Annotated in this window: 93 protein-coding genes and 3 rRNA genes (1 of these 96 only partly in view); 52 read left to right on the forward strand and 44 right to left on the reverse strand. The window is 52.4% G+C overall.

Features of this window, described 5'->3' with window-relative positions:
* A protein-coding gene (gene rhaM / locus AC1MKH_RS24365; RefSeq protein WP_276219252.1) for an L-rhamnose mutarotase crosses the window boundary here: on the forward strand, window positions 1–288 show its 3' portion. Its footprint begins 27 nt before the window's first position; only the last 288 of its 315 coding nucleotides appear in the window; its start codon lies off the left edge, out of view; it ends in the stop codon at window positions 286–288.
* A 62-nt stretch (window positions 289–350) separates the two neighbouring features.
* Here the strand turns inward: rhaM and AC1MKH_RS24370 are convergent, their stop codons facing one another.
* Together AC1MKH_RS24370 and AC1MKH_RS24375 are read right to left on the reverse strand one after the other, a co-directional pair.
* The gene (locus tag AC1MKH_RS24370) at window positions 351–1760 is read right to left on the reverse strand and encodes a carbohydrate porin (protein ID WP_276219254.1); all 1410 of its coding nucleotides are present in this window, start codon (window positions 1758–1760) and stop codon (window positions 351–353) included.
* Between the two features lie 382 nt (window positions 1761–2142).
* Entirely contained in the window at window positions 2143–2691 is a 549-nt protein-coding gene (locus AC1MKH_RS24375) for a helix-turn-helix domain-containing protein (RefSeq protein WP_276219256.1), read from the reverse strand.
* Between the two features lie 102 nt (window positions 2692–2793).
* Between AC1MKH_RS24375 and AC1MKH_RS24380 the strand changes: the two genes are divergently transcribed.
* The 6 genes from AC1MKH_RS24380 (at window position 2794) to AC1MKH_RS24405 (ending at window position 8678) form a co-directional block, all read left to right on the forward strand.
* The gene (locus AC1MKH_RS24380) at window positions 2794–3459 is read left to right on the forward strand and encodes an AzlC family ABC transporter permease (protein ID WP_276219258.1); all 666 of its coding nucleotides are present in this window, start codon (window positions 2794–2796) and stop codon (window positions 3457–3459) included.
* On the forward strand, window positions 3459–3782 hold the full coding sequence (locus AC1MKH_RS24385) for an AzlD domain-containing protein (protein ID WP_276219260.1): 324 nt from the start codon (window positions 3459–3461) through the stop codon (window positions 3780–3782). Before AC1MKH_RS24380 ends, AC1MKH_RS24385 begins: the two co-directional genes overlap by 1 nt.
* A 185-nt stretch (window positions 3783–3967) precedes the next feature.
* Complete coding sequence (locus tag AC1MKH_RS24390; protein ID WP_276219262.1) at window positions 3968–4414, forward strand: PTS fructose transporter subunit IIA; 447 nt, start codon at window positions 3968–3970, stop codon at window positions 4412–4414.
* Between the two features lie 10 nt (window positions 4415–4424).
* Entirely contained in the window at window positions 4425–5870 is a 1446-nt protein-coding gene (locus AC1MKH_RS24395) for a PTS fructose-like transporter subunit IIBC (RefSeq protein WP_276219264.1), read from the forward strand.
* On the forward strand, window positions 5860–6930 hold the full coding sequence (locus AC1MKH_RS24400; protein WP_276219266.1) for an aminopeptidase: 1071 nt from the start codon (window positions 5860–5862) through the stop codon (window positions 6928–6930). Before AC1MKH_RS24395 ends, AC1MKH_RS24400 begins: the two co-directional genes overlap by 11 nt.
* The gene (locus AC1MKH_RS24405) at window positions 6930–8678 is read left to right on the forward strand and encodes a putative frv operon regulatory protein (RefSeq protein WP_276219268.1); all 1749 of its coding nucleotides are present in this window, start codon (window positions 6930–6932) and stop codon (window positions 8676–8678) included. The genes AC1MKH_RS24400 and AC1MKH_RS24405 overlap by 1 nt, the downstream gene beginning before the upstream one ends.
* A gap of 45 nt (window positions 8679–8723) precedes the next feature.
* On the opposite strand, the gene AC1MKH_RS24410 is transcribed toward AC1MKH_RS24405, so the two are convergent.
* Together AC1MKH_RS24410 and fdhD are read right to left on the reverse strand one after the other, a co-directional pair.
* A complete protein-coding gene (locus tag AC1MKH_RS24410) occupies window positions 8724–8936 on the reverse strand; it encodes a YdgH/BhsA/McbA-like domain containing protein (protein WP_015966529.1) in 213 nt (70 codons plus the stop codon).
* A 128-nt stretch (window positions 8937–9064) separates the two neighbouring features.
* Window positions 9065–9856 (reverse strand): formate dehydrogenase accessory sulfurtransferase FdhD, encoded by a 792-nt coding sequence (fdhD, locus tag AC1MKH_RS24415; protein ID WP_442961886.1) that lies wholly within the window; start codon window positions 9854–9856, stop codon window positions 9065–9067.
* A 462-nt stretch (window positions 9857–10318) separates the two neighbouring features.
* Here fdhD and fdnG point away from each other — a divergent pair, with 462 nt between their 5' ends.
* The 4 genes from fdnG to fdhE are packed head-to-tail and all read left to right on the forward strand — an operon-like array spanning window position 10319 to window position 15842.
* A complete protein-coding gene (gene fdnG / locus AC1MKH_RS24420) occupies window positions 10319–13369 on the forward strand; it encodes a formate dehydrogenase-N subunit alpha (RefSeq protein WP_276219274.1) in 3051 nt (1016 codons plus the stop codon).
* Window positions 13370–13381: 12 nt separating this feature from the next.
* Window positions 13382–14284, forward strand: a complete 903-nt coding sequence (gene fdxH / locus AC1MKH_RS24425; RefSeq protein ID WP_149464253.1) for a formate dehydrogenase subunit beta — start codon at window positions 13382–13384, stop codon at window positions 14282–14284.
* Window positions 14281–14916, forward strand: coding sequence for a formate dehydrogenase cytochrome b556 subunit (gene fdoI / locus AC1MKH_RS24430; RefSeq protein WP_149464254.1), 636 nt, complete (start codon window positions 14281–14283; stop codon window positions 14914–14916). The genes fdxH and fdoI overlap by 4 nt, the downstream gene beginning before the upstream one ends.
* Entirely contained in the window at window positions 14913–15842 is a 930-nt protein-coding gene (gene fdhE / locus AC1MKH_RS24435) for a formate dehydrogenase accessory protein FdhE (RefSeq protein WP_149464255.1), read from the forward strand. The genes fdoI and fdhE overlap by 4 nt, the downstream gene beginning before the upstream one ends.
* 85 nt (window positions 15843–15927) lie before the next feature.
* Here fdhE and nadS read toward each other — a convergent pair whose 3' ends face one another.
* Together nadS and AC1MKH_RS24445 are read right to left on the reverse strand one after the other, a co-directional pair.
* Complete coding sequence (nadS, locus tag AC1MKH_RS24440; protein WP_015966547.1) at window positions 15928–16218, reverse strand: NadS family protein; 291 nt, start codon at window positions 16216–16218, stop codon at window positions 15928–15930.
* Window positions 16219–16530, reverse strand: coding sequence for a type II toxin-antitoxin system RelE/ParE family toxin (locus AC1MKH_RS24445; RefSeq protein WP_276219278.1), 312 nt, complete (start codon window positions 16528–16530; stop codon window positions 16219–16221).
* A gap of 229 nt (window positions 16531–16759) precedes the next feature.
* Between AC1MKH_RS24445 and AC1MKH_RS24450 the strand changes: the two genes are divergently transcribed.
* From AC1MKH_RS24450 to AC1MKH_RS24460, 3 genes are all read left to right on the forward strand, one after another.
* Entirely contained in the window at window positions 16760–17668 is a 909-nt protein-coding gene (locus AC1MKH_RS24450) for an alpha/beta hydrolase (RefSeq protein ID WP_149464257.1), read from the forward strand.
* 96 nt (window positions 17669–17764) lie between these two features.
* Window positions 17765–18076, forward strand: coding sequence for a type II toxin-antitoxin system HigB family toxin (locus AC1MKH_RS24455; RefSeq protein WP_276219282.1), 312 nt, complete (start codon window positions 17765–17767; stop codon window positions 18074–18076).
* 59 nt (window positions 18077–18135) lie between these two features.
* Window positions 18136–18525: a helix-turn-helix domain-containing protein gene (locus AC1MKH_RS24460; RefSeq protein ID WP_442961885.1), complete on the forward strand. Its 390-nt coding sequence runs from the start codon at window positions 18136–18138 to the stop codon at window positions 18523–18525.
* Between the two features lie 2 nt (window positions 18526–18527).
* Here the strand turns inward: AC1MKH_RS24460 and fabY are convergent, their stop codons facing one another.
* From fabY to typA, 8 genes are all read right to left on the reverse strand, one after another.
* Window positions 18528–19469, reverse strand: coding sequence for a fatty acid biosynthesis protein FabY (fabY, locus tag AC1MKH_RS24465; RefSeq protein WP_231825848.1), 942 nt, complete (start codon window positions 19467–19469; stop codon window positions 18528–18530).
* A gap of 44 nt (window positions 19470–19513) precedes the next feature.
* On the reverse strand, window positions 19514–19951 hold the full coding sequence (dtd, locus tag AC1MKH_RS24470) for a D-aminoacyl-tRNA deacylase (RefSeq protein WP_149464261.1): 438 nt from the start codon (window positions 19949–19951) through the stop codon (window positions 19514–19516).
* Window positions 19948–20814, reverse strand: a complete 867-nt coding sequence (locus AC1MKH_RS24475; protein ID WP_015966554.1) for a virulence factor BrkB family protein — start codon at window positions 20812–20814, stop codon at window positions 19948–19950. The genes dtd and AC1MKH_RS24475 overlap by 4 nt, the downstream gene beginning before the upstream one ends.
* Window positions 20808–21407, reverse strand: coding sequence for a glucose-1-phosphatase (yihX, locus tag AC1MKH_RS24480; RefSeq protein WP_276219286.1), 600 nt, complete (start codon window positions 21405–21407; stop codon window positions 20808–20810). The genes AC1MKH_RS24475 and yihX overlap by 7 nt, the downstream gene beginning before the upstream one ends.
* A gap of 131 nt (window positions 21408–21538) precedes the next feature.
* Complete coding sequence (locus AC1MKH_RS24485) at window positions 21539–22804, reverse strand: MFS transporter (protein ID WP_276219287.1); 1266 nt, start codon at window positions 22802–22804, stop codon at window positions 21539–21541.
* 104 nt (window positions 22805–22908) lie between these two features.
* Window positions 22909–23889, reverse strand: coding sequence for a sugar phosphate isomerase/epimerase family protein (locus AC1MKH_RS24490; RefSeq protein ID WP_327621810.1), 981 nt, complete (start codon window positions 23887–23889; stop codon window positions 22909–22911).
* A 7-nt stretch (window positions 23890–23896) separates the two neighbouring features.
* Window positions 23897–24607: a GntR family transcriptional regulator gene (locus AC1MKH_RS24495; protein ID WP_276219291.1), complete on the reverse strand. Its 711-nt coding sequence runs from the start codon at window positions 24605–24607 to the stop codon at window positions 23897–23899.
* Between the two features lie 221 nt (window positions 24608–24828).
* Window positions 24829–26652, reverse strand: coding sequence for a ribosome-dependent GTPase TypA (gene typA / locus AC1MKH_RS24500; RefSeq protein ID WP_276219293.1), 1824 nt, complete (start codon window positions 26650–26652; stop codon window positions 24829–24831).
* A gap of 380 nt (window positions 26653–27032) precedes the next feature.
* On the opposite strand from typA, the gene glnA reads away from it, so the two are divergent.
* The 3 genes from glnA to glnG all read left to right on the forward strand — a co-directional run bounded on the left by glnA (window position 27033) and on the right by glnG (window position 31104).
* Window positions 27033–28442, forward strand: coding sequence for a glutamate--ammonia ligase (gene glnA, locus AC1MKH_RS24505; protein ID WP_015966560.1), 1410 nt, complete (start codon window positions 27033–27035; stop codon window positions 28440–28442).
* Window positions 28443–28635: 193 nt separating this feature from the next.
* Window positions 28636–29685, forward strand: coding sequence for a nitrogen regulation protein NR(II) (gene glnL / locus AC1MKH_RS24510; protein ID WP_015966561.1), 1050 nt, complete (start codon window positions 28636–28638; stop codon window positions 29683–29685).
* A 9-nt stretch (window positions 29686–29694) separates the two neighbouring features.
* A complete protein-coding gene (glnG, locus tag AC1MKH_RS24515) occupies window positions 29695–31104 on the forward strand; it encodes a nitrogen regulation protein NR(I) (protein ID WP_276219297.1) in 1410 nt (469 codons plus the stop codon).
* 87 nt (window positions 31105–31191) lie between these two features.
* Here glnG and hemN read toward each other — a convergent pair whose 3' ends face one another.
* Both hemN and yihI read right to left on the reverse strand, forming a co-directional pair.
* Entirely contained in the window at window positions 31192–32565 is a 1374-nt protein-coding gene (gene hemN / locus AC1MKH_RS24520; protein ID WP_276219299.1) for an oxygen-independent coproporphyrinogen III oxidase, read from the reverse strand.
* Window positions 32566–32753: 188 nt separating this feature from the next.
* Window positions 32754–33266: a Der GTPase-activating protein YihI gene (yihI, locus tag AC1MKH_RS24525; protein WP_276219301.1), complete on the reverse strand. Its 513-nt coding sequence runs from the start codon at window positions 33264–33266 to the stop codon at window positions 32754–32756.
* 585 nt (window positions 33267–33851) lie between these two features.
* Here yihI and yihA point away from each other — a divergent pair.
* Window positions 33852–34487, forward strand: a complete 636-nt coding sequence (gene yihA, locus AC1MKH_RS24530) for a ribosome biogenesis GTP-binding protein YihA/YsxC (protein ID WP_276219303.1) — start codon at window positions 33852–33854, stop codon at window positions 34485–34487.
* Between the two features lie 120 nt (window positions 34488–34607).
* Here the strand turns inward: yihA and spfP are convergent, their stop codons facing one another.
* Both spfP and polA read right to left on the reverse strand, forming a co-directional pair.
* Window positions 34608–34655: a small protein SpfP gene (spfP, locus tag AC1MKH_RS24535; protein ID WP_071892919.1), complete on the reverse strand. Its 48-nt coding sequence runs from the start codon at window positions 34653–34655 to the stop codon at window positions 34608–34610.
* Between the two features lie 165 nt (window positions 34656–34820).
* On the reverse strand, window positions 34821–37613 hold the full coding sequence (gene polA / locus AC1MKH_RS24540; RefSeq protein ID WP_276219305.1) for a DNA polymerase I: 2793 nt from the start codon (window positions 37611–37613) through the stop codon (window positions 34821–34823).
* Window positions 37614–38009: 396 nt separating this feature from the next.
* On the opposite strand from polA, the gene yihG reads away from it, so the two are divergent.
* On the forward strand, window positions 38010–38915 hold the full coding sequence (gene yihG / locus AC1MKH_RS24545) for a 1-acylglycerol-3-phosphate O-acyltransferase, YihG family (protein WP_231825838.1): 906 nt from the start codon (window positions 38010–38012) through the stop codon (window positions 38913–38915).
* A gap of 44 nt (window positions 38916–38959) precedes the next feature.
* On the opposite strand, the gene AC1MKH_RS24550 is transcribed toward yihG, so the two are convergent.
* The 4 genes from AC1MKH_RS24550 to AC1MKH_RS24565 form a co-directional block, all read right to left on the reverse strand.
* Window positions 38960–40429, reverse strand: coding sequence for a DUF945 family protein (locus AC1MKH_RS24550; protein WP_276219307.1), 1470 nt, complete (start codon window positions 40427–40429; stop codon window positions 38960–38962).
* Between the two features lie 159 nt (window positions 40430–40588).
* The gene (gene dsbA, locus AC1MKH_RS24555; RefSeq protein ID WP_149464275.1) at window positions 40589–41212 is read right to left on the reverse strand and encodes a thiol:disulfide interchange protein DsbA; all 624 of its coding nucleotides are present in this window, start codon (window positions 41210–41212) and stop codon (window positions 40589–40591) included.
* A 27-nt stretch (window positions 41213–41239) separates the two neighbouring features.
* Window positions 41240–42226: a serine/threonine protein kinase gene (locus tag AC1MKH_RS24560; protein WP_276219309.1), complete on the reverse strand. Its 987-nt coding sequence runs from the start codon at window positions 42224–42226 to the stop codon at window positions 41240–41242.
* A gap of 77 nt (window positions 42227–42303) precedes the next feature.
* Window positions 42304–42573, reverse strand: coding sequence for a YihD family protein (locus AC1MKH_RS24565; protein WP_015966571.1), 270 nt, complete (start codon window positions 42571–42573; stop codon window positions 42304–42306).
* A 113-nt stretch (window positions 42574–42686) separates the two neighbouring features.
* On the opposite strand from AC1MKH_RS24565, the gene mobA reads away from it, so the two are divergent.
* Both mobA and mobB read left to right on the forward strand, forming a co-directional pair.
* Window positions 42687–43214 (forward strand): molybdenum cofactor guanylyltransferase MobA, encoded by a 528-nt coding sequence (mobA, locus tag AC1MKH_RS24570; protein ID WP_276219338.1) that lies wholly within the window; start codon window positions 42687–42689, stop codon window positions 43212–43214.
* Window positions 43211–43717, forward strand: a complete 507-nt coding sequence (gene mobB, locus AC1MKH_RS24575; protein WP_276219312.1) for a molybdopterin-guanine dinucleotide biosynthesis protein MobB — start codon at window positions 43211–43213, stop codon at window positions 43715–43717. The genes mobA and mobB overlap by 4 nt, the downstream gene beginning before the upstream one ends.
* A 154-nt stretch (window positions 43718–43871) precedes the next feature.
* On the opposite strand, the gene rrf is transcribed toward mobB, so the two are convergent.
* The 3 genes from rrf to AC1MKH_RS24590 form a co-directional block, all read right to left on the reverse strand.
* Window positions 43872–43987: ribosomal RNA gene (rrf, locus tag AC1MKH_RS24580) — 5S ribosomal RNA — on the reverse strand.
* Window positions 43988–44083: 96 nt separating this feature from the next.
* Window positions 44084–46990 (reverse strand): 23S ribosomal RNA (locus tag AC1MKH_RS24585).
* A 205-nt stretch (window positions 46991–47195) separates the two neighbouring features.
* Window positions 47196–48737, reverse strand: a 16S ribosomal RNA gene (locus tag AC1MKH_RS24590).
* Together the 16S, 23S and 5S rRNA genes form the textbook arrangement of a ribosomal RNA operon.
* A gap of 476 nt (window positions 48738–49213) precedes the next feature.
* On the opposite strand from AC1MKH_RS24590, the gene AC1MKH_RS24595 reads away from it, so the two are divergent.
* Window positions 49214–49918, forward strand: coding sequence for a FadR/GntR family transcriptional regulator (locus AC1MKH_RS24595; protein ID WP_276222716.1), 705 nt, complete (start codon window positions 49214–49216; stop codon window positions 49916–49918).
* A gap of 9 nt (window positions 49919–49927) precedes the next feature.
* Window positions 49928–51325 carry a multidrug transporter subunit MdtD gene (gene mdtD / locus AC1MKH_RS24600; RefSeq protein WP_276222718.1) on the forward strand — a complete coding sequence of 466 codons (1398 nt, stop codon included), beginning with the start codon at window positions 49928–49930 and terminating at the stop codon, window positions 51323–51325.
* Here mdtD and rbsR read toward each other — a convergent pair.
* From rbsR to kup, 7 genes are all read right to left on the reverse strand, one after another.
* A complete protein-coding gene (gene rbsR / locus AC1MKH_RS24605; RefSeq protein ID WP_276222721.1) occupies window positions 51322–52314 on the reverse strand; it encodes a ribose operon transcriptional repressor RbsR in 993 nt (330 codons plus the stop codon). The two genes, mdtD and rbsR, sit on opposite strands and share 4 nt — an antisense overlap.
* A 3-nt stretch (window positions 52315–52317) precedes the next feature.
* Entirely contained in the window at window positions 52318–53247 is a 930-nt protein-coding gene (rbsK, locus tag AC1MKH_RS24610; protein ID WP_276222723.1) for a ribokinase, read from the reverse strand.
* A gap of 99 nt (window positions 53248–53346) precedes the next feature.
* Window positions 53347–54237 (reverse strand): ribose ABC transporter substrate-binding protein RbsB, encoded by an 891-nt coding sequence (gene rbsB / locus AC1MKH_RS24615; RefSeq protein WP_015966578.1) that lies wholly within the window; start codon window positions 54235–54237, stop codon window positions 53347–53349.
* A gap of 27 nt (window positions 54238–54264) precedes the next feature.
* Window positions 54265–55230, reverse strand: a complete 966-nt coding sequence (gene rbsC / locus AC1MKH_RS24620) for a ribose ABC transporter permease (protein WP_327622002.1) — start codon at window positions 55228–55230, stop codon at window positions 54265–54267.
* A 5-nt stretch (window positions 55231–55235) separates the two neighbouring features.
* Window positions 55236–56741 carry a ribose ABC transporter ATP-binding protein RbsA gene (gene rbsA, locus AC1MKH_RS24625; RefSeq protein WP_015966580.1) on the reverse strand — a complete coding sequence of 502 codons (1506 nt, stop codon included), beginning with the start codon at window positions 56739–56741 and terminating at the stop codon, window positions 55236–55238.
* 7 nt (window positions 56742–56748) lie between these two features.
* Window positions 56749–57168, reverse strand: coding sequence for a D-ribose pyranase (gene rbsD, locus AC1MKH_RS24630; protein ID WP_108476235.1), 420 nt, complete (start codon window positions 57166–57168; stop codon window positions 56749–56751).
* A gap of 182 nt (window positions 57169–57350) precedes the next feature.
* The gene (gene kup, locus AC1MKH_RS24635) at window positions 57351–59219 is read right to left on the reverse strand and encodes a low affinity potassium transporter Kup (RefSeq protein WP_276222729.1); all 1869 of its coding nucleotides are present in this window, start codon (window positions 59217–59219) and stop codon (window positions 57351–57353) included.
* 219 nt (window positions 59220–59438) lie between these two features.
* On the opposite strand from kup, the gene ravA reads away from it, so the two are divergent.
* The gene (gene ravA, locus AC1MKH_RS24640) at window positions 59439–60938 is read left to right on the forward strand and encodes an ATPase RavA (protein ID WP_276222730.1); all 1500 of its coding nucleotides are present in this window, start codon (window positions 59439–59441) and stop codon (window positions 60936–60938) included.
* The gene (viaA, locus tag AC1MKH_RS24645) at window positions 60932–62383 is read left to right on the forward strand and encodes an ATPase RavA stimulator ViaA (protein ID WP_276222732.1); all 1452 of its coding nucleotides are present in this window, start codon (window positions 60932–60934) and stop codon (window positions 62381–62383) included. The genes ravA and viaA overlap by 7 nt, the downstream gene beginning before the upstream one ends.
* A gap of 2 nt (window positions 62384–62385) precedes the next feature.
* On the opposite strand, the gene asnA is transcribed toward viaA, so the two are convergent.
* On the reverse strand, window positions 62386–63378 hold the full coding sequence (gene asnA / locus AC1MKH_RS24650) for an aspartate--ammonia ligase (protein WP_276222735.1): 993 nt from the start codon (window positions 63376–63378) through the stop codon (window positions 62386–62388).
* A 152-nt stretch (window positions 63379–63530) separates the two neighbouring features.
* Between asnA and asnC the strand changes: the two genes are divergently transcribed.
* From asnC to AC1MKH_RS24720, 14 genes are all read left to right on the forward strand, one after another.
* Window positions 63531–63989 (forward strand): transcriptional regulator AsnC, encoded by a 459-nt coding sequence (gene asnC / locus AC1MKH_RS24655; RefSeq protein WP_015966586.1) that lies wholly within the window; start codon window positions 63531–63533, stop codon window positions 63987–63989.
* Window positions 63990–64077: 88 nt separating this feature from the next.
* Complete coding sequence (gene mioC / locus AC1MKH_RS24660) at window positions 64078–64527, forward strand: FMN-binding protein MioC (protein ID WP_149463815.1); 450 nt, start codon at window positions 64078–64080, stop codon at window positions 64525–64527.
* Between the two features lie 372 nt (window positions 64528–64899).
* Window positions 64900–66789 (forward strand): tRNA uridine-5-carboxymethylaminomethyl(34) synthesis enzyme MnmG, encoded by a 1890-nt coding sequence (gene mnmG, locus AC1MKH_RS24665; protein ID WP_276222739.1) that lies wholly within the window; start codon window positions 64900–64902, stop codon window positions 66787–66789.
* A gap of 97 nt (window positions 66790–66886) precedes the next feature.
* Window positions 66887–67510: a 16S rRNA (guanine(527)-N(7))-methyltransferase RsmG gene (rsmG, locus tag AC1MKH_RS24670; RefSeq protein WP_276222741.1), complete on the forward strand. Its 624-nt coding sequence runs from the start codon at window positions 66887–66889 to the stop codon at window positions 67508–67510.
* A gap of 615 nt (window positions 67511–68125) precedes the next feature.
* Window positions 68126–68506 (forward strand): F0F1 ATP synthase subunit I, encoded by a 381-nt coding sequence (atpI, locus tag AC1MKH_RS24675; protein WP_015966590.1) that lies wholly within the window; start codon window positions 68126–68128, stop codon window positions 68504–68506.
* An 8-nt stretch (window positions 68507–68514) separates the two neighbouring features.
* Complete coding sequence (gene atpB, locus AC1MKH_RS24680; protein WP_276222744.1) at window positions 68515–69330, forward strand: F0F1 ATP synthase subunit A; 816 nt, start codon at window positions 68515–68517, stop codon at window positions 69328–69330.
* 46 nt (window positions 69331–69376) lie between these two features.
* Window positions 69377–69616 carry a F0F1 ATP synthase subunit C gene (gene atpE, locus AC1MKH_RS24685; RefSeq protein ID WP_000429386.1) on the forward strand — a complete coding sequence of 80 codons (240 nt, stop codon included), beginning with the start codon at window positions 69377–69379 and terminating at the stop codon, window positions 69614–69616.
* Window positions 69617–69677: 61 nt separating this feature from the next.
* Window positions 69678–70148 (forward strand): F0F1 ATP synthase subunit B, encoded by a 471-nt coding sequence (gene atpF, locus AC1MKH_RS24690; protein ID WP_015966592.1) that lies wholly within the window; start codon window positions 69678–69680, stop codon window positions 70146–70148.
* 14 nt (window positions 70149–70162) lie between these two features.
* Entirely contained in the window at window positions 70163–70696 is a 534-nt protein-coding gene (atpH, locus tag AC1MKH_RS24695) for a F0F1 ATP synthase subunit delta (protein WP_276222762.1), read from the forward strand.
* Window positions 70697–70708: 12 nt separating this feature from the next.
* Window positions 70709–72250 carry a F0F1 ATP synthase subunit alpha gene (atpA, locus tag AC1MKH_RS24700; protein WP_015966594.1) on the forward strand — a complete coding sequence of 514 codons (1542 nt, stop codon included), beginning with the start codon at window positions 70709–70711 and terminating at the stop codon, window positions 72248–72250.
* A gap of 50 nt (window positions 72251–72300) precedes the next feature.
* Entirely contained in the window at window positions 72301–73164 is an 864-nt protein-coding gene (gene atpG, locus AC1MKH_RS24705; protein WP_015966595.1) for a F0F1 ATP synthase subunit gamma, read from the forward strand.
* Window positions 73165–73190: 26 nt separating this feature from the next.
* Entirely contained in the window at window positions 73191–74573 is a 1383-nt protein-coding gene (gene atpD, locus AC1MKH_RS24710; protein ID WP_015966596.1) for a F0F1 ATP synthase subunit beta, read from the forward strand.
* Between the two features lie 20 nt (window positions 74574–74593).
* Window positions 74594–75013, forward strand: a complete 420-nt coding sequence (locus AC1MKH_RS24715; RefSeq protein WP_015966597.1) for a F0F1 ATP synthase subunit epsilon — start codon at window positions 74594–74596, stop codon at window positions 75011–75013.
* Window positions 75014–75211: 198 nt separating this feature from the next.
* Window positions 75212–75910 carry a Bax inhibitor-1/YccA family protein gene (locus AC1MKH_RS24720; protein WP_276222770.1) on the forward strand — a complete coding sequence of 233 codons (699 nt, stop codon included), beginning with the start codon at window positions 75212–75214 and terminating at the stop codon, window positions 75908–75910.
* Between the two features lie 391 nt (window positions 75911–76301).
* Here AC1MKH_RS24720 and AC1MKH_RS24725 read toward each other — a convergent pair whose 3' ends face one another.
* The gene (locus AC1MKH_RS24725) at window positions 76302–78449 is read right to left on the reverse strand and encodes a right-handed parallel beta-helix repeat-containing protein (protein ID WP_276222772.1); all 2148 of its coding nucleotides are present in this window, start codon (window positions 78447–78449) and stop codon (window positions 76302–76304) included.
* Window positions 78450–78794: 345 nt separating this feature from the next.
* Between AC1MKH_RS24725 and glmU the strand changes: the two genes are divergently transcribed.
* From glmU to phoU, 11 genes are all read left to right on the forward strand, one after another.
* Entirely contained in the window at window positions 78795–80165 is a 1371-nt protein-coding gene (gene glmU, locus AC1MKH_RS24730; RefSeq protein WP_276222774.1) for a bifunctional UDP-N-acetylglucosamine diphosphorylase/glucosamine-1-phosphate N-acetyltransferase GlmU, read from the forward strand.
* Window positions 80166–80386: 221 nt separating this feature from the next.
* Window positions 80387–82216, forward strand: a complete 1830-nt coding sequence (glmS, locus tag AC1MKH_RS24735; protein ID WP_276222776.1) for a glutamine--fructose-6-phosphate transaminase (isomerizing) — start codon at window positions 80387–80389, stop codon at window positions 82214–82216.
* A 323-nt stretch (window positions 82217–82539) separates the two neighbouring features.
* On the forward strand, window positions 82540–83112 hold the full coding sequence (locus AC1MKH_RS24740; protein ID WP_276222778.1) for a chaperone-usher fimbrial major subunit: 573 nt from the start codon (window positions 82540–82542) through the stop codon (window positions 83110–83112).
* Between the two features lie 51 nt (window positions 83113–83163).
* A complete protein-coding gene (locus AC1MKH_RS24745) occupies window positions 83164–83904 on the forward strand; it encodes a fimbrial chaperone (protein ID WP_276222780.1) in 741 nt (246 codons plus the stop codon).
* Window positions 83905–83927: 23 nt separating this feature from the next.
* Window positions 83928–86447, forward strand: coding sequence for a fimbria/pilus outer membrane usher protein (locus AC1MKH_RS24750; protein ID WP_276222781.1), 2520 nt, complete (start codon window positions 83928–83930; stop codon window positions 86445–86447).
* Window positions 86448–86460: 13 nt separating this feature from the next.
* Window positions 86461–87543, forward strand: coding sequence for a fimbrial protein (locus AC1MKH_RS24755; RefSeq protein ID WP_276222784.1), 1083 nt, complete (start codon window positions 86461–86463; stop codon window positions 87541–87543).
* Window positions 87544–87752: 209 nt separating this feature from the next.
* Window positions 87753–88793, forward strand: coding sequence for a phosphate ABC transporter substrate-binding protein PstS (gene pstS / locus AC1MKH_RS24760; protein ID WP_015966602.1), 1041 nt, complete (start codon window positions 87753–87755; stop codon window positions 88791–88793).
* Between the two features lie 127 nt (window positions 88794–88920).
* Complete coding sequence (gene pstC, locus AC1MKH_RS24765; RefSeq protein ID WP_015966603.1) at window positions 88921–89880, forward strand: phosphate ABC transporter permease PstC; 960 nt, start codon at window positions 88921–88923, stop codon at window positions 89878–89880.
* Window positions 89880–90770 carry a phosphate ABC transporter permease PstA gene (gene pstA, locus AC1MKH_RS24770; protein WP_276222788.1) on the forward strand — a complete coding sequence of 297 codons (891 nt, stop codon included), beginning with the start codon at window positions 89880–89882 and terminating at the stop codon, window positions 90768–90770. Before pstC ends, pstA begins: the two co-directional genes overlap by 1 nt.
* A gap of 46 nt (window positions 90771–90816) precedes the next feature.
* Window positions 90817–91590: a phosphate ABC transporter ATP-binding protein PstB gene (gene pstB / locus AC1MKH_RS24775; protein ID WP_276222790.1), complete on the forward strand. Its 774-nt coding sequence runs from the start codon at window positions 90817–90819 to the stop codon at window positions 91588–91590.
* Between the two features lie 13 nt (window positions 91591–91603).
* Window positions 91604–92329 (forward strand): phosphate signaling complex protein PhoU, encoded by a 726-nt coding sequence (gene phoU / locus AC1MKH_RS24780; RefSeq protein ID WP_015966606.1) that lies wholly within the window; start codon window positions 91604–91606, stop codon window positions 92327–92329.
* Between the two features lie 91 nt (window positions 92330–92420).
* Here phoU and yieH read toward each other — a convergent pair whose 3' ends face one another.
* A complete protein-coding gene (gene yieH / locus AC1MKH_RS24785) occupies window positions 92421–93086 on the reverse strand; it encodes a 6-phosphogluconate phosphatase (protein WP_276222794.1) in 666 nt (221 codons plus the stop codon).
* 168 nt (window positions 93087–93254) lie between these two features.
* Between yieH and adeP the strand changes: the two genes are divergently transcribed.
* A complete protein-coding gene (gene adeP, locus AC1MKH_RS24790) occupies window positions 93255–94592 on the forward strand; it encodes an adenine permease AdeP (protein WP_276222890.1) in 1338 nt (445 codons plus the stop codon).
* Between the two features lie 92 nt (window positions 94593–94684).
* On the opposite strand, the gene AC1MKH_RS24795 is transcribed toward adeP, so the two are convergent.
* From AC1MKH_RS24795 to AC1MKH_RS24810, 4 genes are all read right to left on the reverse strand, one after another.
* A complete protein-coding gene (locus AC1MKH_RS24795) occupies window positions 94685–95251 on the reverse strand; it encodes an NADPH-dependent FMN reductase (RefSeq protein WP_276222796.1) in 567 nt (188 codons plus the stop codon).
* Between the two features lie 38 nt (window positions 95252–95289).
* Complete coding sequence (locus AC1MKH_RS24800) at window positions 95290–96039, reverse strand: 4'-phosphopantetheinyl transferase family protein (RefSeq protein WP_276222798.1); 750 nt, start codon at window positions 96037–96039, stop codon at window positions 95290–95292.
* Window positions 96040–96209: 170 nt separating this feature from the next.
* Window positions 96210–97169 (reverse strand): HTH-type transcriptional regulator YidZ, encoded by a 960-nt coding sequence (gene yidZ / locus AC1MKH_RS24805; RefSeq protein ID WP_276222800.1) that lies wholly within the window; start codon window positions 97167–97169, stop codon window positions 96210–96212.
* Complete coding sequence (locus AC1MKH_RS24810) at window positions 97138–98322, reverse strand: MFS transporter (RefSeq protein WP_276222802.1); 1185 nt, start codon at window positions 98320–98322, stop codon at window positions 97138–97140. Before AC1MKH_RS24810 ends, yidZ begins: the two co-directional genes overlap by 32 nt.
* 99 nt (window positions 98323–98421) lie before the next feature.
* Between AC1MKH_RS24810 and AC1MKH_RS24815 the strand changes: the two genes are divergently transcribed.
* Complete coding sequence (locus AC1MKH_RS24815; protein WP_276222803.1) at window positions 98422–98556, forward strand: hypothetical protein; 135 nt, start codon at window positions 98422–98424, stop codon at window positions 98554–98556.
* A 10-nt stretch (window positions 98557–98566) separates the two neighbouring features.
* On the opposite strand, the gene mnmE is transcribed toward AC1MKH_RS24815, so the two are convergent.
* The 5 genes from mnmE to rpmH all read right to left on the reverse strand — a co-directional run bounded on the left by mnmE (window position 98567) and on the right by rpmH (window position 102419).
* Complete coding sequence (mnmE, locus tag AC1MKH_RS24820) at window positions 98567–99931, reverse strand: tRNA uridine-5-carboxymethylaminomethyl(34) synthesis GTPase MnmE (protein ID WP_276222805.1); 1365 nt, start codon at window positions 99929–99931, stop codon at window positions 98567–98569.
* Window positions 99932–100035: 104 nt separating this feature from the next.
* The gene (yidC, locus tag AC1MKH_RS24825) at window positions 100036–101679 is read right to left on the reverse strand and encodes a membrane protein insertase YidC (protein ID WP_276222807.1); all 1644 of its coding nucleotides are present in this window, start codon (window positions 101677–101679) and stop codon (window positions 100036–100038) included.
* 2 nt (window positions 101680–101681) lie between these two features.
* The gene (gene yidD, locus AC1MKH_RS24830; RefSeq protein ID WP_276222809.1) at window positions 101682–101939 is read right to left on the reverse strand and encodes a membrane protein insertion efficiency factor YidD; all 258 of its coding nucleotides are present in this window, start codon (window positions 101937–101939) and stop codon (window positions 101682–101684) included.
* Window positions 101903–102262 carry a ribonuclease P protein component gene (rnpA, locus tag AC1MKH_RS24835; protein WP_014072458.1) on the reverse strand — a complete coding sequence of 120 codons (360 nt, stop codon included), beginning with the start codon at window positions 102260–102262 and terminating at the stop codon, window positions 101903–101905. The genes yidD and rnpA overlap by 37 nt, the downstream gene beginning before the upstream one ends.
* Window positions 102263–102278: 16 nt before the next feature.
* Window positions 102279–102419, reverse strand: coding sequence for a 50S ribosomal protein L34 (gene rpmH, locus AC1MKH_RS24840; protein WP_000831330.1), 141 nt, complete (start codon window positions 102417–102419; stop codon window positions 102279–102281).
* Window positions 102420–103213: the final 794 nt, after the last annotated feature.

Raw genomic sequence — 103213 nt, forward strand, 5'->3', positions numbered from 1 at the left:
GTGCATGCCGACGCACACGAAGAGTATCAGCGTCGTCATAATCCTATCTGGCCGGAACTGGAAGCCACACTGAAATCCCACGGTGCGCACCATTACGCCATTTATCTCGATAAAGAGCGTAACCTGCTGTTCGCCACGGTGGAAATTGAATCTGAAGAGCGCTGGAACGCGGTGGCGAATACCGACGTTTGCCAGCGTTGGTGGAAATATATGACCGAGGTGATGCCTGCTAATCCAGATAACAGCCCGGTAAGCGCAGAGCTGAAAAACGTTTTTTATCTTGATTAAGTGTTTCACTAATAAAAACGCCTGCATCGCAGGCGTTTTTATTCTGTCGGTTTGCTGAAACCTTAGAAGTAATATTTGAAGCGGATACGACCACCGTAACGATCGTCGTTCTTAGTATAACCGTCTGCGTTACTATTATCGCTGTTGATCATAGAGTAGTACGCGCCGAGATAAATATTGAAGTTCTTCATATTCATGACATTCGGAATCAAATAAGACGCATGAATAGTATGAATATCGTACGTACCTTCGCTATAAATCCAGTCGTCGTCATCATGCTTAATCAGGCCAGCATAGTCATCAATGGTATTATGCGCGTAGATATAGCCCAGCTCGAAGTTTCTCCACAGGGCGTTCACCGCCGCAGTGAAGTCTTTTTCATTGTTGGCATCCAGATACGCCGTGTTCAGGTTAACCACTACGCCGTTTTCCGGATCGGTTTTCTGGCCGTTCCAGGTAAAGGTTAAGCCATAACCGGTACGGTCGGACTGGTCGATAAATTTGCCGTTGCTGTCGGTATAACCATAGGCTTTATCAACAACGTTGGATTCCATCGCCGCAGATACGGTAATTTCATCCTGAGAGTAGGCGATAACAGGACGCATGTAGATAACGTTTTTCTGCTGTTCCATCGCACGGCCATGATAGGAGTGCTGGCCATCATTTTCGCTATACAGAGATGTACCGTCTTCAAACAAGGTGTTCAGCTCGAAGTACCAGTTATCAAGCTGTTTGCTCATCAGGAAGTTGCCACCGGCATCAGAACGACCACGACCTTCTTTCATCATATAGATGTAGCCGCTACCGTCGTCATACAGGTCATTCGCCGTGTTACCGGAGTGCTCAACAAAGGTATCCTGATTGAGTGGGAACATATCGTAGGCTTCGAAACGACCGACTTTCACTTTCCAGTCGTCCTGACGACCAAAGAAGAATACCGCATCATCGATGTTAACCACGCCTTCCATATCACCCAAAGGCTGAGCTGAGAAGCCCGCGTAGTAACCATCGCCTAACTGGCGGGTACCGTCAAAGCCGAGCAGAATACGGCCATTCAGGTTCCACTGTTCGTTAGAGTTGTCAGGTTTGAAATTACCGTTGGTTGCCGCCAGCACACCGTGGCTACTTTCAGCATCCATGTTGAATTCAACGTCGCCGTAGAATTTGATGTCGCCGTATCCGGACAACGTCAACGTCGGTTTAGACGCATTATTGGCGATTTCTGATGCAGGCTGTTGACCATTTACAGGCGTATTCCCCTGAGCATCTTTGATCTCTTTGATTTCGGCAGCCTGTTGAACCTGAAGCTGCTGAACTTTATTTTCTGCCTGCGTCGCGCGATTTTCCGCAGCTTCCAGACGGTTTTCAAGCATTTCCAGACGCTGTTCCAACGTCATTGTTCTTGGTTTTGCAACACCTGTGTTTGCCACTAACAACAACCCAATGGCGATAGATAATGTTGTTTTCTTCATTATTCGCTTTCCTTGAGATAACTAATAATTAGTAAAACTCTGCGCGAGTTTATTCATCTACTTATATAAAATGGATGAATGTAATTTTATTAGATTGCCCGGACGCGAAATAACGTGAAAGCATCAATCCCATTGATTCGGTTTTCCACGCCTCAGGAGCTAATAAATATTAGCTAAATAGTTCCGCAAGTAAACACAGGTAATTACCATATCGTGAGCGAGGTAACACTGGAAACAAATTTTAATAAATAATCGATCGTTAGTATTTTTTAAATAAATTGGATTTAATTATAAATACATTATTTATATAAATTATATGAATTTTCAGTGAGATGTAATAATTGAAATATATAATTGTGCGCACAGACGTGCGCACGACGGCTTAATTTTGCTCAGCAACCAGAATCGCCAGGGTATCGGGTTCAAGTGCTTTGAAGATATGTTCCTGATCGCCAGGATAACAGATGTAATCGCCCGCACTTAACTCTTCCGGTGCATCGGTTAACCCAACCAGCGCGCGACCTTGCGTCACAATAATGTGTTCTACCGAACCGACAGGATGGGGCTGCGAGATACGATCCGCGCCTGGCTGTGTTGTTAGCAGATAGATATCGCGACGTGCGCCGGGCGGACAGGTTGCCAACAGCGTCGCCTGGTAGTTCGCCTGCTCCGCCAGCACTTTCACCCCTTCCCCCCGGCGAATTACCTGCGTCTTCTGCACCTGTGGTTCCAGCAGGCGGCTGAAAGGGATATCCAGCGCGACGCAGAGCGACCACAGCGTTTCCAGGCTAGGATTACCATTCCCTGCTTCAAGCTGCGAGAGTGTCGATTTCGCGATACCGGCACGACGGGCAATTTCCGCCAAAGACAGCCCTGTCCTCATACGCTCGCGTACCAGACTCTTTGCGATCACGCTGATTGGCTGCGTCATAATGCCACTCCATTATTCTATTAATCGAACGAATTGATTATCTTGAAAAGGCCTTCTGTTGCGTTCATTATAATGGAAACTCGTTCGATATAGCCAACAATCATGTTCAAAAAACATTTCGGTTGCCTGAAAGGCGACACCTTAAAAGCGATTTTTCTGGTCTGTCTTGCCGTTGGGATCGTCGCAGTTTCCTACGGCTCGCTGGCGATGGCGTACGGTTTTCCGCTATGGGTGCCGCTCATTCTTTCACTCACCGTACTGGCGGGCGCATCTGAATTTATGTTTATCGGCATCGTTGCCAGCGGCGGTAACCCGCTTGCGGCAGCCGTGGCGGGATTGTTGGTCAACGCACGTCATTTTCCGTTTGGTATTACCGTCCGTGACCTGGTGGGCAAACGCATGTTGAGCTTCCTCGGTTGCCACATCATGAATGATGAAAGCGTCGTTTTCGGCCTGTCGCAACCGACACCAGAACAGCGTAAAGCGGCATTCTGGCTGTGCGGGCTGGGCGTTGCCTTTGTCTGGCCAGCAGGAACGCTGCTGGGCGCAGGCGTCGGCAAACTCCTTCCCTCTCCGGAGACCATCGGCCTTGATGCCGTGTTCCCGGCCATTCTGCTGGCGTTAGTGCTTCCGGCATTAAAGAAAAGTAAAACGTCACTTATTCGTGCATCCAGCGGAGCGGCTATCTCACTGGCTTCCGTGCCTTTCGCGCCGGTCGGTTTACCCGTCCTGCTCTCCATGCTCGGCTTACTGGCGAGGAAAAAATAATGGGCGACACCACACTGATTATTCTGGGTATCGCGCTGCTTTCTGCGGGTACCTATTTAATGCGCCTGGGCGGAGCAAAGCTGGGCGGGCGTTTACAGTTTTCTGAACGATCTCAGGCGCTATTATCAGATGCCGCAACCACGTTGTTATTTGCCGTGGCGCTGGCAACCACCTTTTACGAAGGTGAACATTTTGCCGGTCTGGCACGTGTTCTGGGCGTGGGCTTTGCGGTGTTTCTGGCATGGCGAAAGTGCCCGCTTATTGTGGTAATTTTCGCGGCGGCGATCGTGACGGGGTTGCTGCGGATGGCGGGAATGCATTAAGAACATAACTAAACCGTTCAGTACAAATTCATCAGTATTATTTTTAGCCCCTAATATGTGCCCTGTTTCGCAAAAATAGGGCATGACTCCCTCCGGTATTGTCATGTCATCGGGACATATTGCCACTCATCTCCTTCGGCAGCCGCCGTTAAAATCTAGCCAAATGGATTTTAACGGAGCGCATTATGGCAGCCCTCACCACTCACTGTATTGATCTCAATATTCAGGGCAATACTGCCTATTCCATCCTGAAACAGCTCGCAGAACTCGCTTTTCAAAATGGCTATATCACCAACCGCGGTCAGTTTTTGCAAACGCTACTGCAACGAGAAAAGCTCCATTCCACTGGATTCGGTTCCGGGGTTGCCGTACCACACGGAAAAAGCCCTTGCATCAAACAACCGTTCGTTCTTTTTGCCCGCAAAACGCAGCTCATCGACTGGAAAGCGGAGGATGGCGAAGCCGTCAACTGCTGGATCTGTCTTGGTGTACCGCAAACCGGTGAAGAGGAGCAGGTCAAAATCATCGGGACATTATGCCGAAAAATCATCCATCAGGAATTTATTCATCAACTTAAACAGGGCGATGCCAATCAGGTACTGGCTCTGTTAAACCAAACTTTAACCGCATAAGGACGTGGCTATGACATCATCCTTAAATTTAGTGGCGATCACCAATTGCCCCGCAGGAATCGCTCACACCTATATGGTCGCGGAAGCGCTGGAGCAAAAAGCGCGAACTCTCGGTCACGCCATAAAAGTCGAAACACAAGGGTCGAGTGGTGTTGAAAATCGCCTGACGAGCGATGAAATTGCCGCTGCCGACTATGTCATTCTGGCGACAGGACGCGGGTTGAGCGCTGAAGACCGGGCGCGCTTTGCCGGGAAAAAAGTGTATGAAATAGCTATCTCTCAGGCACTTAAAAATATCGATCGGATATTCATTGAGTTGCCAACAAATTCACAGGTATTTACCGCAGAGAGTAGCGTGAAGCTGGGGAAACAGGAGGTCCAGAGCGGTAGTGTAATGAGCCACCTGATGGCAGGCGTATCTGCAGCGCTACCGTTTGTGATTGGCGGCGGTATTCTGGTGGCTATTGCCAATATGCTGGTGCAAATGGGATTGCCCTATACGGACATGTCCAAAGGCACGCCTTCCTTTACCTGGATAGTGGAATCTATAGGGTATCTTGGGTTCACCTTTATGATCCCGATAATGGGTGCCTATATTGCCTGGTCAATCGCTGATAAACCTGCATTTGCACCAGCATTTCTGGTGTGTTACCTGGCGAACGATAAAGGTTTGCTCGGTACACAATCTGGCGCCGGTTTTCTCGGCGCAGTCATTTTAGGCCTGGCGATTGGCTATTTTGTGCTGTGGTTTCGCAAAGTGCGTCTCGGTAAGGCTTTACAACCGTTGCTGGGTTCCATGCTTATCCCGTTTGTAACGTTATTTGTCTTTGGCGTATTGACCTATTACGTCATCGGCCCTGTGATGTCCGACATTATGGGTGGACTGCTGCATATGCTGAATACCATCCCACCGTCAATGAAACTGGGTGCCGCGTTTCTGGTTGGTGCAATGCTGGCTTTCGATATGGGAGGCCCAATCAACAAAACCGCGTGGTTCTTCTGTTTCTCCCTGCTCGAAAAGCATATTTATGATTGGTACGCAATTGTTGGTGTGGTGGCGCTTATGCCCCCCGTCGCGGCAGGCCTTGCCACTTATCTTGCCCCCAAACTCTTCACTCAGCAGGAGAAAGGGGCTGCCAGTAGCGCCATCGTGGTTGGCGCCACTGTCGCCACCGAACCCGCGATTCCTTACGCATTAGCCGCGCCCCTGCCGATGATCACCGCCAATACCCTTGCTGGCGGTATCACCGGCATGCTGGTTATCGCTTTTGGAATCAAACGTCTGGCACCTGGATTAGGTATCTTTGACCCGCTGATTGGCCTGATGTCACCCATCGGTTCATTTTATCTGGTGCTGGCAATAGGCCTGGCGCTAAACATTTCGTTAATCATTGTTCTGAAAGGATTATGGCTTAAACGTAAAGCCGCTCAGCAGGAGGCAAACCATGAACATTGAACTACTTCAGCACTTATGTGAAGCCAGCGCCGTCAGCGGCGATGAGCAGGAAGTTCGCGCGCATCTGATTAAAACGCTGCAATCAAGCGTGGATGAAATCACATTTGACGGTCTGGGAAGTTTTGTCGCGCGGAAAGGTCATCGCGGACCGAAGGTCGCCATTGTGGGCCATATGGACGAAGTGGGATTTATGGTAACCCACATTGATGAAGGAGGGTTTCTGCGCTTTACCACTATTGGCGGTTGGTGGAATCAATCCATGCTTAACCACCTGGTAACGATACGTACCCGTGACGGGCATAAGATACCGGGGATCATCGGCTCTGTCGCTCCACATGCATTGACGGAGAAACAGAAACAACAGCCCCTCTCTTTCGACGAAATGTTCATTGATATTGGCGCAGGCAGCCGTGAAGACGTTGAACGAAAAGGAATAAAGATCGGCGATTTTGTCAGCCCTGAAGCCAATTTTGCACGTTGGGGCGAGGATAAAATTGTGGGGAAGGCGCTGGATAATCGCGTCGGTTGCGCCCTGATGGCTGAGTTATTGCAGAAGGTCGATAACCCCGACATTACGCTTTATGGCGTAGGCAGCGTTGAAGAGGAAGTGGGGCTACGGGGCGCGCAAACCTCGGCAGAACACATCAAGCCCGATGTTGTCATTGTGCTTGATACCGCTGTGGCGGGCGATGTTCCGGGTATTGATAGCGTCAAATATCCATTGAAGCTGGGCGCGGGGCCGGGGGTAATGCTATTTGATAAACGTTACTTCCCTAATCAGCGTCTGGTTGCCGCCCTGAAAGCATGCGCCGAACATCATTCAACGCCTTTACAATTTTGCACCATGAAAACCGGGGCGACGGACGGTGGGCGCTATAACGTGATGGGCGGTGGCCGCCCTGTTGTAGCATTGTGTCTGCCAACGCGTTACCTGCATGCCAACAGCGGTATGATTTCCGTAAAAGATTATGACGCCTTGTTTACGCTAATCAGCAAGTGGTTGACCTCGCTTACGGCCAGGGAAGTCGCGGCTTATACTGATTTTCATCAGGAGAGCTAATGCTAACGGAACGCCAGTTAAAGCTTATCGACCTCCTGGAGCATCAGGCTCAGTCTCTGGGTGAACTGGCTCGGCAAACTGGCGTTTCGGGCAGAACGGTCCTGCGCGATCTCGATTACCTCAACTTTACCTTTAGCGGTAAAGCCCATATTCATCCCAGCGGAAACGCCGGTTATCAACTCGAAATTGTCGACAAGCGTGGCTTCTTTCAGCTTTTGCAGCGGCATGATAATGATGATCGGTTGCTGGCGCTGTTATTGCTCAAGCCATTCACGCCAAGAATACAGCTTGCTTCAGTGCTGAATTTGCCGGAAGCCTGGGTCGCGGAAAAACTCCCTCGATTAAAACAGCGCTATGAACGCGCATTTTGCCTTGCCAGCCGCCCCGGTCTGGGCCATTTCATCGACGAACCGGAAGAGAAACGCATTATTTTATTGGCGAATCTGTTAAGGAAAGATCCGCTACTCATCCCTTTACCAGGATTAACGGCAGACAATATCACGCAGCTTTATGCGCATTGCGAAAAACAGAGCCTGTTTCCCCTGATGCCGGGTAACTATCTCGCCAGTCTGGTGCTAGCGATTTATGCCTTGCGTAATCAACTTAAAACCCATTGGCCGACCTGCGCGCCCACGGCGCTCACCACCTTCGTCGATCAGGCGGGAATATATTTGGGTGATAACGCATGCAGGGCGCTGTTTGGTTTGCTGGAAACACTGCGACAGCAGGCCGAAAAAATATCCAGTGACGCCGTGGTCTCTCTTTTACAATGCGTTCCTGGAGTTGCCTCCCTGAACATCATTGACGAGCAACTGATTGAAAATATTACGGGTCATCTTCTGAGGTGTGTCACTGCGCCTGTATGGGTAGCCGAGTATCGCCCCAGCAGCATGAACAATCTCAAGGCGGCCTGGCCATCCGCGTTCGATATGAGTCTGCACTTTATTGCCTTGCTGCGTGAAAAACTGAATATTTTGCTCTTTGACAGCGACCTGATAGGCCTGTATTTCGCCTGTGCGCTGGAACGGCATCAGAAGGAGCGCCATCCCGTTATTTTATTATCCGATCAGAATGCAATTGCGACGATTAATCAGCAGGCGATTGAGCGAGATGTATTGAATTGCAGGGTCATCATTGCGCGGATGCCAGAGGACGTGAACGCCCTGATCCAGGAAATTGAGCCATTGCTGATCATCAATAACAGCCACTATTTATTAGATGAGCGCTTCAAAAATGTTCTGGTGATTAAGAACATTATTACCGCCGCAGGCACTGAACAGATTAGAAACTTTCTTGCTACTGCATTCATTCGCCAGCAACCAGAACGTTTCTTCTTAAAGAATGGAAGCTTTCACCTTTCGAACCCACCTCATTCTCTATGGCACCATGTCATCAGCGATATTTGCGGCCAACTTGTCGCCCGCCAGGCCATCACGAAGGACGAAGCGCAACGTATTTGCGCTCGGGAAAGCGAAGGGGAAAATCTGGTTGTAAACCACCTTGCTATTCCCCATTGCTGGAGCGAACAGGCAGATCATTTTCGCGGTTTTTTTATTACTCTTCAACATCCTGTGCATGTGTGTGGAGAAGCCGTCAATCACGTACTGGTAACATGCGCAGCGGCAGACGCTCGGGATGAATTGAAAATATTTAGTTATTTATCAGGTGCTTTAATTCGATACCCATGGGAAACAATTAAAAACCTGAGCGGGTATGATTCCTTTATTACATTGCTCCAGCAGCCATAAACAAAAAAAGCGCCCCGAGGGCGCTCTTTCGACACTAACAATGGCTTATTTATTCAGTTCTGCGGTCATGTGCACGCGGTTACCGGTAAAGGCCTGAGTAATTTTGTAAGACGATGCGCCAGCTTGTTCTGCTTTGGCGGCGATTTTCGCTTCAGCGCTGTCCAGCGTAGATGCGGTTGCAGAAACAGTCTGTGCAGCGAAAGAACCAAAAGAAGCAGACAGAGCGATAACAGCGACAAAAGTTTTGATGCTTTTCATGATATAAACCCTTTCACTTAGTTGTTTGAGTAAGGCACCGTGCCTTGATGTGATAAATGATAGGTCGATTTATCACCAACTGAAAGCGGAAGGATTTGCCAGTATTGGTCAAAATTTTTGATTAAAAACTATTCGCCCGTTAATCGCTGCGGATGCGTGTAAATCGTTGCTCTGCCAGGTTTGCAAAAACCCACCAGCGTCAGGTTGCAGCGTTCGGCCACTTCCACGGCAAGCGTCGTCGCAGCAGAGACCGCAAACAGGATCTCGACGCCGCACATGGCGGATTTCTGCACCATCTCATAGCTGGCACGGCTGGAAACCAGTGCGGCGCCGTGCTGCCAAAGGTCGCCCTCTTTCGCACGATGGCCCAGCAGTTTATCGAGCGCTACGTGGCGTCCCACATCTTCATGCCCGCCCACCAGCTCGCCCGACGGCATAACCCACGCCGCCGCGTGCGTACAGCCGGTTTCGCGGCCTACGGGCTGCACATCATTTAAATGTTTGAGCGCGTGATCGAGATGTGAAAGGTCAAACGTTTGGGTAAATGGCAGCGGCTTGATGGGTTTGCCGATGTCGTTGAGCTGCTCAACGCCGCAGACACCGCAGCCGGTACGCCCGGCCAGTGCGCGACGCCGTTCCTTAAGGCCCATAAACCGGCGACTGGAGAGATCGATTTGTACTTCCAGACCGTTGCAGGCCTGCGTGACTTCGATTCCAAAAATTTCCCGTGGGTGCTCAATAATGCCTTCTGAAAGCGAAAAACCAATGGCAAACGCTTCCAGATCTTTCGGCGTCGCCATCATCACGACGTGAGAGATGCCGTTGTAGACCAACGCAACGGGAATTTCTTCAGCAAGAATATCCTGAGTAGGTTGCATAATCTGTGGCCTTCTGAAGACAGAACGCTCGACGGCACCGATAAGTTGCGACGATGGTTTGACTTCATCTTTAAAATTAAACACGGCAAATACTCTGAACAACGACGGAAAAGGAGAGGCGTCTATTCCATCACATCCGGAGGGAATCAGGGCTTATTATGGATCAAGTTTCTGGTGCAATAACACTCAATCTTCAGTTTCGCTCATCCTTTCGTATCAAAAAACCGATGAAAAGATAATTACCACCAATGGGTTAACCACGTTAAACGCATGGTATTTTTTGCGCGTAATTCGTTTTAAATGCGATCATTATCACAATTCAATGTTAATGCGCGCAAATTCTGTTCACCCGCCGTTAACCGCATTGGAACAAGCCTACCGAAATTGTGGTATTCTGATTCAACGTCCTCCAGGAACTGAGGACGCTAACTATTCAGCATCTTTGCGGCGCACGCGGCGAAGAAAAATTACAAGCAATGACAATGTCGAAACAAGGAGCGAACCATGCAGGTCAGCAGAAGGCAGTTCTTTAAGATCTGCGCTGGCGGTATGGCAGGCACCACGGCAGCAGCGCTGGGATTTGCCCCCAGCGTTGCACTGGCGGAAACGCGGCAATATAAGCTGCTGCGCACCCGTGAAACCCGTAACACCTGCACATATTGTTCCGTCGGCTGTGGGCTGTTGATGTACAGCCTCGGCGATGGCGCAAAAAACGCTAAAGCGTCCATTTTCCATATCGAAGGCGATCCGGACCATCCGGTAAACCGTGGTGCGCTCTGCCCGAAAGGCGCTGGTCTGGTGGATTTCATCCACTCCGAAAGCCGCCTGAAATTCCCGGAATATCGCGCGCCTGGCTCCGATAAATGGCAGAAAATCAGCTGGGATGAGGCATTTGACCGCATCGCGAAACTGATGAAAGAAGACCGCGACGCCAACTACGTTGCACAGAACGCCGAAGGCGTGACCGTTAACCGCTGGCTCTCCACCGGGATGCTGTGTGCATCCGCGTCGAGCAACGAAACCGGCTATTTAACACAGAAATTCTCCCGCGCGCTGGGTATGCTCGCGGTCGACAACCAGGCGCGTGTCTGACACGGACCAACGGTAGCAAGTCTTGCTCCAACATTTGGTCGCGGTGCGATGACCAACCACTGGGTCGACATCAAGAACGCCAACCTGATTGTGGTGATGGGCGGTAATGCCGCTGAAGCTCACCCTGTAGGGTTCCGCTGGGCGATGGAAGCGAAAATTCACAACGGCGCGAAGCTGATTGTGATCGATCCTCGTTTCACGCGTACGGCGTCGGTGGCCGACTTCTATGCGCCGATCCGTTCCGGTACTGACATTACGTTCCTGTCGGGCGTTATGCTGTACCTGCTGAACAACGAAAAATTCAACCGCGAATACACCGAAGCCTATACCAACGCCAGCCTGATCGTGCGTGAAGATTTTGGCTTTGAAGATGGCCTGTTCACCGGCTATGACGCGGACAAACGCAAGTACGATAAAACCAGCTGGAACTACGAGCTGGATGAAAACGGCTTTGCCAAACGCGATACCACCCTGCAACATCCGCGCTGTGTCTGGAATCTGCTGAAAACGCACGTTTCCCGCTACACGCCTGATGTTGTCGAAAATATCTGCGGTACGCCGAAAGCCGACTTCCTGAAAGTCTGCGAGTACATCGCAGAAACCAGCGCGCATGATAAAACCGCGTCGTTCCTGTATGCCCTCGGCTGGACGCAGCACTCCATTGGCGCGCAGAACATCCGCACCATGGCGATGATCCAGTTGCTGCTCGGCAACATGGGGATGGCGGGCGGTGGCGTGAACGCCCTGCGCGGTCACTCCAACATTCAGGGTCTGACCGACCTTGGCCTGCTGTCACAAAGCCTGCCGGGCTACATGACGCTGCCAAGCGAGAAACAAACCGACCTGCAAACCTACCTTGCCGCCAACACGCCTAAACCTCTGCTGGAAGGCCAGGTGAACTACTGGGGCAATTACCCGAAATTCTTCGTCTCGATGATGAAAGCCTTCTTTGGCGACAAAGCGACGAAAGAGAACGACTGGGGCTTCGACCTGCTGCCTAAGTGGGACAAAGGCTACGACGTTCTGCAATATTTCGAGATGATGAACCAGGGTCTGGTGAATGGTTATATCTGCCAGGGCTTCAACCCGGTGGCGTCGTTCCCGAACAAAAACAAAGTGGTCGCATCACTGTCGAAACTGAAGTTCCTGGTGACCATCGATCCGCTCAATACCGAGACCTCTACCTTCTGGCAGAACCACGGTGAGTCTAACGATGTCGATCCATCGAAGATTCAGACTGAAGTGTTCCGTCTGCCCTCTACCTGCTTCGCGGAAGAGAACGGCTCGATCGTCAACTCTGGCCGCTGGTTGCAGTGGCACTGGAAAGGCGCGGACGGCCCGGGCGAATCCATCACCGATGGCGAAATCCTTGCCGGTATCTTCCTGCGTCTGCGCAAGATGTATGCCGAACAGGGCGGCGCGAACCCGGAACAGGTGCTGAGCATGACGTGGAACTACTCCACGCCGCATGAACCGAAGTCCGAAGAAGTGGCGATGGAAAGCAACGGGAAAGCGCTGGCCGATATTATCGACCCGGCAACCGGTGCAGTGCTGGTGAAAAAAGGCCAGTTACTCAGTACGTTCGCCCATCTGCGCGATGACGGCACCACCTCAAGCGGTTGCTGGATCTTCGCCGGTAGCTGGACGCCGGAAGGCAACCAGATGGCGCGTCGCGATAACGCCGATCCGTCAGGTCTCGGTAATACACTCGGCTGGGCATGGGCGTGGCCGCTCAACCGCCGCATTCTGTATAACCGTGCTTCCGCTGACCCGCAGGGTAATCCGTGGGATCCAAAACGTCAGATCCTGAAATGGGATGGCGCGAAATGGGGCGGGATGGATATTCCTGACTACAGTGCCGCCGCACCTGGCAGCAACGTTGGGCCGTTCATCATGCAGCCGGAAGGGATGGGTCGCCTGTTTGCCCTCGATAAGATGGCGGAAGGTCCGTTCCCGGAACACTACGAGCCGTTTGAGACGCCGCTAGGGACCAACCCGCTGCACCCGAACGTTATCTCCAACCCTGCCGCCCGTATCTTTAAAGGCGACGCAGAAGCGCTGGGTAAAGCCGATAAGTTCCCGTATGTGGGCACCACCTATCGTCTGACCGAGCACTTCCACTACTGGACCAAGCATGCGCTGCTTAATGCCATCGCCCAGCCGGAACAGTTCGTGGAGATTGGCGAGAAGCTGGCGAATAAACTCGGCATCGCCCATGGCGATACCGTGAAGGTTTCCTCCAACCGTGGCTACATCAAGGCCAAGGCGGTGGTGACCAAACGTATTCGCACGCTGAAAGCGGACGGGAAAGATATCGATACCATCGGTATTCCAATCCACTGGGGCTACGAAGGTGTTGCGAAGAAAGGCTTTATTGCCAACACGTTAACGCCATTCGTCGGTGATGCGAACACGCAGACGCCGGAGTTTAAGTCCTTCCTCGTAAACGTGGAAAAGGTGTAACGGAGACGACCTATGGCTTATCAATCTCAAGACATCATCCGTCGTTCCGCGACTAACGGTTTCACCCCCGCGCCTCAGGCGCGGGACCACCAGCAGGAAGTGGCGAAGCTTATCGACGTGACCACCTGTATCGGCTGTAAAGCCTGTCAGGTGGCGTGTTCGGAGTGGAACGACATCCGTGATGAGATCGGCAGCAACGTCGGGGTGTACGACAACCCGGCGGATCTGACCGCCAAATCCTGGACGGTGATGCGTTTCTCGGAAGTGGAGCAAAACGACAAACTGGAATGGCTTATCCGCAAAGACGGCTGTATGCACTGTGCGGATCCGGGCTGCCTGAAGGCGTGCCCGGCGGAAGGGGCGATTATTCAGTATGCCAACGGCATCGTCGATTTCCAGTCTGAGCAGTGCATCGGCTGCGGCTACTGCATCGCGGGTTGCCCGTTCAACGTGCCGCGACTGAACCCGGAAGACAACCGCGTCTACAAATGTACGCTGTGCGTGGACCGCGTGAACGTCGGGCAGGAACCGGCCTGCGTGAAAACCTGCCCAACCGGCGCTATCCACTTTGGCTCTAAAGAGGATATGAAAGCGCTGGCGGGCGAGCGCGTCGCCGAGCTGAATACCCGTGGTTACGAAAACGCCGGGCTGTACGATCCAGCAGGCGTTGGCGGTACACACGTGATGTACGTGCTGCACCACGCCGACAAGCCGAATCTGTACCACGGCCTGCCGGAGAATCCGGAAATCAGCGCCACGGTGAAATTCTGGAAAGGTATCTGGAAACCACTGGCGGCGGTCGGTTTTGCCGCAACGTTTGCAGCGAGCATCTTCCACTACGTCGGTGTCGGCCCGAACCGTGCGGAAGAGGAAGAAGACAATCTGCATGAAGAGAAAGACGAGGTGCGCAAATGAAACGACGTGACACCATCGTGCGCTACACCGCGCCGGAACGTATCAACCACTGGGTCACCGCCTTCTGCTTCATCCTGGCGGCGGTGAGCGGGCTGGGGTTCTTCTTCCCCTCCTTCAACTGGCTGATGCAAATTATGGGGACACCGCAACTGGCGCGCATTCTGCACCCGTTTGTGGGCGTCATCATGTTTGCCTCGTTTATCATCATGTTTTTCCGTTACTGGCACCACAATCTAATCAATCGGGATGATATCTTTTGGGCGAAGAATATTCGTAAGATCGTCGTCAACGAGGAAGTGGGTGACACCGGGCGTTATAACTTCGGCCAGAAATGCGTATTCTGGGCGGCGATTATCTTCCTGGTCCTGCTGCTGGTAAGCGGTGTGATTATCTGGCGTCCGTACTTTGCGCCTGCTTTCTCAATCCCGGTGATCCGATTTGCGTTAATGCTGCATTCATTTGCCGCAGTAGCGTTAATTGTGGTTATCATGGTGCATATCTACGCCGCCCTTTGGGTGAAAGGCACCATTACCGCGATGGTGGAAGGATGGGTTACCAGTACGTGGGCGAAGAAACATCACCCGCGCTGGTACCGTGAAGTCCGCCAGAAACAGGAAAAGTCATCTGAATGAGTATTCGCATAATCCCGCAAGATGAGCTGGGTTCGAGCGAGAAACGCACGGCGGAGTACATTCCGCCGTTATTGTTCCCCAGACTCAAGAACCTCTACAACCGCCGCGCCGATCGTCTGCGCGAGCTGGCCGAGAACAATCCGCTGGGTGATTACCTGCGCTTCGCCGCGCTGATTGCCCACGCGCAGGAAGTGGTGCTGTACGACCATCCGTTACAGATGGACCTTACCGCGCGCATCAAAGAAGCGAACGACCAGGGCAAACCGCCGCTGGATATTCACGTTCTGCCGCGCGATAAGCACTGGCATACCCTGCTGCACTCGATGATTGCCGAGCTGAAACCGGAAATGACCGGGCCGGCGTTAGCGGTTATCGAGAATCTGGAAAAAGCGTCTGAGCAGGAACTGGAGCAGATGGCCAGCGCGCTGTTTGCGTCAGACTTTGCGTCAGTGAGCAGCGATAAAGCGCCGTTCATCTGGGCAGCCTTGTCGCTCTACTGGGCGCAAATGGCCAGCCTGATCCCTGGCAAAGCCCGCGCAGAATATGGCGAACAGCGCCAGTACTGCCCGGTGTGTGGCTCAATGCCAGTTTCCAGCATGGTGCAAATTGGTACGACGCAGGGCCTGCGTTATCTGCACTGCAACCTGTGTGAAACCGAGTGGCACGTGGTGCGCGTGAAATGCAGCAACTGCGAGCAGAGCCGCGATTTGCACTATTGGTCTCTTGATAACGAGCAGGCCGCTATCAAAGCGGAAAGCTGCGGCGACTGCGGCACTTACCTGAAGATTCTGTATCAGGAAAAAGACCCGAAAGTAGAAGCCGTTGCCGACGACCTCGCCTCACTGGTGCTGGATGCGCGTATGGAGCAAGAAGGGTTCGCCCGCAGCTCTATTAACCCGTTCCTGTTCCCGGGAGAAGGGGAGTAAGCTTTTGTATTATCGGGCGGCGCAAGTCGCCCGATTTAGAGCTCAGATGCCCCTCTGTTTTCTGCTTGCCATATCTTTCACTTCCTTAACGACTCAACGCCTGAATAACATGCTGTGGATCGTTAGCAATTGCACGCAGCAATGCTTTCGCAGGCCCGGTAGGTGAACGGCGACCTTGTTCCCAGTTACGCAAAGTATCCACACTGACGGATATCAGTTCAGCAAACTTAGATTGAGATAAACCAGATGCATGACGAATCTCTTTAATTTTAAGCGCATCAATGTGAAAAACCCTGGAAGGTTTACGCTCACCAGCAACAATCTCATTCATCTGAGCCATGCTTTGGGCTAACCGCTCGAACAGCGCTTTATCCATCTACCACCTCGCATTTAACATTCGCAGCATCGCCTTTTCCTGGGCGGTAAGATCATCTTTAATTCCCTTTTTATAGATTAGAAGGAGTCGGATCTCACTCTCCGAAGCGCGATAGTAATAAATAACGCGCACGCCGCCCCGCTTTCCCGTTCCCTCTGCTACCCACCGAATTTTCCGCAAACCGCCCGTTTCTGGAATGACGTCTCCATTAAGAGGATTCAATGTGAGAAAAATCTGGAGACGACCGTATTCATCGTCATTCAGTAGCTTTTGAACATCTTCAGTAAAAAAATCCGTTTCGATGAAGATCATAATAATACGCCATTGGCTTAGAGTGACAACCATCTTATGTACGCCATTGACGTACATTATTCATTGAATTGCCTACCGCCCTAAAATCAGCAAAACCACATTCTCGCGCTCTCAATTTCCCTTCTGCGAGCCGCTTTCCAAAATTCATACTTATTGCCTTCCCCCTCTTCCTATCCGTCAAAAGCCAGCGTATAAAACTGTACATTCATACAGCAAAAAGGATTTCAACATGGTGCTGGAAAAAGGTATCGCTGAGCAGGTTGAGGCGTTTATTGCCGCAGGCCGCCCCTCTTCACGACAGCAGAGTATTGATGACCGGAGGGCGAGCTATCTCGCCAGTACGGTCCTGGCGGGTGAAACGGAGTCATTCGTCTCTATCCAGACTATTGAGCTGGAAGAGATGACGTTTCGCGTCTATTCGCCACTGCAAAGCCCGGCACATCTTCCAACGGTTATCTACTACCACGGAGGCTGTTTTATCAGCGGCAGCTTTGCTACGCATGATAATCAGCTGCGTCAGCTGGCGGTGTATGGCGGGTGCCGGGTAATTGCGGTGCAGTATCGATTAGCGCCTGAACACACCTTTCCTGCCGCGCATGATGATGCCCAACGGGGAGCGGAACTGGTGTGGCAACATGCCGAGCTATTTGGCGTAGATAAAGATCACATTACTCTGGCTGGCGATAGTGCTGGCGGGCATCTGGCGCTGGTCACAGCGCTGAGACTCAAAGCAGCCGGCAGCTGGCTGCCCAGCCAACTTATCCTGATTTACCCCATGGTGGATGCGACTGCTCATTTCGAAAGCTATGTCCGTAACGGAAAGGATTACATCATTACCCGCGACACGCTGCTGAGCGGATATGAAATCTATTTACCGGGCGTCGATCGACGCCATCCGGAGGCCAGCCCGCTGTGGCGAGATGATTTCAGCGGCCTGCCGTCCGTGCATATCATCACCGCAGAATTTGACCCGTTATGCGATGAAGGTAAGGCGCTGTATCAGCGAATGACGGAACAAGGCGTGGCGTGCACTTGCCAGCAGTATCTTGGGGTGATTCATGGCTTCTTTCAGTTAGGTGGAATCAGCCTCGCGGCAAGAGATGCAGTGAGGGATGTGGCGTACCGGGTGGGGAGGTAATTCCGGATACAGACTTCAATCTGTTTTCAACTTGAAAACATCGTATTTCGCGCTACACTGTTTTCAGGTTGAAAACTTCAGTAGGGAAACTGAAGCATGCACGTTATCAGCCGAAAGCCTTTCAATGAGGCGATAGAGAATTTTCCGCATTGCGCTCAAGCGATAGCAGACTTATTAAGTGTGCTCGAAAAGAGAAGCTTCAATACACCGCTCGAAATGCGAGAGCAGCTCACTTCACTGGATAACTTTAAATACAGAAACAAATGGTGGGTCATCGATATCGCCGGTAATCATCTGAGGCTCATCGCCTACATCGATTTCAGGCTCCAGAAGCTTTTCGTAAAGCATATTGTCACCCATCTGGAATATGAAAGACTGAATCACTTCTATCGAGGTCATAAAGAATGAAGATGAGGCATACTCAGGTGCTGAATAATGGACATGCCGAGGAGTTAGTGAATGCCTTTATGCTGGCATTGCAGTCCATTCCCTTAATGGGAAAGACGAGTAATGAGAGAGAATACCTTAAGGCACTGGAAATCATTGAATTTCTTGTTGATCGAGACCAGATAGACAACCCTTTATTTGAGCTACTCTCGTCAAAAATCCATGAGTATGAACAGCATGCTCCTGAATTTTCACATCTCAATAATGTGCTGAACGATACGCCTACCGGCGTTGCGATGCTACGCACGCTGATGGATCAAAATGGGCTTAAACCCGCTGATTTAGCCAATGAGCTGGGTTCAAAATCCAATATCAGCAACATCCTCAATGGCCGCAGATCGCTAACCGTTCGACATATCAAAGCCCTTTCAGAACGTTTTAACCTCCCTGCCGAAACTTTTATCGATTGAGGCTACTCCTCCTCATTCCCCCCTTCCTCGTACGCGCCAAACGGCTTCGCGGGAAGCACAATGAAAGTCCCTTCAAATACGGCGCCAAGGTTGTCATCACCAGACAACTCAACCAGCAGCTGCACGCGCGCTTTGCGCCCTCGCGCTAACCGGTCCAGATCGCCGCTCAGTGAGCCGAGATCGGCCACCGCCTGCGGCTTGCCGCTGATGGGATGACTGTAACGAATATGCGCATCGGCAAGGATGATAGTGCCACCCAGGTGGCGTTCGCGCAGCATCAGCCAGATGAGCCCCCAACCGGTGAGCGTCGCCAGAGAAAACAGGCTGCCGGCAAACAGCGTATGGTGCGGATTTTGATTGCCCGTTTCAGGCATGGTGGTGATAAATTTCTGCCCGGTATACTGCTGAATGCGTACGCCCATTTTTTCACTGAGCGGGATATGCTCATACCAGGCCTGCTGAAGCTGCCCGCACCAGTCGCCGCGATGCAGAATGTCATCCAGCGAGGCTACCGGTTTGATCATCAGAAAATGGCGAATGGGCGTGGTGGTGGGCGTGGTGATTTCACCCTGATTTACGAATCCGAGCTTGGCAAAAAACTCTACCGCATCTTCGCGCGCGCTACAGGTTACGCGCTTCACGCCTTCCTGACGCGCGACGGACTCCAGCGTCATCGCCATCAGCGTACCAAGGCCTTTATCCTGCACGGACGGATGCACCGCCATAAAACGAATCGAGGCTTCAAAATCGGCGTTGATGTAGAGCCGCCCAATCGCGACCAGATTGCCCTCTTCATCAACCACCATTTGATGGTGTGCCATCGCATCCCAGGCATCACGCTCAGAGCCTTTCGGCTGATGAAGGGGTTTACGCAGCATTTCCCAACGAAACTGGTAGTAGCGGTCTAACTCTTCTTCCGTTTGCGGCACTCGAAGGTGATACATAGCAGCACTCTCTTTTGTCGCCCGTAACCTCACTGGAAGTTGGTTCATACCTGCAACCAGAACGTAACGGGGCCATCATTGACCAGCGAAACCTGCATATCGGCAGCGAATCGCCCGGTGTGGGTGTTCATCTCTTGCTGGCGACAACGTTCAACAAAATAGTCATACAGCGCTTCTGCTCTCTGCGGCTCTGCGCCTTTAGAGAAACTCGGACGCATGCCGCGCTCGGTATCCGCCGCCAGCGTAAACTGCGACACCACCAGCACGCTTCCCCCCGCCTGCTGCACGTTGAGATTCATCTTGCCTTCCGCATCGCTGAATATGCGATAACCCAGCACGCGCTCGCACAGGCGGTTGGCTTTTTGTTCGTCGTCATCCTTTTCGACACCTAATAACACCAGAAGTCCCGGCCCAATTTCGCCCGTCACTTCATCCGCCACGGTGACGCTGGCCCGGGTTACGCGTTGAATCAATGCAATCATGGTTGTTCTGCTTCTTGTTGTTCTGTTTTAAGTTTTCGGTATTCCCCGAGAGTGACAGTTATTTCTGCCCCAAGCAAGACGATACACCAGGTCCAGTAGACCCAGACAAACAGGATAGGCACGACGGCGAGCACACCGTAAATCAACTGATAGGACGGGAACGCAGTGATATATAACGCAAAAGCTTTCTTACCAAGCTCGTAAAGCAATGCCGCCACCAGCGCGCCGATAATCGCATCGCGGTTCGGCACACGCGTCGTCGGCACCACGCTATAGAGCAGCCAGAACGAGATCCACGACAGCAGCAGCGGGAAGATGCGTAGTGCGTTATCCACCGCGCTATTAAACTCACTCGCCCAACGCAGCGATAGCAGGTATGAGCTAATCGCCAGGCTGGCACCCGCCAGCAACGGCCCAAGCGTAAGGATCATCCAGTAAATCGCAAACGAGTAGACTTTTGGCCGAACGCGCTTGCTGCGCCAGATGGTATTCAGCGCGCTATCGATGGAGTACATCAACAGCAGCGCCGTGACGATAAGCCCGCAGGCGCCAACTGCCGTCATACGGTTGGAATTGGCGACAAACTGCTCAATGTAGCGCTGAATAACGTCACCGGTCGCCGGAATAAAGTTGGCGAAGATAAAGTGGCGAATCTGAACGCTGACCTCAGAAAACATCGGAAAAGCGGCGAACAGCGCAAAAACCACGGCCACCAGCGGTACCAGCGAGAGCAACGACACGTAGGCCAGATTCCCGGCCAGCGTCGTCATATTATCTTCGTCGATGCGCCGCCAGAGGAGCTTTCCCCACGCCACCAGTGGCCGGGTATGATGAATCGTTTTTTGATGAACGGTTTTTAACATAACTGCTTCGTAAAGTAGCGAGGTATCGTCTCCTTTCCCGTTACCAGGATAGAGGTGATCCCCAATTGATTGGCTCCCTCTATATTATCGGCATTATCATCAAAAAAGACCGTATCGGCGGCAGAAAAACCTTCTGCTTCAAGCACACGCTGGTAGATACGCGCTTCCGGTTTACGCATCCCCATCTCTTGCGACAGATAAACATGGTCCGCCGCGGCGTGAATTTCCGGGTATTCATCCGGCCAAAAGGTGGTGTGCAGGCGGTTGGTATTAGAGAGCACCACCACACGATGACCCTGCTCGCGCAGTTTATGCATGATCTCAATCACCTCCGGGCGCAGCGAAACAAATATCGCCTGCCAGCCGTGAGAGAACTGCTCATAGCTCAGCGGTAAATCCATCTCATGACAAATCGCCTGCGCAAAAGCTTCGTCAGTAATTTCACCGCGCTCATGCTGATGGAAGGCTTCGCCCATGGTGAAACTCTGCTTGAGCGTGGCCAGCGGCACACGGGTAAGATCGCTCCACGTCCCGAACACACGGTTGAAGTCGATATCGACAATCACATTACCTAAATCAAAGATATAGAGCATTTTCGCCTCCTTTCTCGCCGTGGAAAATTAACTGTAGCGGGAAAGGCGGGGTTTGACTATGAGGTGAACGGGATAAGTGTGAGGCATATGAGAAAAGGCCGCCAATTTGCGCGGCCCATTTGGACGTAGAATCAAGCCTCCGCCGCCAGCATCTCTTTCTTACGCTGGCTAATGCGCTTAACCAGCATCACCGAGACCACCGCGCCGCAGAAGGCGAAGCAGGCCATGATGCCAAACACGATCTTGTAGCCGACGATCCCCGGGTTTAAATCCAGAATGTAGCCGTAGAGGCTAAAGCAGAACATCGCCGGGGCGTAGCCGATGAAGCTGCCGAGCGCCATCGCGGCACCGGTCTGGTTTTCGGCGATTTTCGCTTCGCCAATCGGCGCAAAGAAGACGGCACGCTGGGTGAAGACGATCGCGCCAAAGCCCAATGTGCACATCATGCCGAGGTAAACCGGCATACTTTCATGCGGCAGCATAATCAGCAGAATCAGTGCCACGGTGCTGATCACAAAGGTGTAGCACAGGTATTTGCTGGGTGATTTCAGGATTTTGTCAGAAATCATGCCACCAACCGGTCCGCCGATCATTTTCAGGCAGTACTGGTTAATAATGCCATACGCGCCCACCAGCGCGACGGGCAGCATGTAGATGTTTTTCAGGAACGGAATGAAGAACGTCAGGCCGCAGTACACCGCGTACACAAAGAAGACGTTGAAGGCGATGAGCCAGATGGTTTTGTCTTTCAACACCGACGTCATGCTGGTGTTTTTGCTGGCGTCTTCATCCTTTGTCACCTCAACCGACGGCACCTCTTCTTTGTCATTCAGCACGAAGAAGATGATAACGCCGACGGCAATCACGATGATGGAATAGAACCAGATACCCGCCTTGAAGCCCAATAAGCCACTGCCGAACCAGGCGAAGACGGCCAGTGCGGAGAATGCGACAACGGTATCGACGATGCCGCGCCCCGTTTCAAAGAAACCAAACAGACGGCCCTGCTGTTCACTGTTACCCAGCCGGCTTACCGATTTCAGCAGTACCGGCCAGTTCATCATGTCGCAGGTGACACCAAACAGCGCCCAGACAAAAAGGATGCCCCAGTATCCCGGCATGGTCGTCAAATAAACGCCCAGTAAACCCGTCGCGATGAGCGAAAAAGACATGGTGTATTTACGCGGCAGTTTGTCGGCAAAATAGATTGAGAGGAAAAAGCCGATGGTCGTAACAAATGAGTTCACCGACATCGCATTACCTATTTGACCATTAGTCAAATGGAAATACTCCTGCATCGGAATATAAAACGCATCTTTCAGTGAAGGTAATTTATAAATCGTACCGCCGCAGAGCGTTAACAGACTAAATAACGCCCATTTCTTTTTCGTGAGCATAACATCCCCTATGCGATTTTTTAAATCGCTGTCTTAAAAGGCAATAGGATACCGGCCATCCTTATAAGATGGTTTTTATTAACTGCTAATAAATTTAAAGCTTATTAGTGATTTAGAAGATGCGTCGCCTCTTGTTTTATTTGTTGCAACACGCTCCGAACATAATTTATCTGATTCACCGCATCCTGCTTTTCTTTACTCAACCGAGCGTCCAGCGCACTTTGTTCAGGTAATGGCGTTTCACTCATTTGACGATAGGGGATCCACGGATTATCACCTTCGTGCTCAAAACGAAATGCCGGAGCATAATAATCCACCTCTTCTTCGAGGCCGTAAGCCATCACCTGCGGTTCTTCATCACCCAGGCAGATAAGGTTGGTTAACAGATCTTTGAATGGCATGTCACCCTGCCCGGAAATACAGGCTTTATGCCCCAGCCCGCCGTCTTCATTGACGATCAGCGCATCTTTAATATGCACCTGGGTGATATGCGGGGACATGGTTTTTAACGCGTCCAAAGGATGTTCGTTGGCGTTAATCATGTTTGCAAAATCAAACAGTAAGGAGAGAGAATCCATCCCGCTGTCTTGAATAAGCGTCGCCAGCTCGTGGCTCTTCAGGTCTTCATGCTGTTCAAGAGTGAAGGTCAATCCGCTGTCCTGATACGTATCGCGAATGTACGCGATATCACGGGCAATCACCGACATCACTTGCTGCAAATGCCCTTCGTAGCGCGGATAGAAACGGACCGATGACGCGCCCGTTTTTAAGGCAATGCCGGCAGCCAGATCGATCGCTTTTTTATCGGAAGCGCTGGTTTCGATATGCACATCCAGATTGAGCTGGCGGGCTTTCTCACCAAAAGCAGTCAGTTCGCTATCACTCATATTTTCCAGCGAGAAGCGCTCGCCATCCAGTACGTGAATTTTTACACCACGTAGCTGATTCTCATAAGCAATATCCAGCAAGTCACCCGGTAATACACGTTCAAGACGCATATTTAAATGATACGCATAGGCATGCAGATAAAGAGGAAGATTATCGACACGTTGTAGAATTTTTGTTGCGTTATTTATTGTGAGCATAAAACACCTACAGATTAATGATGAGGTCAACCGCCTCAAACCGCCAATATTCAATGTCTACTTGTACAATATTGCCATTCCGGTCGGCCCGGTGCTTTTCAATTAAAATAGCGGGCATGCCGGCAGAGCCACCCAGATATTTACTGATATCACCCGGCATTCTGACGGGTTTAAACACTAATTTTTTTACGATGGTCTCTTTTTGATAGCATTTTTCCCAAACCGAGGAAAAAGAGTGGTTTTCAAGTTGATCGATAAAGCCTGGTGCCACTTCAGGATTGATATACGTTTCGTGATAGAAGACTTTATGGCCTTCCAGCGCGCCCCACCCTGTTACGCGATAAAGCGTCTCAGAGGGCGTCGCCGCCGTCAGAGGCAGCAGCATTTCCGGCAGATCCGTAATACGGGTTTTCTCCGTAAATCCCCATGAGGGCTCTCTACCCTGCTCAATGGCCGCGCGTTGAAAGCTTGCCGACAGCTCGGGGCTGTAATTGAAACGCGGTTGCGTGACGAACCAGCCTTTACGGTCTTTGCGGAAGATTTTTGATTCCGCCTCAAGGTTCAACAATGCCTGGCGCAGCGTCATACGTTTGATGCCCAGCAGCTCGCACAACTCTCTTTCAGAAGGGAGCTTTCCGCCCGGCGTGGTAATGCCATCTTTTAACCACCGATCTAACTTCTCTTTGGCATTCTCAACGGTGGACTGATTTTCCGTCATTGCTTGTTTTAATCCTATTGGTTTAAACCAGATGATGCATCTTACGCTCACGGCGAAAACGAACGCAAACAGCGCCGCAGAACTTTGCGGATAATTGTGACAAAGCTCTCTTAAGCAGTAACCCTGCATTTAAAAGGGGGATAAAAAGGCGCTTGCCGTGACGTGAAGGCAAAAAAAAACCTGCCATCGCTGGCAGGTTTTTCATACGTTAAAGAGGAGGATTACTCTTCTTTCGCACCGCGCATCGCGCGTTTACGGTCGTTCTCGGTCAGGTGACGTTTACGGATACGGACAGAAGTTGGGGTAACTTCTACCAGTTCGTCGTCATCGATGAACTCAAGAGCCTGTTCCAGCGTCATTTTAACCGGCGGAACCAGAACCGTTGCTTCGTCTGTACCAGACGCACGCATGTTGGTCAGTTTCTTACCGGTCAGGCAGTTTACAGTCAGGTCGTTAGAACGACTGTGAATACCGATGATCTGGCCTTCATAAACTTCAGCACCGTGACCCAGGAACAGCTTACCGCGGTCCTGCAGGCTGAACAGTGCGAACGCAACTGCTTTACCCTGGCCGTTAGAGATCAGTACACCGTTCTGGCGCTGACCCACATCACCCGGACGGATATCGTCGTAGTGGCTGAAGGTGGAGTACAGCAGACCGGTACCGGAAGTCATGGTCATGAATTCTGAACGGAAGCCGATCAGACCACGGCTTGGGATCACGTAGTCGAGACGTACGCGGCCTTTGCCATCTGGATTCATGTTTTTCAGGTCGCCTTTACGCTCACCCAGAGCCTGCATCACAGAACCCTGATGTTGTTCTTCAACGTCCAGCGTGACGTTTTCGAACGGCTCTTGTTTACGGCCATCGATTTCGCGGAAGATAACTTTCGGACGGGAAACCGCCATTTCGAAACCTTCACGACGCATGTTTTCGATAAGAACGGACAGGTGCAGTTCACCACGACCAGACACGCGGAATGCGTCAGCATCCGGCGTTTCTTCTACGCGCAGCGCCACGTTGTGTACCAGTTCTTTGTTCAGACGATCAAGGATCTGGCGAGACGTGACGTATTTACCTTCTTTACCGCAGAACGGAGAGGTGTTTACGCAGAAGAACATAGAAACGGTCGGTTCATCAACGGACAGGGCTGGCAGCGCTTCCACATTTTGCGTGTCGCAAATGGTGTCAGAGATGTTCAGCTCACCCAGACCGGTGATAGCGATGATGTCGCCAGCTTCAGCCACGTCGGTTTCGATACGTTCCAGACCCAGATGGCCCAGCACTTTACCGACTTTACCGTTACGGGTTTTGCCTTCGCTATCGATGATAGTCACTTGCTGGTTCGGTTTCACTTTACCGCGTTTGATACGGCCGATACCGATAACACCCACATAGCTGTTGTAGTCCAGCTGGGAGATCTGCATCTGCAGAGGACCGTCGAGATCGACGTCCGGCGCAGGAACATGGTCAACAATCGCCTGATACAGCGGGGTCATGTCTTCAGCCATGTCTTCGTGATCCAGACCCGCGATACCGTTCAGCGCAGATGCGTAAACGATCGGGAAGTCCAGCTGTTCGTCGGTCGCATCAAGGTTAACGAACAGGTCAAAGACCTGGTCAACAACCCAGTCAGGACGCGCGCCAGGGCGGTCAACTTTGTTGATAACAACAATAGGTTTCAGGCCATAGGCAAAGGCTTTCTTGGTCACGAAGCGCGTCTGCGGCATCGGGCCGTCAAATGCGTCAACGACCAGCAGCACGGAGTCTACCATGGACATTACACGTTCAACTTCACCACCGAAGTCGGCGTGCCCTGGGGTATCAACGATGTTGATACGGTAGTCATTCCATTTGATAGCGGTGTTTTTCGCGAGGATGGTAATCCCACGCTCTTTCTCCAAATCGTTGGAGTCCATCACACGCTCTTGAGTTTCGGCACGTGCATCAAACGTACCGGATTGCTGCAGCAGCTTATCAACCAGGGTAGTTTTACCATGGTCAACGTGCGCGATGATGGCGATGTTACGCAAATTTTCGATCACAACTTTGCCTCGGGCATTAGAAATAGCGCGTTATTGTACACGGATTAATCGCAGTACAAAACAGGATCACAAACATCCTCCGCAAACAAGTATTGCAGAGTTCCTTTGTGATCGCTTTCACGGAGCGAAAAAAGGGCACCTTAACGCAAATTGCACCAATATGGTGCTCTATGTTCACATATAAGCACTATACTGGTGCAATGACACCATCGTGGTGCAGCCCTTTTGCACTATGATGCGCATGATAGCGCCTTTTGGGGGTAATTTAAAAGTTGGCACAGATTTCGCTTTATAAATTTCAGGGCAACAACGCCACTTTTAAGAAGTGTTTGAAGACCTCGTTACCACGACGACAATGACAAATCCGGGAGATGTAAAGTATGTCCGCTGAACACGTTTTGACGATGCTGAATGAGCACGAAGTGAAGTTTGTCGATCTGCGCTTCACCGATACCAAAGGTAAAGAACAGCACGTCACTATCCCTTCCCATCAGGTTAATGCCGAATTCTTTGAAGAAGGCAAAATGTTTGACGGCTCCTCTATCGGCGGCTGGAAAGGCATTAACGAATCTGACATGGTTCTGATGCCGGACGCATCTACCGCACTCATTGACCCGTTCTACGAAGAACCAACACTGATCATCCGCTGCGATATCCTGGAACCAGGTACCCTGCAGGGCTATGACCGTGACCCGCGCTCCATCGCGAAACGCGCTGAAGAATACCTGCGCTCCACTGGCATTGCCGACACCGTACTGTTCGGGCCAGAACCAGAATTCTTCCTGTTTGACGACATCCGCTTCGGCGCATCCATTTCCGGTTCTCACGTGGCTATCGACGATATCGAAGGCGCGTGGAACTCTTCCACCAAATACGAAGGTGGTAACAAAGGTCACCGTCCGGGCGTGAAAGGCGGTTACTTCCCGGTTCCGCCGGTCGATTCTTCCCAGGACATCCGTTCTACCATGTGTATGATCATGGAAGAAATGGGCCTGGTTGTTGAAGCTCACCACCACGAAGTGGCAACGGCAGGTCAGAACGAAATCGCGACCCGCTTCAACACCATGACCAAAAAAGCGGACGAAATTCAGATCTACAAATATGTCGTTCACAACGTTGCGCACCGTTTCGGTAAAACCGCGACCTTCATGCCAAAACCGATGTTCGGCGATAACGGTTCCGGTATGCACTGCCACATGTCTCTCTCCAAGAACGGCGTAAACCTGTTCTCTGGCGACAAATACGCGGGTCTGTCTGAGCAGGCGCTGCACTACATCGGCGGTGTTATCAAACACGCGAAAGCGATCAACGCCCTGGCGAACCCGACCACCAACTCCTACAAACGTCTGGTCCCGGGTTACGAAGCACCAGTTATGCTGGCTTACTCTGCCCGTAACCGTTCTGCTTCCATCCGTATTCCGGTTGTTACCAGCCCGAAAGCGCGTCGTATCGAAGTGCGCTTCCCGGACCCGGCAGCTAACCCGTACCTGTGCTTCGCAGCACTGCTGATGGCTGGCCTTGACGGTATCAAGAACAAAATCCATCCGGGCGAAGCGATGGACAAAAACCTGTATGACCTGCCGCCGGAAGAAGCGAAAGAGATCCCACAGGTTGCTGGTTCTCTGGAAGAAGCACTGAAAGAACTGGATCTGGACCGCGAGTTCCTGAAAGCCGGTGGTGTGTTCACTGACGAATCCATCGATGCTTACATCGCGCTGCGCCGCGAAGAAGATGACCGTGTGCGCATGACTCCGCACCCGGTAGAGTTCGAGCTGTACTACAGCGTTTAATTTAAGTTAGTCATTCTCCGCCCACTTCTTGTCGCCGCCTGGCGGCAAGAACAAGCTGAGTAAGTTGTTGCCGTGGAACTTTTAGCCCATCTCTGGATGGGCTTTTTTCTCCACAAAAACGCGTAGTTAGCGCCTTTTTCCCGTCCATCCAGCTATAATGCACTAAAACAGTGCAATCTAAGGAGACTGCTAAATGGCAACCGGCGCGCTGCCCGATGCTGGGCAGATCCTCAATTCTTTAATTAATAGCATTCTGCTGGTCGATGACGACCTGGCGGTGCATTACGCCAATCCGGCGGCGCAGCAGCTGCTGGCGCAAAGCTCGCGAAAACTGTTCGGTACGCCGTTACCGGAACTGCTGAGCTATTTCTCGCTGAATATCGGTTTGATGCAGGAGAGCCTGCAAACGGGCCAGGGCTTCACGGATAACGAAGTGACGCTGGTGATCGACGGGCGCTCGCATATCCTCTCTCTGACGGCTCAGCGGCTGCCTGACGGCTTTATTTTGCTGGAGATGGCCCCGATGGATAACCAACGCCGTTTAAGCCAGGAGCAGCTACAGCACGCCCAGCAGATTGCAGCACGCGATTTAGTCCGTGGCTTAGCCCATGAGATTAAAAACCCGCTCGGCGGCTTACGCGGCGCAGCACAGCTGTTAAGCAGAGCACTGCCCGACCCGTCGCTCACCGAATACACCAAAATGATTATTGAGCAGGCCGATCGCCTGCGTAACCTGGTCGACCGTCTGCTGGGGCCGCAACAGCCAGGGATGCACGTGACCGAAAGTATCCACAAAGTGGCCGAACGCGTCTTTTCGCTGGTGTCGATGGAGCTGCCGGATAACGTGCGGCTGGTGCGTGATTACGATCCGAGTTTGCCGGAGTTACCGCACGATCCCGACCAGATTGAACAGGTTTTGCTGAATATTGTTCGCAATGCATTGCAGGCATTAGGGCCAGAAGGCGGCGAAATCATTCTGCGTACCCGCACCGCGTTCCAGCTGACGCTACACGGCGAGCGCTATCGCCTGGCGGCACGCATTGACGTTGAAGATAACGGGCCGGGCATTCCGTCCCATTTACAGGACACGCTGTTCTATCCGATGGTAAGTGGCCGCGAAGGCGGCACCGGGCTGGGTTTATCCATCGCCCGTAGCCTGATCGATCAGCATTCCGGAAAAATTGAATTTACCAGTTGGCCAGGCCATACCGAGTTCTCGGTTTACCTGCCAATTCGAAAATAAGGTGTGTTTATGCAACGAGGGATAGTCTGGGTCGTAGATGACGATAGCTCCATCCGTTGGGTGCTTGAACGCGCACTCACCGGGGCGGGCTTAAGCTGTACTACATTTGAAAGCGGCAACGAGGTGCTGGACGCGCTCACCACCAAAACGCCGGACGTGCTGCTGTCGGATATTCGTATGCCAGGCATGGACGGCCTTGCGCTGCTCAAACAGATTAAACAGCGTCACCCGATGCTTCCGGTCATCATAATGACGGCCCATTCGGATCTGGATGCGGCGGTCAGCGCTTATCAACAAGGCGCATTCGATTACCTGCCCAAACCGTTCGATATCGATGAGGCGGTGGCGCTGGTTGAACGTGCCATCAGCCACTATCAGGAACAGCAGCAGCCGCGCGATGTGCCCGCGTTCGGGCCTACCGCCGATATTATCGGTGAAGCGCCAGCGATGCAGGACGTCTTTCGCATTATCGGGCGACTCTCCCGGTCATCAATAAGCGTGCTGATTAACGGCGAATCCGGTACCGGTAAAGAGCTCGTCGCGCATGCGCTGCATCGTCACAGCCCACGCGCGAAAGCGCCGTTTATCGCCCTGAACATGGCGGCGATACCGAAAGATTTGATTGAATCCGAGCTTTTTGGTCACGAGAAAGGCGCGTTCACCGGTGCTAATACCGTGCGTCAGGGGCGTTTTGAGCAGGCAGACGGCGGCACGCTGTTTCTCGATGAAATTGGCGATATGCCCAACGATGTACAGACCCGTTTGCTGCGCGTACTGGCCGACGGGCAGTTTTACCGCGTCGGCGGCTATGCGCCGGTGAAAGTGGATGTGCGTATCATCGCAGCGACCCACCAGAACCTGGAGCTGCGCGTACAGGAGGGGAAATTTCGTGAGGATTTATTCCACCGCCTGAACGTGATACGCGTTCATCTGCCGCCGCTGCGTGAGCGTCGGGAAGATATTCCGCGTCTGGCGCGCCACTTCCTGCAAATTGCTGCACGCGAGCTCGGCGTAGAAGTGAAACTCCTGCACCCGGAAACCGAAGCGGCGTTAACGCGTCTGGCGTGGCCTGGCAACGTGCGCCAGCTGGAAAACACCTGCCGCTGGCTGACAGTGATGGCCGCAGGCCAGGAAGTATTGATCCAGGATTTGCCGAGCGAACTGTTTGAAACCACTGTTCCGGATGGTACGACCCAAACCCAGCCTGATAACTGGGCGACGCTGCTGGCGCAATGGGCCGATCGTGCCCTGCGTTCCGGTCATCAAAACCTGTTATCGGAAGCACAGCCGGAAATGGAGCGTACGCTGCTGACAACCGCGCTGCGTCATACTCAGGGGCATAAACAGGAAGCCGCACGTTTGCTGGGTTGGGGGCGTAATACCCTGACGCGCAAGCTGAAAGAGCTGGGGATGGAGTAGCACAGCGTTGCGCCGGATGGCGCTTCGCTTATCCGGCCTACAAACAACGAGGCGTTGTAGGCCCGGTATGCGCCACCGGGCAATAACTTAAATCACACGAGAGAACTGCTGCATCCGCGCTTTCTGGCGCAAATAGGCATCGAAGCACATACAGATATTACGAATCAACAGACGACCTTTTGGCGTCACCTGGATTCCTTTTTCATCCACATCCACCAGCCCATCTTTCGCCAGCGGCGCCAGCAGTTTTAAATCTTCCGCAAAATAGTCGGCAAAATTCAGATCCCACTGCTGCTCAACGGCGGCGTAATCCAGGCGGAAATTACAAATCAGCGCCTTAATCACGTCACGACGAATGCAGTCATCGCGGGTTAGGGCAATCCCGCGCCACAGCGCATCGCCGCGTTCATCAACCTGCTGATAATAGAGTTTCAGCTCTTTCTGGTTCTGCGCGTAGCAGTCGCCAATCATGCTGATCGCCGAGACGCCCATGCCGAGCAGGTCGGTATCGCCCTGCGTGGTGTAGCCCTGGAAGTTACGATGCAGCACGCCTTCACGCTGAGCAACGGCCAGCTCGTTATCCGGACGGGCGAAGTGGTCCATACCGATAAACTGGTAACCGGCATCAGTGAGCGACGAGATGGTTTCCTGAAGAATATCCAGCTTCTGCTGGGCGGAAGGTAAATCGGCATCTTTAATTTTGCGCTGCGCGGCAAACAACGTCGGCAGGTGCGCATAGTTAAAGACGCTCAGGCGATCCGGGTTGAGCTCACCTACACGTTTAAGCGTAAAGGCAAAGCTTTCCGGCGTCTGTTTTGGCAGGCCGTAGATCAGATCGATGTTGGTGGAGGTGAAGCCGATCTCGCGCGCGTGATTCAGCAACGCGAAGATAAATTCTTCATCCTGTTCGCGATTTACCAGACGCTGAACTTCTTTGTTGAAGTCCTGCACGCCCATGCTCAGACGGTTAAATCCTTCGGCGCGCAGATGGTCGATCACGTCCAGTTCGATTTCGCGCGGGTCAACTTCAATCGAGATCTCGGCGTCGGCGGTAAAGTGGAAGTTCTCGCGCAGCAGCGTCATCAGGCGAGTAATTTGCGCTTTATTCAGATAGGTTGGCGTGCCGCCGCCCCAGTGCAGCTGGGTGACATTGCGTTGGGTGAACAACGGTGCGCGGTGGCGAATTTCCTGCTCCAGCGCGTCGAGATACTGATCGGCTTTATGCTGCTGGCGAGTGACAATTTTATTGCAGCCGCAGAAATAGCAGAGCTTATGGCAGAACGGGATATGCACGTACAGCGACAGCGGCCGCTCGGGATAACGCGCAACCGCATTCAGAAACTCGCTCTCGCCAAACGCGTCGGAAAATTCCAGCGCGGTGGGATACGAAGTGTAACGTGGCCCGGAATAGTTATATTTCTGGATCAGGGCCAGATCCCAGTCGATTAACTGCACAGACATGCTTACTCCTTCCAGTGACGTCGCTAACGACGACGGCGTGCCGGCCTGGCTCCTTGTTGAGCCATTAGCCGGTTGCGCAGCCGTTTTTGACGCCGCGACAACCGTTGTAGTTTAACGAATAACCACACCAGATAACATATAACCAGAAGGGTTATAAGCAGGACCGGGAAACCAACTGCGTGCAAACGTTAGTTTCCGCCCTTAAGCAGACGCATCATGTCTTCCTTGCCCTCTTCTTCCTCTTCCTCTTCTTCTTCGTCATCGTCGTAGGAGAGGCCAAGCTGCTGCATCAGCTCGTCGATACGATCCAGTTTGGCATCGACCCAGCTTTGCTCTTCAGCATTCAGTTTTCCGCCTTCTTCCAGGCGTTCCAGCAGCGCATCCAAACGCTCATCCGTTTCTAACTGCTCCAGCTCAGCCTGCGGTGAAAGCATAGGTTTCTCGCTTTTTGGTTTTTGCTGACGAGGGGTTGTCTGCACAGCGGTAGCGCCCAGCTGAACAGGTTTTTTACTGCCAATACGGGGATCTTTTTCCTGACCTTTTTGGCCCGCGCGTCCAGATTCACCGCTGCTACTTGCACGGCTGCCCGGCGTATGGCCACGATGTTTCTTCTGGCGCTTACGATCGCGCGCTTCCTGGTCCAGTTCTTCGCGGGTTTTGCGGCGTGTTTTGGCACGCGGTGCAGATGTTGGTTTTTTCATGGTGTCGTCTTATGGCCGTTTTATTCAGTATAGAATTGAGGCGGAATCTAGCAGAATACCAACAAAGAAAAAAGGCGACAGAGTAATCTGTCGCCTTTTTCCTGACTCTCCACCCTTAACGGGCGCTACATTCCATGTTAGCTACCGACACACCCTGTCTTTCCTTCAGCCTGGAACGATCCCTGTACGATTCCATTTCCTTTCTCTACGTCTCCGGACGTTTGTCATCCTGACAATCCTAAGTCTTCGCCTCCTGGCGCTCCTGACCCTCATCCTGAGTTAGAAATCCTTCCGGCGTCCTCGCCAATGAGTGATACTTTACCTTGTTGAGCTAAACTAACAAGCAGCGAAACGGCACATAAATATAAAATCAGAGTTTTCCCCAACATTAACTCTATGATTTATCTATTTTTACCGATTTTTCCTTCTCAAACTTCTCTGAAATTTCGCATAGGGTTTATGGGCAATATCTCACAAACTGTAGGGGTTTTGCTTACATCCTGTAGACTCGCTGAGGAAAATCAGCCTTTTTTTACCGATCGGGTATAATCGCCAGCATTGCCTGATTTAACGGAGACGACCGTTTTGACTAACTGGAATTACCAACTGACGCACTTTGTGACCAGCGCGCCAGATATCCGCCATTTACCTTCCGATACCGGAATTGAAGTGGCATTTGCGGGCCGCTCCAACGCCGGAAAGTCCAGCGCACTGAATACGCTGACTAACCAAAAAAGTCTGGCTCGAACCTCGAAGACGCCGGGCCGTACACAGTTGATTAACCTGTTTGAAGTGGCTGACGGTAAACGTCTGGTCGACTTACCGGGCTACGGTTACGCCGAAGTGCCGGAAGAGATGAAAATCAAATGGCAGCGTGCGTTGGGTGAATACCTGGAAAAACGCCTGTGTCTGAAAGGGATTGTTATCCTGATGGACATCCGCCATCCGCTGAAAGATCTCGATCAACAGATGATTCAGTGGGCCGTAGACAGTGAAATTGAAGTGCTGGTATTGCTGACCAAAGCCGATAAGCTCGCCAGCGGTGCGCGTAAAGCGCAGGTTAATATGGTACGCGAAGCCGTGCTCGCCTTTAACGGTGACGTGCAGGTTGAAGCGTTTTCATCGCTGAAAAAGCAGGGTGTGGATAAGCTGCGTCAGAAGCTGGACACCTGGTTTAGTGAGATCCCGCCGGAAGTGGCGGCTGAAGAAGCCGAAGAGTAATCATTCTGTCGTCGGGCACGCTTGCCCGACCCGGATTTCACGTAAAGCTGCCATCCGGCGGCTTTTCTTTCGCCCAATAAAAAACGCCCCGGTCATTACTGACCGGGGCGGCTAAAATATTCAGCCAAATCCGATTACGTGAAGTAAAAGGTCTGAAAGATAGAACATCTTACCTCTGTACCCTACGCGACTAACTCTACTCTTTTTTTTTGGTCACAGAAAGCACTTTTTGTAGTTTTTTTTCACTCATTACATAGCGAATTCTAATGTTCATCACAAAACGCTATAAGTTATGTTGCTTACTTACCAAAAAAGCGCTTGGTCGCGGAAAGCTTAGTGCGCCTGATCCCAGTTTTCGCCGCTGCCCACTTCCACCAGCAATGGCACATCCAGTTGGGTGCTGTTTTCCATCAGTTCATGGATTTTTTTCGACACGGCATCCACATCATCTTTATGCACTTCGAACACCAGTTCATCGTGCACCTGCATGATCATGCGCACGCGCGGTTTTTCGCTCTCAAGCCAGGCATCCACAGCAATCATCGCTCGCTTGATGATATCGGCGGCAGTGCCCTGCATTGGGGCGTTGATCGCGGCTCGTTCAGCCCCGGCACGACGCGCGCCGTTGCTGGATTTGATGTCCGGAAGGTAAAGACGACGGCCATCCAGCGTTTCAACGTAGCCCTGATCTTTCGCCTGTGCGCGGGTACGCTCCATATACTCCAGTACGCCAGGGTAACGCTCGAAGTAGAGATCCATATACTTCTGCGACTCTTTACGCGGAATGTTGAGCTGGCGAGAGAGGCCAAAAGCGCTCATGCCGTAGATCAAACCGAAGTTAATCGCCTTCGCGCTGCGGCGCTGTTCGCTGCTTACACTCTCTAATGGCAAGCCAAAAACTTCCGCCGCCGTCGCGCGGTGGATATCTTTCCCTTCCGCAAACGCGGTCAGCAGGCCCTTATCACGCGACAGGTGCGCCATAATACGCAGCTCGATTTGTGAGTAGTCCGCAGAGACAATCACGTAATCTTTCGGCGCAATAAACGCCTGGCGAATACGACGCCCTTCATCATTACGTACCGGAATGTTTTGCAGGTTCGGATCCGTCGAGGAGAGACGCCCGGTTGCGGTGACAGCCTGATGATAAGAAGTGTGCACGCGCCCGGTTTTCGGGTTAATCATCAACGGTAGCTTATCGGTATAGGTGGATTTCAGCTTCGCCAGGCCACGATACTCAAGAATGACTTTTGGCAGTGGATAATCCAGCGCCAGCTCTTCCAGCACTTCTTCCGACGTAGACGGTGCGCCGCCCGGCGTTTTCTTCAGCGGTTTAATGCCCTGTTTTTCAAACAGAATGGTTTGCAGCTGCTTTGGCGAGGAGAGGTTAAACTCTTCCCCAGCGACCTCAAAGGCTTTCTGCTCCAGCTCCACCAGCCGTTTCGCAATCTCCTGCGAATGCGCATGCAGCACTGCCGGGTCGATCTTCACGCCATTGCGTTCCACGCGCGACAGCACCGGCACCAGTGGCATCTCGATATTTTCGAAGACGCTCAGCGGCCCCTTCTCCTTTTGCAGCTTCGGCCACATTTTCAGATGCAGTTGCAGCGTGACGTCGGCGTCTTCCGCCGCATAGCGGCCCGCTTCTTCCAGTGCGATCTGGTTGAAGGTCAGCTGCTTCTTACCTTTGCCGGCGATCTCTTCAAAAGTGATGGTTTTATGCTTCAACCAGCGGTCAGAAAGGCTGTCCATGTCGTGACGGCCCGCAACGCTATCCAGCGTGTAGGATTCCAGCATGGTGTCATAGGCAATCCCGCGCAGTTCAATACCGTAGTTCGCAAGGATCCCGCGGTCATATTTCAGGTTCTGCCCGACTTTCAGGCATTTTTCATCTTCCAGCAGCGGCTTGAGCAGTTCCAGCGCGCGTTCGCGGGAAATCTGTTCTGGCGCGTCAAGATAATCGTGCGCCACTGGCACATATGCGGCAACGCCCGGTTCGGTTGCAAACGACAGGCCAACCATATTGGCAGAGACATTATCGAGGCTGTCCGTTTCCGTATCGAAAGCAAACAACGGCGCTTTTTTCAGCTTCTCAATCCAGTCAAGCAGGGTCGCCTCGTCCAGGATCGTGACGTAGTTATCGGCGCTCAGGGTGGCGGTGGTTTCGACTTCCTCTTCCACCACGATGGTTTCCGCAGGTTTGGCGGCGGATTTTGTCGGCTTCGCGCCCTTCGCCTGCAACCATTTGCCGGATTCGACATCAGTGATCCAGCGTTTAAATTCGTACTTTTTAAACAGACCCAGTAATTCTTCTGCGGCTGGCGGTTTCACTTCCAGCTGTTCGCAGGTCAGTTCCAGTTCTACGTCAGTTTTGATGGTCGCGAGTTTATAGGAGAGATACGCCACCTCTTTGTTCTGCTCAAGCTTAGCGGCCATGGTTTTCGCACCACGGAAGCTCAGCCCGGCAATTTTATCCGACTCAGCATAGAGGGTATCCAGCCCCCCCAGGCCCTGAAGCAGCGCCTGCGCGGTTTTTTCGCCCACGCCCGGCACGCCAGGAATGTTATCCGAGGAGTCGCCCATCAGCGCGAGGAAGTCGATGATGAGTTCCGGCGGCACGCCGTACTTGGTCACCACCTCATCCGGGCCAAGAATGGTGTTGGTCATGGTGTTAATCAGGGTGATACCCGGCGTAACCAGCTGCGCCATATCTTTATCACCGGTGCTGATCAACACCGGGCGACCCGCCGCTTCCGCTTCGCGCGCCAGCGTGCCGATCACATCATCCGCTTCGACGCCCGATACCGCCATCAACGGAAGCCCCATGGCTTTTACCATCGCGTGCAGCGGCTCGATCTGCGCACGCAGATCGTCAGGCATCGGTGGGCGGTGAGATTTGTAATCCTCAAACAGTTCGTCACGGAAGGTTTTACCCTTCGCATCAAACACCACGACCGCGTGCGTCGGCTGATATTGCAGCAACAGGCTGCGCAGCATATTCAGCACGCCATACATCGCGCCGGTTGGTTCGCCTGCGCCATTGGTCAGCGGTGGGAAAGCATGATACGCCCTGTAAAGATACGAGGAGCCATCAACGAGGATAAGGGGATTTTCGGGGATCTGAACCATAATTTCCGTGCCTGTTTATCAGATTATGGTTAAAGGATGCCACAGACAGCATGAAAACATGAGTTTTTCGCCCCATTTACGCGAAAAGATTTGCAGATCTTCTGGATCACTCGCAAATCAAAACTGTGGATAACTTTGTGCATAGTTTTATTATGCTAATAACATGTGATCATTTATGTCTATATAATTTCTAAATAGATTATATTTTTCATATAGTTATGCAATGATCGCCAACACAAAACAAGATGTGGTGACAATTTATCCTGTGTGGATATAAGCAGAGGTTATTTTTCTGTTCTGGTAAGACCCGTCATTAGGTGTGTTTTCTGATAAAATCAGCCCCCTGTGCGTTTTGCCTGCGCGCGTTAAATGACTAACTATCTGAATAAACTAATTATGTCGAGATTGCTCGCGGCGATAACGCTTCCCATAAGTATCGCGCTTACTATTTTACTGACCATATTGTGTTCCGTGCCGATCATCATCGCCGGGCTTGTTAAGCTTATTTTGCCCATCCCGGCAATCTGGCGTTCCGTCTCCGTTTTTTGCAATTTTATGATGTACTGCTGGTGTGAAGGCCTGGCGGCGCTGCTGCATCTCAACCCGCATCTGAAGTGGGAAATTGAGGGCCTGGAAAAGCTGAACAAAAAGAACTGGTATCTGCTTATCTGTAATCACCACAGCTGGGCCGACATCGTGGTGCTGTGCGTGATTTTCCGTAAGCATATTCCGATGAATAAGTATTTCCTGAAACAGCAACTGGCCTGGGTTCCGTTTATCGGTCTGGCCTGCTGGGCGCTGGATATGCCATTTATGCGCCGCTACTCGCACAGCTATCTCATCCGCCATCCGGAGCGTCGCGGAAAAGATGTTGAAACCACGCGCCGCTCCTGCGAGAAATTTCGCACGCATCCCACCACTATCGTGAATTTTGTCGAAGGCTCACGCTTTACCGAAGAGAAACGCCGCCAGACCCGCTCGCCGTATAAAAATCTGCTGCCGCCAAAAGCTGCCGGTATTGCGATGGCGCTGGGCGTGCTGGGTGCGCAGTTCGATAAGTTGCTCGATGTGACGCTGTGTTACCCGGAAAATAACGATAGCCCGTTCTTTGACATGCTGAGCGGAAAACTGACGCGCATAGTGGTACGCGTGAATCTGCTGCCGGTGGCCGAGGAGTTACACGGTGATTACGTCTCAGATAAGAACTTTAAGCGCCGTTTCCAGCAGTGGTTGAATACCCTGTGGGAAGAAAAAGATACGCTGCTGACGTCACTCATTACGCCGCACCCGCAGAAGAAATAATATCTAGCCTCGCCTCCAGAATGACAGGAGGCGAGGTAATCCGCTTATTGCAGGAAACGACCGCCCCGCGCCATAAACTCTTCCGCTGTCATCTCTTTGCCATTAAAGATAACGTTGCCCTGCTGATATTCAAAATCAAGCTTCGCCGCTTTATCGTCTACGCTGATAAGATCCATCATCTTGCCAATCGTAGTGGCATTTTTAACATCTTTCTCAGCCTGTTTTTGTGCGGCAGCGTCATCCTTACCCTCCGCCAGCTTTATTTGCTTAGCGGTGTAGGTGAAAACATCCAGAGGCAGCATGACGTTAGCCGTAATGGTTTTGACATTCTGGTCAACGGATTCGGTTAACGTACCCGGTGTGAAGGTGGCTTTGGCCGGGTCGGCAATGGCGATATTAAGATTGGCGGTCATTTCGCCTTTCTCATTTTTCCAGCTAATCGGTAATTTGATGACTGGCTCGCTTTTCTGGATGTTGGCAATGTACTTCTGGAGCAGCTTCAGACTGAGCTCACTCATCGCGTCTTCATCTTCACTCAGCGCAGGATTCGCCACCATAGCCTTACTGAGTTCCATATTATAATCCGTGAACAACTGGCGAATCGCGGCAGGATCGAGATTATCTAAGAGCAGCGCAATTTTACCGCTTCCCAGATTCTGTTTTTCACGCGTCAAATCTTTGATGCCATATTCCTGGGTGTAGTTAATGTGTTTTTTATCACTGGATAATGCCATAGCCGTTGTTGCTGTCATGGCGTTAATCTGTACGATATCTTTACCCTTTGCATTTACATGAATATTATTTAACGCAATATTCACGCTCCCAACCGGGATATTATCATCAGCCGTATGGCCGGTAGATGTCATCGTCATTGAGTCTGAATAAACTTTGACGTCATTGCTATCCTGGCTAATAACGATGTTCTTTAATTGTCCATCAATCTGCACATCAGCAAGCGATAATTTATCACCAGATAAATTAAATTCGCCACCGTCAAAAGCAAATGTTGTTTTAGTATCTGAATAGGAAGCAGGTGCCACTACAAGCTGGGTCGCAATGGATTTATCATAACTTGCACGAATATTTGCATCGATTGGCGAGCGCCCTTTTGCCGCATCAAAAAGCGGTTTGGTGATTTCACCGTTAACCAGCGACACGTTCATCGCCGCCATGGCAGGCCCGAAACGTCCTTTTGCCAGCGAGGAAAGCGGGAAAGGACCATGGTCTACATCAACATTAAACGCAACGTTTTGCCCGGCTTTGATACCACTGGCTTCTGCGCCATGTTCAAACGTCAGCACCACCTGGAAATGAGAACTCAGCATGCCGCTGGAAAAATCCTTGTAGCTTAATGTCATCCCCATTTGTGGCGATTTCACTTTACTGGCCTGATTAAACGCAGAAACAAAATCAGCAACTTTCGGTTCGATCTGTTTACCGGTATACCATGCGCTACCCATCCAACACACACCCAAAGCAACCACTACGCCCGCCGCTACGACACTCTTTTTCATGACAATCATCCCTAATAAATATGTACAGGCATTATATAAAAGAATATCCGGGGCCTGTATATTTGTTAGACTTAAAAGCGAATTATCAGAATGTGTTTATTTTAGGGGTGTAAAAAAGGCCCGCAATAATTTGCGAGCCTTATATATTATTAATTAAACTTATTTTTTCTCAATAAGTTGTTTTACGGTATCAGCATACTGCTGAACAAAGATTTCCATATTGCTGGCATCCATACCCTGCGGATTCAGCTGATATTTGCCGTTAACAAACATCGCCGGAACACCTTGCAGTTGCAGATCAGCGGCCGCTTTTTCCTGCTGTGCTACCAGAGATTTCACCACAAAGCTGTTCCATGCGGCATCGTATTCTTCACCTTTCACGCCCGCATCGACGAAGACCTTACGGATATCAGCAACGTTCTGGACGGTCTGTGTTTTCTGAATGGCTTCGAACATCGGCGCAGTGATTTTATCTTCCACGCCCAGTGCCATTGCAACTGCCCACGCCTGAGTCAGGTCTTTGCCCAATGGGCCCAGGAACTCAACGTGGTATTTGGTCATTTTGGTGCCTTCCGGCAGTTTCTGTTTCACAGTATCGGAAACATGCAGCACTTCTTCAAACTGATAGCAGTGCGGGCAGTAGAACGAGAAGAACTCCAGCACCTGCGGCTCGCCGGCAACCGGTTTATCGAGGGTAGTGTATTGTTTGCCGTCGGTGATCTGAGCAGCGGAAGCGCTGAATGCCAGAATCATACCTGCCAGCGCAAGCCAAATTTTTTTCATAACGAATTCTCTCCTGAATATGTCAAATTAATACATTGGCGTTAACTGAAGAGGGGGCTCCTGAAGAACCTTCACCTGCTCAATAAATATCGAAATCTGCCGCAGCCAGAAATCTTCCCCGGTAAGCCAGGGGAAATTCTGAGGAAACGCAGGGTCATCCCAGCGCCTGATAATCCACGCAAGATAATAAACCAATCGCATCGCGCGTAAAGGCTCAATGAGAGCCAGCTCATCCAGATTAAAATTGCTGAACTCCTCATAGGCTTCAACAATCATCTCCATCTGCATCCGCTGCTCGGCACGATCGCCATTCAGCAACATCCACAGATCCTGTACGGCCGGGCCAGTGCGCGCATCATCCAAATCAACAAACAGCGGCCCATCACGCCAGAGAATATTACCGGCATGGCAATCACCGTGCAGGCGCAGTGTGTTAAAGCGGCCATGCCACTGCGCCATTACGGCGTCAATGAGGTCATCGGTCGCTTTAAGAAAACGTTCTTTCAACGCGGCGGGAACCAGAGCGGAATGTTCAAAAACGGCGCGCGGCTCAATAAGATACTCTTTCACGCCAATTTCCGGACGGGCTACAAAGCGCGACTTACGGCCGGTTTGGTGCAAACGGCCCAGATACCGCCCAACCCACTCCATTTGGTCCAGATTATCAGATTCAAACTGGCGGCCTCCCAGGCTTGGGAATACGGCGAAGTAAAACCCCTGATGGGTCAGCAGCGTTTTGTTGTTGAAAGCGATGGGGGCGGCAACAGGCACTTCATCATTAAGAAGTTCCTGGGCGAAGAGATGTTCTTCCAGAATTTGGTCAGCCGACCAGCGTTCGGGGCGATAGAACTTCACCACCATACGGCGGCGATCTTCATCCTGAAATTGATAAACCCGGTTTTCATAGCTGTTTAACGGGGTAAGGCCAGAATCGACCCGAATACCTTGATCGAATAACGCATCGATGATGGTATCCGGGTGCAATGTCTGAAAAGTGAAAGCCTTGTCGTTCATCCTGCCAATCCGACTAACTATACGAATAGTTCAGGATATCATTTCGTAGCGCTTTCAGCGGCTGTGCTTACAACCTTTTACTCTTTAATCACACCGCGTGCGCGTAACAGCGCGGTTTTAAAATCTTCTTCGTAATCTTTCTGAATACCCGGAATCACGGCATCTTTCGCCGAGTCACGCATTTTCAGGTGATAGATCAGAATATCATCCGTTAAATCCGCCAGTTCACCCTCATAACCTGACTCCTTCGCCAGTTTCTGCAAAAATTGCATCAGGTTCAGTTCCGGCTCTTTCTGCCAGGCTGGCTGGAGGAGTTCAATAACTTCATTCAGACGTTTACATTTCATGGTCGTGCTCCTTACTCTTGATTAACACACGGTAGCAGGGTCAAACCCACAATAAAAGAGGCGATATAGTGAATATAACGGGCGTCGTGCTGGCGGGCGGTAAAGCATCACGAATGGGCGGGCAGGATAAGGGGTTAATGACGCTGCATGGGAAATCGCTGTGGAAACATGTGGCGGATCGTTTACAGCCGCAGGTGAGCGCCGTGGCGATCAGCGCTAATCGCAATATTTCGGTGTATCAGGCCAGCGGTTTTCCCGTTTATCAGGATACGCTTGCCGACTTTCCGGGGCCGCTTGCCGGGATGGCTTCTGTCATCAGGCAAGCTGAGGGCGAGTGGTTCCTGTTCTGCCCCTGTGATACGCCGTTTATTCCTGCCCATCTGGCTGAACGTCTACAATCCCAGCGTAATGAAGCGCCGGTGGTGTGGGTTCATGATGGCGACCGCGATCACCCCGCGATTGCGTTAGCCCATCGGCGAATTGCTGCGGATATTGAAGCCTATCTTGCACGCGGCGACCGACGCGTGATGGTCTTTATGCGCGAGGCCGGCGGGCATGCGGTGGATTTTAGCGATTGCCCTGAAGCGTTCAGTAACGTGAATACGCTGGAGGATTTGGCCTGGTTTGAGGCGCACTCATGATTCCCTTATTAGCGATAGCGGCATGGAGCGGGACCGGTAAAACAACTCTCCTTAAGCAGTTGATCCCAGAGCTATGTCAGCGCGGGATACGTCCGGGGCTTATAAAGCATACGCACCACAATATGGATGTGGATAAGCCAGGCAAGGATAGTTACGAATTACGTAAAGCAGGCGCGGCGCAGACGCTGGTTGCCAGCAAACAGCGCTGGGCGCTAATGACGGAGACGCCGGAGGAAGAGGAGCTGGATCTCGTATTCCTGGCCAGCAGAATGGATGCATCAACGCTGGATTTAATTCTGGTGGAGGGATTCAAGCACGAGGAGATCGCGAAGATTGTGTTGTTTCGTGAGGATGCCGGGCATAAGCCGGAAGATCTGGTGATCGATGCGCATGTAATAGCCGTGGCCAGTGATATTTCGCTCAGTGTGGATGTGCCGTTATTGGATATTAATGACGTCGAGGGGATCGCGGATTTTGTTGTGCAGTGGATGCGGATGTTGTGAATTGTGCGAGTTGTTGCCCGGTGGCGCTGCGCTTACCGGGCCTACAATGTGCACCGTACCCGCAGGCCGGATAAGGCGCAGCCGCATTCGGCAGTTTTTTTCCGCACCAGCGCAAAAAGGCCATCCTTTCGGATGGCCTTCTGCTTTATTTGATGCCTGGCAGTTCCCTACTCTCGCATGGGGAGACCCCACACTACCATCGGCGCTACGGCGTTTCACTTCTGAGTTCGGCATGGGGTCAGGTGGGACCACCGCGCTAGTGCCGCCAGGCAAATTCTGTTGTATTAACCCGCTTACGCCGGTTAATTTAATCTGTTATCAAGCTTACTTATCGATGTCTCTTCGCCAAAACATCTTCGGCGTTGTAAGGTTAAGCCTCACGGTTCATTAGTACTGGTTAGCTCAATGCATCGCTGCACTTACACACCCAGCCTATCAACGTCGTAGTCTTCAACGTTCCTTCAGGACTCTCAAGGAGTCAGGGAGAACTCATCTCGGGGCAAGTTTCGTGCTTAGATGCTTTCAGCACTTATCTCTTCCGCATGTAGCTACCGGGCAATGCCATTGGCATGACAACCCGAACACCAGTGATGCGTCCACTCCGGTCCTCTCGTACTAGGAGCAGCCCCCCTCAATTCTCCAGCGCCCACGGCAGATAGGGACCGAACTGTCTCACGACGTTCTAAACCCAGCTCGCGTACCACTTTAAATGGCGAACAGCCATACCCTTGGGACCTACTTCAGCCCCAGGATGTGATGAGCCGACATCGAGGTGCCAAACACCGCCGTCGATATGAACTCTTGGGCGGTATCAGCCTGTTATCCCCGGAGTACCTTTTATCCGTTGAGCGATGGCCCTTCCATTCAGAACCACCGGATCACTATGACCTGCTTTCGCACCTGCTCGCGCCGTCACGCTCGCAGTCAAGCTAGCTTATGCCATTGCACTAACCTCCTGATGTCCGACCAGGATTAGCTAACCTTCGTGCTCCTCCGTTACTCTTTGGGAGGAGACCGCCCCAGTCAAACTACCCACCAGACACTGTCCGCAACCCGGATCACGGGTCTACGTTAGAACATCAAACATTAAAGGGTGGTATTTCAAGGTTGGCTCCATGCAGACTGGCGTCCACACTTCAAAGCCTCCCACCTATCCTACACATCAAGGCTCAATGTTCAGTGTCAAGCTATAGTAAAGGTTCACGGGGTCTTTCCGTCTTGCCGCGGGTACACTGCATCTTCACAGCGAGTTCAATTTCACTGAGTCTCGGGTGGAGACAGCCTGGCCATCATTACGCCATTCGTGCAGGTCGGAACTTACCCGACAAGGAATTTCGCTACCTTAGGACCGTTATAGTTACGGCCGCCGTTTACCGGGGCTTCGATCAAGAGCTTCGCGTTGCCGCTAACCCCATCAATTAACCTTCCGGCACCGGGCAGGCGTCACACCGTATACGTCCACTTTCGTGTTTGCACAGTGCTGTGTTTTTAATAAACAGTTGCAGCCAGCTGGTATCTTCGACTGATTTCAGCTCCACGGGTAAACCGCTTCACCTACATATCAGCGTGCCTTCTCCCGAAGTTACGGCACCATTTTGCCTAGTTCCTTCACCCGAGTTCTCTCAAGCGCCTTGGTATTCTCTACCTGACCACCTGTGTCGGTTTGGGGTACGATTCAATGTTACCTGATGCTTAGAGGCTTTTCCTGGAAGCAGGGCATTTGTTACTTCAGCACCGTAGTGCCTCGTCATCACGTCTCAGTGTTAACAGAAGTCCGGATTTACCTAAACTTCCCACCTACACGCTTAAACCGGGACAACCGTCGCCCGGCCAACATAGCCTTCTCCGTCCCCCCTTCGCAGTAACACCAAGTACAGGAATATTAACCTGTTTCCCATCGACTACGCCTTTCGGCCTCGCCTTAGGGGTCGACTCACCCTGCCCCGATTAACGTTGGACAGGAACCCTTGGTCTTCCGGCGAGCGGGCTTTTCACCCGCTTTATCGTTACTTATGTCAGCATTCGCACTTCTGATACCTCCAGCATGCCTCACGACACACCTTCAACGGCTTACAGAACGCTCCCCTACCCAACAACACATAGTGTCGCTGCCGCAGCTTCGGTGCACAGTTTAGCCCCGTTACATCTTCCGCGCAGGCCGACTCGACCAGTGAGCTATTACGCTTTCTTTAAATGATGGCTGCTTCTAAGCCAACATCCTGGCTGTCTGAGCCTTCCCACATCGTTTCCCACTTAACTGTGACTTTGGGACCTTAGCTGGCGGTCTGGGTTGTTTCCCTCTTCACGACGGACGTTAGCACCCGCCGTGTGTCTCCCGTGATAACATTCTTCGGTATTCGTAGTTTGCATCGGGTTGGTAAGTCGGGATGACCCCCTAGCCGAAACAGTGCTCTACCCCCGAAGATGAGTTCACGAGGCGCTACCTAAATAGCTTTCGGGGAGAACCAGCTATCTCCCGGTTTGATTGGCCTTTCACCCCCAGCCACAAGTCATCCGCTAATTTTTCAACATTAGTCGGTTCGGTCCTCCAGTTAGTGTTACCCAACCTTCAACCTGCCCATGGCTAGATCACCGGGTTTCGGGTCTATACCCTGCAACTTAACGCCCAGTTAAGACTCGGTTTCCCTTCGGCTCCCCTATTCGGTTAACCTTGCTACAGAATATAAGTCGCTGACCCATTATACAAAAGGTACGCAGTCACCCCATAAAGAGGCTCCCACTGCTTGTACGTACACGGTTTCAGGTTCTTTTTCACTCCCCTCGCCGGGGTTCTTTTCGCCTTTCCCTCACGGTACTGGTTCACTATCGGTCAGTCAGGAGTATTTAGCCTTGGAGGATGGTCCCCCCATATTCAGACAGGATACCACGTGTCCCGCCCTACTCTTCGAGTTCACAACATATGCATTTTGGTGTACGGGACTTTCACCCTGTATCGTGCGACTTTCCAGACGCTTCCACTAACACACATGCTGATTCAGACTCTGGGCTGCTCCCCGTTCGCTCGCCGCTACTGGGGGAATCTCGGTTGATTTCTTTTCCTCGGGGTACTTAGATGTTTCAGTTCCCCCGGTTCGCTTCGTTAAGCTATGTATTCACTTAACGATAGTGCAACGAATTGCACTGGGTTTCCCCATTCGGAAATCGCCGGTTATAACGGTTCATATCACCTTACCGACGCTTATCGCAGATTAGCACGTCCTTCATCGCCTCTGACTGCCAGGGCATCCACCGTGTACGCTTAGTCGCTTAACCTCACAACCCGAAGATGTTTCGTAAAACACCATCGTGTTGCGAAAATTTGAGAGACTCGAACACACTTAAAAGTGTGTCGTTTCAATTTTCAGCTTGATCCAGATTTTTAAAGAGCAAAACTTCTTAATGCACTCGAAAGTACATTCAGAAGTTCATCATTTATCAGACAATTTGTGTGGACACTTCAAGGAACGGTTCTTTAAGGTAAGGAGGTGATCCAACCGCAGGTTCCCCTACGGTTACCTTGTTACGACTTCACCCCAGTCATGAATCACAAAGTGGTAAGCGCCCTCCCGAAGGTTAAGCTACCTACTTCTTTTGCAACCCACTCCCATGGTGTGACGGGCGGTGTGTACAAGGCCCGGGAACGTATTCACCGTAGCATTCTGATCTACGATTACTAGCGATTCCGACTTCATGGAGTCGAGTTGCAGACTCCAATCCGGACTACGACATACTTTATGAGGTCCGCTTGCTCTCGCGAGGTCGCTTCTCTTTGTATATGCCATTGTAGCACGTGTGTAGCCCTACTCGTAAGGGCCATGATGACTTGACGTCATCCCCACCTTCCTCCAGTTTATCACTGGCAGTCTCCTTTGAGTTCCCGGCCGAACCGCTGGCAACAAAGGATAAGGGTTGCGCTCGTTGCGGGACTTAACCCAACATTTCACAACACGAGCTGACGACAGCCATGCAGCACCTGTCTCACGGTTCCCGAAGGCACCAATTCATCTCTGAAAAGTTCCGTGGATGTCAAGAGTAGGTAAGGTTCTTCGCGTTGCATCGAATTAAACCACATGCTCCACCGCTTGTGCGGGCCCCCGTCAATTCATTTGAGTTTTAACCTTGCGGCCGTACTCCCCAGGCGGTCGACTTAACGCGTTAGCTCCGGAAGCCACGCCTCAAGGGCACAACCTCCAAGTCGACATCGTTTACAGCGTGGACTACCAGGGTATCTAATCCTGTTTGCTCCCCACGCTTTCGCACCTGAGCGTCAGTCTTCGTCCAGGGGGCCGCCTTCGCCACCGGTATTCCTCCAGATCTCTACGCATTTCACCGCTACACCTGGAATTCTACCCCCCTCTACGAGACTCAAGCTTGCCAGTTTCAAATGCAGTTCCCAGGTTGAGCCCGGGGATTTCACATCTGACTTAACAAACCGCCTGCGTGCGCTTTACGCCCAGTAATTCCGATTAACGCTTGCACCCTCCGTATTACCGCGGCTGCTGGCACGGAGTTAGCCGGTGCTTCTTCTGCGAGTAACGTCAATTGCTGAGGTTATTAACCTCAACACCTTCCTCCTCGCTGAAAGTACTTTACAACCCGAAGGCCTTCTTCATACACGCGGCATGGCTGCATCAGGCTTGCGCCCATTGTGCAATATTCCCCACTGCTGCCTCCCGTAGGAGTCTGGACCGTGTCTCAGTTCCAGTGTGGCTGGTCATCCTCTCAGACCAGCTAGGGATCGTCGCCTAGGTGAGCCGTTACCCCACCTACTAGCTAATCCCATCTGGGCACATCCGATGGCAAGAGGCCCGAAGGTCCCCCTCTTTGGTCTTGCGACGTTATGCGGTATTAGCTACCGTTTCCAGTAGTTATCCCCCTCCATCAGGCAGTTTCCCAGACATTACTCACCCGTCCGCCACTCGTCAGCGAATCAGCAAGCTGATTCCTGTTACCGTTCGACTTGCATGTGTTAGGCCTGCCGCCAGCGTTCAATCTGAGCCATGATCAAACTCTTCAATTTAAGTTTGATGCTCGTGAATTAAACTTCGTAATGAATTACGTGTTCACTCAGAGACTTGGTATTCATTTATCGTCTTGCGACGTTAAGAATCCGTATCATTGAGTGCCCACACAGATTGTCTGATAAATTGTTAAAGAGCAGTGCAACGCGGCGTGAAGCTCACCGTTGCGAGGTGCGCATATTACGCTTTCCTCCTTCAGAGTCAAGCGCTTATTTTCGCTTTTTCTCTGGCGGCGTTCCCGAAGGAAGCCTGCTAACCCGGCGGCTTAGAGGCCGTTGTTCCGTGTCAGTGGAGGCGCATTATAGGGAGTTATTTCAGACAGACAAGAGGTTATTTAAAAAAAATTACAGTTCGTGCTTTTTTTCACCAATATGCATGCTAATACGCCATAAAATGCACTCTTTGGCGTTTTTGCAGCCGATTTTTGTCGGTGAATGGCATACTAGAACCAATAACAAGATACAGGACACCTTTTATGTCTTTAAGCGCACAGCAATTAGCAGCTCAAAAAAACATCTCGTGGGTATTAGCGGAGAAGTTAGCTCAGAAAATCCTTAAAGGTGAATATCCTCCGGAAAGTATTCTGCCGGGCGAAATGGAATTAGGTGAGATCTTCGGCGTGAGCCGTACCGCCGTTCGTGAAGCGGTCAAAACCCTTTCCGCGAAAGGGATGCTTCTGCCGCGCCCGCGTATTGGCACTCGTGTCATGCCGCAATCACACTGGAACTTTCTCGATACCGAGCTGCTTTCATGGTGGCTGACGGAAGATAATTTCCAGGAAGTGATGAAACACTTTCTGGTGCTCCGCCACAGCCTCGAACCGCAGGCCTGCTTACTGGCCGCCGTATTAGGCACCGCAGAGCAAAAAGCAGAACTCAATACACTAATGAAGGAGATGGCGATTCTGAAAAAGAATTTCGATCGCCAACGCTGGATTGATGTAGATACCGCCTGGCACGAGCATATCTATGAAATGACGGCCAACCCGTTCCTGATATCCTTCGCTAAACTTTTCCATTCGGTCTATCACACTTACTTTACCTCGATTACTCAGGATGAAGTGATCGAACTGGAAAAGCATCAGGCAATTGTTAACGCTATTCAGGAAAGCGATAGCCAAAAAGCGTTTATTGCCTGCCAGGCGCTATTAAGCGCTCCGCATATTCGACCTGGAGTATAAAAGCATCGCATGATAAAGAAAAAAGCGCGGAGTATGGCCGGGTTGCCGTGGATAGCCGCCATGGCATTTTTCATGCAGGCCCTGGATGCGACAATCCTTAATACCGCGCTCCCCGCCATCGCGCACAGCCTTAACCGTTCACCGCTTGCTATGCAGTCCGCCATTATCAGTTACACCCTGACGGTAGCCATGCTGATCCCGGTTAGCGGCTGGTTAGCCGACCGCTTCGGTACTCGTCGCATCTTTATGATTGCCGTGACGCTTTTCACGCTGGGTTCGTTAGCCTGCGCCCTCTCAACATCATTATTAGAGCTGGTTATCTTCCGCGTCATTCAGGGTATCGGCGGGGCAATGATGATGCCCGTCGCGCGTCTGGCGCTACTGCGCGCGTACCCACGCAGCGAACTGCTGCCGGTGCTTAACTTCGTCACTATGCCGGGACTGGTGGGGCCGATACTCGGTCCGGTACTCGGCGGCGTGCTGGTCACGTGGGCCAGCTGGCATTGGATTTTCCTTATCAATATTCCGATTGGAATTACGGGTCTCTTCTATGCCCGCAAATACATGCCCAATTTCACCACGCCGAAGCGCAGCTTTGATATGTCCGGCTTCCTGCTGTTCGGCCTGAGCCTGGTGCTGTTCTCCAGCGGGATGGAACTGTTCGGCGAACGTATTGTGGCAAGCTGGATAGCTTTCGCGATTATTGGCATCAGTATTCTGCTGTTGCTGGCTTATATTCGCCACGCCCGCCGTCATCCGACGCCGCTTATCTCTCTGTCACTCTTTAAGACGCGCACTTTTTCCGTCGGCATTGCCGGCAATCTGGCCACGCGTTTGGGCACTGGCTGCGTGCCGTTCCTGATGCCACTGATGTTGCAGGTCGGCTTTGGCTATCCGGCGTTGATAGCCGGTTGCATGATGGCGCCGACCGCGCTTGGGTCTATTCTGGCAAAATCGACGGTTACGCAGGTACTGCGCTGGCTCGGTTATCGGAAAACACTGGTGGGTATTACGCTGTTTATTGGCGTGATGATTGCGCAGTTCTCGCTGCAATCACCCTCAATGCCGATTTGGATGTTGATCCTGCCGCTGTTTGTGCTCGGGATGGCGATGTCGACGCAGTTTACGTCGATGAATACCATTACACTTGCCGATCTGACGGATGAAAACGCCAGCAGCGGCAACAGTATGCTGGCCGTCACCCAACAGCTCTCAATCAGTTTAGGGGTGGCGATCAGCGCCACCGTGTTAAGGGTGTACCAGGGAATGGAAGGCTCAAACACCATCGAACAATTCCACTACACCTTTATTACGATGGGCGGGATAACGGTAGTGTCAGCATTCATGTTTATGCTGCTGAAGCCGAAAGATGGCCGCAACCTGATTAAGGAGCGGCACAAAACTTAAACGGAGCCGCGAACCACCAGCTCGGGCGTCAACTGCACACGCTGCTGTTTTTGTCCGGGCTGGGCCATACGGTGGATTAACACATCAATCGCCAGTTCACCCAGTTCATCTTTGGGCTGATGAATGGTCGTCAGCGGTGGCGTCATGTAGCGTGCCAGTTCAATATCATCATAACCAATCACCGCCATATCCTGCGGAATACGCAATCCGGCCTGATAAAGCGCCTGATACGCACCCACCGCCATCGCATCATTTCCGACGAATACCGCCTGCGGTAATTCCGGCAGCGCCAGCAACTGCTGCATGGCATCAAAACCACCGCCAAATTCAAAGTTACTGGTGATCACATACCCGTCGGGTACAGGAAGCTCCGCATGCTGCATAGCTGAGTGATATCCTTCCAGACGCAGACGTGCAGGCGTTTTATCCAGCGGCCCGGCGATACAGGCGATGCGGGTGTGGCCCTGTTCGATGAGATAGCGCGTCGCCATGTCACCGCCCAGCAAAGAGTTATCCTGAATCAGATCGCTGTCGCCATCAAACGGCGCCCAGTCCATCATCACCGTCGGAATGGACGGATAACGCTGCATAATCTCCTGCGACGGCTGGTGCGTTTCGGTGCATAACAGCAATAACCCATCAACGCGTTTTTGCATTAGCGTCTCCAGGTTGCGGTTCATCCGCTGCTCGTCGCCTTCGGTATTACACAGCACCAGACTGTAGCCGCGTTCAAAACAGCTTCTCTCCACGCCGCGCACCAGCTCCGAATAGAATGGATTTGTACTGGCGGTAATCAGCATGCCGATTGTGCGGGTTTGATTCAGTTTGAGGCTACGCGCTATCGCAGATGGCGCGTAGTTCAGGCTTTTGATGGCCGCATCGACTTTTTCAGTGATCGCTTCACTGACGTAGCGGTCTTTATTGATGACGTGAGAAACGGTAGAGGTTGAAACGCCCGCCACGCGAGCGACATCTTTCATGGTAGCCAAACATTACCTCTGCTGATTCAGAAATTCGTCGATCTCTTCACGCCAGGGAACGGAAGGCTGCGCGCCTTTACGGGTGACGGCAATGGCCGCCGCCGCGTGCGCAAACCGAATCGCCTCGTTCAGCGGTTTATCTTCCAGCAGTGCGGTGATCAGCGCGCCGTTAAAGGTATCTCCGGCGGCGATGGTATCAATGGCCTGCACTTTAAAGCCCGCCACGCGTTGACCTTCGCCCTTCACACTTGCCCACACGCCACGGCTACCCAGGGTGATGATAACGGTATCGATGCCTTTGGCGTGCAACGCCTGCGCCGCTTTCGCCGCATCGTCATCGTTTTCTACGCGGATGCCGGTTAGCTTCTCAGCTTCCGTTTCATTCGGCGTGATGATGTCCACCAGCGCCAGTAATTCGTCAGACAGTTCACGTGCCGGAGCCGGGTTTAAAATCACCTGTGTCTGGTGCTGATGGGCAATTTTAGCCGCCAGCAGGACGCTTTCCAGCGGTGATTCCAGCTGCATCAGCAGCGCATCCGCCTGTGCAATACGCGTTTTCTGCGCCTCAACCAATGCAGGCGACAGCGCCGCATTGGCGCCCGCATGAATACCAATGACGTTTTCGCCTTCGCCGTTAACGAAAATCAGCGCCACGCCGGTTGATTCCCCCGGAATCACGCTCACCGGCGCCACGTCGATACGATCGTTCGCCAGCTGTTGACGCACGCGCTCGCCAGTATCATCGTCACCCGTACAGGCGATAAACGCGATATCCGCGCCGCTGCGCCCTGCGGCCACCGCCTGGTTTGCGCCTTTGCCACCAAAAGCGACCTGGTACTGGTTACCGGTGACGGTTTCACCCGGCGTCGGGAAGGATTCGAGGTTAAGGATGTGATCGGCATTGATGCTGCCAAGAACGACGAGTTTGCCTGCGGTTTTCATTTCAGCGTGTCCGATAAGTGCGCCACCCGTTGCCGGGTGGCGCGTGCCCTGCTTTTCTTTATAGGTTGTCCCTCAAGCCTTTTGTGGCCTGATAGTGACTTATTGCTTAATGACCAGTTTCAGGTCAACCGGATATTTAGCCTGAACTTTCTCACCTTTCAGGACCTTATCCGCAGTTTCAACGCCTTTCGCGCCGATCTGCTCTGGCAACTGAGCAATAGTCGCCGACAGTTTGCCATCATTTACTGCTTTTTCGCCATCTGGCGTGCCGTCAAACCCGACAACCATCACATCGGATTTACCTGCGGTTTGCAGCGCACGCAGTGCACCCAGCGCCATTTCATCGTTCTGAGCAAATACCGCCTGCACATCCGGGTGCGCAGTCAGCAGGTTCTGCATGACGTTCAGGCCCTTAGTGCGGTCGAAATCAGCCGGTTGGCTCGCCAGCACATTAAATTTGTGCGCTGCCACAGCCTGCTGGAAACCTTCACCACGCTCACGTGCAGCAGAGGTTCCGGCGATACCTTGTAATTCAATCACCTTCGCGCCTTCACCGGCTTTTTTCGCAATGTAATCACCGGCGATTTTTCCGCCCAGCACGTTATCAGACGCGATATGGCTGACCACTTCGCCTTTCGACGCTACGCGGTCGAGGGTGATTACCGGAATTTTAGACTGGTTAGCCATTTTGATGGCGTTACCCACTGCGTCGGAATCCGTTGGGTTGACCAGCAGAATTTTCGCGCCGCGCACGGTCAGGTCCTGCACGTTCGCCAGCTCTTTCGCCGGGTTGTTCTGCGAATCCAGTACCACCAGGTTGTAACCCAGTTTGTCGGCTTCTTTCTGCGCGCCATCTTTCAGGGACACGAAGAACGGGTTATTCAGGGTAGAGATGACCAGCGCGATGGTGTCTTTCGCCATCGCGTTTGCGCTCACAGTGGCGCTCAGCGCAACAGCAGAAACCAGGGTTGCCAGTTTTTTCATATTCATAGTTAAGATGTCCTGTAGAGTCGTGAGTTACTGCTTTTTGTTGTCTACCAGCACCGCCAGCAAAATCACCACTGCTTTAACGATCATCTGGTAATAGGAAGAAACACCCAGCAAATTCAAACCATTATTCAGGAAACCGAGGATCAGCGCGCCGATCAGCGTCCCAACAATGCGACCTTTACCGCCCGCAAGACTGGTGCCGCCCAGCACAACCGCCGCGATAGCATCCAGCTCGTAGCCGGTGCCCGCCGTCGGCTGCGCAGAAGAGAGACGCGCCACTTCGATAACACCCGCCAGCGACGCCAGCAGGCCGCACAAAGCGTAGACGATAATTTTGATTTTATTGACGCTGATACCGGAAAGGCGTGTTGCCGCTTCGCTACCGCCCAGCGCATAGATATAGCGGCCAAGACGCGTGTGGTGCAGCATGTACCAGGCCGCGAGGAAGACAATCGCCATGATCCACACCGGCGTCGGGATGCCGAGCGGGCGGCCAATCCCGAACCAGCCGAACAGATCGGCGTTATCGGTAAAACCGGTATTCACCGGGCTGCCGTTGGTGTACACCATGGTCACCCCGCGCAGCAGTAGCATCATCACCAGCGTGGCGATAAACGCCTGCACGCGGCCTTTCGCCACAATCACCCCGGTCACCGCGCCAATAGCGCCGCCCAGCACCAGCGCGGCAGCCACCGCCACCAGCGCATTGACTTCAAGGCCGACAATCGAGGCAGCGACCGCGCCGGTGAGCGCCAGCAGAGAACCGACGGACAGGTCGATCCCCGAGGTCAAAATCACCAGCGTCATCCCCACCGCCATAATGGCGTTAACGGAGGTCTGTTGCAGGATGTTGAACAGGTTATTGACGGTAAAAAAGTTGGGACTCATGGTCGAGACGATGGCAATCAGCACCAGCAAAGCGATCAGCGATTTTTGCTCCAGCAGCCATGCTTTGGTGAAATAGCGGCGACCAGCGACAGCCTGGTTTGTCATCTTCTTTACTCCTGATTCACACGGTTAAGCTTGCCCACAGCGGCAGCCATTAATACTTCCTGGGTGGCCTGCTCGCGTGTGAATTCACCGCCGAGATGCCCTTCATGCATCACAATAATGCGATCGCTCATCCCCAGTACTTCCGGCATCTCGGAGGAGACCAGAATGATGCTCAGGCCGTCAGCCTTGAACTGGTTGATCAGCTGATAAATCTCTTTTTTTGCGCCAACGTCTACGCCACGCGTGGGTTCGTCGAGAATCAGCACTTTCGGGCGCGTCATCAGGCCACGCGCGATGGCGACTTTCTGTTGATTACCGCCGGAGAGCAGGCCGATAGCCTGTTCCATTGATGGCGTTTTGACGTTAAACAGACGGATAAAATCGCTGACCGCCTGCTGCTCATCTTTATGCTTCAGGCTGCCGCCCGCGTGGCTGAAATAGCGCAGCGCCGTCAGCGACATATTCTCTTTCACCGACATGCCGAGCACTAAGCCGTCCCGTTTACGGTCTTCAGAGATATAGACAATGCCGTTCGCCAGGCCATCCTGCGGGGAACGCGCCACCACTTCGTGGCCGTCGAGGGTGACATAGCCGCTGCTGCGCGGCAGCGCGCCGTACAGCACTTTCATCAGTTCCGTACGCCCTGCGCCCATCAGGCCCGCCACGCCAAGAATTTCGCCTTTGCGCAGCGTAAAGGAGACGTTTTCAACGCCCGATCCGCACAGGTTATCGACCTTCAGGCGGATCTCACCCGGCGCTTTATCGAGGCGTGGGTATTGATCTTCGAGCTTGCGCCCTACCATCATTTCGATCAGTGAATCTTCCGTTAGCGAGGAAACTTCCCGCTCAGCGATAAACTGCCCATCGCGGAATACGGTCACGTCATCGCAAATCTCGAAGATTTCTTTCATGCGGTGGGAGATATAGACAATGCCGCGCCCCTGCGATTTCAGCTCGCGGATAACACGGAAGAGGGATTCGGTTTCGGTATCAGTCAACGCATCGGTCGGTTCATCCATCACGATGACTTTCGACTCAAAGCTCAGCACCTTGGCAATTTCCACCATCTGCTGATCGCCGATGGAGAGTTCGCCCACCAGCCTGTCGCTTTTAAAGCGCAGGTTGAGTTTCGCCAGCAGCACGTTCGCTTCGGCGTACATCTTCTTCCAGTCGATTTTGCCAAAGCGATTCACAAACTCGCGGCCGAGGAAGATGTTTTCCGCAATGGTGAGCTGCGGGATCAGGTTCAGTTCCTGGTGAATGATGCCAATCCCGGCTTCCTGCGACGATTTCGGCCCGCTAAAGGTGGTTTCTTTGCCCAGCCATAACAGCGAACCGGCATCGCGAGAGTAGATACCGGTCAGCACTTTCATCATCGTGGATTTGCCGGCGCCGTTTTCGCCAACCAGCGCCATCACGCGGCCCGCATAAACATTTAACGCCGCGCCAGAGAGGGCTTTCACCCCCGGGAAGGATTTATCGATACCTTTTAATTGCAGTAATGCGTCCATGTTGGCCTCAGAAGGTGACGCCAGCACAGAGAATAATGTTCGCATACGGGGAACACTCCCCGCTGCGAATCACCGCCTGACTGTCTGCGGTTTGTTTTTTAAACTGCTCATGGGTGGTGTAACGAATTTCTATGGTATTTCCCTGGTGTTGTTGCAGTTGCCCGATGAATTTGAGCAACGTTTCGTGGAGTTGCGGATTATGTTGTTTAATCTCCGAGGCGAGAATGGCGGCCTCAACCTGCATTTCACGGGTCACTACGTCCAGCACCTGCATAAAGGTGGGAACGCCCTGAGTTAATGCCATATCGATACGCGTTGTACTGCGTGGGATGGGTAAACCCGCATCACACACCACCAGCGTATCGGTATGCCCCAGGCGGGAGATGACCGATGAGATCTCAGAATTAAGTACCGTGCCTTTCTTCATTTTCTTGCTCCACTAGCGAAACGTTTCGCTGATGTAAGTTTAATCTTAAGAGTGAGCAGAAAACCAACATGGCGTAACAGAATTGTGATCGTCGTCGAAACGTTTCGCTCGCGACGTAAAAAGCGAAGAGTAGAAAGAGAAACGCCGGGAGGTGATAAACCTTCCCGGCGTGTTGATAGACTTTAAATCTCGACCTGGGTGCCCAGCTCGATAACCCGGTTCGGCGGGATTTCGAACTGATCCGGCGCGCGCAGGGCGTTACGTTGCAGCAGCAAATAGAGCTTACCGCGCAGGCGTAAATACCATGGGCGTTTGCCAACAATCAGCGACTCATGCGACATAAAGAACGACGTTTCCATCATTCGGCAGCTTAAACCTTCCAGACCACAGCGATGGAACACCTCTTCCACGTTCGGCGTTTCACGCCAGCCGTAGCTGGCCACCACCCGCCAGAAGGTTGGCGAAAGCTGTTCAATCTGCACACGACGCACGTTGTGGACGTAAGGCGCATCTTCCGTGCGCAGCGTCAGTAAGATCACCCGCTCATGCAGCACCTTGTTGTGCTTGAGGTTGTGCATCATGGCAAACGGAATCACGTTCAGCGCGCGCGACATATACACCGCGGTGCCCGGTACGCGAACCGGCGGTGATTTCTCCAGCGACGCGATCATCGCTTCCAGAGAGTTACCGTGCTCATGCATACGACGCAGCAGGCGGAAGCGCTCGCTTTTCCAGGTCGTCATCACGATAAACATCACCGTACCGAGGCTCAGCGGCAGCCAGCCACCGGAGACGATTTTATCGAGGTTCGCCGAGAACAGCGGAATATCGATGCACAGGAAGGCGACCAGAATGAACGCCACCAGGAACTTGTTCCAGTGCCAGTTTTTACGCGCCACGGTGGTCGACAGAATTGAGGTCAGCACCATCGTACCCGTTACCGCGATACCGTAAGCTGCCGCCAGATTACTGGAGTGCTCGAAGTTGATAATGACGATAACCACCGAGAAATAGAGCAGCCAGTTGATGAACGGGATGTAAATCTGCCCGGACTCCATTTCAGAGGTGTGAATAATGCGCATCGGCGAGAGATAACCCAGACGCACCGCCTGGCGAGTCAGTGAGAAGACGCCGGAAATAACCGCCTGCGAGGCGATAACCGTCGCCAGCGCCGCCAGAATCAGCAGCGGGATCAGCGCCCATTCCGGCGCGAGCAGGAAGAACGGGTTCTTAATCGCTTCCGGATGCTTCAAAAGCAGCGCGCCCTGACCGAAGTAGTTCAGCGTCAAAGACGGCAGCACCACCGAGAACCAGGCCAAACGAATCGGGAATTTACCGAAGTGGCCCATATCCGCATACAGCGCTTCTACCCCGGTGATGGAGAGGACAACCGCCCCCAGCGCCACAAACGACACCATCTTATATTCAAGGAAGAAGTGCACCGCCCACATTGGATTCAGCGCCTGAAGGACTTCCGGGTTACCGATAATGCTGCGCACGCCAAGCACCGCCAGAATCAGGAACCATGCCAGCATAATCGGGGCGAAGAGTTTGCCCACCATGCCGGTACCGTGCTTCTGAATCATAAACAGCAGCGTCAGCACCAGGATTGAGAGCGGTACTATCCAGCTATCAAGCTGTGGTGCGACAATTTCCAGGCCTTCAATGGCTGACATCACCGATATCGCCGGCGTGATGACCACTTCCCCATAGAAGAAGCTGCCGCCGATCAATCCAATGATCACCAGGAAGGAGGTGGTTTTTGCCGACGTGTTGCGCCCCGCCAAAGACATTAGCGTCAGGATCCCCCCCTCACCGGCGTTATCCGCGCGCATGACGAAGGTCAGATACTTAATGGAGACAACAAAGATCAGCAGCCAGAAGATTAATGACAGAAAGCCAAAAACCGCGTCACGTTCAACGCCAAAACCAAACTGCCCGGACAAACATTCTCGAAGAGTATAAAGAGGGCTGGTGCCGATATCGCCGTATACCACCCCAATGGCAGCGAGGGTTATCGCCGACAAAGATTGCTTCTTATCAGTGCTCATAGACTAGTCTTTCGTTTGTAAAACAAATGAGTGCCTGGTCCCTTGGCCCACGAAAAGCGCACAGTATGCACGATTAATCGCAAAATCGTACCCTTATGTGAATTCATATTAACCTGGCGCAAAGAAAATGAAGCGCTTCTTCAGCCTATTATCCTCGTCCATGAAACGTCTATACTCGCTCAGTTAGCCGTATGTTCGGCGAAAGGATGCAACTCAATTATGGCCCAATCACATTTATTAGCAGAAAGAATTTCGCGCCTGAGTAGCGCGCTTGAGAAAGGGCTGTATGAACGCAGTCACGCTATCCGCCTGTGCCTGCTGGCAGCGCTCAGCGGCGAGAGCGTGTTTTTGCTTGGCCCGCCAGGTATCGCCAAGAGTCTGATTGCGCGGCGCATTAAGTTCGCTTTTCAACACGCGCGCGCTTTCGAATATCTGATGACCCGCTTCTCCACGCCGGAAGAAGTCTTTGGCCCGCTGTCCATCCAGGCGTTAAAAGATGAAGGGCGCTATGAGCGTCTGACCGCAGGCTATTTACCGGAAGCGGAAATCGTTTTTCTTGATGAGATCTGGAAAGCTGGCCCGGCGATTCTGAACACCCTGCTGACCGCCATTAACGAACGTCATTTCCGCAACGGCGCGACGGTCGAGAAAATCCCGATGCGCCTGCTGGTGGCCGCATCGAACGAACTGCCGGAAGCAGAAAGCAGCCTTGAAGCGCTGTATGACCGTATGCTGATTCGTCTGTGGCTCGACAAGGTGCAGGAGAAAGGCAACTTCCGTTCCATGCTGGTGAGCCAGCAGGATGAGAACGAAAACCCGGTATCGTCGGTGCTTCAGGTCACGGATGAAGAGTTCTTCCAGTGGCAGAAAGACATCGCCGCTATCAAGCTGCCGGATACGGTTTTTGAACTGATCTTCACCCTGCGCCAGCAGCTCGATACGCTGCCCAATGCGCCCTATGTCTCTGACCGTCGCTGGAAGAAAGCGATTCGTCTGCTACAGGCCTGCGCATTCTTCAGCGGGCGCGATGCCATTGCGCCTATCGATCTTATTCTGCTTAAAGAGTGCCTGTGGCACGACGCGCAAAGCCGCAATTTGATGCAGCAACAGCTCGAAATATTGATGACCGGGCACGCCTGGCAACAGCAATCGATGCTGAATCGCCTGAGCGCCATTACTCAGCATCGCTTGCAGCTTCAGCAGCAGGAAAGCGATAAAACCGCGCTCAAAGTGACGCGTCTGGGCGGTATGTTCAGCCGTAAACCGCACTATGAACTTCCGGCGGAAGTTCAGGGCCCAACGGTCACGTTGCTGCTGCAAAAACCGCTTAAATTGCACGATATCGACGTTATTCACATCACCTTCGAGCGTCAGGTGCTGGCGCACTGGCTGGAGAAAGGCGGTGAAATTCGCGGCAAACTCAACGGCATCGGTTTTGCGCTGACGTTGAATATGGAGGTTGATAACGCGCAGCATCTGGTAGTGCGTGATATCAGTTTGCAGGGCTCACGCCTGGCGCTGCCGGGAACCGAAAGCCAGCAGAACATGCCTGCCGAAATCAAACAGCAGCTCGACGAACTGGCGGAAGAGTGGCATCGGCAGCATCTCAGCTTTAACGATCAGCAGAAATGCCTGTTCATTCATAGCGACTGGCTGGCGCAGATCGAAGCTAGCCTGCAGGATGTCGCGGCGCAGATCAAACAGGCACAGCAATGCTGACGATCGATACGCTCAACGTGATGCTGGCGGTCAGCGAAGAGGGATTGATCGAAGAGACGATCATCGCCCTGCTGGCGTCACCACAGCTATCGGCATTCTTTAAGAAATTCCCGCGCCTGAAAAGCGCTATTACGGAAGATCTGCCCCGCTGGCGTGAAAACCTGAAAAGCACGCTTAAAGGTACGCATGTGCCGCCGGAGCTGGAAGAAGAAGTGCTCTGCTATCAGCAGTGCCAGACCTTCTCCACGCCGCAAATCAATGCGCAGTTGCCGCAGATCCTGGCGCTGCTGAAAAAGGTGCGCTCACCGTACGCCGAACAGGCACAACAGCTGGCGGCGCATAATCCCACCTTTACCCCGGCGCTGCATACGCTGTTCCTGCAACGCTGGCGGCTAAGCCTGGTGGTGCAGGTGACATCGCTCAACCAGCAGTTACTGGAAGGTGAACGGGAACAGCTGCTGAGCGAGGTTCAGGAGCGAATGACCCTGAGCGGCCAACTGGAACCGGTGCTGGTCGAGAACGAAAACGCCGCCGGACGCCTGTGGGACATGAGCGCCGGGCAGCTTAAGCGCGGTGATTATCAGTTGATCGTGAAGTATGGCGATTTCCTCAGTCAGCAGCCGGAACTGATGCAGCTGGCGGATCAGCTTGGACGTTCGCGCGAAGCGAAATCGGTGCCCAAAAAAGATGCGCCAATGGAAACCTTCCGCACCCTGGTGCGCGAACCGTCAACGGTGCCGGAGCAGGTCGACGGCATTCAACAGAGCGATGACATTCTGCGCCTGCTGCCACCCGAACTTGCCACGCTCGGCATCACCGAACTGGAATATGAATTTTATCGGCGGCTGGTGGAGAAACAGCTTCTCACCTACCGTCTGCACGGCGACGCGTGGCATGAGAAAGTCACCGAACGCCCGGTGGTACACCAGGATGTAGACGAACAGCCGCGCGGGCCGTTTATCGTCTGCGTAGATACTTCAGGCTCAATGGGCGGCTTTAACGAGCAGTGCGCGAAAGCCTTTTGCCTTGCGATGATGCGCGTCGCGCTAGCGGACAACCGTCGCTGCTTCATTATGCTGTTTTCCAGCGAAGTGGTGCGCTACGAGCTAACCGGCCCGCAGGGGATCGAACAGGCGATCCGTTTCCTGAGTCAGCGTTTTCGCGGCGGTACCGACATGGCGAGCTGTTTTCGCGCCATCATCGAACGGCTGGAAAATCCCGCCTGGCAGGATGCCGACGCGGTGGTGATTTCAGACTTTATTGCCCAGCGGCTGCCGGATGAAGTGGTGAATAAGGTAGGGGAGTTACAGCGAAAACATCAGCACCGTTTTCACGCGGTGGCGATGTCTGCGCATGGCAAGCCCGGCATCATGCGCATCTTTGACCACATCTGGCGCTTCGATACCGGGTTGCGTAGCCGCCTGCTCAGACGCTGGCGGCGTTAATCTTACAGCAGGGAAGAGACGCCTTCACGTACCTGCGCCGGCCATACGCCGCATTGAACCTGCCCGATGTGGGAGAGTTGCAGCAGCAGCATGGTCAGACGCGACTGGCCAATCCCGCCGCCGATAGTCTGCGGCATTTCACCGCGCAGCAGCGCCTGATGCCATTCCAGCTGCAGGCGCTCTTCGTCGCCGGTCAGCTGTAACTGGTGTTGCAGCGCGTTGGCATCAACGCGGATCCCCATCGAAGAGAGCTCAAACGCATCTTCCAGAATCGGGTTCCACACCAGGATATCGCCGTTCAGACCCGCCAGACCAGATTCCGCCTGCGTGCTCCAGTCATCATAATCCGGCGCACGGACGTCGTGGCGTTGACCATCAGAGAGTTTGCCACCGATCCCAATCAGGAAGACGGCACCCAGTTCTTTGGCAATGGCGCGTTCACGACCTTTCGCATCGAGATCCGGATAACGGCTTAACAGCGTCTGGCTGTGCACAAAGTGGATCTGTTCTGGCAGGAACGGTGCCAGACCAAACTCTTTGCTTACTGCTTCTTCTGTTGCTTTGATCCCCGCCCAAATCGCCTTCACGGTACTTTCCAGAGTACCGAGATGACGCTCGCCATCACCCATCACGCGTTCCCAGTCCCACTGGTCAACGTAAACGGAGTGAATCGGCGAAAGGCGGTCTTCATCGGGGCGAAGGGCTTTCATGTGCGTGTAGAGCCCTTCACCCGCGCTGAAGTCGTGCTGTCCCAGGGTTTGACGTTTCCACTTAGCCAGAGAGTGCACCACTTCAAACTGGGCCTCTGGCAGGGCTTTCACTTTTACCTGTACCGCTTTTTCGCAACCAGAAAGGTTGTCCTGCGTCCCATCCCCTACGCGGCTCAGCAGCGGTGCCTGGACTTCAATCAGGCCCAACTTTTCTTCTAACTGGCGAGAGAAAAAGGATTTTACGAAACTAATCTGGCGTTGTTTTGCGATGTAAGCGGTTTTCATTTTTTATTACTCCTGCGTCCTGTTGGTTATGATTAAGCAACAGAATGCGGGTCATATTCAATAATCAACAGATAAAAAGGCGACTTCACTTTTGATTCGTTAAAAACAGGCGCTAAAATAGAAAGAATCATCATTCTTCATAAGAAAAAGCTATGGAAAATTATCAGATCGACAATCTGGACCGCGGCATCCTCGACGCCTTAATGGCGAATGCCCGAACCGCTTACGCCGAATTAGCCAAACAGTTCGGCGTCAGCCCTGGCACCATTCACGTTCGCGTCGAAAAAATGAAACAGGCGGGCATCATTACCGGCGCGCGCGTCGATGTCAGCCCAAAACAGCTCGGATACGATGTCGGCTGCTTTATCGGCATTATATTGAAGAGTGCAAAAGACTATCCGTCAGCGCTGGCGCGGCTGGAAAGCCTGGATGAAGTGACCGAGGCGTACTACACCACCGGCCATTACAGTATCTTTATTAAAGTGATGTGCCGGTCGATCGACGCGTTGCAGCACGTACTTATCAACAAGATCCAAACAATTGATGAAATTCAGTCCACCGAAACACTGATCGTCCTGCAGAACCCGATCATGCGTACCATCAAGCCGTGATCGGCTTTTTTAATCCCGCACTTTTCCACAGGTAGATCCCAGACCGTTCACAGCGTACAATACGCCACTCTTAATAAAGGTGGCGGTTATGGCAGATATCACACTCATCAGCGGAAGCACACTTGGCAGCGCCGAGTATGTGGCGGAACACCTGGCTGAAAAGCTGGAAGACGCGGGTTTTTCGACCGAAACGCTGCATGGTCCTTTATTAGAGGATCTCTCTGCGTCGGGGATCTGGCTGGTTATCAGCTCCACGCACGGTGCCGGTGATATTCCTGACAATCTGCTGCCTTTTTATAACGATCTCCGCGAGCAGAAACCCGACCTCTCTCAGGTTCGTTTCGGTTCTATCGGTATTGGCAGTCGTGAATACGACACTTTTTGCGGTGCCATCGATAAAATCGACACCGAATTGACCGCCTGCGGCGCGAAACAGATTGGTGAAACGCTCAAGATCAATGTCCTTGAACATGACATTCCTGAAGATCCTGCGGAAATTTGGGTCGGATCATGGGCCGATCGGCTCAGAGATTTGTAAAGATCCAACTTTATTCTGTGGATAACCCTGGTTAAAACCTTGGATCAACCGGTAGTTATCCAAAGAACAACTCTTGGTTAGTTTTTGAGTTGTGTATAACTCCCCGTTTTGATCCCAGCTTATACGGAACAGGATCACCGATCATTCACAGATAGTGATCCTTCTTAAGCTTTTGATCTTAAATACCGGATCGCACTTATCCACAGAAACTGGCGATCCTAATAAGAGATCACAATAGAACAGATCTCTAAATAAAAAGATCTTCTTTTAAATAGCAAAGATCCAGACGCTTTCTCCATCGACTAAAGTTGAGTAGAATCCACGCCCGGACTTCAATCCATCATCAAACCGCTTTATGCGAGGCAGACCACCATGTTTTATCAGGATCCTTTTGACGTCATCATCATTGGCGGGGGTCATGCAGGCACTGAGGCCGCGATGGCCGCAGCGCGAATGGGTCAGCAGACCCTGCTTTTGACACACAATATCGACACTCTGGGGCAGATGAGCTGCAACCCGGCGATTGGCGGCATTGGGAAAGGACACCTGGTAAAAGAAGTGGATGCACTTGGCGGCCTGATGGCCACCGCGATCGACCATGCAGGTATCCAGTTTAGGATACTAAACGCGAGCAAAGGGCCGGCGGTACGCGCCACTCGTGCTCAGGCGGATCGCGTGCTCTATCGCCAGGCCGTGCGTACTGCGCTTGAGAACCAACCCAACCTGATGATCTTCCAGCAGGCGGTTGAAGATCTGATTGTGGAAAACGATCGCGTGGTTGGCGCTGTCACCCAGATGGGACTGAAATTCCGTGCGAAAGCAGTCGTGCTGACCGTCGGAACTTTCCTCGACGGCAAAATTCATATCGGGCTGGATAACTACAGCGGTGGCCGTGCTGGCGATCCGCCGTCCATTCCGCTCTCTCGTCGTCTGCGTGAACTGCCGCTGCGCGTGAGCCGTCTGAAAACCGGCACCCCGCCGCGTATCGACGCGCGCACTATCGACTTCAGCGTGCTGGCGCAACAGCATGGCGATAACCCAATGCCCGTTTTCTCGTTCCTCGGCTATGCGTCCCAGCATCCGCGTCAGGTGCCGTGCTATGTCACGCATACCAACGAGAAAACCCATGACGTGATCCGCAATAACCTCGACCGCAGCCCAATGTATGCTGGCGTGATTGAAGGGATTGGCCCACGTTACTGCCCGTCTATTGAAGACAAAGTGATGCGCTTTGCCGACCGAAACCAGCACCAGATTTTCCTGGAGCCGGAAGGGCTGACCTCCAACGAAATTTACCCGAACGGTATCTCCACCAGCCTGCCATTCGATGTGCAGATGCAAATCGTCCGCTCTATGCAGGGGATGGAAAACGCAAAGATCGTCCGTCCAGGCTATGCTATCGAGTACGATTTCTTCGATCCTCGCGACCTGAAACCGACGCTGGAAAGCAAATACATTCATGGTCTGTTCTTTGCGGGTCAGATCAACGGCACCACCGGTTACGAAGAAGCTGCTGCACAAGGCCTGCTTGCCGGTCTGAACGCCGCTCGATTCTCTGCGGAGAAAGAGGGCTGGGCGCCGCGTCGCGATCAGGCCTACCTGGGTGTACTGGTCGACGATCTCTGCACGCTGGGTACCAAAGAACCGTACCGCATGTTTACCTCACGTGCGGAATATCGCCTGATGCTGCGCGAAGACAATGCCGATCTGCGTCTGACCGAAGCGGGCCGTGAGCTGGGTCTGGTTGATGACGTGCGTTGGGCGCGCTTCAACGAGAAGCTGGAAAATATCGAACGTGAACGTCAGCGTCTGAAATCCACCTGGGTGTCGCCATCCTCTGAGTCTGCGGGCGAAGTGAATACTCACCTGAGTGCGCCGCTGTCACGTGAAGCCAGCGGAGAAGATCTGCTGCGTCGCCCGGAAATGACCTACGAACAGCTGACCGCGCTGACGCCATTCGCGCCAGCGCTGGGCGATGCTCAGGCCGCTGAACAGGTTGAGATTCAGGTGAAATACGAAGGTTATATCGCGCGTCAGCAGGATGAGATTGAAAAACAGCAGCGTAACGAAAATACGCTCCTGCCTGCGACGCTCGATTATCGTCAGGTTAACGGTCTCTCCAACGAAGTGATCGCCAAGCTGAACGATCATAAACCGGTTTCAATTGGCCAGGCGTCACGTATTTCCGGGATTACTCCTGCCGCGATCTCAATTTTGCTGGTTTGGCTGAAAAAACAAGGTATGCTGCGCCGCAGCGCGTAATAACGGTTTTGGGCGGCGGCGTTTCGCGAGCCGCCCTACAAATTCGTAAGCCGGATAAAGCTAACATCCGGCAAATTATCCCCAACAGGTAACTTTCGTGATTAACAAACTCTCTCGTCTGCTGGATGAAGCAGGCATTTCGCTCACCGATCACCAGAAAAATCAGCTGGTGGCCTATGTCGATATGCTGAACAAATGGAACAAAGCGTACAACCTGACGTCCGTACGCGATCCTAACGAGATGTTAATTCGACATATTCTGGACAGCATCGTGGTTGCGCCGCATTTGCAGGGGCAACGGTTTATCGATGTCGGTACGGGCCCTGGATTGCCGGGTATCCCGCTTTCGATCGTGCGTCCGGAATCGCATTTTACGTTGCTCGACAGCCTGGGTAAGCGTGTACGCTTCCTGCGTCAGGTGCAGCATGAGCTGAAACTGGAGAACATCGCGCCGGTGCAAAGCCGAGTGGAAGAGTTCCCCGCAGAGCCGCCGTTTGACGGCGTCATCAGCCGTGCGTTTGCTTCTCTGACGGACATGGTGACCTGGTGTAAGCACTTACCAGCGGAAAATGGCCGCTTCTATGCGCTGAAAGGGCAGAGGCCTGACGATGAAATCAGCCAGTTACCGACTGAATTTTCCGTAGAAAATATCGTTGAACTCCGTGTTCCGCACCTGGAAGGCGAACGCCATCTGGTGACAATTAGAACAAACAAAAGTTAACTTTTATCAAAAAATATCGGAAAAAACCGACCTCGATTTTGTTAAAAAGAAGCGACAAAAGCGATGGAACATTCAGTTACATTTAACGACATTTTAACTAAACTGTATCTGGCATTTAACGTGGCTCTTTTTGTTAACAATAAAAATAGTCAACGTGGAAAATATCAGTCTACTAGCAGTCGATTCGCTGAATGAAAATTGAATGTTAAATTTTTATTATAAATGTCAATAAGCTGTTTTTACGGTGTGTGTGTCATTTTTGAAAAGAGTTGTCTCTAATTGCCTTTAAGATCAAAACACTGGCAAGTTATGAATTGAGGCTAATCTCAATCGAACATCATCAAAAATGTTTATTATGTGATCTGGAGCACGCTTTGTAGTCAGCGTTTTCGCGGTATTTGCACTTTTGTTCGATCGTTCACACTTTCACAAAAATCGCGAAAATAGAGGTGAGGAAAAATATTTAAACATTTATTCACCTTTTTGCTACTTATTGTTTGAAATCACGAGGCGTCACCGTATAATTTGACCGCTTTTTGATGCTTGACTCCGAGCCTTAAAGAACGTTTTATACGACACGCGGCATACCTCAAAGGGAGCAGGAGTAATAACGTGATGTCATTGTCGCTCGTGAGTCGAAACGTTGCTCGTAAGCTTCTGTTCATTCAGCTCCTGGCAGTAATAGCAAGTGGACTGCTGTTCAGCCTCAAAGACCCCTTTTGGGGCATTTCCTCCGCGTGCGGAGGTATGGCAGTATTCCTGCCTAACATGTTGTTTATGATTTTTGCCTGGCGCCACCAGGTACATACACCGGCTAAAGGCCGAGTCGCCTGGACATTCGCGTTTGGCGAAGCGTTCAAGGTGTTGGCGATGCTGGTGTTGCTGATCGTGGCGTTGGCAGTTTTGAAGGCGGTGTTCTTGCCGCTAATCGTGACATGGATTTTGGTGCTGGTGGTTCAGATACTGGCACCCGCTGTAATTAACAACAAAGGGTAAAAGGCATCATGGCTTCTGAAAATATGACGCCGCAGGATTACATAGGTCACCACCTGAATAACCTTCAGCTGGACCTGCGTACATTCTCGCTGGTAGATCCGCATAACCCCCCAGCCACCTTCTGGACGCTCAATATTGACTCCATGTTCTTCTCGGTGGTGCTGGGTCTGTTGTTCCTGCTTATGTTCCGTAGCGTTGCTAAACGAGCAACCAGCGGCGTACCAGGCAAATTTCAGACCGCGATTGAGCTGGTAATCGGCTTCGTTCATGGCAGTGTCAAAGACATGTACCATGGCAAAAGCAAGCTCATCGCTCCTCTGGCTCTGACGGTTTTCGTCTGGGTCTTCCTGATGAACCTGATGGACCTTCTGCCTATCGACCTGCTGCCGTACATTGCTGAGCATGTACTGGGCCTGCCGGCGCTGCGCGTGGTACCGTCTGCGGATGTGAACATTACCCTGTCTATGGCACTGGGCGTGTTTATCCTGATTCTGTTCTACAGCATCAAAATGAAAGGCATCGGCGGCTTCGCTAAAGAGTTGACGCTGCAGCCGTTCAATCACTGGGCTTTCATTCCTATCAACTTAATCCTTGAAGGGGTCAGCCTGCTGTCCAAACCGATTTCACTCGGTCTGCGACTGTTCGGTAACATGTATGCCGGTGAGCTGATTTTCATTCTGATTGCTGGTCTGTTGCCGTGGTGGTCACAGTGGATTCTGAATGTGCCGTGGGCCATTTTCCACATCCTGATCATTACGCTGCAAGCCTTCATCTTCATGGTTCTGACGATCGTCTATCTGTCGATGGCGTCTGAAGAGCATTAATTTACCAACACTACTACGTTTTAACTGAAACAAACTGGAGACTGTCATGGAAAACCTGAATATGGATCTGCTGTACATGGCTGCCGCTGTGATGATGGGTCTGGCGGCAATCGGTGCTGCGATCGGTATCGGCATCCTCGGGGGCAAATTCCTGGAAGGCGCAGCGCGTCAACCGGATCTGATTCCACTGCTGCGTACTCAGTTCTTTATCGTTATGGGTCTGGTGGATGCTATCCCAATGATCGCTGTAGGTCTGGGTCTGTACGTGATGTTTGCTGTCGCGTAGTAAGCGTTGCTTGAATTAGTAAGCAATATCAGAACGTTAACTAGATAAGAGGCATTGTGCTGTGAATCTTAACGCAACAATCCTCGGCCAGGCCATCGCGTTTGTCCTGTTCGTTCTGTTCTGCATGAAGTACGTATGGCCGCCGTTAATGGCTGCCATCGAAAAACGTCAAAAAGAGATTGCTGACGGTCTTGCTTCTGCTGAACGAGCTAAAAAGGATTTGGACCTTGCACAGGCCAACGCGACCGACCAGCTGAAAAAAGCGAAAGCGGAAGCCCAGGTTATCATTGAGCAGGCGAACAAACGTCGCGCCCAGATCCTGGACGAAGTGAAAGCTGAAGCAGAACAGGAACGTACTAAAATCGTGGCGCAGGCTCAGGCGGAAATCGACGCTGAGCGTAAACGTGCTCGCGAAGAACTGCGTAAGCAAGTTGCTATCCTGGCTGTTGCTGGCGCCGAGAAGATCATCGAACGTTCCGTGGATGAAGCTGCTAACAGCGACATCGTGGACAAACTTGTCGCTGAACTGTAAGGAGGGAGGGGCTGATGTCTGAATTTGTTACTGTAGCTCGCCCCTACGCCAAAGCAGCTTTTGACTTTGCCGTTGAACACAACAGTGTAGAGCGCTGGCAGGACATGCTGGCGTTTACCGCTGAAGTGACGAAAAACGAACAAATGGCAGAGCTTCTGTCTGGCGCGATGGCGCCGGAAACGCTCGCTAAGTCGTTTATCGCCGTCTGTGGTGAGCAACTGGACGAAAACGGCCAGAATCTGATTAAGGTTATGGCTGAAAATGGTCGTCTGAGAGTGCTCCCGGATGTTCTTGAGCAGTTTATTCATTTACGTGCCGCCAGCGAGGCGATTGCAGAAGTCGAAGTGACTTCCGCGACAGCACTGAGTGAAGAACAGCTTGCGAAAATCAGCACAGCGATGGAAAAACGTCTGTCACGCAAAGTGAAGCTGAATTGCAATATCGATAAGTCTGTAATGGCAGGCATTATCATCCGTTCGGGTGATATGGTCATTGATGGCAGCGTACGCGGCCGTCTTGAACGCCTTGCAGACGTCTTGCAGTCTTAAGGGGACTGGAGCATGCAACTGAATTCCACCGAAATCAGCGAACTGATCAAGCAGCGCATTGCTCAGTTCAGTGTTGTGAGTGAAGCTCACAACGAAGGTACTATTGTTTCTGTAAGTGACGGTGTTATCCGCATCCACGGCCTGGCCGATTGTATGCAGGGTGAAATGATCTCCCTGCCGGGTAACCGTTACGCTATCGCACTGAACCTGGAGCGCGACTCCGTTGGTGCAGTTGTGATGGGTCCGTATGCTGACCTTGCCGAAGGCATGAAAGTTAAGTGTACGGGTCGTATCCTGGAAGTTCCGGTTGGCCGCGGCCTGCTGGGTCGTGTGGTTAACACCCTGGGTGCGCCAATCGACGGTAAAGGTGCGCTGGATAACGACGGCTTCTCCGCTGTTGAAGCTATCGCGCCGGGCGTTATCGAACGTCAGTCCGTTGATCAGCCTGTTCAGACTGGTTATAAGTCCGTTGATGCCATGATCCCAATCGGTCGTGGTCAGCGTGAACTGATCATCGGTGACCGTCAGACCGGTAAAACGGCGCTGGCAATCGATGCCATCATCAACCAGCGTGATTCCGGCATCAAATGTGTCTACGTTGCTATCGGCCAGAAAGCGTCCACTATTTCTAACGTGGTACGTAAACTGGAAGAACACGGCGCGCTGGCTAACACCATCGTTGTTGTGGCAACCGCGTCTGAATCCGCTGCACTGCAATACCTGGCGCCGTATGCCGGTTGCGCAATGGGTGAATACTTCCGTGACCGTGGTGAAGATGCGCTGATCATTTATGATGACCTGTCTAAACAGGCTGTCGCATACCGTCAGATCTCCCTGCTGCTCCGTCGTCCGCCAGGACGTGAAGCATTCCCGGGCGACGTATTCTATCTCCACTCCCGTCTGCTGGAGCGTGCTGCGCGTGTTAACGCCGAATACGTTGAAGCCTTCACCAAAGGTGAAGTGAAAGGGAAAACCGGTTCTCTGACCGCTCTGCCGATTATCGAAACCCAGGCGGGTGACGTTTCTGCGTTCGTTCCGACTAACGTAATCTCCATTACCGATGGTCAGATCTTCCTGGAAACCAACCTGTTTAACGCCGGTATTCGTCCTGCGGTTAACCCGGGTATCTCCGTATCCCGTGTAGGTGGTGCAGCGCAGACCAAGATCATGAAAAAACTGTCCGGTGGTATCCGTACCGCACTGGCACAGTATCGTGAACTGGCGGCGTTCTCTCAGTTTGCATCCGACCTTGACGATGCAACCCGTAAGCAGCTTGACCACGGTCAGAAAGTGACCGAACTGCTGAAACAGAAACAGTATGCGCCGATGTCTGTCGCGCAGCAGTCTCTGGTTCTGTTCGCAGCAGAACGTGGTTACCTGGCAGATGTTGAATTGTCGAAAATCGGTAGCTTCGAAGCCGCTCTGCTGGCTTACGTCGACCGTGATCACGCTCCACTGATGCAAGAGATCAACCAGTCCGGTGGCTATAACGACGAAATCGAAGGCAAGCTGAAAGGCATCCTCGATTCCTTCAAAGCAACCCAATCCTGGTAACGTCTGGTGGCCTGCCCTAAGGCAGGCCGCAAGGCATTGAGGAGAAGCTCATGGCCGGCGCAAAAGAGATACGTAGTAAGATCGCAAGCGTCCAGAACACGCAGAAGATCACTAAAGCGATGGAAATGGTCGCCGCTTCCAAAATGCGTAAATCGCAGGAACGTATGGCGGCCAGCCGTCCTTATGCAGAAACCATGCGCAAAGTGATTGGTCACCTTGCAAACGGTAATCTGGAATATAAGCACCCTTACCTGGAAGAACGCGACGTTAAACGCGTGGGCTACCTGGTGGTGTCGACAGACCGTGGTCTGTGTGGTGGCTTGAACATTAACCTGTTCAAAAAAATTCTGGCGGAAATGAAAGGTTGGTCTGATAAAGGCGTTCAGTGCGATATCGCAATGATCGGCTCTAAAGGCGTCTCTTTCTTCAATTCCGTTGGCGGCAACATCGTCGCGCAGGTCACTGGCATGGGGGATAACCCTTCCCTGTCCGAACTGATCGGCCCGGTAAAAGTGATGTTGCAGGCTTACGATGAAGGCCGTCTGGACAAGCTTTATATTGTAAACAACAAATTTATCAACACCATGTCTCAGGTTCCTACCATCACTCAGCTGCTGCCGCTGCCTGCGTCAGAAGATGAGGATCTGAAGCGTAAATCCTGGGATTACCTGTATGAACCCGATCCGAAAGCGCTGCTGGATACCCTCCTGCGCCGCTACGTAGAGTCTCAGGTTTATCAAGGTGTTGTAGAAAACCTGGCCAGCGAGCAGGCCGCACGTATGGTGGCGATGAAAGCCGCGACCGACAATGGCGGCAGCCTGATCAAAGAGCTGCAGTTGGTATACAACAAAGCTCGTCAGGCCAGCATTACTCAGGAACTCACCGAGATCGTCGGTGGTGCATCCGCGGTATAACCAGGTTAATTCGTAGAGGATTCAAGATGGCTACTGGAAAAATTGTCCAGGTAATCGGCGCCGTAGTTGACGTCGAATTCCCTCAGGATGCCGTACCGCGCGTGTACGAAGCTCTTGAGGTACAGAATGGTAATGAAGTGCTGGTGCTGGAAGTTCAGCAGCAGCTCGGCGGCGGTATCGTGCGTACCATCGCAATGGGTTCTTCTGACGGCCTGCGCCGTGGTCTGGATGTAAAAGACCTCGAGCACCCGATCGAAGTCCCGGTAGGTAAAGCGACACTGGGTCGCATCATGAACGTACTGGGTCAACCGGTTGACATGAAAGGCGACATCGGTGAAGAAGAGCGTTGGGCTATCCACCGCGCAGCACCGTCCTATGAAGAGCTGTCAAACTCTCAGGAACTGCTGGAAACCGGTATCAAAGTAATCGACCTGATGTGTCCGTTCGCTAAGGGCGGTAAAGTCGGTCTGTTCGGTGGTGCGGGTGTAGGTAAAACCGTAAACATGATGGAGCTGATCCGTAACATCGCGATCGAGCACTCCGGTTACTCTGTGTTTGCGGGCGTAGGTGAACGTACTCGTGAGGGTAACGACTTCTACCACGAAATGACCGAATCCAACGTTATCGATAAAGTATCCCTGGTGTATGGCCAGATGAACGAGCCGCCGGGAAACCGTCTGCGCGTTGCACTGACCGGCCTGACTATGGCTGAGAAATTCCGTGACGAAGGCCGTGACGTACTGCTGTTCGTCGATAACATCTATCGTTATACCCTGGCCGGTACGGAAGTATCCGCACTGCTGGGTCGTATGCCTTCAGCGGTAGGTTATCAGCCGACCCTGGCGGAAGAGATGGGTGTTCTTCAGGAACGTATCACCTCCACCAAAACCGGTTCTATCACCTCCGTACAGGCGGTATACGTACCTGCGGATGACTTGACTGACCCATCCCCAGCAACCACCTTTGCGCACTTAGACGCAACCGTGGTACTGAGCCGTCAGATCGCGTCTCTGGGTATCTACCCGGCCGTTGACCCGCTGGACTCCACCAGCCGTCAGCTGGACCCGCTGGTTGTTGGTCAGGAACACTACGACACTGCGCGTGGCGTTCAGTCCATCCTGCAGCGTTATCAGGAACTGAAAGACATCATCGCCATCCTGGGTATGGATGAACTGTCTGAAGAAGATAAACTGGTGGTAGCACGCGCACGTAAAATTCAGCGCTTCCTGTCCCAGCCGTTCTTCGTAGCGGAAGTATTCACCGGTTCTCCGGGTAAATACGTTTCCCTGAAAGACACCATCCGTGGCTTTAAAGGCATCATGGACGGCGAATACGATCACCTGCCAGAGCAGGCGTTCTACATGGTCGGTTCCATCGACGAAGCCGTGGAAAAAGCCAAAAAACTTTAACGCCTTAATCGGAGGGTGATATGGCAATGACTTACCACCTGGACGTCGTCAGCGCAGAGCAACAAATGTTCTCTGGTCTGGTCGAGAAAATCCAGGTAACGGGTAGCGAAGGTGAACTGGGTATTTACCCGGGTCACGCCCCGCTGCTCACCGCCATTAAGCCTGGTATGATCCGCATCGTGAAACAGCACGGTCATGAAGAGTTTATCTACCTGTCTGGCGGCATTCTTGAAGTGCAGCCTGGTAGCACGACCGTTCTGGCTGATACCGCCATTCGTGGCCAGGATCTCGACGAAGCGCGAGCCCTGGAAGCGAAACGCAAAGCGGAAGAGCACATCAAGAGCTCTCACGGCGACGTGGATTACGCTCAGGCGTCTGCGGAACTGGCCAAAGCGATCGCGCAGCTGCGCGTTATCGAGCTGACCAAGAAAGCGATGTAACACCGGCTTGAAAGTCATAAAGCCAGTCTGGTTTCCAGGCTGGCTTTTTTTATGATTTTGACCCGTTATATACATAATATTTATTAATATTCAAAAAGTTATCCGATCCCGTCAACGCTAATTGTCACCCTCTCGACGCAGTGCTATTTTGTCTCGCATGTAACTATTACAGCTGTAACTATATGAGGGATCATTAGCATGTCATTTAAACCTTTATTTGAAGGCCCGCAATCTGCTCGTCAGACTGACCGCGCCACGTTTATTCGTCAAACCTACATTCACCTTGCCGTTTCGGTACTGGGCTTTATTTTGCTGAGCGCGGTGTTGATGAATCAGGGCGTGGGCGAGATGATGCTGGCAAAACTGGCGGCAGGCGGTCGTTATGGCTGGCTGGTGGTACTGGGGGCATTTATGCTGGTGAGCATGCTGGCGACGCGTCTCGCCGATAACGTGGAATCCGATAACACTCAGCAGATTGGCCTTGGGATTTACGTGCTCGCCGAAGCGTTAATTTTCGCGCCGTTGCTCACCATGGCCAGATACATCAACCCGGACATCATCCCATCCGCTGCGATTACCACGCTGCTGCTGGTGTGCGGCCTGACCTTTACCGCCTTCACCACGCGTAAAGACTTTTCTTTTATGCGTTCGTTTTTGACGATGGCGAGCTTTATCGCGCTGGGGGCTATTGTGGCAAGCGTGATGCTCGGGTTCTCGCTCGGGATTTGGTTTAGTGCCGCGATGGTGCTGCTGTGTGCCGGGTTTATTCTGTACGATACCTCCAACATCATTCATCACTATCCAACCAACCGTCCTGCTGGCGCAGCGCTGCATCTGTTCGCATCCATCGCCACGATGTTCTGGTATGTGCTGCGGCTGTTTATGTCACGCAACTAAGTTCACGCGGTAAATCGTGCATATGCAGGTTTTACCGCGCTGTTTCAATTTGCCTGAAACTGAAAAGCGGTTTTGATATTTTGTGATGAGCATCACAAAAACGTTGATCGATTAAAAAATGAGGCGTAGACTTCTTTTTGTGAGTTGAATCACAAAAATTATTTTCCTACAAAGGTGCTATCATGAAACTGATCAACAAAATCATCGCTCTTTTCAGCTCTATGAATATCTCTTTCGGTACTATCAACCACTAAGGTTGCATGGCTGAGAGCCTCGTTTGCTGTGTTTCGTTTTGCGCTGTACCGCTAACTAAAACCACAACACATGCGGTGTGAACGAGAACCAAACGAAGAAGGTCGCCTGATGGCGACCTTTTTGTTTATTTGCGGCGTTAATTTTTAGTCAGAAAATCCCCGGTCTTAAAGCTGCCATCCGCGTTACGCTCCAGCGGTTGTGGCAGGTCCAGCGAGAGATACTCCTTGCTGTTTATGCTTTTCCCTTCAGCAATAAAGATATTGCTGGCATCAATATTCCCCACCACCGCATCATCGTATTTTCCGGGCGTCGTCCGCAGCGAAAGGTTGTCGCTGAAGACACCCTGCGTTGACGCATCGCCGTAGGGGCTCGGGCGGAAGATGTAGTTGAAACGCTGATTGTCGACGGCAACGTTGTTCACCACCACCAGCTTGCCCGGGTTAAAGTTATCGGTGAAACCATCAAGATGGTTGCCAATGGCAATACTGTTGCGGATCTCATGTGCGACGGGCTGCCCTTCTCCACCTAACTTAAAGCCGTTACTGGTGTTGTTACGGGCGATGGAGTTTTCAATGACCACCACCCCGTTGGCGCCGTCTTCGATTTTGTTGAACAGATCGTAGCCGTCATCAATGTTGTCGTGTGCATAACATCCTTCCAGCCGGTTGCCTTCCCCCACGCGCATCTTCACCGCAAAGCCGTCGGCATTGATCTTGCCGGGATCTTCATTGCTGAACGATTCCGAATTCACGACCCGGTTGTAACTGGCCCACAGTGGGCGACCCAGTTTATCCGGCGAGGAGATTTGAATTCCGGTATCGTCGTTGTGATAGGCCACAATGTTCTCGATAGTGTTATGGCTGCCCTGAATACGCAAACTCTTATCGGTAATATCGATACCGTTGAGATGCCAGTAGTTCGCGTCCAGCAACATACCGTGGATCACCGCTTTGCCCTTGGCCGCCAGCACTTTCGGCTTATCCTTCAGGCCGCTGGCGCTGAGCGGAATATCCGTTTTCGGATAGCTTCCCTCAGCAAGAATAATTGTTCCGCCTGGCGGCAGCAGATTAATAGCCGTATTGAGATCTAACGGCGACGCTTGCGTCCCTTTCCCCTCAGCTTTTCCGTCTGGCGCGACATACAACGTGTTGCCCGTGATGGTCGTGACGAGTTGCACGTCCATGCTCTGAGTTACCGGCTTGCCGTTTGTGGGCGTCCAGCTAATCTGGAAATTATTGTTCTCCTGAAGCTGAGTGGGCAGGGTAAACATCTCGCCGGCCTTCACCACTTTATCAAGCCCGATCACCACTTCGTTGTGACGCACGGTAAAGTTTCCGTCACCGTTGGCGCGTGCCTGGAGGATGTAATCCTTGCTCAGACTCTTCTCTGCGGAAGCAATCTGCATCACCGGCGGCCAGCTTTTCGCCACAAAAGGCGCGGATGCCACGGTTTGCGCAGTAGACGTGGTAAGTGACGCATCGCGAACGGTGATTTTGGCATTGCGCGAGGCGAAGAAGCCAACGTAGTAATGTTGCTTATCCTGTACCGAAATAAGATCGGCACGCGGCAGTTTTTCGCTGACCCACTCATCACTGCCCGCAGGCGCCCAGGCGGTAATGAAGCCATCATTGGTACGCTCAAGCTTCAGGCGGAAGGTCGGCGTCTTTTGCAGATCAACTTCTTCTTTGTAGCTCACCTTATTTATCGCTGACCCGGCATTGCCCCACGGTTGTGTGATGCCTTCGCGCGCGATGGCCTGTAGCTTCACGCGGTGAGCATCTTTTTTGTCCTGCGTCATGATGGCATTCATCACCATGTTGGATGCGGCCGGGAACTCCTCGTAGCCCTCTTTCAGTGGCTCCTGACGCGGAGTGCCAATTACATCGCGCACCAGTAAACCCGCACCCTCTTGTGCCGCCGGTTTGGCGCCGTTTTCCGGGCCAAACTGATCGACGGTCACCGTGGCCTGCAGCACAAAGTTTTCATCTGCGGGGAGTTGGGTGTAGAAAAACGTCAGGCCATCATGCGAGTTAGCAATCTTGCCGCCACGGCTCTCGAGGGTAATCGGTTTGCTCAAATCCGCCGTGCTGTCCGGACTGAGCGTTTTACCCTCAATGGTGACGTTATTCACGCCAACCTTTTCCGGCAGGACGTTGGAGGAGAAATTGACATCAGTCGATTGCCCAAAGGCGACCGCTTTCCAGAGTGGAGCCTGTGCGGCCAGTGCCGGTAGGGTAATAACAGCGCTGCACAGAGTTAAAGCCAGAGGTAATTTGTTTTTCATATTATATTCCTGAATGGTTTCCCGCTGCGATTATCACCAAAATGAAATACTGTTTCTTTTTTGTGCGTCACAAAATAGCTCAAATAAAACGCTGTTTTATTTCTGCACGATCTTTATTCAGGTGGCAAAAGAAGAGCCTAAGCAGTGGCATAGCGCGTAATTCGGCGTTCTGGCTAAACTTTTACAAGACAAAACGTTTTATGATGGTCGAAAATGGGCTCAGAAAGGCGTGTAACAACAGACGGTTGACCGTTTTAACAGCAGACCATTTCATGATGAAAAATATGTAGAAATTTCAAGGTGAAATGGGGTTTACTTCTTACTTAATTTACAGACAGGATGCATATGTCTAACAGTACAATGAGCGTCGTGATCCTTGCCGCTGGCAAAGGCACCCGCATGTATTCCGAACTTCCAAAAGTGCTGCACACCCTGGCAGGAAAGCCAATGGTGCAACACGTCATTGATGCTGCCAATAAATTAGGCGCAGCGCAGGTCCATCTGGTATATGGCCACGGCGGCGAACTGCTCAAAAAGACGCTGACAGACGGCAATCTGAACTGGGTGCTTCAGGCTGAACAGCTGGGTACGGGCCATGCCATGCAGCAGGCCGCGCCGTTCTTTGCCGATGATGAAGACATCATGATGCTGTATGGCGATGTACCGCTGATTTCCATTGAGACGCTGCAACGCCTGCGCGATGCGAAACCGCAGGGCGGCATTGGCCTGCTGACCGTCAAGCTCGACGATCCTACCGGCTATGGCCGCATCACCCGCGAAAATGGCAAGGTGACCGGCATCGTTGAGCATAAAGACGCCAGCGATGAACAGCGTCAGATTCAGGAAATTAACACCGGCATTTTGATTGCCAGCGGTGCGGATATGAAGCGCTGGTTGTCGAAGCTGAACAATAACAATGCGCAGGGTGAGTTCTATATCACCGACATCATCGCGATGGCGTATCAGGAAGGGCGTGAAATTGCCGCCGTACATCCTGACCGCCTGAGCGAAGTAGAGGGCGTCAACAACCGTCTGCAACTCTCTCGCCTGGAACGCGTTTACCAGTCTGAGCAGGCCGAAAAGCTGCTGCTGGCTGGCGTAATGCTGCGCGACCCGGCGCGTTTTGATCTCCGTGGCACCCTGGTTCACGGGCGCGATGTGGAAATTGACGCTAACGTTATTCTGGAAGGCGACGTTACGCTGGGCAACCGCGTCAAAATTGGCGCGGGCTGCGTGATTAAAAACGCGGTGATTGGCGATGATTGCGAAATCAGCCCCTACAGCGTGGTGGAAGACGCGCGTCTTGACGCCGCCTGCACCATCGGCCCGTTCGCTCGTCTGCGTCCTGGCGCGGAACTCATGGAAGGCGCGCACGTCGGCAACTTCGTTGAAATGAAAAAAGCGCGTCTGGGTAAAGGCTCGAAAGCCGGTCATCTGACTTACCTGGGCGATGCAGAAATTGGCGACAACGTGAATATCGGCGCAGGCACCATCACCTGTAACTACGATGGTGCGAATAAATTCAAAACCATCATTGGGAATGATGTTTTTGTGGGTTCTGACACGCAGCTGGTGGCGCCGGTTACCGTCGGCAATGGCGTGACCATCGCCGCTGGCACCACCGTAACGCGCAATGTTGCTGATAACGAACTGGTTTTAAGCCGTGTACCGCAGGTCCATAAACAGGGCTGGCAGCGTCCGGTGAAGAAGAAGTAAGTTTCGTGGCGGGCTTGCCCGCCCAACAAATTTGTAGGCCTGATAAGGCGAAGCCGCCATCAGGCAGACAGGGGATGAGGAGATAACATAATCTCCCGCCCGAAATGCAGTACTCAAAATAATAACCCCACTCTCTACAAAGGCTCGGGGCGCCCGAAAATACGGGCATACAGGTTGACCGACAACGACTGGCATATCGCCAAAATCGGAATTAAAAAACTATGTGTGGAATTGTAGGCGCAGTCGCGCAACGTGATGTAGCTGAGATCCTTCTCGAAGGTTTACGTCGTCTGGAATACCGTGGTTATGACTCCGCGGGTCTGGCGGTCGTTGATGAAAAGGGCAATATGACCCGTCTGCGTCGTCTGGGTAAAGTCCAGATGCTCTCTCAGGCGGCGGAAGAACACCCGCTTCACGGCGGCACCGGTATTGCTCACACCCGTTGGGCAACGCACGGCGAACCATCAGAAACCAACGCACATCCTCATGTTTCTGAACACATTGTGGTGGTGCATAACGGCATCATCGAAAACCACGAACCGCTGCGCGAAATGTTGCAGGGCCGTGGCTATACCTTCGTGTCCGAAACGGATACCGAAGTGATCGCGCACCTGGTGCACTGGGAAATGGAACAGGGCGGCACCCTGCGTGAAGCCGTACTGCGCGCCATCCCACAGCTGCGTGGCGCGTACGGTACCGTGATTATGGATACCCGCAACCCGGAAACCCTGCTGGCCGCGCGTTCGGGTAGCCCGCTGGTTATCGGCCTCGGCATGGGTGAAAACTTTATCGCCTCTGACCAGCTGGCGCTGCTGCCGGTGACGCGTCGCTTTATCTTCCTCGAAGAGGGCGATATCGCGGAAGTGACCCGCCGCGCGGTAACCGTGTTTGATAAATCTGGCGCAGAAGTAAAACGTCAGGATATCGAATCCAATCTCCAGTATGACGCCGGCGATAAAGGTATTTACCGCCACTACATGCAGAAAGAGATTTACGAGCAGCCTAACGCCATCAAAAACACCCTGACTGGCCGCATCAGCCACGGGCAGGTTGATTTAAGCGAACTGGGTCCGAACGCCGACGAACTGCTGGCGAAAGTGGAGCACATTCAGATTATCGCGTGTGGTACCTCCTACAACTCCGGGATGGTTTCTCGCTACTGGTTTGAATCGCTGGCGGGCGTACCGTGCGACGTGGAAATCGCTTCTGAATTCCGCTATCGCAAATCCGCAGTGCGTCGCAACAGCCTGATGATCACCCTGTCGCAGTCTGGTGAAACGGCAGATACCCTCGCGGGCCTGCGTCTGTCGAAAGAGCTGGGTTACCTGGGGTCTCTGGCTATTTGTAACGTACCGGGCTCTTCGCTGGTCCGTGAATCCGACCTGTCGATGATGACCAATGCCGGTACTGAAATCGGTGTAGCGTCTACCAAAGCCTTCACCACGCAGTTGACCGTTCTGCTGATGCTGGTGGCGAAACTGGCAAGCCTGAAAGGTCTGGATGCGTCCATCGAGCACGATATCGTTCATGGCCTGCAAGCACTGCCGAGCCGTATTGAGCAGATGCTGTCGCAGGACAAACGCATTGAAGCGCTGGCAGAAGATTTCTCTGACAAGCATCACGCATTGTTCCTCGGTCGTGGCGATCAGTACCCGATCGCCCTGGAAGGCGCGCTGAAGCTAAAAGAGATCTCCTACATTCACGCGGAAGCCTACGCTGCAGGCGAGCTGAAACACGGCCCGCTGGCGCTGATTGACGCGGATATGCCGGTTATCGTGGTTGCACCGAACAACGAACTGCTGGAAAAACTGAAATCCAACATTGAAGAAGTTCGCGCACGCGGTGGCCAGCTTTATGTCTTCGCCGACCAGGATGCCGCTTTCACCAACAGCGACAACATGCACATCATCGAGATGCCGCACGTTGAAGAGGTGATTGCGCCAATCTTCTACACCGTGCCGCTGCAACTGCTGGCGTACCACGTCGCGCTGATCAAAGGCACTGACGTTGACCAGCCGCGTAACCTGGCGAAATCGGTTACAGTGGAGTAATTTTTACAGTCTTGAAAAAGGGTCACCAGGCGGTGACCCTTTTTATTTCAGCTATTGATATATATAACTTATTTGGTTTTTTTATAAATAAAATATTTGTATGGATGTATTCTGAAAAATACTCTTTTTAATTAAACTTGTTTGATATTTTTGTTTTTAAGGCGTAATAGAAATAAATATATATACAGTTATCTTTGGATTATTTAATATTATTATTTGAGATTTCTATTTTCATTGGTGTAGTATGTCCATGAATTACACGGTTATTTATTAATTTGACCGATGATTCAGGTTTATGGATATATAATATCAATGGAGTTTCTATGAAACGTAATATTATTGGCGGTGCATTCACGCTGGCATCTTTAATGATGGCCGGGCATGCTCTCGCTGAAGATGGTGTTGTGCACTTTGTTGGCGAGATTGTAGACAGCACCTGTGAAGTGACTTCCGATACCGCAGATCAAACCGTCCCCCTTGGTAAAGTCAATAAAACAGCATTTTCGGGTGTTGGTAGCGTTGCATCACCACAAGAGTTCAGTATCAAACTGATTAATTGCCCGGCAACCTATACTAAAGCGGCTGTACGTTTTGATGGTACAGAAGCACCGGGAGGCGATGGCGACCTTAAAGTAGGGACACCTATAACCGCGGCTGCTCCGGGGGATTACACCGGTACAGGCCCGGCTATTGTGGCTGAAGGTGTGGGTATTCGTATCTTTAACCGCGCAAGTAATAGCCAGGTCAAGCTCTACAGCGACTCTGATTACACTCCTATTGATGCCGCCGGTACCGCTGAAATGAAATTTATTGCGCGATATATCGCCACCAGTGCAAACGTGACACCGGGTACGGCAAACGCCGATTCGCAATTCACGATTGAATACCAGAAATAATAATAAAAGGGCCTTTTTATTCAGTTGGCTTATTTAAGCCTGGGAGTCGTTATGTCCAAAAGAACTTGTTTAATCAGGCTCTTTATTAAGACCAAGGTGAACATATTAAGTGTTCTGCTAATAACGGTGGTGGCGGCTTACTGTTTGTTAACGCCTGCGTTAACGTATGCCGGAATTGTGATTGGTGGAACTCGACTTATTTATCTAAGCGATAAATCAGATGAGACGATATCAATTTACAGCAAAGAAGAGAAAACCCCTTACCTCATCCAGGCGTGGGTCGACCCGTTTAATACAGACGATAAAAATAAAGCGCCGTTTACCGTTATTCCACCAGTATCTCGATTAGAGCCCGCACAAGAAAAGATACTGCGTGTTTTACATACACAAGGGATGTCACTACCGGACGACCGTGAATCTGTCTTCTGGCTGAATATCAAAAACATCCCACCAGCTGCTAACAATAAGCAGGCGAATACGCTGGAAATTGCTATCAAAACACGCATCAAACTGTTCTGGCGCCCCGCGAGTATTCGCATGATTCCTGAAGGTGCAGCACCACTGGTTAAGTGGCGGCGTGAAGGACGAAATCTGATAGTCGAGAATCCAAACCCGATTCATATCAGTGTGATGGATGTAAAAATTGGTGGGCAAGATGTTCCTCTGAACATGATCCGTCCCTTTGAAACGCTCACACTGCCATTACCGACAAATGCATCAGGTAACAAAATGACCTGGCGTTTTATCAATGATTACGGCGCGATAAGTAAGCCAATCGAACAGACGCTGTAATTATTCATAAGGACATGAATACTATGGTTGCGACCAGAGTTTTACTCAGCCTGACTGCGGGGTCATGTTTGGTTTTTTCCCCAACATTCCTGGCTCAGGGGAGCACGTTTAACCCTGCGCTATTGGAAATTGATCATCCATCGGGTGTTGATATTAGCCAGTTTAACCGGGCAAATATGATCCCTCCGGGTGTGTATAACGTTGATATTTACATCAACGACAAAATGTTTGAGCGGCAGGATGTGACCTTTGTTCAGGATAATCCAGATGCTGAACTTCATCCCTGTTTTGTCGGTGTAACGAAAGTACTTAGCGAATTCGGCGTAAAGGTGAAGGCGCTAAAAACGCTCAATGGTGTGGATGAAAATACATGTCTGGATCCTAAAACGTTAGTTGACGGTTCCTCGTGGCTGCTGGATAGCGAAAAGTTACGTTTAAATATCACCATCCCACAGATCTACATAGACGCACAGGCATATGACTATATTAGCCCCTCGCGTTGGGATGAGGGGATTAATGCGCTCTCGGTCAATTATGATTATTCAGGTTCTCATACCTTACGGTCGGATTATAACTCGGAAGAAACCAACAGTAACTATCTCAACTTACGTAACGGGCTCAATATTGGGCCGTGGCGGTTGCGTAACTACAGCACCTTAAGTACAGAGAACGGGAAGGCTGATTACCAGTCCATCAGTACCTGGCTGCAGCGCGATATTGCTGCATTAAGAAGCCAAATCATGGTGGGCGATACCTGGACGGCAAGTGATATTTTCGACAGTACGCAAATCCGTGGCGTTCGCTTATATACCGATAACGACATGCTACCTTCAAGCCAGAACGGCTTTGCACCTGTCGTTCGCGGTATCGCGAAAACAAATGCTACCGTTATTATCAAGCAGAACGGATATGTGATTTATCAATCAGCCGTACCGCAAGGAGCGTTTGAAATCACTGATCTAAATACCACCAACTCGGGTGGCGATCTGGATGTCACCATTAAAGAAGAAGATGGCAGTGAACAGCGATTTGTTCAGCCTTATGCTTCACTTGCCATTCTTAAGCGTGAAGGGCAAACCGATGTTGATGTTAGTTTGGGTGAAATGCGTGATGAGTCCGGGTTTACGCCTGATGTTCTTCAGGCGCAGATCCTTCACGGCTTTTCTCATGGCGTTACGCTTTATGGCGGTGTACAGGCTGCCGAAGATTATGGTTCCGTCGCCTTAGGGATTGGTAAAGATTTGGGAGCGTTGGGGGCAATATCCTTTGATGTGACTCACGCCCGATCGAATTTTGATCATGAAGATAGTGAATCCGGGCAATCTTACCGCTTTCTCTATTCCAAACGGTTTGATGATACTGATACCAGCTTACGGTTAGTGGGATACCGATATTCAACCGAAGGCTATTACTCGCTTAATGAATGGGCATCCAGGCGTAATAACGCTGACGATTTTTGGGAAACCGGGAACCGTCGTAGTCGTATTGAAGGCACGTTAACACAATCGTTGGGCAAAGATTTTGGCAACTTCTACCTGACACTCAGCCGCCAACAATACTGGCATACGGATGATGTCGAGCGATTAGTACAATTTGGCTACAGCAGTAGCTGGCACAATCTCTCCTGGAATGTGTCGTGGAGTTATTCAAATACTGCCCGTCAGGGAACTGACGATAACCACGCTAGTGATAACACCAGCGAGCAGATTTACATGCTGTCCTTATCCATTCCTTTATCAGGCTGGTTAGGAAATAGCTACGCCACCTACTCAGTTTCACAAAATGATAATTCTGGCAGCTCACACCAGCTTGGGCTTAGTGGTACAGCCTTAGAAAGAAATAATCTTTCGTGGAATCTGATGCAGTCCTATAACAGCAACGATGATGCCGTTGGCGGAAATATGGCACTCACCTATGACGGAACATACGGTACGGTGAATGGTGGCTATAACTATAGCCAAAATTCGCAGCGCCTTAACTACGGTATTAAAGGGGGCATTCTGGCACACAGTGAAGGGATCACTTTTAGTCAGGAGTTGGGTGAAACTATTGCTCTGGTGAACGCGCCCGGTGCAGCTGGTTTGGAAATAGATAATATGCGTGGAGCCGCAACTGACTGGCGAGGCTATACCGTTAAGACACAACTTAACCCTTACGATGAAAACCGTATCGCTATCGATAACGACTATTTTTCTAAAGAAAATATCGAACTTGAAAATACGGTTGTTAATTTAGTCCCAACACGTGGTGCAGTGGTAAAAGCAACATTTGTGACGCATGTAGGATATCGCGTGCTATTCAACGCAATTCAAACCAATGGGCAACCGGCCCCCTTTGGCGCAATCGCTACTGTAAAAATAGACTCAGCTACGGTGACAGGTATTGTTGGTGAAAACGGTGAACTGTATCTGGCCGGATTACCCGAACAAGGGCGTGTTCAATTATCCTGGGGGGACGGGCAAGCTAAACAGTGTGTAGCTTCATATCGGATAACCAAACAGCCCGTAAATGGATTAGTGCAGATGCCTGTCACCTGCCAGTAAGAGGCGTGAAAATATGAATATTTTGAATTATATAAGTGGGTTGGCGCTATTTTTTTCATGGCTACCACTTGGATATGCGGCAAATGATGGCACATGTGCAACAAGAGGTGGTACGCACACATTAAGTCTTAATTTTCCCCTGACAACAGTAAGCTCACAAAATAATGTGCCAGGGAAAACCTTAATGGATATTGCCAATGCGACTTCAGCAGAAAGCTACAGTGTTTTATGTAACTGCGATTTGGCACACAGCAACGGTGCTTACCACGAAATATTTTATACGGCCGATCCTGCTCCCGGTATGGTTTATGACCAGACTATTAGTGGCCTCTCTTTTTACAATCTTAATCAATATGTCAACGTAGGAAGTAAAATATCAGTCCTGAATGCCGGCTATAATGGCGTGCCTTTTGAGCATGTGTCTAACAAAACCACGACAACAAACCATACTTGCGGAGGCAGTAAAACGACCGCTGTTGGTGTCAATCTAACAACAGGTACTAATGCGCGAGTCTCATTTAATATTAAGCGTTCAATAAATGGGACAGTCGTTATCCCGATGACGGATATAGCCCTTCTATATGCAAATATATCCAGCACAACAACACGTGGTGAGCCGATAGCAAAGGTGCGTATTTCTGGAAGCCTTACCGCGCCACAATCCTGTCAGATAAATGCAGGGCAGGTGGTTAATTTTGATTTTAATACGATCCCTGCTTCTGCCTTTTCGTCTACCGTTGGCCAGGCCATAACATCCCGAAAAATAACAAAAACGGTGAATATTGAGTGTACCGGGATGGGGGACGCAAGTACGCAGGGCCTGGACGTCTCGTTTACGGGAACGAACCGTAGTAGTGATGACACGATGGTGGCGACAGACAATACCGATGTTGGGATTAAAGTTTACAATAAATCTAACGTTGAGATTAGCACCAATAACGGAAAATTGCCTGCGGATATGGAGAGCACATCGGTTTCAGGGCATAAAAATGGTTCGGTTACCTTTTCCGCCGCTCCTGCGAGTCTGACGGGCGCTCGGCCGCAACCCGGTGTTTTTAATGCTACAGCAACGTTAACGATTGAATTTATCAACTAAGCTTTTGCGGCTGTTTTATGGCAGCCGTTCACATTATAAAATATGCCCTTAAAAGTTGAGAAAAAATCCTCTTTAATATCAATGGATAACACGCTTCATTTCCTTGTCATAAAACTGTCATATTCCATACATATAACTGTCACCTGTTTGTCCTATTTTGCTCATCGTAGCCATTAAACAATGCTTTATGAATCCTCCCAGGAGACATTATGAAAGTTATGCGTACCACCGTCGCAACTGTTGTCGCCGCGACCTTATCGATGAGTGCTTTCTCTGCGTTTGCTGCAGCAAGCCTGACAGGTGCTGGTGCAACATTCCCGGCGCCGGTGTATGCCAAATGGGCTGACACCTATCAGAAAGAGACCGGTAATAAGGTTAACTACCAGGGTATTGGTTCTTCTGGCGGCGTAAAACAAATTACCGCTAACACCGTGGATTTCGGCGCATCTGATGCCCCGCTGTCTGACGAAAAACTGGCGCAGGAAGGCCTGTTCCAGTTCCCGACCGTTATCGGCGGTGTGGTTCTGGCTGTAAACATTCCGGGTCTGAAATCCGGCGAACTGGTGCTGGATGGCAAAACCCTGGGTGACATCTACCTGGGTAAAATCAAGAAGTGGGATGATGAAGCCATCACCAAACTGAACCCAGGTGTGAAACTGCCTTCGCAGAATATCGCCGTCGTGCGTCGTGCGGATGGTTCCGGTACCTCCTTCGTCTTCACCAGCTACCTGGCGAAAGTGAACGAAGAGTGGAAATCCAAAGTTGGCGCAGGCTCTACCGTGAACTGGCCGACTGGCCTGGGCGGTAAAGGCAACGACGGTATCGCGGCGTTCGTACAGCGTCTGCCGGGTGCGATTGGTTATGTCGAGTACGCTTATGCGAAACAGAATAACCTGGCCTATACCAAAATTGTTTCTGCCGACGGTAAGCCGGTAAGCCCGACCGAAGAGAGCTTCTCTAACGCCGCAAAAGGCGTCGACTGGAGCAAATCTTTCGCTCAGGACCTGACAAACCAGAAAGGTGACGATGTGTGGCCGATTACCTCCACCACCTTCATCCTGGTGCACAAAGAGCAGAAGAAACCTGAGCAGGGTGTAGAAGTGCTGAAGTTCTTCGACTGGGCTTACAAAAACGGCGCGAAACAGGCTAACGACCTGGATTACGCTTCACTGCCGGACAGCGTGGTTGAGCAGGTTCGTGCCGCATGGAAGACCAGCGTGAAAGACAGCAGCGGTAAAGCGCTGTACTAACGGGAAATATTGACGAAAATGGCGGGTGGCGCTGCGCTTACCCGCCCTACGGTTCACACTGTAGGCCCGATAAGTGCTTGCGCCATCGGGCAACTTCGTAAAACGCGTTTAACGGAAAGAGTGATTTATGGCTGCAACCAAGCCTGCTTTTAACCCACCGGGTAAAAAGGGTGACATGATCTTCAGCGCGCTGGTAAAACTGGCTGCGCTGATTGTGCTATTGATGTTGGGCGGCATTATTGTGTCCCTGATCATCTCCTCCTGGCCGAGCATCGAAAAATTCGGCTTCTCATTCCTGTGGACCAAAGAGTGGGATGCGCCGAACGATATTTACGGTGCGCTGGTTCCCATCTACGGCACCCTCGTCACCTCGATTATCGCGCTGCTGATCGCCGTTCCGGTGAGTTTCGGCATCGCGCTGTTCCTGACGGAACTGGCTCCCAACTGGCTGCGTCGCCCGTTGGGTATCGCTATTGAACTGCTGGCGGCTATCCCGAGTATCGTTTACGGCATGTGGGGCCTGTTTATCTTTGCCCCGCTGTTTGCGACCTATTTCCAGGAGCCGGTTGGCAACGTTCTCTCCAACATCCCGTTTGTTGGCGCGCTGTTCTCCGGCCCGGCCTTTGGTATCGGGATTCTGGCGGCTGGCGTGATCCTCGCCATCATGATTATCCCGTACATCGCGGCGGTCATGCGCGATGTGTTCGAACAAACGCCGGTAATGATGAAAGAGTCGGCCTACGGTATCGGCTGCACTACCTGGGAAGTTATCTGGCGCATCGTCCTTCCGTTCACCAAAAATGGCGTGATTGGCGGTGTGATGCTGGGCCTCGGTCGTGCGCTGGGGGAAACCATGGCGGTGACCTTTATCATCGGTAACACCTACCAGCTCGACAGCGCCTCGCTGTACATGCCGGGTAACAGTATTACCTCGGCGCTGGCGAATGAATTTGCGGAAGCGGAGTCCGGCCTGCATGTCGCGGCACTGATGGAACTGGGGCTGATCCTGTTTGTGATTACCTTTATCGTGCTGGCAGCGTCTAAATTTATGGTGATGCGTCTGGCGAAAAACGAGGGGGCGCGTTAATGGCTACGCTCGAAATGCAAAACACGGCTGCCCTGGCGGAATCTCGCCGCAAAATGCAGGCGCGTCGCCGTCTGAAGAACCGTATCGCGCTGACGCTTTCGATGGCGACGATGGCATTCGGCCTGTTCTGGCTGGTGTGGATCCTGATGTCCACCGTAACCCGTGGTATCGATGGGATGTCGCTGGCGCTGTTCACTGAAATGACGCCGCCGCCGAATACAGCAGGTGGTGGTCTGGCGAATGCCCTGGCAGGCAGTGGTTTGCTGATCCTGTGGGCGACGGTATTTGGTACGCCGCTCGGCATTATGGCGGGGATCTACCTGGCGGAATATGGCCGTAAATCCTGGCTGGCGGAAGTGATTCGTTTTATTAACGACATCCTGCTTTCCGCACCGTCGATTGTCGTGGGGCTGTTCGTCTATACCATCGTGGTGGCGCAGATGCAGCACTTCTCCGGCTGGGCCGGGGTGATTGCGCTGGCGCTGTTGCAGGTGCCAATCGTTATTCGTACCACCGAAAACATGCTGAAACTGGTACCCGATAGCCTGCGAGAAGCGGCTTATGCGCTGGGTACGCCGAAGTGGAAGATGATCTCCGCTATCACGCTGAAGGCGTCTGTTTCGGGGATCATGACCGGTATCCTGCTGGCGATTGCCCGTATTGCGGGCGAAACCGCACCGCTGCTGTTTACCGCACTCTCGAACCAGTTCTGGAGTACGGACATGATGCAGCCGATCGCCAACCTTCCGGTCACCATATTTAAATTTGCGATGAGCCCGTTTGCCGAGTGGCAGCAACTGGCCTGGGCCGGGGTACTGATTATTACCCTGTGCGTACTGCTACTGAATATTCTGGCGCGCGTTGTTTTCGCGAAGCAGAAACACGGTTAATTTTTGCGGCGTGGCGGATGCCGCGTCGGATGAGGAAAAGAGTGAAATGAGTATGGTCAATACAACCCCGGGTAAAATTCAGGTTCGTGATTTGAACTTCTACTACGGTAAATTCCATGCCCTGAAGAACATCAACCTGGATATCGCCAAAAACCAGGTGACGGCGTTTATCGGGCCGTCCGGCTGCGGTAAATCCACGCTGTTGCGTACCTTCAACAAAATGTTCGCGCTCTATCCGGATCAGCGTGCGGAAGGGGAAATTCTGCTCGATGGCGACAACATCCTGACCAACACCCAGGATATCGCCCTGCTGCGTGCGAAAGTGGGCATGGTGTTTCAGAAACCGACGCCGTTCCCGATGTCGATTTATGACAACATCGCCTTTGGTGTGCGTCTGTTTGAAAAGCTCTCGCGCACCGATATGGATGAGCGTGTGCAGTGGGCGTTGACCAAGGCCGCATTATGGAACGAAACCAAAGATAAACTGCATCAGAGCGGGTACTCTCTCTCCGGTGGTCAGCAACAGCGTCTGTGCATCGCGCGCGGTATCGCTATTCGCCCGGAAGTGCTGTTGCTTGATGAACCGTGCTCCGCGCTTGACCCTATCTCCACCGGGCGTATCGAAGAACTGATCACCGAACTGAAGCAGGATTACACCGTGGTAATTGTTACGCACAACATGCAGCAGGCTGCGCGTTGCTCGGATCACACGGCGTTTATGTACCTGGGCGAGCTGATTGAGTTCAGCGACACGGATGCACTGTTCACCCGCCCGGCGAAGAAACAGACTGAAGATTACATTACTGGCCGCTACGGTTGATTTGGAGTTAACCATGGACAACCTCAATCTTAATAAACACATTTCCGGCCAGTTCAACGCCGAGCTGGAAAGCATCCGCACCCAGGTGATGACCATGGGCGGCATGGTCGAGCAGCAGCTCTCCGACGCGATTACCGCGATGCACAACCAGGACAGCGATCTGGCCAAACGCGTGGTGGAAGGCGACAAACAGGTCAACATGATGGAAGTCGCTATCGACGAAGCGTGCGTGCGCATTATCGCCAAACGCCAGCCGACGGCGAGCGACCTGCGCCTGGTGATGGCGATTATCAAAACCATCGCCGAGCTGGAACGTATTGGCGACGTTGCCGATAAAATCTGTCGCACGGCGCTGGAGAAGTTTTCTTCTCAGCACCAGCCGCTGCTGGTGAGTCTGGAATCGCTGGGCCGCCACACGGTGCAGATGCTGCATGACGTGCTGGACGCGTTTGCGCGTATGGATCTTGACGAAGCGGTGCGTATCTATCGCGAAGATAAGAAAGTCGATCAGGAATATGAAGGCATCGTGCGTCAGTTGATGACCTACATGATGGAAGATCCGCGCACTATCCCGAGCGTGTTAACGGCGCTGTTCTGCGCGCGCTCTATCGAGCGTATCGGTGACCGCTGCCAGAATATCTGCGAATACATCTTCTACTTCGTGAAAGGACAGGATTTCCGTCACGTGGGCGGCGATGAGCTGGATAAGCTGCTGGCGGGAAAAGATCCGAAAGAGTAATCGGCTGCGGTAAAATGCCCGGTGGCGCTGCGCTTACCGGGCCAACCCAACGTATGTAGGCCGGATAAGCGTTAACGCCATCCGGCTTTGTTTAGCGTGTAATATCCCACCCGCGCGCTTTCCACAGCGCAGGCAATTGCGCCAAATCGGTAAACGTCGTCACCTTCGGATGATCAATCGGCTTGTTATGCGGGTCGGCGCAGAAGTAGAACACCTCCATTCCCGCATCAATTCCCGACTGCGCGCCAGCGGAAGAGTCATCCACCAGAATGCAGTTCTCAACGTTGACGTTCATCGCCTTCGCCGCGTGGAACATCAGCGCCGGGTCCGGCTTCCAGCGCTGGATGTCGTAGCCGCTGAACAGTTTTTCCGGGAAATGGTGCAACATCTGAAGCTTGCCCAATGAGTGCTGCATTTTGCTGACCGGGCCGTTAGAGACCACGCACATCGGCACTTTCATGGCATTCAGCAGCGTATCTGCCCCGGCGATAATCTCAAGTTCCGAGTCGAACAGGCGTGCGACCTCAGCGCGATAAACCGGTTCCAGATCCGCGCGGGCGAGATTAACCCCGTGCTCTGCGTTAATGATGTCGATGATCTCGTAGAGTTTCACGCCTTTAAAGCGTTTAAAGATCTCTTCCAGATCAAGCGTAATGCCAAATTCTTTGAACATATGGACATACGCGCGAGAACAAATCACTTCGCTGTCGACCAGCGTGCCGTCACAGTCGAAAAATACTGCTTCAATCCCGGACATATCATTCCCTTAATAACTAGTTTAACGTTTTCGTACTGCTGAATTGAGAGACGCAATCGTTGCCGTATAAGCAAAACAGATGAAAAAAAGTATCTCGCAACCGCGCCTATTGTCGCATTTTGGTATAGGATAGCGACGAATTTTCCTTCCTTTCTGCGGAAATAGATGATGAGCCAACAACAAACTACCCAGGCTTCCGGTCAGGGTATGCTGGAACGCGTGTTCAAACTGCGCGAACACGGCACAACGGCACGTACTGAAGTGATTGCCGGTTTCACCACTTTCCTGACGATGGTCTACATCGTTTTTGTAAACCCACAAATTCTTGGCGTGGCGGGCATGGACACCAGCGCGGTGTTTGTCACCACCTGCCTGATTGCTGCGCTGGGCAGCATCCTGATGGGCGTGTTCGCGAACCTGCCGGTGGCACTGGCGCCCGCGATGGGCCTGAACGCCTTCTTCGCCTTTGTCGTGGTACAGGCGATGGGCCTGCCGTGGCAGGTTGGCATGGGCGCAATCTTCTGGGGCGCAATCGGCCTGCTGTTGCTGACTATCTTCCGCGTGCGTTACTGGATGATTGCCAATATCCCGGTAAGCCTGCGCGTGGGCATCACCAGCGGTATTGGCCTGTTCATCGGTATGATGGGCCTGAAAAACGCGGGTGTCATCGTGGCGAACTCCGAAACGCTGGTGGCGATTGGCAACCTGACCTCTCACAGCGTCCTGCTGGGTGTGCTGGGCTTCTTCATTATCGCCATTCTGGCCTCGCGTAACATTCATGCTGCCGTACTGGTCTCCATCGTGGTTACCACGCTGCTGGGCTGGATGCTGGGCGACGTGCATTACAACGGTATCGTTTCTGCGCCACCAAGCGTCATGACGGTTGTGGGTCATGTTGACCTGGCTGGGTCATTCAACCTGGGCCTGGCGGGCGTGATTTTCTCCTTCATGCTGGTGAACCTGTTCGACTCCTCCGGTACGCTGATTGGCGTGACCGATAAAGCAGGCCTGACCGACGAAAAAGGCAAATTCCCGCGCATGAAACAAGCGCTGTATGTGGATAGCGTCTCGTCCGTCGCCGGTTCCTTTATTGGCACCTCGTCCGTAACCGCGTACATCGAATCCTCTTCCGGTGTGTCCGTCGGTGGCCGTACCGGCCTGACAGCGGTCGTTGTGGGTATGTTATTCCTGCTGGTTATCTTCCTGTCTCCGCTGGCTGGAATGGTTCCGGGCTATGCGGCTGCGGGTGCGCTGATTTACGTTGGCGTGCTGATGACCTCAAGCCTCGCGCGCGTGAAATGGGAAGACCTGACCGAATCCGTACCGGCGTTCATTACCGCCGTGATGATGCCGTTTAGCTTCTCGATTACTGAAGGTATTGCGCTGGGTTTCATCTCTTACTGCGTGATGAAAATCGGTACCGGCCGTTTCCGCGACCTCAGCCCGTGCGTGATTATCGTTGCGCTGCTGTTTGTGCTGAAGATTGTGTTTATTGACGGGCATTAATGCCCTCACCCTAACCCTCTCCCACAGGGAGAGGGGATGGTATGGTGTTCTCCCTCTCCCTGTGGGAGAGGGCCGGGGTGAGGGGAAATTTTTTACGCCTTAACCCGCGAAATATACTCGCCAAACGCGGTCAACTGACCGGTCAGATGATCCAGCGTACCCTGCTCAATGACTTCACCCAACTGCGGGTCAACCTTGTTCTGAATCACGCCGCCCATAAATTCCGGCTTGTTCATCACCATTGCATCGAGGAAGACCAGAATCTGACGCAGGTGATACTGGCAGCGTGCGCCGCCAATCGCGCCCATAGAGCTGGTCTGAATCAGCACCGGCTTACCGGCCAGCGGCTGTTCCGGCAGGCGTGACAGCCAGTCGATGGCGTTTTTCAGGCCACCCGGCACCGAGTAGTTATATTCCGGCGTCACAATCACCACGCCATCTGCCTGACGAATCTGCTCCGCCAGCGCTAATACGCTTTGCGGAAAACCGTCTTCCTGCTGAACGTCGGCGTCATACAGCGGGATATCGCCAATCGACGGCAGCGGAGCAACGTCCATACCCGCAGGCGCAATTTTCGGCAGGGTGCGCGCAACCATACCGTTAAATGAACCTTTGCGCAGGCTTCCCAGTAACGTAACAACTTTCAACGCTTCGGACATGATTACTCCTGTTTATCTACTGGCCTACAACGGCCAGGCTAATTGAGTATAAGAGCCTTATCAGCCGACAGGCTGGTGAATCGCATCAGACGGGCATCTTCGGCATTCGCGCGCGTTTGTGCGTCGGGCAGGCTCTGCCAGCCGTGCTTACCGTCATATTGCCAGATTTTGAGCTTCTCGATGGCGGGCGTCGCGGCGAGCGACCAGACCAGCACATCCTCCGCATCGCTCAGCGCTTCCAGCTGCGCCAGGCTTGCCGAACGTAAGCGCCCAGAACCGGGTAACAGCTGAAGCAGTTCGGGCTTATCTTTATGGATTTCACCGGTGAGTTTCAGAATGCTGTGGCGCAGGGTCAGCAACTGAACCTGTGCTTCATTCGCGTCATTTTGATTTTTAATCCACAGCTTCTCATTGCCGGTGAAGCAGTCACTTTCCGGGTTCTGGGCACGGGAAAGCGAGTAGGCAGAACGCTGTAGTTCAATATCGAGCCCGCATTTTCCTTCGGTGGTCAGGGCGACACCGACAATGTTTCCGGCGTAGGCCAGCGAAAAATCGGGAAGGTTGGGGTCACGAAAAACCGGCCTGCCATCAGGCTGATTGATGATTTCTGGTAGTTCGCTGATGCCGTAGAGCATGAACACCAGTTCGGCGAGCAAGGCGCGTGACGCCAGAAATCGTGTTCGTCGATGTGATGGTAATTCGCGGGCCGCATTATGACAGGCTGTTGATAGCCTGACCGAGAGCATATGCCCGTCGTTCAGTATCCCTCTTGCAAAATGTATCGCCATTTTTCGCTCCGTGATTAATGGTCCGTTAATAAATTTCACCCTTATATTATCGGTGAAACGTATACGTTTTAATGCGGAAGCGCAGACTTTGAAAGGGGCAGGACAGGACTTTTACAATTCCTTAGCCGTAACAGTTAAAGATCTCGCAAAAATGACATAAATAAGCAGGATCATTTAATGTTCCGGTATAACGATTTGATGGTCTCCTTGAGCCAGACGATTTTGGGATTGTGGCTATTACGCTTGTGCCAGAGAAGCGTAAAAGGCACCATCAGCTTCTCACGTTGACTCTCATCAAAGGGCAGCGGGCGGGCAACCAGCGGTAGATGATGCTGCTGATTGTAGTGCTGACAGTAGAGCGGCGCGGTAGCGATCAGCGAATGATCCGGTTGGGCGGCCATAAACAGCGATTGCTCAAACCCCGCCAGGCTCAGGGCGATAGTGCGTTCGCGTCCCAGCTCCTGTAACACGTTGTCCAGCGCCCAGGTGTCACTCTGTTCCCAGCAGATGCTGATATGCGGATAACGCAGGAAGGTCTCCAGATTCCACTCTTCGCGCAGCGCCGGATGATCCTCGCGCAGCCAGACCCAGGGAAGATCGGTAAACAGCACCTCGAAGTCGATCGACAGCGGCAGGGCGCTAAGCAGTTCTCGTGAGCGCGGGTGGGTTTCGCGACCGGTAAATCCGATATCGACCTCGCCACGCGTGATGGCATCCAGCGAGTCGTAATCCCAGTTACGCACTTTTATCGACGCCTGCGGGTAACGCTGATAAATCTGCTGCGACAGCGTATTAAATTTCAGCATCATCAGCGGCGATTCGGCCGCCAGCTCGAATTTCAGCCCTCCCGGCGTCTCGTTGTGCGGCTTATCGAGGATTTGCTTACCCATCTGCATCCAGTCCGCCAGGTCCTGCTCAATGCTCACCATTAGCGGCGTCGGCGTCAGCCCTAGTGGCGTATTGATAAACAGCGGATCATCAAACCAGGCGCGCAGCTTGGCCAAAGACTTACTGACCGCCGACGGCGTCACGCTCATCCGCTTCGCCGCTTTGGTCACGCTACGCTCCTGCGCCAGCAGTTGCAGGCATAACAGCAGGTTAAGATCGAGGCTGGTGATGGATTTCTTCATGGCGATGCGCGGTCCTGTTGGGCGTGACGGCGATAATCAGCAATAGACTCAGTATGCTACAGGCAATCAGAATCCCGATCAGCATATTCAGCGCATTGAGGCCGAGCACCGCCGCCAGCCAAATCCACAGTGATGAACCGCAGACCTGAGCAATTCCCAGTACCGAACTGGCGACGCCCGCACGCAGGGCGAACGGGCCGAGTGCCTGGCTCATTGCCACGCCAAAGCCGACCGAGAACCCTGCGCAAATCAGCGTAATGCCAAACAGCGTAACAGCATGGGTTGGCGCAAGGATGAGCACCACGCCCGCCGCCAGAAACAGGCACTGCGAGGCCATCATCAGCGTGCGCGGCTTGAAGATGCTCAGCGCAAACGGCGTTGAGAACGAGACTGCCATGCTTACACCCGCCGTTAACGCCATGGTGGTGGCATACTCGCCGCGCGCAAAGCCCATCATCTCCATCAACAGCACCGGTGACGTATTCACAAAGGTGAGGATCACCGAGACGCTAAGCGTGGTGATGGCCAGGCGGCTGAGGAAGAATCGGTCGAGCAGCGATTCGGGTGAGGGCGCAGAGTGGGCGGTGGCATTGTGTTGTTTATCGGGCCGCGTCTCTTTCAGCACCAGCAGTGAGAGCAGGAATACCACTACGCCCATGGTTAACATGGTCCAGAACAGGCTCTGCCAGGGATAGCTGAGCATAATCAGATGTCCCATCACGGGCGCCAGTACGGGCACAATACAGGTGATACCGTTCAGCAGCGACAGTACTTTTGCCCGTCGCTGGTCATCCAGCGTATCGCGCAGAATCGCAAAGGCGACGACGTAACAGTTCCCGGCACCGAATCCCTGCACGAAACGCCCCAGCAGAAACAGCGAGCTCTCCTGCGCCAGTGCGCATAGCGCGGAGGCCAGCACAAACACCACCGCGCCAAACAGCGCGACAGGCCGACGCCCTGAGCGATCGGCGACGCGTCCGGCAAACAGCATCGCGGTCGCCATTCCGGCCAGATAAACCGAGAAGGCAATATGCAGCTGCGCCTCGCTGGCGTTGAGATCGGCGGCAATACGCGGTAAACCCACCAGATACATATCGATACCAGCGGGATAAAGCAAAACAAGGGCGAAACTACACAGGAGATATCGGGCCATAGCGTCCTCACAATAAGCGTGGCGCTCAGGATACGGGGAGGGCGGATGGCTGGCGAGTTGCCATTTGGACAAGTGTGATTTCCTGTGGGGAAAACTCACATGGCAGGCAGTGGTGTTAAACGCCCGGTGGCGCTACGCTTACCGGGCCTACAGGGGTTGTGGCCGAAAACACGGCACGGCCCCGTAGGCCGGATAAGGCGCAGCCGCCATCCGGCGATGGGCGCGAAAGTCTGACAAAAAGACCTTACTTCCCGATACAAAAACTCGAGAAAATCCGCCCCAGCAAATCATCGGAGGTGAATTCCCCGGTTATCTCGCTCAGGGCTTGCTGTGCGAGGCGCAGTTCTTCAGCCAGCAGTTCACCCGCCCAGGCACCCAACAGCTGCGCCTTGCCCTGCTGAAGGTGCTCTGCGGCCTGTTCCAGCGCCTGCAAGTGGCGACGACGCGCCAGGAAGCCGCCTTCCATATTGGTTTCAAAGCCCATGCTCTGTTTGAGATGGTTGCGCAGCACTTCCACACCATCGCCGGTACGCGCGGAAAGACGAACCAGTGAGTGACCATTCACCTCGCTCAGTCCCTGCGGCTCGCCGGTTATATCCGCTTTGTTACGCACCACGGTTATCGGCAGATTTTCCGGCAGACGGGCGATAAAATCCGGCCAGATTGTTGCCGGATCAACGGCGTCGGTGGTGGTGCCATCAACCATAAACAGCACGCGGTCAGCTTGTTCGATTTCCTGCCAGGCGCGCTCGATACCGATGCGTTCCACTTCATCACTGGCTTCACGCAGGCCCGCCGTATCGATGATGTGCAGCGGCATGCCGTCGATATGAATATGTTCGCGCAGTACGTCGCGCGTGGTACCTGCGATATCGGTGACGATAGCGGCTTCGCGTCCTGCCAGCGCATTCAGCAGGCTCGATTTCCCGGCATTAGGGCGTCCAGCAATCACCACTTTCATCCCTTCACGCAGCAGGCTGCCCTGACGCGCTTCGGCGCGCACGGCGTAGAGATCGGTCATCACATTGTTGAGCTGCGCTTCGATTTTACCGTCGGAGAGAAAATCAATTTCTTCATCCGGGAAGTCGATGGCAGCTTCCACGTAGATGCGCAGGTGAGTGAGTGCTTCCACTAAGTGATTTACGCGAGCGGAAAATGCACCTTGCAACGAGTTCAGCGCGGAACGCGCCGCTTGTTCGGAGCTGGCGTCAATCAGATCGGCAATCGCTTCTGCCTGCGCTAAATCAAGCTTGTCGTTCAGGAATGCACGCTCGGAGAACTCGCCCGGCTTCGCGATACGCACGCCCGGGATCGTCAGAATACGTTTGAGCAGCAGGTCCAGAATCACCGGGCCGCCGTGTCCCTGAAGTTCCAGAACGTCTTCACCGGTAAAGGAGTTTGGGCCAGGGAACCACAGGGCGATGCCCTGATCCAGCGCGGTACCATCGACATCTTTGAATGGCAGATAGTCGGCGTAGCGAGGTTTTGGCAGTTTGCCCAGTACGGCTTCGGCCACCTCACGCGCCTTCAGGCCAGAGATGCGCAGAATGCCCACACCACCGCGTCCCGGTGGGGTAGCCTGGGCGATGATCGTGTCGTTTTGGCTCATGATATGTCTCGTCCAATACAAATAAAAAAAGGCGGTCATGAGACCGCCCTATCATTATTGTTCCGATTGCCGGGTGGCGCTACGCTTACCCGGCCAACACCGAATCAGGAGCTTTTCTTCTCGCGGCTATGCAAGCCACGTTTCTCCAGACCACGGTAAATCAGCTGCTGCTGAATAATGGTCACCAGGTTGCTGACGATATAGTACAGCACCAGACCTGACGGGAACCACAGGAAGAACACGGTGAAGATGACCGGCATAAAGGTCATGATCTTCTGCTGCATCGGGTCGGTTACGGTGGTCGGCGACATCTTCTGAATGAAGAACATCGTTACGCCCATCAGAATCGGCAGGATGTAGTACGGGTCTTGTGCGGACAAGTCGTGGATCCAGAGCGCGAACGGCGCATGGCGCAGTTCAACAGAGCCCATCAGCATGTAGTACAGCGCAAGGAAGATAGGCATCTGGATAACCAGCGGGAAACAACCGCCCAGCGGGTTAACCTTCTCTGCTTTGTACAGGGCCATCATTTCCTGGCTCTGACGCTGTTTGTCATCGCCCAGACGCTCACGCATTGCCGCAATTTTCGGCTGCAGCATACGCATCTTCGCCATGGAGGTGTACTGCGCTTTAGTCAGCGGGTACATGATGCCACGAACGATGAAGGTGATAACGATGATGGAGAAGCCCCAGTTACCCAGGAAGCTGTGGATCCATTTCAGCAGTTTGAACAGCGGCTGAGAGATGAACCACAACCAACCGTAATCAACGGTCAGATCCAGGTGCGGCGCAACGGCTGCCATTTTATCCTGAATTTCCGGGCCAACCCACAGGGTGCTGCCAAGCGTACCGGTTTGACCCGGTTGAACCAGCACTGGCTGAGATTTGTAGCCGATTGCTGCAACGCCGTTACCGAGGTTAGCGGTATAGAAGTTGTTGGAGCCATCGTTACGCGGAACCCATGCCGTCGCGAAATACTGTTGCAGCATCGCCACCCAACCGCCTTTGGAGCTGACGTTCAGGTTTTCGTTATCTGCAATGGTATCGAATTTGTATTTTTCATACTTCGCGTCAGGCGTGGAGTATGCAGCGCCGCGGAAGGTGTGCAGCGCAAAGTTGCTGCTGCCCGTATCGCGGTGAGTCGGCAGATTGATGGACTGCTTAAGCTGGCCAAAGGTGGACAACTCTAACGGTTTCTCGCTGCTGTTCTGCACGCTATAGCCCACGTTCACCGCATACTCGCCCTTTTTCAGGGTGAAGGTTTTGGTGAAGGTGTTGCCCGCTTTATCGGTATAGGTCATCGGGATAACCAGTTCGTTCTGACCATTGGCCATCACGAAAGTATCGCTGGTGACGTTATACAGCGGACGATCGCCATTTGCCGGGTTATCCGGGCCATCACGACCGGTCAGGCCGCTTTGTGCCTGATAGATAAACTGCGGCGTCGTTTCCAGTAACTGGAACGGCTCAGAAGATTTGAGTTCTTTCGGGTAAGCCAACAGGAGTGCCTGCTCAACATCACCACCACGGGTGTTGATGGTCAGCTCGAGCACATCGGTTTTCACCGTAATCAGTTTCCCCTGGCCACTGGCCGGTACGCCCTGGTCGGCGGCGCTACCCGCTGCGGTGGTCGTAGTCTGCGTGGTCTGCTGCTGAGGTTGAGGATTGTTATCCTGTTCCCAAGCCTGCCAGATCATGAAAGACACGAACAACAAAGCGATGATGAGAAGATTGCGTTGCGAATCCATCGTTAGTGTTCTCTGGTATCAAAAGGTCCGGGGGGGACGGGGTCGTCTCCACCTGGGTGTAAAGGGTGGCATTTTAATACGCGTTTCACTGTCAACCAACTGCCTTTTATCACTCCAAACCTGCGCAATGCCTCAATTCCGTATTGTGAACAGGTAGGAGTGAAACGGCAATGCGGCCCGAGTAGCGGACTAATCAGGCGTTGATAGACCCGAATGAGGGCTATCAGGAGCCGTGAGCCAGGCGACAATGGCGGCGCCATAATTTTTCCAACGCTTCCGAAAGAGCACGGTTATCGAGGTCTGCAACCCCCTTCTTCGCCACCACCACGAAATCCATAGACGGGAGTTCATGTTGACGTAAACGGAAGCTTTCACGCGTCAGACGTTTAATCCGGTTGCGTTCATGCGCACGTTTAACATTTTTCTTGGCGACTGTAAGACCGATACGGGGATGCCCCAGCGAATTTTGGCGGCCGAGGATGGTGATTTGCGGCGTGCCAGCCCGTTGTGGCTGCTGGAAGACGAATGTGAAATGAGTGGGAGTTAACAAACGTAACTCCCTGGGAAATGCTAGCTTAACCACTCAGGGGTTAGCTTTATTACTTGGAAACGGTCAGACGAGCGCGGCCTTTAGCACGACGACGTGCCAGAACCTGACGACCATTTTTAGTAGCCATACGAGCACGGAAGCCGTGAGAACGGTTGCGCTTCAGTACAGACGGTTGAAAAGTGCGTTTCATGGCGATTTCTACCTAAACTTGAATAAATTCAATGGCTTTATTGGATATCCGCCCGAAAATCGAACGATGGACACCGAAGCCATGGGTGATTAAAGAGGCCGGATTGTAATAATTGTACACTCCGGAGTCAATTCTCTTTCCTTATTTACCGCGCAATTTACCACGTTTTTTTGTAGCGATTAGCACGGAAAATGAGCAACATCTGACGCCTGTAGGCACGTAGCATGCGCTGGGTCGGGGATTATACGGCCTGACCATTAAAGCGCAAGGATCATCCAGGATCTTTGTTAGATCATTTAAGCAAAAATTTGTCGTTACTCATTAATTTTTCCAATATGCGGCGTAAATCCCCCCTCCTTCTCTTGCGGATCGTTTACACTTAGCCGATCTCGATCCTTCCTGTGGATAAATCGGGAAGAATCTGTGAGAAACAGAAGATCTCTGGCTCAGTTTAGGCTATGATCCGCGGTCCTGATCGGATCAACGGATCCTGAACCGGGAAAACACACTGAACGCTTCCGGTGTTTCTGGTTGCGGTACTGCCCACGGGCAGCCCGAGGTGTTTTGTGGAAAACCGCAAAGAGCGGTTCGCACGTCACCCTTGTGCATTGGGTCTTTTCGACGTGTGCCAATAATCACGAACTTTTTAATCTTATACACAGCACTATTCAGGCTGCATCTGCGGCTACTGAGTGAGTCCCCGACAGTTTATGTCAGGCAGGTTCATCAACAGCACCCTGACAGGGTCGCCTGAACGATGATGTGTATCGACTTTTTTTCGAGTGGAGTCCGCC

The sequence above is a fragment of the Pseudocitrobacter sp. CD920760 genome, assembly GCF_057782505.1.

What these genes read in the sequence shown, in the direction of transcription:
- AC1MKH_RS24370 (WP_276219254.1), bottom strand. Translation starts at nt 1,760, where the DNA reads ATGAAGAAAACAACATTATCTATCGCCATTGGGTTGTTGTTAGTGGCA.
- AC1MKH_RS24375 (WP_276219256.1), bottom strand. Translation starts at nt 2,691, where the DNA reads ATGACGCAGCCAATCAGCGTGATCGCAAAGAGTCTGGTACGCGAGCGT.
- AC1MKH_RS24380 (WP_276219258.1), top strand. Translation starts at nt 2,794, where the DNA reads ATGTTCAAAAAACATTTCGGTTGCCTGAAAGGCGACACCTTAAAAGCG.
- AC1MKH_RS24385 (WP_276219260.1), top strand. Translation starts at nt 3,459, where the DNA reads ATGGGCGACACCACACTGATTATTCTGGGTATCGCGCTGCTTTCTGCG.
- AC1MKH_RS24390 (WP_276219262.1), top strand. Translation starts at nt 3,968, where the DNA reads ATGGCAGCCCTCACCACTCACTGTATTGATCTCAATATTCAGGGCAAT.
- AC1MKH_RS24395 (WP_276219264.1), top strand. Translation starts at nt 4,425, where the DNA reads ATGACATCATCCTTAAATTTAGTGGCGATCACCAATTGCCCCGCAGGA.
- AC1MKH_RS24400 (WP_276219266.1), top strand. Translation starts at nt 5,860, where the DNA reads ATGAACATTGAACTACTTCAGCACTTATGTGAAGCCAGCGCCGTCAGC.
- AC1MKH_RS24405 (WP_276219268.1), top strand. Translation starts at nt 6,930, where the DNA reads ATGCTAACGGAACGCCAGTTAAAGCTTATCGACCTCCTGGAGCATCAG.
- AC1MKH_RS24410 (WP_015966529.1), bottom strand. Translation starts at nt 8,936, where the DNA reads ATGAAAAGCATCAAAACTTTTGTCGCTGTTATCGCTCTGTCTGCTTCT.
- fdxH (WP_149464253.1), top strand. Translation starts at nt 13,382, where the DNA reads ATGGCTTATCAATCTCAAGACATCATCCGTCGTTCCGCGACTAACGGT.
- fdoI (WP_149464254.1), top strand. Translation starts at nt 14,281, where the DNA reads ATGAAACGACGTGACACCATCGTGCGCTACACCGCGCCGGAACGTATC.
- fdhE (WP_149464255.1), top strand. Translation starts at nt 14,913, where the DNA reads ATGAGTATTCGCATAATCCCGCAAGATGAGCTGGGTTCGAGCGAGAAA.
- nadS (WP_015966547.1), bottom strand. Translation starts at nt 16,218, where the DNA reads ATGGATAAAGCGCTGTTCGAGCGGTTAGCCCAAAGCATGGCTCAGATG.
- AC1MKH_RS24445 (WP_276219278.1), bottom strand. Translation starts at nt 16,530, where the DNA reads ATGATCTTCATCGAAACGGATTTTTTTACTGAAGATGTTCAAAAGCTA.
- AC1MKH_RS24450 (WP_149464257.1), top strand. Translation starts at nt 16,760, where the DNA reads ATGGTGCTGGAAAAAGGTATCGCTGAGCAGGTTGAGGCGTTTATTGCC.
- AC1MKH_RS24455 (WP_276219282.1), top strand. Translation starts at nt 17,765, where the DNA reads ATGCACGTTATCAGCCGAAAGCCTTTCAATGAGGCGATAGAGAATTTT.
- AC1MKH_RS24460 (WP_442961885.1), top strand. Translation starts at nt 18,136, where the DNA reads ATGCTGGCATTGCAGTCCATTCCCTTAATGGGAAAGACGAGTAATGAG.
- fabY (WP_231825848.1), bottom strand. Translation starts at nt 19,469, where the DNA reads ATGTATCACCTTCGAGTGCCGCAAACGGAAGAAGAGTTAGACCGCTAC.
- dtd (WP_149464261.1), bottom strand. Translation starts at nt 19,951, where the DNA reads ATGATTGCATTGATTCAACGCGTAACCCGGGCCAGCGTCACCGTGGCG.
- AC1MKH_RS24475 (WP_015966554.1), bottom strand. Translation starts at nt 20,814, where the DNA reads ATGTTAAAAACCGTTCATCAAAAAACGATTCATCATACCCGGCCACTG.
- yihX (WP_276219286.1), bottom strand. Translation starts at nt 21,407, where the DNA reads ATGCTCTATATCTTTGATTTAGGTAATGTGATTGTCGATATCGACTTC.
- AC1MKH_RS24485 (WP_276219287.1), bottom strand. Translation starts at nt 22,804, where the DNA reads ATGCTCACGAAAAAGAAATGGGCGTTATTTAGTCTGTTAACGCTCTGC.
- AC1MKH_RS24490 (WP_327621810.1), bottom strand. Translation starts at nt 23,889, where the DNA reads ATGCTCACAATAAATAACGCAACAAAAATTCTACAACGTGTCGATAAT.
- AC1MKH_RS24495 (WP_276219291.1), bottom strand. Translation starts at nt 24,607, where the DNA reads ATGACGGAAAATCAGTCCACCGTTGAGAATGCCAAAGAGAAGTTAGAT.
- glnA (WP_015966560.1), top strand. Translation starts at nt 27,033, where the DNA reads ATGTCCGCTGAACACGTTTTGACGATGCTGAATGAGCACGAAGTGAAG.
- glnL (WP_015966561.1), top strand. Translation starts at nt 28,636, where the DNA reads ATGGCAACCGGCGCGCTGCCCGATGCTGGGCAGATCCTCAATTCTTTA.
- glnG (WP_276219297.1), top strand. Translation starts at nt 29,695, where the DNA reads ATGCAACGAGGGATAGTCTGGGTCGTAGATGACGATAGCTCCATCCGT.
- hemN (WP_276219299.1), bottom strand. Translation starts at nt 32,565, where the DNA reads ATGTCTGTGCAGTTAATCGACTGGGATCTGGCCCTGATCCAGAAATAT.
- yihI (WP_276219301.1), bottom strand. Translation starts at nt 33,266, where the DNA reads ATGAAAAAACCAACATCTGCACCGCGTGCCAAAACACGCCGCAAAACC.
- polA (WP_276219305.1), bottom strand. Translation starts at nt 37,613, where the DNA reads ATGGTTCAGATCCCCGAAAATCCCCTTATCCTCGTTGATGGCTCCTCG.
- yihG (WP_231825838.1), top strand. Translation starts at nt 38,010, where the DNA reads ATGTCGAGATTGCTCGCGGCGATAACGCTTCCCATAAGTATCGCGCTT.
- AC1MKH_RS24550 (WP_276219307.1), bottom strand. Translation starts at nt 40,429, where the DNA reads ATGAAAAAGAGTGTCGTAGCGGCGGGCGTAGTGGTTGCTTTGGGTGTG.
- dsbA (WP_149464275.1), bottom strand. Translation starts at nt 41,212, where the DNA reads ATGAAAAAAATTTGGCTTGCGCTGGCAGGTATGATTCTGGCATTCAGC.
- AC1MKH_RS24560 (WP_276219309.1), bottom strand. Translation starts at nt 42,226, where the DNA reads ATGAACGACAAGGCTTTCACTTTTCAGACATTGCACCCGGATACCATC.
- AC1MKH_RS24565 (WP_015966571.1), bottom strand. Translation starts at nt 42,573, where the DNA reads ATGAAATGTAAACGTCTGAATGAAGTTATTGAACTCCTCCAGCCAGCC.
- mobA (WP_276219338.1), top strand. Translation starts at nt 42,687, where the DNA reads ATGGGCGGGCAGGATAAGGGGTTAATGACGCTGCATGGGAAATCGCTG.
- mobB (WP_276219312.1), top strand. Translation starts at nt 43,211, where the DNA reads ATGATTCCCTTATTAGCGATAGCGGCATGGAGCGGGACCGGTAAAACA.
- AC1MKH_RS24595 (WP_276222716.1), top strand. Translation starts at nt 49,214, where the DNA reads ATGTCTTTAAGCGCACAGCAATTAGCAGCTCAAAAAAACATCTCGTGG.
- mdtD (WP_276222718.1), top strand. Translation starts at nt 49,928, where the DNA reads ATGATAAAGAAAAAAGCGCGGAGTATGGCCGGGTTGCCGTGGATAGCC.
- rbsK (WP_276222723.1), bottom strand. Translation starts at nt 53,247, where the DNA reads ATGAAAACCGCAGGCAAACTCGTCGTTCTTGGCAGCATCAATGCCGAT.
- rbsB (WP_015966578.1), bottom strand. Translation starts at nt 54,237, where the DNA reads ATGAATATGAAAAAACTGGCAACCCTGGTTTCTGCTGTTGCGCTGAGC.
- rbsC (WP_327622002.1), bottom strand. Translation starts at nt 55,230, where the DNA reads ATGACAAACCAGGCTGTCGCTGGTCGCCGCTATTTCACCAAAGCATGG.
- rbsA (WP_015966580.1), bottom strand. Translation starts at nt 56,741, where the DNA reads ATGGACGCATTACTGCAATTAAAAGGTATCGATAAATCCTTCCCGGGG.
- rbsD (WP_108476235.1), bottom strand. Translation starts at nt 57,168, where the DNA reads ATGAAGAAAGGCACGGTACTTAATTCTGAGATCTCATCGGTCATCTCC.
- kup (WP_276222729.1), bottom strand. Translation starts at nt 59,219, where the DNA reads ATGAGCACTGATAAGAAGCAATCTTTGTCGGCGATAACCCTCGCTGCC.
- ravA (WP_276222730.1), top strand. Translation starts at nt 59,439, where the DNA reads ATGGCCCAATCACATTTATTAGCAGAAAGAATTTCGCGCCTGAGTAGC.
- viaA (WP_276222732.1), top strand. Translation starts at nt 60,932, where the DNA reads ATGCTGACGATCGATACGCTCAACGTGATGCTGGCGGTCAGCGAAGAG.
- asnA (WP_276222735.1), bottom strand. Translation starts at nt 63,378, where the DNA reads ATGAAAACCGCTTACATCGCAAAACAACGCCAGATTAGTTTCGTAAAA.
- asnC (WP_015966586.1), top strand. Translation starts at nt 63,531, where the DNA reads ATGGAAAATTATCAGATCGACAATCTGGACCGCGGCATCCTCGACGCC.
- mioC (WP_149463815.1), top strand. Translation starts at nt 64,078, where the DNA reads ATGGCAGATATCACACTCATCAGCGGAAGCACACTTGGCAGCGCCGAG.
- mnmG (WP_276222739.1), top strand. Translation starts at nt 64,900, where the DNA reads ATGTTTTATCAGGATCCTTTTGACGTCATCATCATTGGCGGGGGTCAT.
- atpI (WP_015966590.1), top strand. Translation starts at nt 68,126, where the DNA reads ATGTCATTGTCGCTCGTGAGTCGAAACGTTGCTCGTAAGCTTCTGTTC.
- atpB (WP_276222744.1), top strand. Translation starts at nt 68,515, where the DNA reads ATGGCTTCTGAAAATATGACGCCGCAGGATTACATAGGTCACCACCTG.
- atpE (WP_000429386.1), top strand. Translation starts at nt 69,377, where the DNA reads ATGGAAAACCTGAATATGGATCTGCTGTACATGGCTGCCGCTGTGATG.
- atpH (WP_276222762.1), top strand. Translation starts at nt 70,163, where the DNA reads ATGTCTGAATTTGTTACTGTAGCTCGCCCCTACGCCAAAGCAGCTTTT.
- atpA (WP_015966594.1), top strand. Translation starts at nt 70,709, where the DNA reads ATGCAACTGAATTCCACCGAAATCAGCGAACTGATCAAGCAGCGCATT.
- atpG (WP_015966595.1), top strand. Translation starts at nt 72,301, where the DNA reads ATGGCCGGCGCAAAAGAGATACGTAGTAAGATCGCAAGCGTCCAGAAC.
- atpD (WP_015966596.1), top strand. Translation starts at nt 73,191, where the DNA reads ATGGCTACTGGAAAAATTGTCCAGGTAATCGGCGCCGTAGTTGACGTC.
- AC1MKH_RS24715 (WP_015966597.1), top strand. Translation starts at nt 74,594, where the DNA reads ATGGCAATGACTTACCACCTGGACGTCGTCAGCGCAGAGCAACAAATG.
- AC1MKH_RS24720 (WP_276222770.1), top strand. Translation starts at nt 75,212, where the DNA reads ATGTCATTTAAACCTTTATTTGAAGGCCCGCAATCTGCTCGTCAGACT.
- AC1MKH_RS24725 (WP_276222772.1), bottom strand. Translation starts at nt 78,449, where the DNA reads ATGAAAAACAAATTACCTCTGGCTTTAACTCTGTGCAGCGCTGTTATT.
- glmU (WP_276222774.1), top strand. Translation starts at nt 78,795, where the DNA reads ATGTCTAACAGTACAATGAGCGTCGTGATCCTTGCCGCTGGCAAAGGC.
- glmS (WP_276222776.1), top strand. Translation starts at nt 80,387, where the DNA reads ATGTGTGGAATTGTAGGCGCAGTCGCGCAACGTGATGTAGCTGAGATC.
- AC1MKH_RS24740 (WP_276222778.1), top strand. Translation starts at nt 82,540, where the DNA reads ATGAAACGTAATATTATTGGCGGTGCATTCACGCTGGCATCTTTAATG.
- AC1MKH_RS24745 (WP_276222780.1), top strand. Translation starts at nt 83,164, where the DNA reads ATGTCCAAAAGAACTTGTTTAATCAGGCTCTTTATTAAGACCAAGGTG.
- AC1MKH_RS24750 (WP_276222781.1), top strand. Translation starts at nt 83,928, where the DNA reads ATGGTTGCGACCAGAGTTTTACTCAGCCTGACTGCGGGGTCATGTTTG.
- AC1MKH_RS24755 (WP_276222784.1), top strand. Translation starts at nt 86,461, where the DNA reads ATGAATATTTTGAATTATATAAGTGGGTTGGCGCTATTTTTTTCATGG.
- pstS (WP_015966602.1), top strand. Translation starts at nt 87,753, where the DNA reads ATGAAAGTTATGCGTACCACCGTCGCAACTGTTGTCGCCGCGACCTTA.
- pstC (WP_015966603.1), top strand. Translation starts at nt 88,921, where the DNA reads ATGGCTGCAACCAAGCCTGCTTTTAACCCACCGGGTAAAAAGGGTGAC.
- pstA (WP_276222788.1), top strand. Translation starts at nt 89,880, where the DNA reads ATGGCTACGCTCGAAATGCAAAACACGGCTGCCCTGGCGGAATCTCGC.
- pstB (WP_276222790.1), top strand. Translation starts at nt 90,817, where the DNA reads ATGAGTATGGTCAATACAACCCCGGGTAAAATTCAGGTTCGTGATTTG.
- phoU (WP_015966606.1), top strand. Translation starts at nt 91,604, where the DNA reads ATGGACAACCTCAATCTTAATAAACACATTTCCGGCCAGTTCAACGCC.
- yieH (WP_276222794.1), bottom strand. Translation starts at nt 93,086, where the DNA reads ATGTCCGGGATTGAAGCAGTATTTTTCGACTGTGACGGCACGCTGGTC.
- adeP (WP_276222890.1), top strand. Translation starts at nt 93,255, where the DNA reads ATGAGCCAACAACAAACTACCCAGGCTTCCGGTCAGGGTATGCTGGAA.
- AC1MKH_RS24795 (WP_276222796.1), bottom strand. Translation starts at nt 95,251, where the DNA reads ATGTCCGAAGCGTTGAAAGTTGTTACGTTACTGGGAAGCCTGCGCAAA.
- AC1MKH_RS24800 (WP_276222798.1), bottom strand. Translation starts at nt 96,039, where the DNA reads ATGGCGATACATTTTGCAAGAGGGATACTGAACGACGGGCATATGCTC.
- yidZ (WP_276222800.1), bottom strand. Translation starts at nt 97,169, where the DNA reads ATGAAGAAATCCATCACCAGCCTCGATCTTAACCTGCTGTTATGCCTG.
- AC1MKH_RS24810 (WP_276222802.1), bottom strand. Translation starts at nt 98,322, where the DNA reads ATGGCCCGATATCTCCTGTGTAGTTTCGCCCTTGTTTTGCTTTATCCC.
- AC1MKH_RS24815 (WP_276222803.1), top strand. Translation starts at nt 98,422, where the DNA reads ATGGCAGGCAGTGGTGTTAAACGCCCGGTGGCGCTACGCTTACCGGGC.
- mnmE (WP_276222805.1), bottom strand. Translation starts at nt 99,931, where the DNA reads ATGAGCCAAAACGACACGATCATCGCCCAGGCTACCCCACCGGGACGC.
- yidC (WP_276222807.1), bottom strand. Translation starts at nt 101,679, where the DNA reads ATGGATTCGCAACGCAATCTTCTCATCATCGCTTTGTTGTTCGTGTCT.
- yidD (WP_276222809.1), bottom strand. Translation starts at nt 101,939, where the DNA reads ATGGCGCCGCCATTGTCGCCTGGCTCACGGCTCCTGATAGCCCTCATT.
- rpmH (WP_000831330.1), bottom strand. Translation starts at nt 102,419, where the DNA reads ATGAAACGCACTTTTCAACCGTCTGTACTGAAGCGCAACCGTTCTCAC.